This window comes from Paenibacillus sp. Root444D2, from assembly GCF_001426375.1.
GTDB lineage: Bacteria > Bacillota > Bacilli > Paenibacillales > NBRC-103111 > Paenibacillus_E.
Window position 1 is genome coordinate 513,114 of the sequence record NZ_LMEO01000050.1, and the last position, 115,343, is coordinate 628,456.

General features: G+C 43.0%; 120 protein-coding genes and 1 pseudogene (2 of these 121 cut by a window edge). 35 read left to right on the forward strand and 86 right to left on the reverse strand.

Annotated elements, in window-relative coordinates:
- Together ASD40_RS29660 and ASD40_RS29665 are read right to left on the reverse strand one after the other, a co-directional pair.
- On the reverse strand, positions 1-197 hold the start of the coding sequence (locus tag ASD40_RS29660) for an OmpL47-type beta-barrel domain-containing protein (protein WP_057306729.1). It extends 3,931 nt beyond the left edge of the window; the window shows 197 of its 4,128 coding nt (coding positions 1-197); its start codon is at positions 195-197; the stop codon falls past the left edge of the window.
- A 153-nt stretch (positions 198-350) separates the two neighbouring features.
- Positions 351-1,256 (reverse strand): LysR family transcriptional regulator, encoded by a 906-nt coding sequence (locus ASD40_RS29665; RefSeq protein ID WP_057306730.1) that lies wholly within the window; start codon positions 1,254-1,256, stop codon positions 351-353.
- Positions 1,257-1,386: 130 nt separating this feature from the next.
- On the opposite strand from ASD40_RS29665, the gene ASD40_RS29670 reads away from it, so the two are divergent.
- A complete protein-coding gene (locus ASD40_RS29670) occupies positions 1,387-2,127 on the forward strand; it encodes an SDR family NAD(P)-dependent oxidoreductase (RefSeq protein ID WP_057306731.1) in 741 nt (246 codons plus the stop codon).
- 29 nt (positions 2,128-2,156) lie between these two features.
- Here the strand turns inward: ASD40_RS29670 and ASD40_RS29675 are convergent, their stop codons facing one another.
- The 3 genes from ASD40_RS29675 to ASD40_RS29685 form a co-directional block, all read right to left on the reverse strand.
- Positions 2,157-2,609 carry a cupin domain-containing protein gene (locus tag ASD40_RS29675; protein WP_057307085.1) on the reverse strand — a complete coding sequence of 151 codons (453 nt, stop codon included), beginning with the start codon at positions 2,607-2,609 and terminating at the stop codon, positions 2,157-2,159.
- A gap of 110 nt (positions 2,610-2,719) precedes the next feature.
- Positions 2,720-4,171, reverse strand: coding sequence for an MDR family MFS transporter (locus ASD40_RS29680; protein ID WP_063870864.1), 1,452 nt, complete (start codon positions 4,169-4,171; stop codon positions 2,720-2,722).
- A 51-nt stretch (positions 4,172-4,222) separates the two neighbouring features.
- Positions 4,223-4,678 (reverse strand): CBS domain-containing protein, encoded by a 456-nt coding sequence (locus ASD40_RS29685; protein WP_057307087.1) that lies wholly within the window; start codon positions 4,676-4,678, stop codon positions 4,223-4,225.
- Between the two features lie 196 nt (positions 4,679-4,874).
- Here ASD40_RS29685 and ASD40_RS29690 point away from each other — a divergent pair, with 196 nt between their 5' ends.
- The 3 genes from ASD40_RS29690 to ASD40_RS29700 all read left to right on the forward strand — a co-directional run bounded on the left by ASD40_RS29690 (position 4,875) and on the right by ASD40_RS29700 (position 5,989).
- Entirely contained in the window at positions 4,875-5,297 is a 423-nt protein-coding gene (locus ASD40_RS29690; RefSeq protein WP_057306732.1) for a MarR family winged helix-turn-helix transcriptional regulator, read from the forward strand.
- Positions 5,298-5,488: 191 nt separating this feature from the next.
- Entirely contained in the window at positions 5,489-5,689 is a 201-nt protein-coding gene (locus tag ASD40_RS29695; protein ID WP_028553508.1) for a cold-shock protein, read from the forward strand.
- A gap of 69 nt (positions 5,690-5,758) precedes the next feature.
- A complete protein-coding gene (locus tag ASD40_RS29700; RefSeq protein WP_057306733.1) occupies positions 5,759-5,989 on the forward strand; it encodes a cold-shock protein in 231 nt (76 codons plus the stop codon).
- 149 nt (positions 5,990-6,138) lie between these two features.
- Here the strand turns inward: ASD40_RS29700 and ASD40_RS29705 are convergent, their stop codons facing one another.
- The 9 genes from ASD40_RS29705 to ASD40_RS29745 all read right to left on the reverse strand — a co-directional run bounded on the left by ASD40_RS29705 (position 6,139) and on the right by ASD40_RS29745 (position 19,116).
- The gene (locus ASD40_RS29705; RefSeq protein WP_057306734.1) at positions 6,139-6,849 is read right to left on the reverse strand and encodes a YebC/PmpR family DNA-binding transcriptional regulator; all 711 of its coding nucleotides are present in this window, start codon (positions 6,847-6,849) and stop codon (positions 6,139-6,141) included.
- A gap of 478 nt (positions 6,850-7,327) precedes the next feature.
- A complete protein-coding gene (locus ASD40_RS29710) occupies positions 7,328-8,200 on the reverse strand; it encodes an NAD-dependent epimerase/dehydratase family protein (protein ID WP_057306735.1) in 873 nt (290 codons plus the stop codon).
- 627 nt (positions 8,201-8,827) lie between these two features.
- Positions 8,828-9,700 (reverse strand): sugar phosphate isomerase/epimerase family protein, encoded by an 873-nt coding sequence (locus ASD40_RS29715; protein WP_057306736.1) that lies wholly within the window; start codon positions 9,698-9,700, stop codon positions 8,828-8,830.
- Between the two features lie 44 nt (positions 9,701-9,744).
- The gene (locus ASD40_RS29720; RefSeq protein ID WP_235549434.1) at positions 9,745-10,980 is read right to left on the reverse strand and encodes an alpha-L-fucosidase; all 1,236 of its coding nucleotides are present in this window, start codon (positions 10,978-10,980) and stop codon (positions 9,745-9,747) included.
- A gap of 120 nt (positions 10,981-11,100) precedes the next feature.
- Positions 11,101-12,795 carry an ABC transporter substrate-binding protein gene (locus tag ASD40_RS29725; protein WP_057306737.1) on the reverse strand — a complete coding sequence of 565 codons (1,695 nt, stop codon included), beginning with the start codon at positions 12,793-12,795 and terminating at the stop codon, positions 11,101-11,103.
- A 120-nt stretch (positions 12,796-12,915) separates the two neighbouring features.
- Positions 12,916-13,815 (reverse strand): carbohydrate ABC transporter permease, encoded by a 900-nt coding sequence (locus ASD40_RS29730; protein WP_057306738.1) that lies wholly within the window; start codon positions 13,813-13,815, stop codon positions 12,916-12,918.
- 71 nt (positions 13,816-13,886) lie between these two features.
- Positions 13,887-14,771: an ABC transporter permease gene (locus ASD40_RS29735; protein WP_235549457.1), complete on the reverse strand. Its 885-nt coding sequence runs from the start codon at positions 14,769-14,771 to the stop codon at positions 13,887-13,889.
- A gap of 323 nt (positions 14,772-15,094) precedes the next feature.
- Positions 15,095-17,341, reverse strand: a complete 2,247-nt coding sequence (locus ASD40_RS29740) for a helix-turn-helix domain-containing protein (RefSeq protein ID WP_057306740.1) — start codon at positions 17,339-17,341, stop codon at positions 15,095-15,097.
- A 401-nt stretch (positions 17,342-17,742) separates the two neighbouring features.
- Complete coding sequence (locus ASD40_RS29745) at positions 17,743-19,116, reverse strand: MFS transporter (protein WP_057306741.1); 1,374 nt, start codon at positions 19,114-19,116, stop codon at positions 17,743-17,745.
- A 364-nt stretch (positions 19,117-19,480) separates the two neighbouring features.
- On the opposite strand from ASD40_RS29745, the gene ASD40_RS29750 reads away from it, so the two are divergent.
- Positions 19,481-20,062, forward strand: a complete 582-nt coding sequence (locus tag ASD40_RS29750) for a TetR/AcrR family transcriptional regulator (protein WP_057306742.1) — start codon at positions 19,481-19,483, stop codon at positions 20,060-20,062.
- 201 nt (positions 20,063-20,263) lie between these two features.
- Here the strand turns inward: ASD40_RS29750 and ASD40_RS29755 are convergent, their stop codons facing one another.
- The 4 genes from ASD40_RS29755 to ASD40_RS29770 all read right to left on the reverse strand — a co-directional run bounded on the left by ASD40_RS29755 (position 20,264) and on the right by ASD40_RS29770 (position 24,617).
- Entirely contained in the window at positions 20,264-21,484 is a 1,221-nt protein-coding gene (locus ASD40_RS29755) for a metallophosphoesterase (protein WP_057306743.1), read from the reverse strand.
- A 304-nt stretch (positions 21,485-21,788) separates the two neighbouring features.
- Positions 21,789-23,069 (reverse strand): L-cysteine desulfidase family protein, encoded by a 1,281-nt coding sequence (locus ASD40_RS29760; RefSeq protein WP_057306744.1) that lies wholly within the window; start codon positions 23,067-23,069, stop codon positions 21,789-21,791.
- Between the two features lie 158 nt (positions 23,070-23,227).
- Entirely contained in the window at positions 23,228-23,671 is a 444-nt protein-coding gene (locus ASD40_RS29765; RefSeq protein ID WP_057306745.1) for a carboxymuconolactone decarboxylase family protein, read from the reverse strand.
- Positions 23,672-23,708: 37 nt separating this feature from the next.
- Positions 23,709-24,617: an RNA polymerase sigma-70 factor gene (locus tag ASD40_RS29770; protein ID WP_057306746.1), complete on the reverse strand. Its 909-nt coding sequence runs from the start codon at positions 24,615-24,617 to the stop codon at positions 23,709-23,711.
- Between the two features lie 370 nt (positions 24,618-24,987).
- Here ASD40_RS29770 and ASD40_RS29775 point away from each other — a divergent pair, with 370 nt between their 5' ends.
- Positions 24,988-25,185, forward strand: a complete 198-nt coding sequence (locus tag ASD40_RS29775) for a PspC domain-containing protein (protein WP_057306747.1) — start codon at positions 24,988-24,990, stop codon at positions 25,183-25,185.
- Between the two features lie 60 nt (positions 25,186-25,245).
- Here ASD40_RS29775 and hutH read toward each other — a convergent pair whose 3' ends face one another.
- The 4 genes from hutH to ASD40_RS29795 form a co-directional block, all read right to left on the reverse strand.
- Positions 25,246-26,787: a histidine ammonia-lyase gene (gene hutH, locus ASD40_RS29780; RefSeq protein ID WP_156390251.1), complete on the reverse strand. Its 1,542-nt coding sequence runs from the start codon at positions 26,785-26,787 to the stop codon at positions 25,246-25,248.
- A gap of 152 nt (positions 26,788-26,939) precedes the next feature.
- Complete coding sequence (gene hutP, locus ASD40_RS29785) at positions 26,940-27,401, reverse strand: hut operon transcriptional regulator HutP (RefSeq protein WP_057306748.1); 462 nt, start codon at positions 27,399-27,401, stop codon at positions 26,940-26,942.
- Between the two features lie 297 nt (positions 27,402-27,698).
- Positions 27,699-29,102, reverse strand: coding sequence for an MFS transporter (locus ASD40_RS29790; RefSeq protein ID WP_057306749.1), 1,404 nt, complete (start codon positions 29,100-29,102; stop codon positions 27,699-27,701).
- Between the two features lie 184 nt (positions 29,103-29,286).
- Positions 29,287-29,868: a TetR/AcrR family transcriptional regulator gene (locus ASD40_RS29795; RefSeq protein ID WP_057306750.1), complete on the reverse strand. Its 582-nt coding sequence runs from the start codon at positions 29,866-29,868 to the stop codon at positions 29,287-29,289.
- A gap of 405 nt (positions 29,869-30,273) precedes the next feature.
- Between ASD40_RS29795 and ASD40_RS29800 the strand changes: the two genes are divergently transcribed.
- Positions 30,274-31,710: a DHA2 family efflux MFS transporter permease subunit gene (locus tag ASD40_RS29800; RefSeq protein ID WP_082562573.1), complete on the forward strand. Its 1,437-nt coding sequence runs from the start codon at positions 30,274-30,276 to the stop codon at positions 31,708-31,710.
- A 285-nt stretch (positions 31,711-31,995) separates the two neighbouring features.
- Here ASD40_RS29800 and ASD40_RS29805 read toward each other — a convergent pair whose 3' ends face one another.
- The 4 genes from ASD40_RS29805 to ASD40_RS29820 all read right to left on the reverse strand — a co-directional run bounded on the left by ASD40_RS29805 (position 31,996) and on the right by ASD40_RS29820 (position 35,302).
- Positions 31,996-33,243: a DUF4153 domain-containing protein gene (locus tag ASD40_RS29805; RefSeq protein ID WP_057306752.1), complete on the reverse strand. Its 1,248-nt coding sequence runs from the start codon at positions 33,241-33,243 to the stop codon at positions 31,996-31,998.
- A 14-nt stretch (positions 33,244-33,257) separates the two neighbouring features.
- Positions 33,258-33,470 carry a helix-turn-helix domain-containing protein gene (locus ASD40_RS29810; RefSeq protein WP_057306753.1) on the reverse strand — a complete coding sequence of 71 codons (213 nt, stop codon included), beginning with the start codon at positions 33,468-33,470 and terminating at the stop codon, positions 33,258-33,260.
- A 10-nt stretch (positions 33,471-33,480) separates the two neighbouring features.
- Positions 33,481-33,963 (reverse strand): DUF2975 domain-containing protein, encoded by a 483-nt coding sequence (locus tag ASD40_RS29815; protein ID WP_057306754.1) that lies wholly within the window; start codon positions 33,961-33,963, stop codon positions 33,481-33,483.
- Positions 33,964-34,096: 133 nt separating this feature from the next.
- A complete protein-coding gene (locus ASD40_RS29820) occupies positions 34,097-35,302 on the reverse strand; it encodes an MFS transporter (protein WP_057306755.1) in 1,206 nt (401 codons plus the stop codon).
- Positions 35,303-35,523: 221 nt separating this feature from the next.
- On the opposite strand from ASD40_RS29820, the gene ASD40_RS29825 reads away from it, so the two are divergent.
- Positions 35,524-36,102: a TetR/AcrR family transcriptional regulator gene (locus tag ASD40_RS29825; RefSeq protein WP_057306756.1), complete on the forward strand. Its 579-nt coding sequence runs from the start codon at positions 35,524-35,526 to the stop codon at positions 36,100-36,102.
- A gap of 144 nt (positions 36,103-36,246) precedes the next feature.
- Here ASD40_RS29825 and ASD40_RS29830 read toward each other — a convergent pair whose 3' ends face one another.
- Entirely contained in the window at positions 36,247-37,653 is a 1,407-nt protein-coding gene (locus ASD40_RS29830; protein ID WP_057306757.1) for an ADP-ribosylglycohydrolase family protein, read from the reverse strand.
- A gap of 83 nt (positions 37,654-37,736) precedes the next feature.
- Positions 37,737-38,591 carry an AraC family transcriptional regulator gene (locus ASD40_RS29835; RefSeq protein WP_057306758.1) on the reverse strand — a complete coding sequence of 285 codons (855 nt, stop codon included), beginning with the start codon at positions 38,589-38,591 and terminating at the stop codon, positions 37,737-37,739.
- 599 nt (positions 38,592-39,190) lie between these two features.
- On the opposite strand from ASD40_RS29835, the gene ASD40_RS29840 reads away from it, so the two are divergent.
- From ASD40_RS29840 to ASD40_RS29855, 4 genes are all read left to right on the forward strand, one after another.
- Complete coding sequence (locus ASD40_RS29840) at positions 39,191-39,559, forward strand: hypothetical protein (RefSeq protein WP_057306759.1); 369 nt, start codon at positions 39,191-39,193, stop codon at positions 39,557-39,559.
- Between the two features lie 490 nt (positions 39,560-40,049).
- On the forward strand, positions 40,050-41,489 hold the full coding sequence (locus ASD40_RS29845) for a DUF7948 domain-containing protein (RefSeq protein ID WP_057306760.1): 1,440 nt from the start codon (positions 40,050-40,052) through the stop codon (positions 41,487-41,489).
- A 216-nt stretch (positions 41,490-41,705) separates the two neighbouring features.
- Positions 41,706-42,107 (forward strand): hypothetical protein, encoded by a 402-nt coding sequence (locus tag ASD40_RS29850; protein WP_057306761.1) that lies wholly within the window; start codon positions 41,706-41,708, stop codon positions 42,105-42,107.
- Positions 42,108-42,144: 37 nt separating this feature from the next.
- Positions 42,145-42,852: a glycosyltransferase gene (locus ASD40_RS29855; RefSeq protein ID WP_235549435.1), complete on the forward strand. Its 708-nt coding sequence runs from the start codon at positions 42,145-42,147 to the stop codon at positions 42,850-42,852.
- 227 nt (positions 42,853-43,079) lie between these two features.
- Here the strand turns inward: ASD40_RS29855 and ASD40_RS29860 are convergent, their stop codons facing one another.
- Positions 43,080-43,283: a hypothetical protein gene (locus tag ASD40_RS29860; RefSeq protein ID WP_057306763.1), complete on the reverse strand. Its 204-nt coding sequence runs from the start codon at positions 43,281-43,283 to the stop codon at positions 43,080-43,082.
- Positions 43,284-43,682: 399 nt separating this feature from the next.
- On the opposite strand from ASD40_RS29860, the gene ASD40_RS29865 reads away from it, so the two are divergent.
- The gene (locus ASD40_RS29865; RefSeq protein ID WP_057306764.1) at positions 43,683-44,039 is read left to right on the forward strand and encodes a group I truncated hemoglobin; all 357 of its coding nucleotides are present in this window, start codon (positions 43,683-43,685) and stop codon (positions 44,037-44,039) included.
- A 432-nt stretch (positions 44,040-44,471) separates the two neighbouring features.
- Positions 44,472-46,022 (forward strand): stage V sporulation protein B, encoded by a 1,551-nt coding sequence (spoVB, locus tag ASD40_RS29870; RefSeq protein ID WP_057306765.1) that lies wholly within the window; start codon positions 44,472-44,474, stop codon positions 46,020-46,022.
- Positions 46,023-46,258: 236 nt separating this feature from the next.
- Here the strand turns inward: spoVB and ASD40_RS29875 are convergent, their stop codons facing one another.
- Positions 46,259-46,600, reverse strand: coding sequence for a winged helix-turn-helix transcriptional regulator (locus tag ASD40_RS29875; protein WP_057306766.1), 342 nt, complete (start codon positions 46,598-46,600; stop codon positions 46,259-46,261).
- A 265-nt stretch (positions 46,601-46,865) separates the two neighbouring features.
- Here ASD40_RS29875 and ASD40_RS29880 point away from each other — a divergent pair, with 265 nt between their 5' ends.
- Both ASD40_RS29880 and ASD40_RS29885 read left to right on the forward strand, forming a co-directional pair.
- On the forward strand, positions 46,866-47,762 hold the full coding sequence (locus ASD40_RS29880) for an alpha/beta fold hydrolase (RefSeq protein WP_057306767.1): 897 nt from the start codon (positions 46,866-46,868) through the stop codon (positions 47,760-47,762).
- Positions 47,763-47,807: 45 nt separating this feature from the next.
- Positions 47,808-48,317: a dihydrofolate reductase family protein gene (locus ASD40_RS29885; protein ID WP_057306768.1), complete on the forward strand. Its 510-nt coding sequence runs from the start codon at positions 47,808-47,810 to the stop codon at positions 48,315-48,317.
- A 200-nt stretch (positions 48,318-48,517) separates the two neighbouring features.
- On the opposite strand, the gene ASD40_RS29890 is transcribed toward ASD40_RS29885, so the two are convergent.
- From ASD40_RS29890 to ASD40_RS29915, 6 genes are all read right to left on the reverse strand, one after another.
- Positions 48,518-49,657 carry a glycerate kinase gene (locus ASD40_RS29890; protein ID WP_057306769.1) on the reverse strand — a complete coding sequence of 380 codons (1,140 nt, stop codon included), beginning with the start codon at positions 49,655-49,657 and terminating at the stop codon, positions 48,518-48,520.
- Positions 49,654-51,618 carry a glycoside hydrolase family 125 protein gene (locus ASD40_RS29895; RefSeq protein WP_057306770.1) on the reverse strand — a complete coding sequence of 655 codons (1,965 nt, stop codon included), beginning with the start codon at positions 51,616-51,618 and terminating at the stop codon, positions 49,654-49,656. The genes ASD40_RS29890 and ASD40_RS29895 overlap by 4 nt, the downstream gene beginning before the upstream one ends.
- 27 nt (positions 51,619-51,645) lie before the next feature.
- Positions 51,646-52,488, reverse strand: a complete 843-nt coding sequence (locus ASD40_RS29900) for a carbohydrate ABC transporter permease (RefSeq protein ID WP_057306771.1) — start codon at positions 52,486-52,488, stop codon at positions 51,646-51,648.
- 11 nt (positions 52,489-52,499) lie between these two features.
- Complete coding sequence (locus ASD40_RS29905; protein WP_082562542.1) at positions 52,500-53,408, reverse strand: carbohydrate ABC transporter permease; 909 nt, start codon at positions 53,406-53,408, stop codon at positions 52,500-52,502.
- 45 nt (positions 53,409-53,453) lie between these two features.
- On the reverse strand, positions 53,454-54,797 hold the full coding sequence (locus ASD40_RS29910; protein WP_057306772.1) for an extracellular solute-binding protein: 1,344 nt from the start codon (positions 54,795-54,797) through the stop codon (positions 53,454-53,456).
- 113 nt (positions 54,798-54,910) lie between these two features.
- Positions 54,911-55,927: a LacI family DNA-binding transcriptional regulator gene (locus tag ASD40_RS29915; RefSeq protein ID WP_057306773.1), complete on the reverse strand. Its 1,017-nt coding sequence runs from the start codon at positions 55,925-55,927 to the stop codon at positions 54,911-54,913.
- Between the two features lie 317 nt (positions 55,928-56,244).
- Here ASD40_RS29915 and ASD40_RS29920 point away from each other — a divergent pair, with 317 nt between their 5' ends.
- Positions 56,245-56,643 carry a MerR family transcriptional regulator gene (locus tag ASD40_RS29920; protein WP_057306774.1) on the forward strand — a complete coding sequence of 133 codons (399 nt, stop codon included), beginning with the start codon at positions 56,245-56,247 and terminating at the stop codon, positions 56,641-56,643.
- A 253-nt stretch (positions 56,644-56,896) separates the two neighbouring features.
- On the opposite strand, the gene ASD40_RS29925 is transcribed toward ASD40_RS29920, so the two are convergent.
- On the reverse strand, positions 56,897-57,688 hold the full coding sequence (locus ASD40_RS29925) for a PaaX family transcriptional regulator C-terminal domain-containing protein (RefSeq protein WP_057306775.1): 792 nt from the start codon (positions 57,686-57,688) through the stop codon (positions 56,897-56,899).
- Positions 57,689-57,815: 127 nt separating this feature from the next.
- Here ASD40_RS29925 and ASD40_RS29930 point away from each other — a divergent pair, with 127 nt between their 5' ends.
- Entirely contained in the window at positions 57,816-58,511 is a 696-nt protein-coding gene (locus ASD40_RS29930) for a metal-dependent hydrolase (protein ID WP_057306776.1), read from the forward strand.
- Between the two features lie 417 nt (positions 58,512-58,928).
- On the opposite strand, the gene ASD40_RS29935 is transcribed toward ASD40_RS29930, so the two are convergent.
- Positions 58,929-60,104, reverse strand: coding sequence for an MFS transporter (locus tag ASD40_RS29935; protein ID WP_057306777.1), 1,176 nt, complete (start codon positions 60,102-60,104; stop codon positions 58,929-58,931).
- 659 nt (positions 60,105-60,763) lie between these two features.
- On the opposite strand from ASD40_RS29935, the gene ASD40_RS29940 reads away from it, so the two are divergent.
- Positions 60,764-61,309 carry a TetR-like C-terminal domain-containing protein gene (locus ASD40_RS29940; RefSeq protein ID WP_057306778.1) on the forward strand — a complete coding sequence of 182 codons (546 nt, stop codon included), beginning with the start codon at positions 60,764-60,766 and terminating at the stop codon, positions 61,307-61,309.
- 48 nt (positions 61,310-61,357) lie between these two features.
- Here ASD40_RS29940 and ASD40_RS39160 read toward each other — a convergent pair whose 3' ends face one another.
- The 3 genes from ASD40_RS39160 to ASD40_RS37580 all read right to left on the reverse strand — a co-directional run bounded on the left by ASD40_RS39160 (position 61,358) and on the right by ASD40_RS37580 (position 62,752).
- The gene (locus ASD40_RS39160) at positions 61,358-61,492 is read right to left on the reverse strand and encodes a hypothetical protein (protein ID WP_268795932.1); all 135 of its coding nucleotides are present in this window, start codon (positions 61,490-61,492) and stop codon (positions 61,358-61,360) included.
- 9 nt (positions 61,493-61,501) lie between these two features.
- A complete protein-coding gene (locus tag ASD40_RS29945; protein WP_057306779.1) occupies positions 61,502-62,500 on the reverse strand; it encodes an oxidoreductase in 999 nt (332 codons plus the stop codon).
- Between the two features lie 105 nt (positions 62,501-62,605).
- The gene (locus ASD40_RS37580) at positions 62,606-62,752 is read right to left on the reverse strand and encodes a MerR family DNA-binding transcriptional regulator (RefSeq protein WP_156390234.1); all 147 of its coding nucleotides are present in this window, start codon (positions 62,750-62,752) and stop codon (positions 62,606-62,608) included.
- A 146-nt stretch (positions 62,753-62,898) separates the two neighbouring features.
- Here ASD40_RS37580 and ASD40_RS38870 point away from each other — a divergent pair, with 146 nt between their 5' ends.
- Together ASD40_RS38870 and ASD40_RS29955 are read left to right on the forward strand one after the other, a co-directional pair.
- Complete coding sequence (locus ASD40_RS38870) at positions 62,899-63,120, forward strand: TetR-like C-terminal domain-containing protein (RefSeq protein WP_268795939.1); 222 nt, start codon at positions 62,899-62,901, stop codon at positions 63,118-63,120.
- Between the two features lie 305 nt (positions 63,121-63,425).
- A complete protein-coding gene (locus ASD40_RS29955) occupies positions 63,426-64,322 on the forward strand; it encodes an alpha/beta fold hydrolase (protein ID WP_057306781.1) in 897 nt (298 codons plus the stop codon).
- Here the strand turns inward: ASD40_RS29955 and ASD40_RS29960 are convergent.
- From ASD40_RS29960 to ASD40_RS38040, 10 genes and pseudogenes are all read right to left on the reverse strand, one after another.
- Complete coding sequence (locus ASD40_RS29960; RefSeq protein WP_057306782.1) at positions 64,272-65,354, reverse strand: GerAB/ArcD/ProY family transporter; 1,083 nt, start codon at positions 65,352-65,354, stop codon at positions 64,272-64,274. The two genes, ASD40_RS29955 and ASD40_RS29960, sit on opposite strands and share 51 nt — an antisense overlap.
- Before the next feature lie 12 nt (positions 65,355-65,366).
- Entirely contained in the window at positions 65,367-66,503 is a 1,137-nt protein-coding gene (locus ASD40_RS29965; protein WP_057306783.1) for a Ger(x)C family spore germination protein, read from the reverse strand.
- Positions 66,504-66,550: 47 nt separating this feature from the next.
- On the reverse strand, positions 66,551-67,960 hold the full coding sequence (locus ASD40_RS29970) for a spore germination protein (protein ID WP_235549437.1): 1,410 nt from the start codon (positions 67,958-67,960) through the stop codon (positions 66,551-66,553).
- A 300-nt stretch (positions 67,961-68,260) separates the two neighbouring features.
- On the reverse strand, positions 68,261-69,919 hold the full coding sequence (locus ASD40_RS29975; RefSeq protein ID WP_057306784.1) for an extracellular solute-binding protein: 1,659 nt from the start codon (positions 69,917-69,919) through the stop codon (positions 68,261-68,263).
- Between the two features lie 124 nt (positions 69,920-70,043).
- Positions 70,044-70,943, reverse strand: a pseudogene (locus tag ASD40_RS29980) (carbohydrate ABC transporter permease).
- 20 nt (positions 70,944-70,963) lie between these two features.
- Positions 70,964-71,818 carry an ABC transporter permease gene (locus tag ASD40_RS29985; protein WP_057307092.1) on the reverse strand — a complete coding sequence of 285 codons (855 nt, stop codon included), beginning with the start codon at positions 71,816-71,818 and terminating at the stop codon, positions 70,964-70,966.
- 355 nt (positions 71,819-72,173) lie between these two features.
- On the reverse strand, positions 72,174-74,297 hold the full coding sequence (locus ASD40_RS29990) for a helix-turn-helix domain-containing protein (RefSeq protein ID WP_057306785.1): 2,124 nt from the start codon (positions 74,295-74,297) through the stop codon (positions 72,174-72,176).
- Between the two features lie 9 nt (positions 74,298-74,306).
- Entirely contained in the window at positions 74,307-74,498 is a 192-nt protein-coding gene (locus ASD40_RS36755) for a hypothetical protein (protein ID WP_057306786.1), read from the reverse strand.
- Between the two features lie 186 nt (positions 74,499-74,684).
- Positions 74,685-75,479, reverse strand: coding sequence for a phytanoyl-CoA dioxygenase family protein (locus tag ASD40_RS30000; RefSeq protein ID WP_057306787.1), 795 nt, complete (start codon positions 75,477-75,479; stop codon positions 74,685-74,687).
- Positions 75,476-75,763 carry a hypothetical protein gene (locus tag ASD40_RS38040; RefSeq protein ID WP_057306788.1) on the reverse strand — a complete coding sequence of 96 codons (288 nt, stop codon included), beginning with the start codon at positions 75,761-75,763 and terminating at the stop codon, positions 75,476-75,478. The genes ASD40_RS30000 and ASD40_RS38040 overlap by 4 nt, the downstream gene beginning before the upstream one ends.
- Before the next feature lie 249 nt (positions 75,764-76,012).
- Here ASD40_RS38040 and ASD40_RS38875 point away from each other — a divergent pair, with 249 nt between their 5' ends.
- The 5 genes from ASD40_RS38875 to ASD40_RS30025 all read left to right on the forward strand — a co-directional run bounded on the left by ASD40_RS38875 (position 76,013) and on the right by ASD40_RS30025 (position 78,121).
- Positions 76,013-76,129: an HTH domain-containing protein gene (locus ASD40_RS38875; RefSeq protein ID WP_235549459.1), complete on the forward strand. Its 117-nt coding sequence runs from the start codon at positions 76,013-76,015 to the stop codon at positions 76,127-76,129.
- Between the two features lie 144 nt (positions 76,130-76,273).
- Positions 76,274-76,486 (forward strand): WYL domain-containing protein, encoded by a 213-nt coding sequence (locus ASD40_RS38880; protein ID WP_057306789.1) that lies wholly within the window; start codon positions 76,274-76,276, stop codon positions 76,484-76,486.
- 83 nt (positions 76,487-76,569) lie between these two features.
- Entirely contained in the window at positions 76,570-76,920 is a 351-nt protein-coding gene (locus ASD40_RS30015) for a hypothetical protein (protein ID WP_057306790.1), read from the forward strand.
- Between the two features lie 35 nt (positions 76,921-76,955).
- A complete protein-coding gene (locus tag ASD40_RS30020) occupies positions 76,956-77,282 on the forward strand; it encodes a DUF1330 domain-containing protein (RefSeq protein WP_057306791.1) in 327 nt (108 codons plus the stop codon).
- A 44-nt stretch (positions 77,283-77,326) separates the two neighbouring features.
- Entirely contained in the window at positions 77,327-78,121 is a 795-nt protein-coding gene (locus tag ASD40_RS30025; RefSeq protein WP_057306792.1) for an SDR family oxidoreductase, read from the forward strand.
- 120 nt (positions 78,122-78,241) lie between these two features.
- Here the strand turns inward: ASD40_RS30025 and ASD40_RS38330 are convergent, their stop codons facing one another.
- The 6 genes from ASD40_RS38330 to ASD40_RS30045 form a co-directional block, all read right to left on the reverse strand.
- Positions 78,242-78,412: a hypothetical protein gene (locus ASD40_RS38330; RefSeq protein WP_164484195.1), complete on the reverse strand. Its 171-nt coding sequence runs from the start codon at positions 78,410-78,412 to the stop codon at positions 78,242-78,244.
- Positions 78,413-78,724: 312 nt separating this feature from the next.
- Positions 78,725-78,982 carry a hypothetical protein gene (locus ASD40_RS30030; protein ID WP_057306793.1) on the reverse strand — a complete coding sequence of 86 codons (258 nt, stop codon included), beginning with the start codon at positions 78,980-78,982 and terminating at the stop codon, positions 78,725-78,727.
- Positions 78,983-79,565: 583 nt separating this feature from the next.
- Positions 79,566-79,661, reverse strand: coding sequence for a hypothetical protein (locus tag ASD40_RS39540; RefSeq protein WP_162251336.1), 96 nt, complete (start codon positions 79,659-79,661; stop codon positions 79,566-79,568).
- Complete coding sequence (locus ASD40_RS37585) at positions 79,649-79,921, reverse strand: hypothetical protein (RefSeq protein ID WP_057306794.1); 273 nt, start codon at positions 79,919-79,921, stop codon at positions 79,649-79,651. Before ASD40_RS37585 ends, ASD40_RS39540 begins: the two co-directional genes overlap by 13 nt.
- 408 nt (positions 79,922-80,329) lie before the next feature.
- Entirely contained in the window at positions 80,330-81,532 is a 1,203-nt protein-coding gene (locus tag ASD40_RS30040; protein WP_057306795.1) for a multidrug effflux MFS transporter, read from the reverse strand.
- A 261-nt stretch (positions 81,533-81,793) separates the two neighbouring features.
- On the reverse strand, positions 81,794-82,783 hold the full coding sequence (locus tag ASD40_RS30045; protein ID WP_082562546.1) for an SDR family NAD(P)-dependent oxidoreductase: 990 nt from the start codon (positions 82,781-82,783) through the stop codon (positions 81,794-81,796).
- Positions 82,784-82,888: 105 nt separating this feature from the next.
- On the opposite strand from ASD40_RS30045, the gene ASD40_RS30050 reads away from it, so the two are divergent.
- The gene (locus ASD40_RS30050) at positions 82,889-83,440 is read left to right on the forward strand and encodes a TetR/AcrR family transcriptional regulator (RefSeq protein ID WP_057306796.1); all 552 of its coding nucleotides are present in this window, start codon (positions 82,889-82,891) and stop codon (positions 83,438-83,440) included.
- A 580-nt stretch (positions 83,441-84,020) separates the two neighbouring features.
- Here ASD40_RS30050 and ASD40_RS30055 read toward each other — a convergent pair.
- The 8 genes from ASD40_RS30055 to ASD40_RS30090 all read right to left on the reverse strand — a co-directional run bounded on the left by ASD40_RS30055 (position 84,021) and on the right by ASD40_RS30090 (position 88,895).
- The gene (locus ASD40_RS30055; RefSeq protein ID WP_057306797.1) at positions 84,021-84,563 is read right to left on the reverse strand and encodes a GNAT family N-acetyltransferase; all 543 of its coding nucleotides are present in this window, start codon (positions 84,561-84,563) and stop codon (positions 84,021-84,023) included.
- A 166-nt stretch (positions 84,564-84,729) separates the two neighbouring features.
- Positions 84,730-85,284 (reverse strand): hypothetical protein, encoded by a 555-nt coding sequence (locus ASD40_RS30060; protein ID WP_057306798.1) that lies wholly within the window; start codon positions 85,282-85,284, stop codon positions 84,730-84,732.
- On the reverse strand, positions 85,268-85,486 hold the full coding sequence (locus tag ASD40_RS30065) for a helix-turn-helix domain-containing protein (protein WP_028776701.1): 219 nt from the start codon (positions 85,484-85,486) through the stop codon (positions 85,268-85,270). The genes ASD40_RS30060 and ASD40_RS30065 overlap by 17 nt, the downstream gene beginning before the upstream one ends.
- Before the next feature lie 10 nt (positions 85,487-85,496).
- The gene (locus tag ASD40_RS30070; protein WP_057306799.1) at positions 85,497-85,979 is read right to left on the reverse strand and encodes a DUF2975 domain-containing protein; all 483 of its coding nucleotides are present in this window, start codon (positions 85,977-85,979) and stop codon (positions 85,497-85,499) included.
- Positions 85,980-86,351: 372 nt separating this feature from the next.
- The gene (locus ASD40_RS30075) at positions 86,352-86,819 is read right to left on the reverse strand and encodes a DUF3995 domain-containing protein (RefSeq protein WP_057306800.1); all 468 of its coding nucleotides are present in this window, start codon (positions 86,817-86,819) and stop codon (positions 86,352-86,354) included.
- Positions 86,809-87,279 (reverse strand): hypothetical protein, encoded by a 471-nt coding sequence (locus tag ASD40_RS30080; RefSeq protein ID WP_057306801.1) that lies wholly within the window; start codon positions 87,277-87,279, stop codon positions 86,809-86,811. The genes ASD40_RS30075 and ASD40_RS30080 overlap by 11 nt, the downstream gene beginning before the upstream one ends.
- A gap of 29 nt (positions 87,280-87,308) precedes the next feature.
- A complete protein-coding gene (locus ASD40_RS30085; protein ID WP_057306802.1) occupies positions 87,309-87,896 on the reverse strand; it encodes a TetR/AcrR family transcriptional regulator in 588 nt (195 codons plus the stop codon).
- 459 nt (positions 87,897-88,355) lie between these two features.
- Positions 88,356-88,895 (reverse strand): DUF6022 family protein, encoded by a 540-nt coding sequence (locus ASD40_RS30090; protein ID WP_057306803.1) that lies wholly within the window; start codon positions 88,893-88,895, stop codon positions 88,356-88,358.
- A 158-nt stretch (positions 88,896-89,053) separates the two neighbouring features.
- Here ASD40_RS30090 and ASD40_RS30095 point away from each other — a divergent pair, with 158 nt between their 5' ends.
- On the forward strand, positions 89,054-89,755 hold the full coding sequence (locus tag ASD40_RS30095) for a MerR family DNA-binding transcriptional regulator (RefSeq protein ID WP_057307094.1): 702 nt from the start codon (positions 89,054-89,056) through the stop codon (positions 89,753-89,755).
- A gap of 285 nt (positions 89,756-90,040) precedes the next feature.
- Here ASD40_RS30095 and ASD40_RS30100 read toward each other — a convergent pair whose 3' ends face one another.
- Positions 90,041-90,505, reverse strand: a complete 465-nt coding sequence (locus tag ASD40_RS30100) for a hypothetical protein (protein WP_057306804.1) — start codon at positions 90,503-90,505, stop codon at positions 90,041-90,043.
- A 477-nt stretch (positions 90,506-90,982) separates the two neighbouring features.
- Between ASD40_RS30100 and ASD40_RS30105 the strand changes: the two genes are divergently transcribed.
- Positions 90,983-91,387 (forward strand): VOC family protein, encoded by a 405-nt coding sequence (locus ASD40_RS30105; protein ID WP_057306805.1) that lies wholly within the window; start codon positions 90,983-90,985, stop codon positions 91,385-91,387.
- Between the two features lie 205 nt (positions 91,388-91,592).
- On the opposite strand, the gene ASD40_RS30110 is transcribed toward ASD40_RS30105, so the two are convergent.
- Together ASD40_RS30110 and ASD40_RS30115 are read right to left on the reverse strand one after the other, a co-directional pair.
- Positions 91,593-91,859 (reverse strand): hypothetical protein, encoded by a 267-nt coding sequence (locus ASD40_RS30110; RefSeq protein ID WP_057306806.1) that lies wholly within the window; start codon positions 91,857-91,859, stop codon positions 91,593-91,595.
- A 161-nt stretch (positions 91,860-92,020) separates the two neighbouring features.
- A complete protein-coding gene (locus tag ASD40_RS30115; protein WP_156390236.1) occupies positions 92,021-92,218 on the reverse strand; it encodes a hypothetical protein in 198 nt (65 codons plus the stop codon).
- A 1,367-nt stretch (positions 92,219-93,585) separates the two neighbouring features.
- Between ASD40_RS30115 and ASD40_RS30125 the strand changes: the two genes are divergently transcribed.
- Entirely contained in the window at positions 93,586-94,650 is a 1,065-nt protein-coding gene (locus ASD40_RS30125) for an LLM class flavin-dependent oxidoreductase (protein WP_057306809.1), read from the forward strand.
- Positions 94,631-94,909 carry a hypothetical protein gene (locus ASD40_RS37590; RefSeq protein WP_156390237.1) on the forward strand — a complete coding sequence of 93 codons (279 nt, stop codon included), beginning with the start codon at positions 94,631-94,633 and terminating at the stop codon, positions 94,907-94,909. The genes ASD40_RS30125 and ASD40_RS37590 overlap by 20 nt, the downstream gene beginning before the upstream one ends.
- A 57-nt stretch (positions 94,910-94,966) precedes the next feature.
- On the opposite strand, the gene ASD40_RS30130 is transcribed toward ASD40_RS37590, so the two are convergent.
- The 4 genes from ASD40_RS30130 to ASD40_RS30145 all read right to left on the reverse strand — a co-directional run bounded on the left by ASD40_RS30130 (position 94,967) and on the right by ASD40_RS30145 (position 97,586).
- Positions 94,967-95,347, reverse strand: coding sequence for an HIT family protein (locus tag ASD40_RS30130; RefSeq protein WP_057306810.1), 381 nt, complete (start codon positions 95,345-95,347; stop codon positions 94,967-94,969).
- A gap of 526 nt (positions 95,348-95,873) precedes the next feature.
- On the reverse strand, positions 95,874-96,257 hold the full coding sequence (locus ASD40_RS30135) for a hypothetical protein (protein ID WP_057306811.1): 384 nt from the start codon (positions 96,255-96,257) through the stop codon (positions 95,874-95,876).
- Positions 96,258-96,411: 154 nt separating this feature from the next.
- On the reverse strand, positions 96,412-96,846 hold the full coding sequence (locus tag ASD40_RS30140; protein ID WP_057306812.1) for a hypothetical protein: 435 nt from the start codon (positions 96,844-96,846) through the stop codon (positions 96,412-96,414).
- 131 nt (positions 96,847-96,977) lie between these two features.
- Positions 96,978-97,586 (reverse strand): YdcF family protein, encoded by a 609-nt coding sequence (locus ASD40_RS30145; protein WP_057306813.1) that lies wholly within the window; start codon positions 97,584-97,586, stop codon positions 96,978-96,980.
- 294 nt (positions 97,587-97,880) lie between these two features.
- On the opposite strand from ASD40_RS30145, the gene ASD40_RS30150 reads away from it, so the two are divergent.
- A complete protein-coding gene (locus ASD40_RS30150) occupies positions 97,881-98,843 on the forward strand; it encodes an L-lactate dehydrogenase (RefSeq protein WP_057306814.1) in 963 nt (320 codons plus the stop codon).
- Between the two features lie 130 nt (positions 98,844-98,973).
- On the opposite strand, the gene ASD40_RS30155 is transcribed toward ASD40_RS30150, so the two are convergent.
- From ASD40_RS30155 to ASD40_RS30190, 8 genes are all read right to left on the reverse strand, one after another.
- Positions 98,974-99,198 carry a hypothetical protein gene (locus ASD40_RS30155; RefSeq protein WP_057306815.1) on the reverse strand — a complete coding sequence of 75 codons (225 nt, stop codon included), beginning with the start codon at positions 99,196-99,198 and terminating at the stop codon, positions 98,974-98,976.
- 98 nt (positions 99,199-99,296) lie between these two features.
- The gene (locus tag ASD40_RS30160; RefSeq protein WP_057306816.1) at positions 99,297-99,707 is read right to left on the reverse strand and encodes a GNAT family N-acetyltransferase; all 411 of its coding nucleotides are present in this window, start codon (positions 99,705-99,707) and stop codon (positions 99,297-99,299) included.
- Between the two features lie 147 nt (positions 99,708-99,854).
- Positions 99,855-100,193 (reverse strand): VOC family protein, encoded by a 339-nt coding sequence (locus tag ASD40_RS30165; protein WP_057306817.1) that lies wholly within the window; start codon positions 100,191-100,193, stop codon positions 99,855-99,857.
- A gap of 276 nt (positions 100,194-100,469) precedes the next feature.
- A complete protein-coding gene (locus tag ASD40_RS30170) occupies positions 100,470-101,657 on the reverse strand; it encodes a cation:proton antiporter (protein WP_057306818.1) in 1,188 nt (395 codons plus the stop codon).
- 252 nt (positions 101,658-101,909) lie between these two features.
- Complete coding sequence (locus tag ASD40_RS30175) at positions 101,910-102,389, reverse strand: hypothetical protein (RefSeq protein ID WP_082562551.1); 480 nt, start codon at positions 102,387-102,389, stop codon at positions 101,910-101,912.
- Between the two features lie 569 nt (positions 102,390-102,958).
- Positions 102,959-104,383 (reverse strand): L-arabinose isomerase, encoded by a 1,425-nt coding sequence (gene araA / locus ASD40_RS30180; RefSeq protein ID WP_235549439.1) that lies wholly within the window; start codon positions 104,381-104,383, stop codon positions 102,959-102,961.
- A 42-nt stretch (positions 104,384-104,425) separates the two neighbouring features.
- A complete protein-coding gene (locus ASD40_RS30185) occupies positions 104,426-105,121 on the reverse strand; it encodes an L-ribulose-5-phosphate 4-epimerase (RefSeq protein ID WP_057306820.1) in 696 nt (231 codons plus the stop codon).
- A 2-nt stretch (positions 105,122-105,123) separates the two neighbouring features.
- Complete coding sequence (locus ASD40_RS30190) at positions 105,124-106,740, reverse strand: xylulokinase (protein WP_057306821.1); 1,617 nt, start codon at positions 106,738-106,740, stop codon at positions 105,124-105,126.
- 368 nt (positions 106,741-107,108) lie between these two features.
- Here ASD40_RS30190 and ASD40_RS30195 point away from each other — a divergent pair, with 368 nt between their 5' ends.
- Positions 107,109-108,200: a GntR family transcriptional regulator gene (locus tag ASD40_RS30195; protein ID WP_057306822.1), complete on the forward strand. Its 1,092-nt coding sequence runs from the start codon at positions 107,109-107,111 to the stop codon at positions 108,198-108,200.
- A 145-nt stretch (positions 108,201-108,345) separates the two neighbouring features.
- On the opposite strand, the gene ASD40_RS30200 is transcribed toward ASD40_RS30195, so the two are convergent.
- A complete protein-coding gene (locus ASD40_RS30200; protein WP_057306823.1) occupies positions 108,346-108,936 on the reverse strand; it encodes a GNAT family N-acetyltransferase in 591 nt (196 codons plus the stop codon).
- A 189-nt stretch (positions 108,937-109,125) separates the two neighbouring features.
- Positions 109,126-109,674 carry a VanZ family protein gene (locus ASD40_RS30205; RefSeq protein ID WP_057307096.1) on the reverse strand — a complete coding sequence of 183 codons (549 nt, stop codon included), beginning with the start codon at positions 109,672-109,674 and terminating at the stop codon, positions 109,126-109,128.
- A gap of 304 nt (positions 109,675-109,978) precedes the next feature.
- Here ASD40_RS30205 and ASD40_RS30210 point away from each other — a divergent pair, with 304 nt between their 5' ends.
- Positions 109,979-110,380: a VOC family protein gene (locus ASD40_RS30210; RefSeq protein WP_057306824.1), complete on the forward strand. Its 402-nt coding sequence runs from the start codon at positions 109,979-109,981 to the stop codon at positions 110,378-110,380.
- Positions 110,381-110,738: 358 nt separating this feature from the next.
- On the opposite strand, the gene ASD40_RS30215 is transcribed toward ASD40_RS30210, so the two are convergent.
- Both ASD40_RS30215 and ASD40_RS37595 read right to left on the reverse strand, forming a co-directional pair.
- Positions 110,739-111,902 (reverse strand): DUF4317 domain-containing protein, encoded by a 1,164-nt coding sequence (locus tag ASD40_RS30215; RefSeq protein WP_057306825.1) that lies wholly within the window; start codon positions 111,900-111,902, stop codon positions 110,739-110,741.
- A gap of 602 nt (positions 111,903-112,504) precedes the next feature.
- The gene (locus ASD40_RS37595; protein ID WP_156390238.1) at positions 112,505-112,720 is read right to left on the reverse strand and encodes a hypothetical protein; all 216 of its coding nucleotides are present in this window, start codon (positions 112,718-112,720) and stop codon (positions 112,505-112,507) included.
- Between the two features lie 112 nt (positions 112,721-112,832).
- Between ASD40_RS37595 and ASD40_RS30220 the strand changes: the two genes are divergently transcribed.
- Positions 112,833-113,321, forward strand: a complete 489-nt coding sequence (locus ASD40_RS30220; protein WP_057306826.1) for a helix-turn-helix domain-containing protein — start codon at positions 112,833-112,835, stop codon at positions 113,319-113,321.
- A gap of 161 nt (positions 113,322-113,482) precedes the next feature.
- On the opposite strand, the gene ASD40_RS30225 is transcribed toward ASD40_RS30220, so the two are convergent.
- A complete protein-coding gene (locus tag ASD40_RS30225; protein ID WP_235549440.1) occupies positions 113,483-114,589 on the reverse strand; it encodes a mandelate racemase/muconate lactonizing enzyme family protein in 1,107 nt (368 codons plus the stop codon).
- A 28-nt stretch (positions 114,590-114,617) separates the two neighbouring features.
- A protein-coding gene (locus ASD40_RS30230) for an SDR family NAD(P)-dependent oxidoreductase (RefSeq protein ID WP_057306827.1) crosses the window boundary here: on the reverse strand, positions 114,618-115,343 show its 3' portion. Its footprint extends 36 nt past the window's final position; 726 of the gene's 762 nt are visible here — the last part of the coding sequence; the start codon falls outside the window, past its right edge — the gene reads right to left on this strand; its stop codon occupies positions 114,618-114,620.

Genomic DNA, 115,343 nt, shown 5'->3' on the forward strand with positions numbered 1-115,343 from the left:
CCGCCTACCTTCTTTCCTCCCGAGCATACGGTGCATTCGGCCGCTGACGCGTTACCGCTCAAAACATTAACCGGTGCTTCCGCTTCGTAGGTTTGGCTTTCCGCATACGCTGTTTGAACGCCAATACCCGCGTTGGAGGAGACCGTCATAAACAAAAGCATGAACAAAGCTACCCATTTCGCAATCCTTTCTCGCATAAAATCTCTCCTTGTCAAATGTAATTACATTCATGTCCATTATAGGAATGAACTCTAAGAGATCTCTACACGATTATTTTCAGAAATATAACGATAATTAACGGTCTTTGTAAATCGCCAACAAAAAAAGACCCACAGCAACGGGCTGAGGGTCTAATTTTTGAGTCCATTGGGGAATTGTTCAAGTAGTTCTTGCCTGAGAAATTGGTAAAGCTTCGAGCTTGCCTGTTTCAACGGAAATTCCGAAGGTTTGGAGAGAATGCCGAAAGTCATGTCTATAAGACTGCCGCTCATAGGCCGTATCGTTGTTCCTGTAGGAACTGGTTTCAAAACAATCTCTGGCACAAGAGCAATACCTAATCCACTTTCTACATAATATTTCAAAGCTGTCATACTGCCAATCTCCATAGTGTCTATTGGATTGTTCCCTGATTCATGCAATACCATTTCAAGTTTTCTGCGGTACGGACAGGTTGCTGATGTGATAAGCAGACGATGTCCCCGAATATCATCCGGCGCTATAACCGCTTTTTGGGCAAGCGGATGGTTCTCCTGCATCAAGACCGCAAACTTTTCCTTAAATAAAGGTTCAAAATAGAGCTCGGAACCCAGGTCCGGTGCCGAACAAAGAGCCAAGTCAATATCCCCATTGAGAAGCCGCTCGCTTAATGTTGGCGTGTTTGCAAATTCCACAGAGATACGGATTTTCGGAAATTGTGATAAAAACCTCTCTAAGATACCAGGTATTCGATAACTGGCAGTTGGCTCCGTCACCCCTAAACGGATATTCCCCCTTTCGCCTAATTGCAAATCCGACAAGTTCGTTTGTAATTGCTCTATATTCTTTACAATTTGCAAACTCTGTTCATAGAACAGTCTCCCGGCTTCTGTTAACTTGATTTTTTTTCCGCGTTCGATAAGCTGAACGCCCAAGTCGGATTCAAGCTTTTGAATTTGCATCGTAACGGTGGATTGAACATAATTCATTTCATCAGCTGCACGAATAAAACTACCGTGCTTTACAATCATTTGAAACGTTTTTAATGTTTTAAGATCCATCGAAGTACCCCTAGCTCCAAGTTCAATTTTTTTGAACATCTCGATCAATTAATTCAATTATACAAATTAAGATTGGCCATATACAATCATTAATATCATAGTAGCAAAAGCAAAAGGAGATAGAATAATTATGGATTTAAAAGACAAAGTGGCTCTTGTAACTGGCGGTGGTACAGGGATCGGAAGGGCTATTAGCCTTGCACTTGCTGAGCGGGGGGCAACTGTCGCGGTGAACTATTCGGCCTCTAAAGCCGATGCGGAAGAAACAGCACAAATCATCCATACAAAAGGTGGCCGCGCCATAGCCATTAGGGCCGATGTTTCTCAAGACAAAGAAGTCAGGAAAATGGTGGATATATTGGTTCAACAATTTGGGACGATTGATTTGCTTGTGAATAATGCCAGCATTACACGGCATATCCCATTTGATGATCTGGAAGCGGCAACAGAAGAAGTATGGGATGAGCTTTATGATGTTAATGTCAAAGGTATGTATTTCTGCGCTAGAGCTGTTGCCCCATTCATGAAAATGAATAAACAAGGAGCGATTGTCAATCTCGGCAGTATAGCGGGACAAACAGGATTAGGCTCCTCTCTTCCATACGCTGTATCTAAAGCGGCAGTTCACGGTCTTACGAAATCGTTAGCACGCGCCTTAGCTCCAAATATTAAAGTCAACTGCGTTGCACCGGGAGCCGTCGCGACAAGATGGTGGACTGGAAGAGAAGAACAAATGAACAGGTTAGCTCCTAATCTTCTGCTGCAGCGCATTTCCACACCTGAAGATATTGCTAAATTTATCTGTGCAGCCTTGGAACAAGAAGCAATGACAGGTCAAATCATTACAGTTGATAGCGGACAAACGTTATAATCAAGATTTTGTATTCCAAGAGCCGTAGCTTATTTCTTGATTAACTTAAAGTCATCATAATGAAACCCCGGCGCTACAACACAGGAGACAAAAACAGGCTCGGTTCCTAGCGGTTTTGCCGTCTGCCAAACGTTGGCCGGAACTAAGGCTTGTGGACACTGTCCATTGATCACATCTGGTCCGAGAATGATCTCTTGTGTTTCCTCAGGCTTGTCTTTTGTACCTCCGAGTGTTAATAACAATGGACTACCTGAATGCCAAAGCCAAAGTTCATCCGATAATACCGTATGCCACTCTGAAAACTCTTCAGGATGAAGCACAAAATAAATGGAAGTAGCCGCGTATCGGGAACCTGTGTACGCTTCATTAAGCACCTCTTTTGGAATTTCGAAGGAAGCTTTCCAAAGCTCCTTGTACCATCCGCCTTCACGATGAGGCTTTAAATCTAGTGCTGCAACTAATGGTGATAAGGATTTTGTAATCATATGGTTCTCTCTCTCTCTTTCTATTTCTTTCTCTATAAAATTCCTATTATATTATACACTTATAACCGGTAGGTATGGCCAGCAAAAATGCAGAGTTCTTTTCAGTTCTATACCTCCTCCATCTTGCTCATAATCACCCCACCTGCAGAGGGACTTTTTTTCCTGAGGAAAAATGTGAGTGGTACCGCCATGACAACAAGTATCGTGCCGATTATAAACAAGTCCTGTATGCTAAGGGAGAGTGCGCGCGAGGCTGCTTGACTATCATTAGCTCCAGATTGTCCCATATAACTAAGGGTTCTGGAAGAAAGAATGGTACTGAAAAGGCTGACAGAAAGCGCAGCGGTTCCTTGACGGATCCAGTTCATGAGTGCCGACGCTTGACCTGACGATTGCGACGGAATGGCGGACATACCGGCATTTGTTACGGGCATATTGCTCATAGCGATTCCAACGTAACGAATGGCAATCCAGGTAACGATGAAGATTGTACTAGAAGTCATGCTTAATCGGGACATAGCCCACGTAGCCACAGCCATCAGTATAACGCCAGACAGGACCAAACGGAATGGCCCCACCTTGTTATACACTTTCCCGACCAGTGAAGAAACAAGCGCCATTGCCAGTGTTCCCGGCAGCATGACAAGACCGGTGTGGAGTGTGGATTCATTTTGAATTTTTTGCAGGTAAATCGGAATAAGAAAAGTTCCTGCATATAGAGAAATTGTAATGGTGCAATTCAAAATTAAACTGTAGGTGAATCGTGGTATTTTGAATAAGCGCAAATGAAGTAGTGGTTCGTTTGACTTAAGCGACCGCATAACAAAGTAAGTAATCATGATAATGCCCACAAGCATAAGCAACATCGTTTTCCATGATGTCCATCCCCAGCTATGACTTTGGCTAAAGGATGTAAGCAGCGAGCTCGTTCCGATGATGACTGTAAGGAATCCGACGAAGTCCAAAGATAAGCCTTTCCCCAGCCGATAGTACGGAATAAAACGCTGAGTGACGATCATGGCTATGATCCCGATCGGAACGTTCATGAGGAATAGGGCTTTCCAGCCATAAGATTCCGTTAACCAGCCCCCGAGCGTTGGGCCGAATGCCGGTGCCAGCATGGCAGAAACGGTCCAAAGGCTGATTGCACTGGCTTGCTTCTCTTTTGGAATTACCTGATAAATAATCGTCATCGTAGTGGGCATAATGATACCGCTAAAGAGCCCCTGAAGAATTCGAAACGCGATAAGCGACTCCATATTCCATGCGAAAATGCAAAGTAAGGAGGTTAGTGTAAATCCGCCTAATGCGTAGACATACAGCCGTTTGTAGCTTAATTTATCCCCGATGAATCCAATGACAGGAGCAATAACACCTGTTGCCAGCATGAATCCAGACATCATCCATTGAACGGTATTCAGCGGAGCATTAAAATCGTCCATGAAAACGGGCAGCGCCACATTAATGGTAGTCGTGCTCAAGGCCGCCATGAAATTCCCAAAAAATACAGCAAAAACAATACGCCAGAATGGTTTCTGTATTGAGTCACTACTCTCCACTTTTTTTCCTCCAACTTGCCGCTGTACGTTCTATCCTTTCCTTTGGCATCCTTATAAAATGGACTGGAAGGAATACCGAATAACATCCCCCCTGCTGATTATTCCGACAAGAACGCCTTGGTTTAGAACCGGCAGTTTTTTAATTCGTTTTTTACCCAATATGGCAGCAATTTGCTCAATATCCTCATCCGAATCTACGGTAAAAACCTTCTTTCGGGCGATTTTCATCACATTCAAAGGAAGCAATCTACGAACTCTTTCGTGGAACTCTTCATTGTCTCCTTTGATGACGGCCGTATAAAAATATGAACCGAAGACATGGTCATCGTGCTTGCCGATAAAACGCATAATATCCCCATCACTAATGTAAGCAACCACTTCATTCCGGTCATTAACGACGGGAAGCCCACTGATTCTGTGCTTAATAAACTTTTCAATCACGTCGCGTACAGAATCGCCTTCCTTTACTTTGTAGACTTGACGAACCATGATTTCATTTGCCTTAATGACGGTTCCCCTCCAGTTTAGAAATTGCCTTCTGTTCAAATAAGTTGTATGATGAAACTATATACTTGCATTATACAACTATGTGATGCGAAGTCAATCCATATTCAGTCCGTATGTTCGAAGATATTCAAAACATACCGGGTATGTTACGATAAAAGTAATGAAGTTGTATAAAGAAATGAAAACGAGGTAACCTATGACGAAACATCCTGCCGAAACCATTGAGCTTGAATTAACCATTCTTATGCGCCGGTTTATGGCCGCAACTACCAATAAAAAAGTTGGAAATCTGGATCGTTCAGCCTATCTTTTACTTCATCAAATCTCTTCACAGGGATCTGCTGGTGTCAAAGCCTTGGCAGAGGAATTTCATCTGGATATCTCGACAATCAGCCGACAATCGGCCGCTTTGGAACAAAAAGGCTATGTATACCGGATTCTAGATCCCCAGGATGGACGTGCCTATTCCCTACAAATCACGGAAAGCGGGGCCAAAGAATTGGCTTCAAACAAACAGGCTCGATTCGAACGAGTAGCGGAGCTATTGCAAGAATGGTCTTTGGAAGATCAGCAAATGTTCGGAGAACTTTTGAGTAAGTTTAATCGCACTTTTATTTAGACCCTTCTCTACTGACCATTTGCATTAATAAATTGCTTTGTAATCTTTTGTGTGATATGATGATCTTATAAAACGTGTTAACATAAATTCACATATTGAAAAGGTGATCATTTGTGTAATGGTACCTTTTTCAATGTGTGATTTTTTTATCTAAAAAAACATGTTAAATAACTATTTGGAGGTAATTGATTATGGAAACAGGAACAGTAAAATGGTTTAACGCAGAGAAAGGCTTTGGCTTTATTGAAGTGGAGGGCGGAAATGACGTATTCGTGCATTTCTCCGCGATTCAAGGTGATGGTTTCAAATCACTTGACGAAGGACAACGTGTTGAATTTAATGTAGCTCAAGGCAACCGCGGACCTCAAGCCGAGAATGTTGTAAAACTGTAATACAAAGATACAGTAAACTGTCCTTAACAAGTGTTAAGGGCAGTTTTTTTTAATCTAAGGAGGATAACTATGTATTTTCGAAGAAAATCGTTAGAGGATCTCCCTCAGGAAAACACTAAAATCTGGGCTTGCAAGGAAGAAGATTGTAAGGGTTGGATTCGGGACAATTTTGCGTTTGAGTACGTTCCCACTTGCCACCTTTGCCTCTCTCCCATGATTAGCAGCGTGAAGATGCTACCTCTGATTGCCAACTCCAACATAGATATGAAGTCCCTTAATAAAGGCAGACTGATCTCGTAGACGGTTCCATATTGAAATATATCTTGTCTTTCATCCAGATTTTTTATTCTAGGTCTCGTTAACTTCGGTAGAATAACAAAAAAGCTGGTTCCTGTTGCGAACAGGAACCAGCTTTTTCCGTTGTATTATGAGATCAACTTACTTGTTGGTTATTCCACGTTGTGATAAACCTGCTGCACATCCTCTAAATCTTCCAAAGCATCAATCAATTTGTCGAATTGGGCTTGTCCTTCTTCTGATAAAGTGATGCTATTTTGCGCTAACATCGTCAGTTCAGCAATGGCAAACTCCGTGATTCCGGCCTTTTTGAATGATTCTTGAACAGCATGGAACTGCTCCGGATCAGCGTAAACCATAACGATGTCATCTTCTTCAGCAATGTCACGAACGTCTACATCCGCTTCAAGCAAAATTTCCATGATGTCATCGATGCTCTTGCCTTCAATACCGATGACAGCAGTGGCATCGAACATGTAAGCGACTGAGCCGTTTACACCCATATTGCCGCCATTTTTACTGAATGCTGCACGTACACTTGAAGCTGTACGGTTCACGTTATTCGTCAATGCGTCCACTATGACCATCGCACCGTTTGGTCCGAAGCCCTCGTAACGAAGCTCCTCATAAATTTCATCCGAGCTGCCTTTTGCTTTATCAATGGCACGATCAATAATTGCTTTCGGCACATTATAAGTTTTTGCCCGTTCGAGCACAACTTTCAGAGCACGATTCGCTTCAGGATCCGGTTCACCCTTCCGTGCTGCTACATAAATTTCAAGGCCGAACTTAGCGTAAATTCGACTTGTATTTGCATCTTTAGAAGCTTTCTTCTCTTTAATGTTATTCCACTTACGGCCCACGATTGATCCCACTTTCTATTTTTATTTCATTAATATAATAACCGATTTTCATTCTAAATGGAAAAAAAGTTGCATCATAATTTCCGTACTAACATTTTTCGTTGCGGTTTTCGCGCCTATTTGTTCGGTGGCGCCTGGATAAGCGCGGTTTCCGCGCTTTCACAGCACGGACGCGCGGGACAGACTGCTGAGATCGATTTTCCGCTTCTCAGGCCCTACCGCCGAGCTTCAGCTTGCCGAACCGTAAGGAAAGGGCTATCCTCGACCGATTCCTTTCGGATTCGGAGGATAGCCCTCGAAGATGGTACCACTATAGACTTGCTTACTGCTGAAAAACAACCGTCGGATTGGAAGAGATAACGTACACGCTTTCCTTGTGTGTCCCGCCGTAGTATCTCGTCGCAATTCTACGCATTGTGTTGCTTAACACCCGCGTTCCGATTTGAAATATTCTTTGTTGAAACTCCATCTGTCTATATCACATTGCCGGGATTTCAGAAGGCACCTTCAAGTGTGTTACATCGATCCCTTTTTCATCGCGCGCTTTTAAGTCTTTTAGAAACTCAAGGAAGCCATAACGAGGTTTCCAACCAATTGCCTTTTCAGCTTCAGAAAGGTCATGTTGTTCCACTTGCTCAGGCAATTCGATCTCGTATTTATTAAGCAAATGAATGGCGCCAGGAACCTGTGTCTCACACCACTCTGGACCATATTTTCTAAAGTCTTGGATTACTTCTATCGGCATGCCGTGATTCGTATGAACAATTGTACGAAAAAGCCCCACTCTCTTCTCCAAAACTGCCTTGACAGAAGCAACTGTAGCTTCAGCAACATCCCTTCTATCCACACCATTACGAAGCAAACGTGCCCCGAACTCTAAATACGGGCGAGGTATGAACTCATGGTAACGAAGCATGGCTATCGATGCACCGGTCATTTCATGATAAGTCTTACATAGATCTTCCCCAATAACTTTGCTAACGCCATAGACTGACCACCAACCATATGCCATTGAAGAAGCATATACAATAGATTGAATCCCCGCTTGCCTGCAGGCTTCCAGAACATGGAATGTTCCATCCACATTTACAGCAAAAATCGTTTCATCGCTTACGGGTGGATTATGCGCGCAATGCCATGCTGCTAGATGAACAACAGCATCCATTCCATTTACCGCTGAACGTACATCACCAGGGGATCTCGTGTCACACCTAACGAATTCAATTTCTCTCAAATCGTCAGCACTTGGAGGCATAACGTCTGCCATCTTAACCGAAAAGCCTGCTTGAATTAATGCCCTGCAAACAGCTTGTCCACCATTGCCGGCAGCACCGGTAACCAGAACTTTCATGATTTCACGCCACCTAACTTCGTATTTAGGTTATCTATTCGTCATCCTTAATGATACACCTGCAATTGGATGAAATATCAGTTCCATCCTTTAGCGATAACCGGTTTCTTTTTATTATTCAAAACCCTACCTAACAAACTCAATTTCTTTTTTCGTTTGAGAGCGAGTTTAACACCTTCAATTAGTAGTATTGATCTCAATTCGTCGCGACGATTGAGCGTGTGTAACCTCTTTATGAACTGCTTGTCCATATTGACCATCCTCTCAAGTGTCAGTAAATGAGTAGCAGGACTTCTTATTCTGTTATATATACATTATAAGCTTGCATTGGATAAAATGTTTGTCACATTATAGATGAGTACTGCGCTTATTTTGTCGACAATATGTCCACGAACCCATTCACATATTTGAAGAGCCACTTCATTTACCCCCGTTTTCGAAATATCGACGGTCGGCATTGGTGGTGTGTATGCTTTGTCAGCATTTTCAAGCAACCACTTTGCAAAGGATTTATGCTCTTTGAATCATATCCTCTGACCAATTCCTCGCACGTAATCGTAATTGCTTCTTCCCCCTAATGAGACAAAAGCAGCCAATCCATATTGGACGGCTGCCTTTGTCTTTCACTTAAATTTCATTCCACAATTTTCTTAAGTTATTCATGCCTATCCGCGAACCGACTTCACAGTCTTCCATCCCTTCGAATTCTACGGTTACATAGCCGTCATAGCCCGTATTTTTGATCAGCTTTATGATTTCTCTGATCTCGATGTCCCCATGGCCGACGATTGCGCCCCTTAAATAATTTCCGTTTGTAGTCCGGAACCAATTGCCTTCTCCCGGGTCTTGATAGTACGGTCTGAAGTAAAAATCTTTAAAATGGATTAAGGAAGCGTAAGGTAGATTTTTGCGCACGCCAACAAGCGGGGCTTCGTCTACGCACATAAAATTGCCTACATCCAATGTTGTTTTAAAATTGGGGCGATTCACTTCGGCTAGCACGCGCTGCACCCGATCGCTCGCCTGCACGGAGAAACCGTGATTTTCAATCGTAGTCGTAATGCCGTAGTTTGCCGCATAGTCGGCAATAATTCGGCTTCCACGAACGATAAGCGGTAAACTGTTTTCAAAGTACTCGATTGTCATTTTCTCCGGAGGCAGTGTAAAGGCCGTAACATCATGGCGCATATGCCTCATGCCCAATCGATGCACAAGATCAACGTGCTGCTTCACACGGTCCATCTCATCTTCGAACTCTTCCTCCGTCTCCTGTACGAAGTTAGCAGGAATCGAATAATTCGATAAATCGATACCGACCGATCTCGCCTTATCTCTGAGCGCATCCGCCAGCTCCAGATTATCCACAAGCGTATAGCCATACGGAACAAGTTCCAGATGCTCGCCGCCGTTGTCTTTCACCCACTGAACAACATCCAGAATTGTCATTTTTTCCGACTTCAACGCCTGCAGCAAACTGTAAGAACTAAGCCCGATTTTCATCTTCATACCTCCAAGTATTCATCGATTAACGTTCAAACTTCGAATCAGCTTACCGAGTAAGCGGCAAATTTGCGTACAATCGGCGTCGCTGCGCACTCGGTAAACCGGACTCTCAATTCACTTGTCTCAACAGCTGTAAATCTATCGATTTTCTTGTGACCGATGGCGCTTCCTTTTACAAGTTCCACCCACTCGCCGTTACGCTGCGCTTCAAGCACATATTCCCGTACCCGTTCGCCGTGTGCGATGTCTTCCATAATAATAACATGATCGACGGATTGCTCACCCTTTAATTGAAGCGTTACTTCCATGCCTCCTCCTGTTGTAACGGCGAGCGGAGCGTCAAACCGGCGACGGATTTCATCGCCTAGTTCGATTACGCGCTGCACGTCCACTTCCGGCAGTAAACCGCGGTCATCAGGGGCAACGTTTAACAACAGTGTCGCGCCATGCCCCACAGAGCGGTAGTAAAGATCCATCAAGTGTTCCAAGCTGTGCAGGCTGACCTCGTCGTCCGGATGCCAAAACCAATGGCGTTTGCGGATTGGTACATCGCACTCCGCAGGCACCCATGATGTAGTGCCTTCCATCCAAGTAAGCATATCGCTTGTGAACATACTCTCTCTTGCGCTCTCCGCTGTATTCCAGCACGGGTATGGGGCAACGCCGTCTTCATTTCCAACCCAGCGAATAGTCGGCTGTCCCATATTGAACACCATCGCATCCGGTTGGTACTGTGTGACAAGTCCGATAATTCTCTGCCAGTCGTACTCCCGGCCCTGAGAGCCTGCCCCATCAAACCATACCTCGACAAGCGGACCGTATTGTGTCAACAGCTCGGTCAATTGTTCCGCATAGAAATCGTCGTATGCCGCTTTGTCCGAATAGCACGGCTCATGACGGTCCCAAGGCGACAAGTACAAACCGAACTGTAAGCCTTCCTCCCGGCAGGCATCCGACACTTCGCGGACAACGTCCCCTTGTCCATCTTTCCATGGGCTCGACTTGACCGAATAATCGGTCGTCTTCGTTGGCCATAAGCAGAACCCGTCATGATGCTTGGCAGTCAAAACAAAATATTTAAACCCGGCCAGCTTTGCTGTCCTCACCCACTGGCGCGCATCCAGCTGCGTTGGATTGAACTTAAGCGGTGAGTCTGTTCCCTCTCCCCATTCCTGATCGCAAAACGTGTTCATGCCAAAATGACAAAACATACCCAGCTCCAAGTCCTGCCAGGCCATCTGCTGCAGGGTCGGTTTCGCTAAAACGTTAATATCCATGAATGAGCCACACTCGCTTCCTTTAATTTGTATGATCATCGCCTTAGTTATAGCAGTCAGAAATCGCATAGTTCCGCCATCAGATCAGATCCGAAGGCGGAACATAAGGAAGCTCTAGTATTACTTTTTGGCAATTGCCTTTTGATAGATTTCGATATACTTGCCTAGCTGCAAGCCGTCAAAACCTTTTACATAGCTATCCCAATCTTTCTCAATGTCCTTGCTGCCCGTAATGAACTGCGCCATGTTGGACTTAATGTAATCGCGGATTGTCGTTTTCAGTTGGGCTGCCACTTCCGCATCTTCCAATGCGATGAACACGCTGGACGGATACATCATCTTCGATTGGAAAGGTTCATATTTCGCCGATTCACGCTTCAATCGAACTTCGTATGCGCCTTCAGCAAACGGATCCTGAAGAGCTGCCCACGAATCGCGGTATTGGAACGTGCGGAGAGACGGACCGATCTGTTCCCAACCATCGTTGTGCGTCGTTTTGGTATCAGTTATCGGAATAATCGCATATTTCGCCGGTTTGCCGTTCATATCCAGCTCGCCGTCCTTCGCTTTGCGCCATCCTTGGCCTTCCGGACCGCGCTCTTCAAGTACGATCGCTTCTTCTGTGTATAAATAGTCGGCCAAACGGATTGCAGCAATTTGCTGTTCTTTCGTCGCTTTATTCGTAATCGCCATCTGCGAACTGCCCACTCCCGCATAATACCCTGCTTGCTGCACACCGTTCGGTCCTTTGAGCGGAGGAACGGTTACATACTCTTTATGGCGCGGGTGCTTTTCGTCCGGCGAATGAGCGTAACTGATCAAAGCTGTAGTAATGCCTCCCATCACATTGGCGTCCTGGCGGTTGCCGAGCTGCTGAATCGCGTCGGAATTTTGTGTAAATGATGCTGGATCGATCAGTCCTTCCTTATATAACTTGTTCAGGTACAACAATCCCTGCTTCCATTCTGCCTTGTTGGCGGACAAATCCACCTTGCCGTCCTTCAACTGGAGGAACGTACCGCTGTCTTTGTCCACCTGGTCGTCGATAATGAACGAGTTCATCAGAAAGGAGGCGATGTTGCCTGCCCACATGTCGTCGGAACCTGTAAGCGGAATTTCATCTTTTTTGCCATTACCGTTCGGATCTTTTTCCTTAAATGCTTTCATCACTTCATAAAACTCATCCGTTGTTGTCGGCATTTTCAGTCCGAGCTTATCCAGCCATGACTGGTTTATCCACAGCTTCTGGGCGTAGTTGCAGTGATAGCACTCGTTAATTTGCGGAAGCGCATAAATGTTGCCATCCGGCGCCGTGATGGAGCTCTTCAGATAAGGCAGATCGGCCATCGCTTTCTTGAAGTTCGGCGCGTATTTATCAATCAAATCGTTCAGCGGAATAAACACGCCCTGCTTGCCGTACTTCATCTGCTCATCTTTGGTCAAGGACCCATGTAAAATCACTTCCGGATAATCACCGCTTGCCAGCATCAGTTGTTTGCGGTCGTTAAGCGCTTTGTCAGGTACGAGGTCCCATTTAATTTGAATGTTCGTCTTGTCCTGAACGTATTTCGTAAATGTATTGGTCTCCATATTCTCGATGCTGGCGAGCTGAGGTGCAAACATTTTAATCGTCATCGGTTTCTTTACAATTGGGTATTGTCCTACAGGTGAGAACACATCGGTCGCGACAGGCGCGCTGGTTGAAGGTGTGTTTGCCGCAGGCGTACCTGATTCTGTGCTGCAAGCGCTCAAAACGAGCGAAAAGCTTAATACTACCCCCATCGTACCCGTGTAAGCTTTATTCCATTTTTTCATATAGACGACTCCTCCCATTTTATCGAACCCTGTCATTTGAATCTAAAGGAAGTAATCTAAGCTGCAAGACTAACGTACCACCACCTTTCAAGTTAATTGAGCTGTTTGGCCGCCATAGTGTTACCCTTTCAATGAACCGATCATGACGCCCTTAACAAAATGCTTCTGCACGAACGGATAGATGATCAGCACGGGGGCACTCGCAACAACGATAAGCGAATACTTGAGCAAGTCCTTCAGCCCCTGCTGAGCCAACATTTGATCCACTTTGGACACCATGGTCGCATCAATTGTGTTCAGAATCAGAATGTTGCGCAGCACGATTTGCAAAGGGAACAAATTCGGCGATTTCAGGAAAATCAAGGCATCGAAATAAGCGTTCCAATGGCCGACTGCATACATCAGCGTTAGCACAGCCAGAATCGGTTTGGAAAGCGGAAGCACGATACTGGTAATGAACCGGATGTCGCTGCAGCCGTCGAGTTCCGCAGCTTCGGCGATCTCATCGGGAATCGTTGTCTGGAAAAAGGTGCGGGCAACAATAACCTGAAACACCGCCATCGCCCCTGGTAAAATCATCGCCCAGCGAGAATCGAGCAAATGCAGGTTTTTCACGACTAGATAGAAAGGGATAAGCCCTCCGTCAAACATCATCGTGATGACCAGGAGTACCATAATAAAATTGCGGCCGTAGAACGTTTTTCTGGCCAGCGGATAAGCAAGCATAACAGTCAATGCAACGTTGACAGCCGTACCGGCGACTGCATAAATCAGCGAATTCATGTAACCGGATACGATTTGCGGATTGCGGAACACCGCTTTATAGCCCTCTAGCGTAAACTCGACTGGAAACAGCCACACCTTACCGGATACGACAGCTTGCGGCGAGCTAAATGATGAGCTGATGATGAATATGAGCGGGAAAAGGACGACGATCAGCACAACAGTTAAAAGCATGTAGATGCCGAGCAGAAACAACCGATCGCCCTGCGATTCCCGAATCGTTGTCGATTTTAGCATAAATGATCCTCCTTACTGTGGACTGACGCTCCTGAATTGTGCGCAACATCGGGTTCTAGCGACTCCGTCCGTTACCACAAGCTCGAATTGGACAGCTTCTTGGCTATGTAGTTGACACCTACGAGAAGAATCAGGTTGACGACTGAGTTAAAGAAGCCGATTGCTGCTGAGAAGCTAAAGCTGGAGCTAAGCAGACCCACCTTGTACACATAGGTCGAAATGACTTCCGACGTGCTGACGTTGAGTGGATTTTGCATCAAATATATTTTTTCGAAGCCAAGCTTCATTATGTTACCTAAATTCAAAATGAGCAGTATGACGGAAACTGGGATCAGACTTGGGATATCGATATTGATGATCTTCTGAGGTCTGGACGCGCCATCCACTTTAGCCGATTCATACAGTTCAGGGTTAACGCCTGACAGAGCCGCTATATAAATGATGGCACCGTAGCCCGTATACTGCCATACATCCGACCAGACATAGATCGATTTGAACAAGCTGGGGATGCCCATGAAATTTGTGTTATCCACGCCGAGCATTTGCAGAAACTTGCTGATGATTCCGACGTTCGGCGACAGTGTTACGATGAGAATGGACACCATGATAACCGTTGAAATAAAGTAAGGCGCGTAAGTGACCATCTGCACGCTCTTTTTGAAAAATCCGTTGCGTATTTCATTCAAAGCCAGCGCCAATAGGATCGGGGCCGGAAAGCCGACAAGCAAGCCGTACATACTGATGCCGAGCGTGTTCTTCATATACATCCAAAAATTCGGTGATTCGAAAAATTGTTCAAAATACTTCAAACCGACCCAGGGGCTTCCCCAAATGCCTTTGATGACGTTGTAGTCTTTGAAAGCAATGACAACACCAGCCATAGGAATGTACTTAAAAATAACCAAATAAAGAAGCGGCAGCAATACAACCAAATATAACTGCCAGTGACGCTTCATTTTTTTCCCAACGATGTTTAAAGATGACTTGCTGCCGGGCACTGCCGTTTTATGCTGATTGCTGTTGTTTGGAGGTATGGACGTCCTTAACTCCTTTTGGATGATTGACATTAGCTCCTTCTCCTTTCGTCTGATCTGATGACGTTTTCATATCTTAATACTAGAGTGCGATAGCAGGATGCTGCAAGAAACAAGAATCGTGTCCCTAACCTTTTTCCCATAGCCTGAAAATACGCGCAGCTCCGGTTAATAGCCGGAGCTGCTGCTTGATAACCATTATTAAACTGATGGGTGAACAAGCTCTGCAAACTCTTTTCTACCGCTTAACCAATTTCACCCAGTTGCCTACGTGCCGCTTCCTCGCGGAATTCGCTAGGGGAGCTGCCAACCACTTTCTTAAACGCGCGGCTGAATGAAATCGCACTCGTATAACCGACCTGTTCGGCTACCTCCTGCATGGAAGCTTGTGATTCCGTAAGGAGACGCTGCGCAACCTGCATGCGAATATCGATCAGGAAGTCGACGAACTTCTGTCCGGTCTCTTCCTTAAACAGCTTACTTACATATTTGGCATTGATGTTGAAGTTTGAACTGAGATAATCGAGCGACATATTCGGATTGGCGTATTGCTCTTCGATGAATTTCCGCATATCGCGAATCGTAGCTGCATGCAGACGCTGCTCCTGCGCTTCCTGCAATACGGTGCCCAGACTATTCAGCATAGCCAAAGTCTCTTCCCGCATTTGTTCGAGAGAATGGCAAAGATCAACAGTTTCGCTTAGTTTCGGCAAACCGTCTCGTGCCCATATGTCTTGAAACTCTTTTGTCATTCCCGCCATTTCCCGGCCCAAATAGTAAATGAAATAATTCATCAGATTCGTAATCTCGTCCTTCGTCAACAGCCCCTGCTTCATTTCGCCAAATAGCTCGTCGAACTTCGTCCTCCAGTCTTCGTCGAGCAGTCTGAACGACTGGACTATGGAGCGAATCGCATTCAGATGCGAGAACACTTCTGCTTGGCCGTGATTTGCGATGTGCTTGCTTGTAATGAGACGGTTTTCCCCTAGCACAATTTTGTGTTTCAGTGCCGTAAGCGCCCCTTTGTATGAATTTGCAACATCGGAAAGTTGTACAACCTGCTCGCCGATACCGATAGTTACCGTAAACTTAAGGTTATCCTGTGTCCACAGACGAACGCTCTCAAAAAGCTCGAGAATCACAGAATGCTCGCTGGCCTCCTCTTCGCCCTCAAGGAAGACCATAACGCTGAGCTGAGACGCGGAAGTCCACTCTGCCCACAGCTCGAGTCCATGCTTTGGAGCAAGCTCCTGAATGACGCTGCGAAGCGCGAATTTAAGCAGATTCTGGTCTATGCGCGAGTATTGGCGGCAAAAGTCGTTGTATTTATCCATTTCGATCACAAGCACCACTTGTCCGTCGGAAGGGCGCGGAAGCTGAAGACTGCTCGTTTCTTCCATCCATTCGTCGATCGTTAAGCCCGTACCGCCTTCAATGAGTTGATGGAACAAGTACCTCGTTCGAAGATGCATGTCCTCTTTGTGCTTTTGCTGATACTGATTAGATTGCTCAATAATATTAACGAGCGCAGACTCGATGAACGAGAACTCATCCCCGCCCTCCTTGGACACACTGCCTGACAGCGGAAGACGGTAACCTCGAATACGCGCAACAATCTGCTCAAGCGGTTTCGAATTGCGTCTGGTCACATAAACTAACCATATGAATCCAAATACAATCATCGCGATCCCGATAATAAACCACACGTTATACAGCGAGGAGACGATATGAAACACCTTACCGTTGACAAGTCCGCTTTGAAAGGACCATCCCGTATAGCTCGATACATAATTAGAGAATATCCTCGCTTGTCCCTTAGAATTCGAATCTTTAAATAAATCTTTGCCTGAAGCATCCTGAACCCCGATAAAGCTTGCTTTCGAATCGTACAGGTCGGCGATATTTTTTTGCAAAGAATCGGTCGCCACGTTGACAACGATCATTCCTTTTTCGCTCGTTATGAACGGCGCCCCCCGAACAAGACTAACAACAGGTTTACTGCCTTTCACCGTAAACTGTTCAAAGTCTCTAACACCCGACCAGTGTTTGGACATCTGCGGAACCATGGCTCGTTTAATGAACGGTTCATCCTTATAATTGCCGAGTTGATCGCTTGTCGCATTGCTGAGAACGAAATTGTCTTCAAAACGCACCAAATAGATCGAATCGATAATTGGATAGGAAGAGATCATTTCCTGCATTTTTTTAACCGCACTTATGTTTATGTAAACGTTGTCTTTTGCATCATTATTAAAGAAATCAATCAATTGCTTATTATTAATCGATTCGGTCATTACCATATTGTCAATCGCTTTCAGGGAGGTGTCAATCAGACGCATCGCCTGCAGTGACAACATTTTGTTGGCGTTCAGCGCCTCCTTCCGGCTTTGCTCGCTGAGCAGCTGAAAAAATACGAAAAACGTAAACGTGACCACGATAAAAAAGATAGGTACATACGAAAGCAGCAGCCGATGAAATAACGTTTTTCCCATGTTCAGCCTCCAATTTAGAATACCTGCTACTGTTTATTTCTTTATTCAGAGGTTATTCCCTTCGAACTTATTAAAACTAAATGAAAAAGTCAGACTTCATAGAATTATACGGCCGTTAGCTAAACAGCAAAAATGACCCACAGCAATGGGCTGAGGGTCTGAGGTTTATATATTTAAACCATTCGTCGTTTAGTCTCTATTTAGAAACATGTTCGGCAAACAAATCCACGTATTGGAACAGAAATCCGTGACCGGAATCCAGATAAATAATCAGTTGTGCATTAGGAATGCATTGGGAAACAATACTGTTTCTGCTGTTGCTCCACTTTGTTTAAATGGATTCATGATCTATCTTCTCCCCGGAGATTAATTTTATCCAAAAGATGATTTTTATTTAAATCTTAGGCCATTTGTGGTTTTCTCAATGTCGATCTGAGATAACCAATTGCGCAACCGATGGATAGGATTACAACTATCGTTAGACCCCAATAGATATTGCTATAAGCACTCGCTTGAGGGATGTTCTTCTGCCAAACAAGGGCACTTGCTGTCATAGCAACACCAAAGGCACCGCTAAAAAATTGGAGAAGTTGAAATAGACCGAGTCCTGATCCAATCTGCGATGGCAGCAGTATTCTAGACATTTCATTAGATACACTGCTATTCAAAATAGTGATACTAACGCTCATTAGCATATAAATCAGCATGATCGAAACAAATGAAGTTCCTTCAAACAAGGCGAACAAAATGACAGAAGCGAGAAGGAACAAAGGTAGAAATCTGATAATCGTGTTGTTTCCGCGCGAATCAATGATACGGCCAACCCGTCGGGATACGAACACGGCTAATATCGAGCCCGGAAAAATGACAAGACCGGCTTGAATTGCACTTAGGCCATACTGTTTAACAAGGATCTGCGGCATTAGGAATAGTGTAGCAAAGCTACAAAGATACGCTGCTATCCCCACAGCTCCTAGAATGAGAAAAGACCGATTCAAGAATAGTGATGGGAGTACGAAAGGCTCTTTAACCGATCGAATGCGGACGATAAATAAGGCAAGAGCGACAAGTCCGAACATCAACATGATCCATGAGTGGTTGGTTAAGAAAAGCAGAAGTCCTGTCGTTCCAACGCCAATAAATAGTGCGCCTAGGGCATCAAAAGACCCTTTACGCGGCTCTTCTTTCGGAATGAGAACTACAAAGAAAGGCACTAACAGTAAAGTAACTGCAGTTACGACGAACAAAATATGCCAACCTAGGTATTGGACAATGGCTCCGCCGACGACTGGACCTAAGCCAAGACCTAGCGATATGGAAGACATAATCAGAGCCATTGCCTTACCCCGCCGCTCAACCGGAACATACCGGGAAATCAAGTTGAGGGATAAGGCAGGGATCGAACCTGCTCCAGATGCTTGCAGAATGCGGACGATTAGCAGCATGATGAAATTGTTACTGAACAATCCAGCGATTGCCGCAAGGCTGAGAAATAATATTCCTATAATAAAGAGCCTTCGGATTGGAATGAAGTCAGCTAATCGGCTATACGTTATGGATGCCATCGCGAAAACAATAGAGTAACCCGTCACAATCCACGAGGTAGATGAAGCAGACAGATGAAAATCTTTTGAAACAGCAGGTAAAGCCAAATTAAACATCATCGTGTTCATGATGACGAGTACGATCGCTATACCGAGTAGAAGGGTAACCACACCTTCTTTCATAACACCCTGATCTTTCACATCGATAGAAGTATTCTTTATCTTAAACATCTTTTGTTTACCCCTTCCCAAAGCTTCCCCAAAATTCTTTAGTTCTAATTTTCCCACTGTGGTGGATTTAAATAATTTTTCTATTCAATTATTCATAAGTACCCTCCATTTGAATTTGATTTCAATTCATAATAATTATTAAAGAACGACCATTCTCAAATAGACAGAGAGATAATCGTTATCGGCTGCGTTATCTAAGCACAACTATACGCCATTTAAGAATGAACAGTCAAATATAATATTTGAATATGAGGATATACCCTTGGTTTTTCGAAGTCGTAATGAATAATATTCAAAGTAAACTGGCTATTCATTTTGACTAACCGTTCTTAAATTACTATACTATCCTTAAGGAGGTTATCCTATGCCCAGACCAAAAGAATTTGATCAAGAACTCGCTTTAGATAAAGCCATGGAGCTATTTTGGCAGCAAGGCTACGAAAGAACTTCTATTCAAGACCTTGTGGAAAAGACGGGTGTTCACCGCGGAAGCCTGTATGATACGTTCGGAGACAAAAATCAATTTTTCTTGACCTGCCTGGATCGGTTCCGTCAAGTTTCCAACCATAGACTTTTTTCTATCTTAGAGGAATCCGGTTCTCCTAAAGAGGTGCTTGCCCATTTCTTTGATAAGGTGATCGACAGTGCCTTGAGGAGCGAAACGCAGCGAAGGGGATGTTTTATTGCAAATACGGCCATGGAGCTTGCAGCAATCGATCCCGGCATCGCCAGTAGGGTTGAAGCTTATAACCTCGATATGGAGTCTCGATTTTACCAATTTCTATTGAAGGCGCAAAAACAGGGTGGTATGAAATTCCACCATACGCTACGCGAGCTTTCACGGTTTTTGGTTAATACGCGCAACGGCCTTTATGTACTAGGCAAAACCGCTTCAGATCGGCAATCTCTGCAGGATGTTGTGAAAGTAGCCTTATCTATTTTGTGAATCGATAAAGCCAAATATAAGTTTCTAATAGTAATAAGAACCTAAGAGCCCCAATAAAAAAATGATAGGAATGATGCCAGGGTATACACGGAAGAGCTGTCCCGAGGGATAGCTCTTTGTTATGGTTGCACTTCGTGTTCAAGCAGACTCTCATACGTACTAGACTCAACGGATGTCTTGTGCGCTAGCCGCATCGCTTGGCTAAGACTTCATAATCTTTTCCTGCTTCTTATTTTCCGGGATCGGAGCAGGCTCTGAACTTTGGTCGTTCGCGGTAAGATCGATGCCGTAGTCCTTGGCGAACACCATAAAGGTATCAACAAGAACGTTCTCGGCGTGTTCGTCGAGCTGGAATACCCGGGCACCACGCAGACGATTCCGATCTGCGCCGGGCAAACCGTAAGCACCGAAGCCAGTGCTTCCGGCATAGCCCAGCAACACGCCGTAGTAGTTGCCGTGATACGTATTGACGTGATCATGGCCGCAAAAGATGCCTTTGACATCGCCTCTGGCCTGAATTGCTGAGAACATGCCACTATTGATCGGACCAGGGCATTCATCTTCATTCCGTTCCCCCACAATCTGGTGCTTGCCGACGGCCCTTGCATGGTCAGCCTCGGACCTTCCGTCCACGCTTGCGTACCACATGAATCGGTGCTCCCAGAGAGGGATATGAATGAACATAAGCGAAGGCACTTTATAACCCTGTTTCTCCTCCAGCTTTTTGGAGGTTTCGTAATACCACGCTACTTGATCGAACCGCAGCCAGTCCCAGACCGGATATCCTTCGAAGTCTTGCCCAGCTATCGTATGAGGCGCATACCTTCCACTATCCAGCAGCCAGAGGTTGAAGGCCGCCTTCGACCCTTTGGAGGACTGGATCAACAGATTGATATTCCCCGTCCCGGTAATCCCTCGTTCTCCGGGCTGGTTCACATTGTGTTTGTACGCCATATAAAATTGCAGCATATCCTCTTCGCCCAGACCAGCGCTCGGAGTCGAGTCTTCGTCGTGATTCCCGAAGGTTACAGCCCATTTGATTCCGCGCTGCTCCATTGGCTGGGCAATGTTGTTCATTGCCTGCTTCATCTCTATCGCCGTATTGCAGCCCGAGCTAATGTTGTCACCGTTAAGGACGACAAAATCCGGCTTTTCAGCGTCAAGCACTTTCTCCATCAGCTCCACAGTCCGCCGATCGATATGCTCGTCGTCCTGCATGTCGTTGAACTGGACAATTTTGAACTTTCCGTCGTTGTTGAATTGCAGCTTCACATTGTCGTTGGTTGCGGCTTGTACCTTTCCTCCGCCAAACAATTTGGCGGGAACACCCGCCGATCCGAGAGTGATCGCCAGCGCACCCGCTCCACCGACTTTAATAAAATCCCTCCTGCTCATGCTCTTACTTGTCTCATCAAGGCTCATCGAACAGATACCTCCTACTATTTATTGAGATAACCACACTTCCAATCTATCTAAAAAATGTGTGATGTGTATTAATTCGATCTAAAGGTTATGTAAATCTATTAATCCATGGCATTTAACTCGACTAATCAAGATGTACATGCCGCAGTTACATAGGTTCCGTAACCTGGACCCAAACCACAAACCAAATAAATTCTTTTGGTTTGTTGAGATTGGTTTTCTTCGCCGATACTCATCATGCCGCTAAACTACAAAAAGGCCACCGATGCACCGGCAGCCTTCCTTCATTTTTACTACAACAGTTCTATATGTCTTTATTCAACATCATTTCGAGAATAAGTTTATCAATCTCAGATGTTGCTTCATTACCTATACGGCAAAAGTTGTCGATCGTTTTCTCTGCTTCATTTTCGATAAATCCATTCGTCGAGGAAATAGTCATCCCTTTTGATGCGAGAAGCGCAGATTGTACCGCTGCACTCGTACAGGTCGCTACTTTCATAGCGCAGCCGCCTTTTGCTCCATCGCACATCATCCCGGATACATTACCGAGCATGTTTTGGATCGCCGCTTTAATCTCCGTTTTCCCTCCACCAAGCAGATAGGTAATGCCGCAGCTTGCACCCGTACCGGATACGGTGACCCCACATAATGCGGATAATCGCCCAAACTTGGACTTGATATGAATGGTGATTAAATGGCTTAGCGCAACGGCACGAATGAGTTTCTCCTCAGAGGCGCCAAGCTTTTCTGCCGCCGCTACAACAGGATTCGTCGCTGCAATGCCTTGGTTTCCGCTTCCCGAATTTGCCATAACCGGCATCGAGGATCCCGCCATGCGAGCATCCGATCCAGCTGCTGAAAGAGCCATAGCATGAGAGATTAAATCGTCGGACAGAATACCTTTTTGCACATTTTCTTTAATCGTTTTACCGACTTCGAGACCGTACGCATGTTCCAAACCATCTAATCCTGCTTTACGGTTTAGCTCAATACTTTGCTTGACCAAACCGAGGTCCGCAAGATCCACCGTGTTCACGAAATCCACAATCGAATCAATCGTTAGCTCGCTTCGATCTTCTTTGGAACTCTTAAAACTCGCGTTGGCACAGCCTCCCATGTCAACGATCTGCCCGTCTACTTCTATCAATGTTATATTCGTATGATTATCCGTAATAACAACCTTCGCGTACCTTTTCTCTGCTTCAATAATAACCTCAATATATAATTTCTTTGGTGTATCGGCGAGATGGACAACAGAAATCCCTCGTTCCACCATATTCTGCGCCACTGAAATATCTTCGGGCTTAATATCGGCAAGCACTTCTAGCTGCTTCTCCGCATTACCGGCAACTGCACCTAACGCAGCGACAAAATCGATCCCTGTCAGGCCAGTACCGGGTATACCAACTGCAAGTGCATTCTTGATTATACCTGCGCTTGCATAAACCGTAATTTTATCAATAGTGCCATCCACATAAGTCCTAGCCTTCGCCGCAGCTAAGGCAATCGCTACCGGCTCTGTGCAGCCAAGAGCAACAACGAGCTCGTTTTGCAGTATGCTAATGAATGTATTCGTCCTCATGATGACCTCCCCTAACACCGAAAGGCACCAAAAGACCTTCGAATGATTCTTAAAATATACTATAGTTGCTTCGCGTAGTTCAACTCGTACATTTTGAGAAAATTTGGCAGATAAAGAAAATCCGCCATTTAGGCGGATTTCATCGGACCATATTCTTTTTACTCGGCAGCAGGGAACATTCCGGTAGAAATGGCAATACGGTTCCAAGCATTAATCGTATTGATCGCCATGATAAGCGTCACATATTCCTTTTCATCAAAATGCTCCCGCACTTTCTCATAAACGGCTTGTGGTACACCATTCTCCGAGATTCGGGTCACGGTTTCTGTCAACTCCAGCAATGCTCTTTCTTTGTCGGAATAAAAGGGAGCTTCGCGCCATGCAGTGAGTAAATTAATCCTTTGCTGTGTTTCACCCATGTTCCGCAGATCCCTTGTATGCATGTCGATGCAATAAGCGCAACCGTTGATTTGTGACGCTCTTATTTTGATAAGCTCATATAACTTTGCATCTAAACCGCTTGTTTTAATAAAACCTTCCAGCTTCAGCATCGTTTGCAATGCTTCTGGATTTACTTTGTTATACGTTAATCTAACTTCCATTTGAATCTCCTCCGTAACGATTAATTTAGGTTTGCCTCTATAAGACAAATAAGTCCTGAAATTTGTGACAATTCAGCACGGAAGAAATATGTTGAAGTTTATCAGGATTCAAAATCTGAAAAACCTGATTGGCTTGCAACCGTTTCTCATCCATATCAAAACAAATAACCATGTCAGCGATTTGATCCTTTACGAGAACAAGTCCAGTTTGACCGTTGATGAGAATAGGCTTCCATTGCCCCTTCAGCGAGCCTTTTGCTGCAATACCTTCGAAGAGGCTCAGAATACGTTGCTTGCCGAATATGGTATTGAGAGCTGTTCGTCTTTTTCCACCGCCATCAGATATCAGCACGGCATCATCGGTTAGCAAGGAGACAAAATCTTTAAAGTTTCCCGTATGTACAGCATGCATAAATTTCTTTACAAGCGGCTCTGAATCCCCGATTCCTCCAACATTCCGCTCCTTTGCTTGGTTGACTTTCACTTTTGCTCGACTATAGATTTTACGGCAATTGATTTCAGTTTTATTTAGCATGTCTGCGACCTCTGCGTACTCATAGCCAAGCACTTCTCTTAGCACGAACACAGCTCTCTCCACAGATGATAATTCTTGCAGCAATACAAGGAAAGCATAAGAAATGGTTTCGTCTTGAACGATTTGTCCCATGGGATCATCGTTGTTTGCCATCATCAGCGGCTCGGGCAGCCAAGAACCAACGTAAATTTCTCTTTGCTTGCGAGCCGATTTCAAGTAATTCAGGCAGCGGTTGGTCATCATTTTGACTAAATAAGATTTCAGGTTGGTGATGTTATCCGAATCTAACGTTTGCAGGGAGGTAAACAGATCCTGCATCATATCTTCCGCGTCTGACACAGAGCCTAGCATCCGGTAAGCCACTGAGAATAGTAAATGCTTATACGTGCGATAAATCGTTTCGAAGTCCATAAACTAAATATCTCCAATCTTGTGTTAAAAAATGTATATCGCAAAAAAGCGTCCGGAAACGTCTCGACTTCCTTAGCATAGCGCGGTCCGTTCGTAAAATCTACCCTTTCGGCGCTGCCGCGTGCGGCAAACTGATTCACGGTAGAGGGGAAACGTTACATGCTTGTCACGTTCGGATGAGACAAGACTTTGTCTCACTCCCTAATCGATAAAGCCTGTACTCCCCTTAAGTAGTGGAGCTTCCCCGACTTTAGTACAGCTACCATAACCGTCGGCGGTCCGTTTTCGTAGAAGCTCAAAGAAGCTACAATAAAGACATAAGAACGAAGCAGACATACAAAATGCCTATATTTGAGAGGAGATTTATATAATGAACAAATTATTCAGATCCACTACAGACAGTAAATTAACCGGCCTTTGCGGAGGTATTGCAGAATGGCTCGGAGTTAATCCAACCATCATTCGCCTAATCGTAGTTTTTTCTGCTCTATGCAGCTTTGGAACCGTCACACTGCTTTACTTCATCGGCTCTATCCTTGTTCCGAAAATGCCTTATAGCCATATATAATACTAGAAAAGCAAAAAATCGAGCCCTATTAACGATAACGGGCTGGATTTTTTGCTTTAATTATTGAATAGTTGTTATCGGTGAAATTTCAACCCCAATATCTGTCCCTTGTAACATGGAAGTTATTTTTTTGATGTCGTAAGACAGCACTCTATCTTTTTCCAAGAACGGTACCTGTTCGCGGCACTTGGCATAAATCCACTTTGTCCCTTTGCCCAGATGCTCGGGATTACGATAATCAATAGCTTGAGAAGCACATAAAAGCTCAATAGCGATAACGGAGTAAGCATTTTCTACAATTTGCTTCGCTTTTCTGGCCCCGATCGTCCCCATACTTACGTGATCCTCTTGATTGCCTGAAGATGGAATGGAATCGACACTAGCTGGATGAGCCAAAGATTTATTTTCGGAAACCACCGAAGCAGCAGCATATTGGGCAATCATAAACCCGGATTGAAGACCTCCATGTTTTGTCAAAAAGGGAGGTAGATCACCATTTAACTGCGGATTGACTAAGCGCTCGATCCTTCTCTCGGAGATGTTGGCCAATTCTGACATACAGATGGATAAAAAGTCCATAGCTAATGCGATCGGTTGCCCATGAAAATTGCCGCCAGAAATTACCCTCTCTTGCTCCTCGAATATGAGTGGATTATCAGTAACTGAATTAATTTCCACCTCAATTTTTTCCAATACATAAGAAATCGCATCACGGCTTGCTCCATGAACCTGCGGTATGCAGCGAAGGGAGTACGCATCCTGCACTCTTAATTCTCCTTGATTTGTCATCAATTGGCTTCCCATTGTCAGTCTTTTCATATTTTCGGCAACCTGCAGTTGGCCTTTATGTGGTCTAATTTCATGCGTTTGCGCATCGAAAGCGTCCCTGATTCCCAATAATGCTTCACAACTCAGAGCTCCCGTCGCATCCGCCCATTTCGCCAAATTCAAAGCGTCATAACAGGCTATTGCCCCGACCGCGGTCATGACCTGGGTTCCATTTATTAACGCAAGTCCTTCTTTAGCTTCTAAAGATATCGGTTGAATGCCCGCCATTTTCATAGCCACTCCGCCATCTAGACGCCGACCTTTGTAAACCGCCTCACCTTCTCCAAATATGACTAAAGCTACATGCGACAATGGAGCCAAATCGCCACTGGCACCGAGCGAACCCTTCTCTGGTACGACCGGAACGACATCCTTATTCAGCATCTCGATCATCGTTTGGACAACCTCAAGCCGGATGCCCGAGTAACCTAACGAAAGCGATTTGATTCGAAGCAGCATAATCGCCCTAACGACTTCTACTGGCAATGCTTGCCCTATTCCGCAAGCATGACTGCGAATGAGATTTTCCTGGAGCTCTTTTGTATCTTCACTTGAAATATAAGTATCACTGAATTTACCAAATCCGGTGGTAAGTCCATAAACCGTTTTTTTCTCTCGAAGAAGCTTTTCCACATAACTTCTGCTGCGATTCATTTTTTCCACACTTGTATGGTTCAAAGCCACCTTAGCCTTGTTTCGAGAGACTTCAATTACATCTTTTAATGTTAGTGTTATTCCGCTACCTACTAGGATTTCTGTCTTCAATGTCTGCATCATGATCTCTCCTCGTATGAAAATATAAAAAAGGAGCCAATACCAAATAAGGTATCGGCTCCTAAATCACTAAAATTACTAATAGCCTGGTTTATTATTAAATTCACTTCCATTGTTTCATGTGCAAAGAATGGTCATTCATCACTAAATAGCTAAATATGATTAAATCCATAGCCAAAGGCTTCATGCTCAAAACCCTTTTTAGGAGCACCAATGGTTCCGTAAATAGATACCGCGATCCATTCACCGCTTTGCTCAGAAGATTCACCTAACTTACCGCGAACAATGGAGAATGTCAGCCCAACGGTCCGTAATATATCACCGAACTGTACCATTCCTCTGCCAACACCTTGAAGAGCTTCAATGATAGCGTGGTATAAAGCGTGCACTTCGTGATAAATATCTTTATTAATAATTAGATTGTTTTTAGCCGTCGTTTCTATGGCTGCGATAACTTTGTTTAAATCCATCGCTCCAACTTTACCTACAACGTATCGATAGCCTTTTTCTTTCAACTCATTTTCAACAGCTTCATTCCATGAATGATCCCTTAAAACGGCTAATAACATAGACAATTTACCGATTGGAAAAGATGTCTTTTCTGGACTCGTCATTGGATCGCCTCCTAAAGATCTTATTTTATACTTTTTGGATCCAAAGCATCGCTTTAATGCAATATTAGATAACGTTTACATTTGATGAATAAGCGTGGATGACAAACCTGATCTTTGATTGTCTGTTGCTTTTATTACAATAAAAAACAAAAAAAGATCGCGTTAAAAGTAAATAGATACTTACGTATCCTTATTACTTTAGCCCGGATCTTCTAAATAACTAATTGCTAAACGACTGAACTGTATAATGAAATATAACATGGGGATAAGTGGATGTCAACAAGAAGAGAATCTATATTAAGCAGCTTTAGAGGCTGGTTCTTTAACTGTACTACGCGCTGGGAGAAACCAGAGAAGCACAACAACAAGAGCCGCTGTAATAAATACAACTGAACCCATTATGGAAACAGAAATAGCATGTGCAAATTGTTGTTTTAATGGTAACTCTGATCGGTTTACGGTCTCAAAGACCGTAATAAGAATAGCTAAACCCATCGAACAACCCGTTTGTTGTGCGACATTGATAAGACCTGACGCGGCACCCGAATCACGTGAATCAACATCAGACAGACCAAAAGATGTTAATGGTTGAAATACCATCCCAGCGCCCATCCCCATGATGATCAACGGAACGAAGATTTGCGGAAAGAATTGTGAATCTACTGAGATTTGGCTCAACCAGCTCGTACCTATAATCGCAATGATCAAACCGGCAATTAGCACTTTTAAATTTCCAAACCGGGTTACCAACCAAGGCATAAGATACATCATCCCGAACTGCACACTCGTAAAAGGCAGAAATGCGAGCCCAGCTTCAAAAGAACTAAAACCAAGAACGTTTTGTAAAAATTGCGGGATAAAGAAAAACAATGAAAAATTACCACACAAAAACAGGAATCTTCCGAGATATGCCCCTGACCGCTGACGGCTCGAAAACAAACGAAGCGGTGTAATGGGTTGTTTCGCACGAGCTTCGATAAACACAAATGCCACTAACAATATAACACCAACAATAAGTGAAATTAATGTCTCTATATTACCCCAGCCATGAGCTGCCGCTTGTACAAAACCAAATACCAGTGCAGTAATTCCGATTACAGATGTCAATGCCCCCTTTATATCAAAGCGCCCCGAGTTTTTCTCCGTCTCCTTTAAATATCGTGGCACCATAATGAGCAGGGCAATTCCAATGGGTACGTTGATAAACATCCCTACGCGCCAAGAAATTAAGTCCGTCAGTACTCCGCCAAGGATGAGTCCAATACTGCCGCCTGCTCCTGATACAGCACTGTATATGGCGATCGCTTTCGTACGTTCTTTGGCTTCTACAAAGGTCACCGACAATAATGCGAGCGTAGATGGTGTTGCTATTGCTGCCGCAAGGCCTTGTAATGCACGAGTAATGATCAGAAATTCCGCTGATTGAGCTAATCCAACCATTATTGAGGCAAGCGTAAATAATGCAATACCAACACTAAACATTCTCCTTCTCCCCAAGATATCCCCCGCCCGGGCACCTAACAATAAGAAACCCCCAAAGGCCAAAATATATGCATTTTGTAACCATGTCAAACTGGTTGTCGATATATGAAGTGTACGACCGATTTCAGGCAGCGCCGTTACCATGATGGATGAATCGAGTACAACCATAAGTTGACATGCAATGATAATAGTTAAAATAATTTGTTTAGACTGGTGCATTCAGTTCGCCTCTCCTTCTCAAATGCTTGATTTGAACTATAGCACACAATATTTCTAAAGTAAACATTTTATATGTATTTTGTCTATTTTGTTTTTATTGTAAAATTTGTAGGAAGGACTTTTAGCATACAAAAAGACCTGCTTGATATTTCTCATCAGCAGGTCTTCACTTTATCCATATAGTTTATTGAGAACGAAGCAAAGTAAATTGTTTGGCAAGATAAAGCGGCGTATACGGCATATCCTTACGAAGCCAAGCTACGATTGTACCGATCAAGGCTGAAGATCCGTACCAAATGGCAATATCCTTTTGAATACCTACTGTAGAAAGGAAGGATTCGTTCCCCATTCTCTCTACTCTTGCGGTTACCAATTCCGTCAGCAGCTTTAACAACCGCTCCGTAAAGATCGGGGTACGTTTCGACGCGAGAATAACTTTATAAAATTTAGCATGTTCGGCAATATGTTCAAGCAAGTTCACAAGTAGCGGCCAATCCTCTTCTTCTGTGGAATTCTGATTCCCAGGCGCACAGTTCAAAATTCCATTAATGTCCCCGATCATATCATCCGCCATCTTCTCCAGCATATCCGGAATGTCCCGATAATGAAGATAAAAGGTAACTCGGTTGATGGTAGCGCGTTCTGCGATGCGATTTACCGAAATTTTCTCGATATCCATTTCCTGAAGCAATTCCACAAAAGCGTCTTTAAGCAATTGACGTGTGCGGAGTATGCGGGGATCGGTGCGGGATGTTCTATTATTCATATATCCCTTTCTTTTCCTTTATTTAGCAAGTTACATCTATTTTATATTATGTAAATTATATTACAAACTGTAAATTTAGTCCACGTTAGACCCATCCTCTTCCATGTCCCTCGGGATTGCTCCAAACGCGAAAAAAAGGGTTGAGCCGGTAAGCTACAATTTCCGGAATTTACGTCGTATTTTTTCAAGATAAACTACAAAAAAGATTTCCATGTATACTAAATTACACTTCGTCAAAGTTTGTCGCTTGTAAACAACATGTTTCTGGATATAATTTAATTTACAGTTTGTTTATTATATAACATATTGTAAATTTATTTGATAGACATGAAAGGATGAACTAAGTTGAGTAAAGGTTTAGAATCAAAAAGCAGTTCGATAAAAAAGGGACCGATCTTGTTCATTATGATTTTGGGTGCCTTTCTTGCGACGCTAAATCAAACGGTCATGAGCGTTGCCGTTCCGGAATTAATGGTTGATTTTAACATTTCGGCTGCAACTGCCCAGTGGCTGACAACAGGCTACATGTTGGTTAACGGTGTTCTGATTCCGATCACAGCGTTTTTAATGCAGCGGTTTACTACACGTGAGCTTTTTCAAACTTCGATGTGGATTTTCCTTGCCGGAACGATCATATCGGCCATCGCAACCGACTTTCCCGTTTTGCTGACTGGGCGTCTGATTCAGGCAGCCGGTGCCGGGATTATTATGCCGCTGCTCATGAATGTTATTTTAACGCTATTCCCTCCCAATAAGAGAGGAGCCGCCATGGGCTTGGTCGGGTTCGCCATTATTTTCGCACCTGCGATCGGACCTACTCTTGCCGGTTATATTCTGGAAAATTATCCTTGGGAGACCATGTTTTACGGCATGATTCCGTTTACTATCATTGTTATCATTTGCGGCTATGTTTATCTAAAAAACGTGTCGGAGCGAGTCTACGCCAAAATTGACCTTACCAGCGTCGCCCTTTCCACCGTCGGATTCGGTGTCCTGCTGTACGGCTTCAGCCGAGCCGGCAGCCAAGGATGGTCAAGTGCGGAGGTGCTTGTATCTATTATTGCGGGAATCCTTGCCCTCGTCTTGTTTACTTGGCGGCAAATCGTTTCTCAAAATCCGCTTCTCGATCTCCGAGCCTTCAAATACAACATGTTCTCCTTAACTACCATCATTAATATCGCAGTTACCATTGTGATGTATGCGGATATGATGCTGCTTCCGCTGTACCTTCAGAATGCCCGTGGCTTTACTGCTCTTGAGTCCGGCTTGCTGATGCTCCCCGGCTCGCTCCTGATGGGCTTCATGATGCCGATCACCGGGAGGCTGTTCGATCGGTTCGGCGCGAAATGGCTTTCCATCGTTGGAATGGCCATTACGATCGCCACTACCATTGGCTTTATTAACTTAACGGACTCAACCAGCTATACCTATTTGGTCCTCATGTCTACGGGGCGCCGCTTCGGCATGGCCATGCTCCTTATGCCTATTACCACAGCAGGTTTAAATCAGTTGCCAGCCAGACTTAATGCGCATGGTACAGCTATTTCCAATACCATCAAGCAAGTGGCCGGAGCCGTAGGTACTTCTTTGCTCGTGACCGTGATGACGAATCGTACCAAAACTCATCTTCAGGAAATAATGGCGACAGGCGGGGCAGATGGGGCAACGCAAAAGCACATGATTATGGAAGCATCCATTCAGGGTATTAATGATGCATATCTCGTTATTGTTGGGATCGGCCTCATCGGATTACTGCTTTCCTTCTTTATCAAACATGTTGCAGAAACCTCAGAGGAAAAGTCCAAAGTAAATGTGATAAAGGCAACTGTCAAAGAAGCCTAAAGAATTTTGAAATTGAAAATTAAGGAGAGAGAAATTGTAAAATCGGAATGGATAGTGCTGTTATCATCAGGTAAGTATTCGCTTCCCTGTGTACTTCGTCCGTAATCAGGTTAGTCTTCAGAAGACAGTAAGAGATCAACAACAAAGGAGCTTGCCGCGGCAAGCTCCTTTATCTGTTTATATAGAGGATTTCGAAAGATACTCACTCTTTATATACCTATAAGACCTTAATCTTCCTTCTTCTCTAACCCAAGCATCTATGGATTTTGGTCTTGTTGGACTATTCTAATAAAAAATTAAAGGAAAAGTAAAGGTAACGAAAGCTGCCCAAAGTCCGTAGACCGGCAAATACTTAGTGACGGCATCTTGGATGTTGGAAGGTCCGGTTTTGTTTTGTAGAAAACGCATATAGGCGATCATAATCCAAATTAGATTGGCCCAGATCAGTATGTTTACTCCTAGAACAGCAAGTCTGTTGGGAGTAATCCCATAAGAAGAAAGCCTGAACACGATGGCTGATAAAGCCACACTGTCAATGATAAGAGCAAGAACAATTAGGCCAAAATTTATAAAATCAGAAATGTTCTTTTTCTCGTCTGTGCCGCTTTCGGTAATGGAGAATATGGTGACAGCCAATACACTAAGGAGTATTCCGTTGAAGGATAGGAGGAAATTGCGGTCCAAGAATGGATTTTTCCCGACCCAAATAACCGTAATAAGATAGACCAACAATGTTGCCATTACAAGAGGACTAAAAATTTTGGCTATATATGGTGCTATATTTTTAGCAAGTTTAAGGTTCCTTGATACCAGGTATGTAGCCACAATAGCGAGAGCAGCAGCACCAAATAAAACGACATTTTTAAAATAGAATTCAGATATATCCATGCCGACAAATCTAAATAACTGCATAGTTAAACCTGTTAGCAGCATTCCGCTAATTGCCATGCTGGCGTAGAGTATGCAAAATTCCCCATTAAATTTAAGATAGGCTAATCTTATCCTGCCTCTGCCATATTCATTTCCTGTAAAGGCAAGCCCTACTAATACCCATAAGAATATGGGTAGGTGTATATAAGCTAGGATAATGCTATCTTTATGCTCTAATGGCAACATATTTAGAAAAAAACCGGAGATTAGAAATGACGATGCTAAGGTGTACAGAACCTTTTTTTTCGGGGTATTATTGGTTATAAAAAAGATAGCGATAAAGGGAAGGATTCCAAAAACAAGGTTAATTGGAGCTATTTCTTGCTGTTCGACAAAATGGAAAAGTATCCTTGTGCTAATCCCGGACAGAATTGCTAAAATCCCCATGGATAAGAAATCTTTCTGAAGCAAGGAAGCTTTTTCTGTATGTACCGTCTCCTTGAAATGCAATCTTTCATACCAAACGGCAAGAATCTTCGAATCTGGGTTCTGTTCCCAGGCGTAGGAGAATGATTTTTTAAAAGCTTCGGGTTCTTTTCTAAACATTTTTTCCAGCTCTCGAGGATTAGCCATATTTTCAATAATTAGATTGTTACTGTCCATGGTCATACCTCCCTCTAATATTCGTCACTTTTGTATTCTAAAATATCGCCAGGCTGACAGTCTAAAGCCTTACAAATCGCCTCTAAAGTGGATAATCGAATCGCTTTTGCCTTACCGTTTTTCAATATAGAAAGGTTAGCCATTGTGATTCCAACCCTCTCCGAAAGTTCTGTTACGCTCATTTTCCTTTTAGCCAACATCACATCAATATTGATTATAATTGCCATGTTATTCACCTCAGACCGTTAAGTCATTTTCTGATTTTATATCTATGGCATTTTTTAAAAGCCTTTGGAGAACAGCAGCAAAAACAGCAATCACCATGGAGGCAAAAATCATAACCAGTCCGATTACTATGATACCTGGGGCATCGTCTTTCTCCGCAATGAGATAAAAGAGCGGCATGCCTACAACATACAAGCTACTGATTGTGATTGCACAGTATTTTATATTCTTTAAAGCTCGTATAGATAATTCCGAGAAAGCTGTGTTCTTGTCAATATAGCTTAAAAGTTTAAAAGCTTGATACAGAGCAAAGTAAAAAGGTATCGCCGTTGCATACAAATCAATTAAAAAGAGATATTTTATATAAGCAATATCTGGATACAATTCTACAGCAAAATTCCCTATCTCAGGCACTAAAAATATGCACAAAGCAAGAACAGGAATTCCAATAAGAATAACAGCTATCTTTAAAAAGAGTGTTGTTCCTCGTTTCATAAAAAGCACCTCACTTATTTAATATTAAGTTGACTTTACCATACGATTTATCGTTTTACAATAAAATATTATTGTTTCAACTAACCTCACGTTTGACGAGGCTGCCCAACATTCCCGGCAGCCTCGTTTCCCGTTATTTGATTTCTTCGGTTTTGTTTTTTTCGGTAAGAAAGTAAAGCAAAGCTAAAAGAGGCAAGACGACTCCAATAATAGAGGCGAAATTCCAGCCCCCGTATGCATAAGACCAACCGCCCAAAGATGAACCAATGGCTCCGCCAACGAAGAAAATAGACATAAAAAGCCCGTTAAGACGGCCTCTTGCTTCTCTTCCCAATGAATAAATGACACGCTGTCCAAGTACAAGATTTCCCGACACGGCCATATCAAGTGTAATCGCGGAAAGAAAGAGCAGTATGAGAGCAAAAGTTGAATGGCTTTGAAATAGATAGATTAGCAAAAAAGACAAGACGGCAATGATCATGGCCAGCCCGGTTAACCATTTGCTCCATCCTTTATCCGCTAATCTCCCGGCAATCGGCGCAGCTACCGCACCACCCACACCTACTAAAGCAAACAATGCAATACCTTGTTGTGACATTCCGAAATCATTCGCTAATCTTAAAGGAACGACCGTCCAAAAAAGGCTAAAAGCTCCAAATAAACAAGCTTGATATAGGGCACGGCGTCGCAATGCAGGCGTTTGTTTTAAAAGGCTGCCTAAAGAGACAATTAGTTTACCGTAGGTTACCGAAGGGGTAGGCCTGCGCTCGGGAAGAATACGCGACAATAGAACCGTCAATAGCGTGACAACAATCGCCGACAAAACAAATACGGCTTGCCATCCCCAGATGCTCGTTAACAAGCTTGCCACCGGCCGTGCAAACATAATCCCGAGCAAGAGGCCGCTCATCACATTTCCGACTACTCGGCCGCGCTGCTCTTCAGACGCTAAATAGGTAGCATAAGGCACCAATATTTGGGCTACCACAGATCCAATTCCAATAAATAGAGACGCTGTCAAGAATAACGGCGCATTGGGGGCGAATGCGGCAGCTAGCAAGGCACCGACTGTAACCATTAGCGATACTACCGTGAGGCGCCGATTTTCAATAATGTCGCTGAGCGGTACGATAAACAGCAGCCCAACAACATAACCGATTTGTGTTAAAGTGACAATAAATCCTGCTGCTGTGGAAGAAATGCCCGTAGAGACACTGATAGGTCCTACAAGGGTTTGAGCATAATAAAGATTGGCAACGATAAGACCGCAAGCGGCTGCCAACAGAAACATCATCCAACCTGAAATCCGGTTGCCTTTCATCACTTGTTCACTTTGCATGATAATCCTCCTCGTAATTGAATTTCTTAGTGTTCTGCAGCACCTATCTTTTAAGCACTGTCAWTATAAAATAGATACTAGACGTATAGTTCAATAATTATAATTAAATAATATACTGAACGTATAGTTTTGTAAATGGATTTTATTTTTATTTAAAAATCAGTATACTAAACGTATAGTTTATATTTTCTAGTTTATTTATGCGAAAGGGGAGGATTCTGGTGCAGGGCAAAAGAGGACGGCCACGTAATGTTGAAACGCAAAACTCTATCCTTACCGCTTCCTATGATTTATTATTGGAAAATGGCTTTGGAGCAGTTACAGTAGAAAAAATTGCTGATCGTGCCAAGGTTAGCAAAGCTACGATTTATAAATGGTGGCCTAACAAGGCTGCTGTGGTGATGGATGGATTTCTATATGCTGCCTCGGCAAGACTGCCCGTGCCTGACACGGGAACAGTACTCGATGATATTCTGATTCATGCCACAAATTTAACCCGGTTTTTGGCAAGTCGGGAGGGTAAAATCATTACGGAGTTATTAGGCGAAGGGCAGTCTGATGCAGGATTGGCGGAGGCATATCGGACGCGATACTTCCAACCTCGCCGGCTTGAGGCAAGGCGTCTTATGGAACAGGGGGTTCAGCGCGGGGAATTGAAGAAAAATCTCGATATCGAATTAAGCACGGATCTCATTTACGGGCCGATTTTCTATCGCTTGCTGGTAACTGGTGAAAAATTGGACGATTCCTACGTGCAACATCTTGTAAATAATGTATTTGAAGGAATCCGCTTAATCTGAAGCCTCTCAGGGGAGCTGCCCAAATGCTTAAGGAGGCTGCCGATCCATTGATTTCGGGAGCCTTTCACTCCCCTTTAAAGTAGTGAATAGCTGGATAAGGTCTGGCAAATAAAAAAGACCAGCCCATTAGGCCAGTCTTAACATTTATGAAAGCTTCTTTCCAGCAGCATATTCGGTAGATATCTTCTTAAACACCTCATAGCTGCGCTTAGCGCAATCCGTAATCGCAATCGGATGAAATTCTGTCACTTCTGCGTATAACGTATCGTGAAGCGGCTCGGCCCAATAGGCCGGAAGCTTATCAGCCCCTAGCTTCGCGCCCATAATCGACCCAACAGTAGCTCCGTTGCAATCGGTATCCCAACCGCCTAGAACCGCTGTCGTAATAGCCATCTCAAAATCGTCCTTAGCAAAGATCAGCGACGCAGCAACTAAGGCTGCATTATTATTGGTATGGACATAATGATAGTGCTTGAACGCTTCCCAGATTCGATCAACTAAATCCAATTGGTCAGCAGCACTGCGCGCAATTTCTACGGCTTGTCGAATATCGTGAGCCAGTCGGCTATCTCTAGGAATTTCACTAAGTCCAATTTCTACAATACGTCCATTATCGGTTTCGTTAAAAGCCGCTGCAATCATGGCTGCCACAAACATTTCTCCATAAATACCGTTCTTCACATGGGAAAAGGAAGCGTCCCGCCAAGCTAATTCAGCTGCCAGTTCTGGATTTCCCGCCGCGCCGTAGGCAAAGCCATCGGCTCTGATTTGAGCTCCAATCCACTCCCGATACGGATTTAACCAGGTTCGCACCCATTCACTCTTCTGTGCCCAGTCCTCCGTTTTTTCACCTTGCATATGGGAGGTTACCTGAGCGAAATTCAAATAAGATTGCGTCTCAGCTGTACACACTTGCTGATAGCTCAGATACTTATGCCACAGCTTGCCAATATCCCAGCTATCAAAATCCAATCCTTTTTCCTCTAAAAGAATTAAGCCTAACACGGTATAACGAATATCATCGTCGGATTCCATAGACTGAATATGTTCTTTCCAGCTTTTCTGACACCAATCATTCACTTTCAAATCGTACTGGGCTGACGCCCGCGAACTCCCTGGGGTATATCCGCGAATGGGCCAAGCATCTGCCCCTTTGAACCAGAGCTCAATATTTTTCCAGCCCGCTCTTCCTCCGCTGCCATCCATAAATTGACGGTTCTCAAGCGGTTTCCCCAAGGCACACCCTATACTCCGGCCGAGCCACGCACCTTGAAATTGATTGAGCCATTCAGTTTCAGATTTATCCGTCGTTAGTTTTCGCGGTCCTTCTGGCCGCATGGCAAGTATACTAGGCAAATCTGAAGGCTCTCGATATGGGAAATCACCACTAATTTCAAGCTCCATCAACTGATGATATACCGCCATCAGCTTCGTTTCATCCTCTCCAGCTGTGGCCCATTTGTCATGAAACCCGCTTACATCGCAGCCTTCTTCTCCCCTTTGTATAATTTCCAAATGTACAATATCCTTTAATCGCTCCCAGCCAGCCATCGTAAAACCACCTTTAATGTAAGATTTTAAGCTGATTATACGGATTTAGCTCTAGCGAATCTTCTCAATTTCCTTCATAATTCTCAAAATAATTGCTTAACGCCAAATTGTTTACGGTATTCTTGAGGCGACATACCAACAACAGAGTTAAAGGCTCGATAGAAGGACGCCAAGCTCTGAAACCCGCTGGAAAAACTAATGTTTGCGATACTATCGAGGTTAGTGACAAGTTGTTTCCTTGCTTCGCTAATGCGCAGCTGTGTAATATAATTCAAAAAGCTGCTGCCTGTATGCTCCTTAAACAGGCGGCTTGTCCGCGCACTGCTCCAGCCTAGATGAGCAGCAACATCTGTAAGCTGAAGAGGCTCAAGAAACCGTTCTTTGACAAATATCATCATTTCTTTGATCTCACGCTGTGACTTGGACATCTTTAGCCATTGCTCGTTGCTAAAAGCAGTCCTGTAATGGCGAAGCAGTGTAACACCCAGCTCCAGCAATTTACAGCGGGAAATCGTAATATAACCCTCAGCTTTCGCGTTCAGCTCCTCATAAATCTGTTGAATTAATGACCCTATTTTTTGGGCAAGCGTTGTCCCAGCTGCTATATGATTCTCAAATCTCTCAGAACGATAAGCAAATGGCAGCAATAATTTTTCATCTTCTTCAAGGAAGAGACTAGGATCAAAATTAACAAAAATATATCGGCTCGGATCATGCTGAGCGGATTGTGCAATATGCAGCTCCGTATTATTGACAATAAATACATCACCTTTGCTAACCTTATACTGCTTATTTTCAAAAACAAATTGCCCTTTGCCTTCCAAGCAATAGCCCATTTCCAAGCTGGAATGAAAATGAAGAGGCTGCAGATACGGTTTGGGACACCAAAGATAAGCATTAATTGGAATTAGATTGTTATATTCTATTTTCTGCTTCATTTAGTTTCAGTCCACCTTCGAAATTATGATAGCTATATTTTACCATTAGCAAAAACTGTTTAGTCTAACTTTACAAGAGCTAAATTTCCCCTCAAACAGCAAAAGCGCCCTGTAGTTCCCTCACCCTCGCTGTAATGACACTTTTTGCTAGAATAGCGGGTTGACGTCCCCTTATCTCCGCGTGAGGCAGCTGGGATAACTCCTCGATCGCTCCACAACAGTATAGGCAAGCTAAATGTGCTTATTGCCGCCAACTTTGCGGTATTTAGCGAGATAAGACCACAGTGCGTGCTTATCTGCTGCATTTCCTAACTTACTAGACTCAAGAACGCACAATAAGCACTCGTACCTTGCTAATGCCTCCATTGCCACAGCCATTTGAACAAATAAGCACGTTCAGCTATCTTATTCTCAGCGAATGCATCGACTACACCCACGAGAGGATCGAATTTCATGGCGAATCCGTAACTCTTGACATATACTAATTTGACCAATAATCATCATGTTAGAAATGAGGGATCACCATAATTAAACTGGACGATACCATTAAGCGAAAAATAAAAGGGAAGAAACGGATTGGCTCTGGTGGAACGCGAATTGTGTACGATTTAGGTAACGGTTATGTTATAAAGATTGCCAAATCGAAAAAAGGGATTAATTGTAACCGTATTGAAGTAAATATTTATTATTCCTTATTGGAACCGATTAAAAAATATGTAGCTAAGATTAAAGAGTACCATAAAGAATATCACTGGATTGCCATGAAAAAATATGATCGTAAATTCCCAGTTTCTTCAAACTATAAACTAAAACTTATGAAATTGGTAAAAACGTTTCGGGCAAATGGAATTATTCCTTCGAAAGGGATACGTCACTATAATAAACCATATGCACCGAACATCCGGTTAAGGCGGGGTGGCCAGATCGTGATCATTGATTATGGAGGGTTTAAATATGCCCGTAAATAAAAAAATATCAGCGGGTCTGGATCAATCTTGTACCATGCATCTGCGAAAATACTGGTAAACGAAATCCCTCGGAAACTCGCAAAGGAAACAAATCTCTCCGATCGGCACTTCTTGAAGCTTCACAATCCGTATGCAGATCTGACAATTATCTCGGAGCTCTTTACATGCTAATCGCAGCACGTAACAGTAACAATCGCTGCTCCCGACGCCTTATAATAACTCGATCATATTAAAATACTAGACGCAGCCTTTTGAAAAACGTCATAGCTGCGCCTAGTTTCTTATTGCCATTTTCAGTTCTCTGCTATGTGAGATTTTCAGGAAGTTATCTATTTCCGTAGATAATGACCTTCGTCACCACTTTTTCTGTCTACATGCCTATTTATTTATATTAAGGATGCATACCCAATCAAGTAATTATAGACATACGTATCTATGTATCAGTGTAAATGAACTCATGGCATGAGTCAGAAAGGGGAAAAAAGATCCCATGCAGCCTGAGGAAGAGACGAAACAGAGAATATTGGAGACTTGTGGGCTTCCTATAGTGTTTGTTCCCAATGGTGCATTGCTGAATGAAGCGGTTCGGTTCTATGCGGAAGATAGAGAATTTTGCTATACCTTTGGTCAGGAACAAGTAGGGATGACCTTCTTTGAGTTGGATCCTAAACTATCGTTTATTCATAAACCTAGTCTGGCTATGCGTTTTTTGAATGCCCGTTCAGACGTGACACCTGAAGGAACATCACCTGAAACAAGACGCGGTAGTGATCCTAATGAACTTTACTCGAATCTCCCCATCTATCGGGAAGTCATCTACCGGCAGATGTGGCCTAGCATTGATGTGGTATTTCAAGGACACGAAGGGAATATGAAATATGATGTGATGCTGCAGCCGGGTGCCCGGATGGAGGATATTCGGTTCATCTTTGAGGGGGCAGACGAGATCCGGATCGATGATGCCGGTAATTTGTTGATCATTACCCCCTTCGGGACGTTCATGGACCTCAAACCGGTGGGTTATCAGAAAAAGGATCACATCCAAAACCCAGTCGGTTACCAGTTTGTAATTAGAGCCGAAGCGGATGGAAGCCAAAGCGTTGGATTTGAGATGACCGAAGGCTATCATACAGGTTATTCCTTGGTGGGTAACGCAGACGCGACTGAAGACATTAATTCCTCCAATTTCCCCACCGAGCCCGGTACCTTTCCTACTACTTTAGGCGGTATTCAAGAAGAATTTATTACAATACGGAGAATTACCTGCCCTGTAATGCAAGGACCAACGGAACTTCTAGGGGAACCCGGACCTCTCAGTTTACCAGAACCTCAAATAACCCAAGGAATGGAAGACAACGCAGGGCCTCCTGAATCGCAAGGATTACAATGTGAGCCTGGACCTTTCGGGTCGCCTGGTTCTCGAGCGCATAAAAAACGAAAGCGAATAAGTAAAACGAATAAAATAACATGCACCCAATCCCTGAGAACGGATATTGTTTCATTAGACAAACATATAAAAAAAATGATTCAAGGAAAAAACATTATCGGTTTAGGTTCAAGACGAGTTGTATATGATCTGGGTAATGGTTACGTTCTAAAGGTAGCCAAGTCCAAATATGGGGTAAAAAGTAACAAGAAAGAAGTAACGATATGCATGACATCTCCAACCGATATAAAAAAACATCTTGGCCACATCCTAAAGCACGATGATAGATACAATTGGATAATAATGAAAAACTATAAAACAAATTTCCGGAGAAATAAGGAAAACATGAAAAAATTCTTGGATATGAAAGGGAAGTTTAGGAAAAATCGAATAATTCCTTATGAGATTTCAGGTCGTGATGGACCCAATTATCAGAACCTGCGTCTAAATTCTGACGGGGAGATCATTGTGATTGACTATGGAAATTTTAAGTATCAATATTAATTGTTGCTTATTTACAAAATATAGCGTTTTGTTCAACTGACAGGAGCGATTGTTGAAATATATACCAGTCAATGTCACCACACCCATCCGCAGTGCTTACAAAATTTTTCCTTCGTCACCACTTTAACGAGGCCTATTTGTGGTAGATTTTGTAACTTATTAGCGCTGTTGAATAGAATAACAAGACACCTTTTGACGGGAGGGGAACATTGTTACATGAAGAAGATTAATAAAATGAAAGTTATCGGGGTAGGTAAGTGGCGAGTAGCATATGATTTGGGTAATCGCCGTGTAATAAAAGTTGCTAAATCAAAAAATGGGAGATCAAGCAACAAGCAAGAAGTAATTGTATATAAATCAGCTCCATCTAGGATCAAAAAACACCTTGGAACAATTACAACTTATGGGTATGGCTATCACATTTTAGTAATGAAAAAGTACAAAAGGATGTTTCCCAGATCCAAGAAATATAAGAGAAAACTAATCGCTTTGAGAAGGAAATTCATGAGGAATGGAATCATTCCTCATGATCTTAATTCTAATAACATACGTTTAAAAAATGATGGACGAATCGTTTTTATTGATTATGGGAATTTTCAAAAACACCGCAAAAAGTGATATGCACACGTATTTTTACATTCTGGGAGGAGATATCGTGAGCCAAAGAAAGCGGGGAATATCGATCATCACGTGTACGAATAGGCCAAGTTTTATTGGTAATGTTTTATCAAATTATAAAAGACAGCGTTACCCGATAAAAGAATTAATTATCGTATTAAATAAAAGCGGTATGAAATTATCCAAGTACCGAAAAAAAACAAAGGACCATAAACATGTTTCCGTTTACAAGAGGCCGGAAAAAGTCTCTTTGGGTGAGTGTCTAAATTACGCAATAAAACGGACGAAGCACCCCTATATTGCAAAATTCGATGATGATGACTACTACTCCAAATATTATTTGACTGAGCAGATAAAGGCGATGCGTCGTACGAAAGCGCACGTTGTGGGAAAAAGAGCTTATCTGGCTTTTATCAAAAGGAAAAATCTGCTCATCCTCCACTCAGCCAAAAAACAGCATAAATACGTAAAATGGGTGACTGGTGGAACCATTTTTTTTAAAAGGCGTGTTTTTAATAAAGTCCGATTTCCAAACGTTTCACTAAACGAAGATGTGATCTTTGCAAAGAGATGCAGGATTAATCATTTTAAAGTGTACTCCTCAAGTCCTTACAATTATGTAATGATCCGCAGAAAAAACAAAAAAGGCCACACATGGAAAGCTAGTGACGACCATCTTCTTTCAAGAAGCAAAATAGTTGCAAAAACCAGGGATTTCCGAAAAAGGGTCACCCGAGCAAAATAAGATATTTCAAATCAATCTAACACATGCACCAAATTCCCCACATTCCATGACGACAATACCCTTTATTTCAGCGCTCCACCCTTTTGAAAAAATGAATAACAAGGAGCAGTTGCTACCGTAGAACTGCTCCTTGTTTTGTTCAACTAACTTAAATAAAATAATTATTTATTAGCTGTTCTGTTGACATCCTCAATGATATTAGTTCGTTAAGGGCTTTCTTTAGCATGTCATTTTTTCCCTTCATGATAGTTTTCCCATAATGGGCCGATGTATTTTTCTAATGTTTTAACAATACCATCTCTTTGGCTTTCTTTGACATTTCCAATGTCATTTGCAATATCATTTCTAACTCGTATGAGCACAAATAAAGGTGGTAAGTCAGTCTCACGGAAAGCCTTAATCATGGATTCTTCTTGTGGTGTAATATCCATAAAGCATTCTCTTCCTTTCCAGTTTGAATGGAAATCCTGTTATCTCCATAACTTCCCCAAATCTTCAGTTGCATCCTCTCCTTCTGCTTGACATAATCTTATTTTAAACCCTGACGTAAGTGTTAGGGTCAAGCGAAAATAAGTGATGATCCAATGTTAAATGTTCCATTTCACGGTGCCAAATCTGATCGGGACCATGGACCATGTTCTTCTCTCTCGTTGGGAATGGGATGAAGTATTCGTTGAAAATAAAGTTCCTGACTCGTCTCAAAGTCAATCGGCGTAATGCCTTCCGCTTTCCACACCGTGCCTCTTTGCGTATGATATGAAACTGGCAATCTGAATGGACATGCTATTTATGGGTATAATTAGATAAAATCAATTTTAGAGGAGATGCATATGAGCACATTATATGAGAAGTTTGGCGGCGAGGAGACAATTGCTAAAGTGGTGGACTACTTCTATGATTTAGTTTTAGCAGATGAGACAGTTAAACACTTTTTTGAACATACAGATATGGAAAAACAACGAAAACATCAAACGAAATTTATAAGCTATGCGTTAGGTGGACCTAACCAGTACTCTGGCGGTGCTATGTCAAAAGTACACGAAGGAATGGATTTGCAACCTCCCCACTTCGATGCTATTGTTAAACATCTTCATACTGCTCTAGTACATTTTGGTGTAAGTGAAGTTGATATTAGTAAGGCATTAGATAAAGTAGAGTCCTTGCGAGGAGATATCCTTTATAAATAAAATGGATGGGAAAGGGTTCGCCGCTGATGAAGAAATAGTGTTGAACGTCGGAAGTATCGGGCAGCCATTTGATGGGTTTACTCTGGCCTCCTATTCAGGCAAAAGTTCAATGCAGTGCCAGCAACGGATTTAAATTCTGAGTTGTAAAAATAGCCCCTGGTGAAGGAAATTAACACCAAGGGCTTATACCGCCGTTCTATCTATAACATAATCCGACCATTCCTTATGAAAGAAAGGATCGGCTGCTGAATCGCGAAACCTAATTTTTGATTCATATGGCTCCCTCCCGACTTAGTTTAATCCAAAAAACTAAAGCCTCCGCGCCGCTATGCGCCATCACATGTCCAAAAATGACATCAACACCGGCTTGTTCGCATGCTTTTCCAATTTTTGAATACATTTAAGTATTCGATAAACAGGAGGACACAAGTCATGTCACAACACGGGCAATCGTTCATGAGAGGTACGCTGGTCTTGTCTGTCGCTGCTTTCATCAACCGTATTCTCGGTTTTATCAGCGGCATGTATATCGCTCGCGTACTGGGCGCAGAGGGAATCGGCATCTTGATGATGGCGCATCCGCTCGTCCCGCTCGTCATTACGATTACGGAGCTTGGATTGCCGGTGGCAATCTCAAAGTTGGTCGCAGAGGCCCACGCTCGCGGCGAACGGATGAAAGTGAGGCGCATCCTGCATGTCTCGCTCGCTGTCACAGGTGTCTTGAGCGTAGCGCTCACGACCATATCGTTACTTGGATCTGAGTGGATCGCATCCATTCTGCTAAGCGACCAACGCGCTTATTACGCGATGCTGGCGATTACACCGATCGCGCCGATCGTCGCTGTCTCCGCCGTATTAAAGGGATACTTCCGCGGCATGCAGCAGATGAAGACCATAGCTGCTTCCGATGTGCTGGAGTATACGGTGCAAATTGCCTGTGTACTTACGCTGGTCCACCTGATGCTGCCTTACGGCGTCGCTTATGCGGCTGCCGGAGCAATGGCTGCCTCAGTTGTCAGCGAAGCTGTCAGCCTCCTATTCCTGGTGGCAAGCTACAAGCTATACGGTGAATCGAAGATACCGGGCGAAACTTGGGCAAGCCACTTGAAACAAGGAAGAAGTACACTCGGCGAGCTGCTGCAGATCGGACTGCCGACGACCGTGCACGGTGTCATTCATTCGTTATACAGCACCTTCCAGCCGCTTCTTATTACAACCAGCCTGGCGCTGGCCGGCATCGGCACGGCGTTAGCCACGAAACAATTCGGCCAGCTGGCCGGCTATGCGTTTCCGTTGCTGTTCATGCCAAGTTTTATCACGCAGTCATTGTCCACCGCTCTCATTCCTGCGATTGGCGAGGCAGCGGCGAACAAGAACAGTCTGCTCATACATGAGCGGATGAATCAGGCTATGATCTTGGGACTCCTGATCGGCGCGCCGGCGACCGTTATCCTGTACGAGTGGGCAACTCCACTAACGGCACTTGTCTATAATGCGCCGGAAGCAGGATTACTTCTGAAAATACTGGCGCCGATGTTTTTCCTGCATTATTTCGACGCTCCGCTTCATGCGATTCTACTCGGGCTCGGCCGTGCGAAAGCTACGCTGTGGAATTACGTAATAGCCACCATATTCAAGGGTATCTCGATCTTCGTGTTCGGCAGCCATTTTGGTATTATTGGCGTTGCGTACGGCATCGGTATCGGCATTGTGATGCAAACACTGCTGAACTTCTATTCCATCTCAAGCTCGATCGGATTTTATTGGAGTATTCGTCCTTATGTCAAGGTTGGGATCTGCATGATGCTGATGGTGATATGCGGACACTGGACCTATAACTATGTTGCCAGCCATGGTATGCCGCAGTTATGGTGCGTAATCACTTCAATCGTCTGTTCCTTGTTTCTCTATTTCGCCGCACTCGTATTGACGGGTACGTTGAATTGGAAAAGTAGTCGTTACAGATTTTCGATTCCATGGTAAGTTTACTTGAAAAGAAAAAAGCAGCCATGATCGGCTGCTTTTTCGCTGTCGGTTTATAGCGTAGAAATACCCAGCGTCCCGGCTTTAGCCATCACGGAGCGTTAATCGGAAATATTGGGGCCGTTATCCACGTCCGGCGATCCATAAATTGGATTCAGCCATGAGCGGAGGCCATCGTGTCAATCCTTAGGTCCGCTCCAACCGTCTGCGCTCCCGTGCTTCTGTCACATTCACATCTATGCCATCTCTTCCGCCCCACGCTCGGCACTTAAGCCATTTTCCTGAACCCATGCCCACATAGCCGCAAAAATAGGCTGCAGATTCCACCCTCGCTCAGTTAGCTCATATTCGACGTGCAGGGGCACACCGGGGTACTGCGTGCGCGTTATAATCCCCTTTTCCTCCAGCACCCGCAGTCGATCCGTTAACGTCTTCGGACTAATCGGGTGTAGCTTTCGCCGCAGATCTCCAAATCGCTTGGTGCCAACAAACAACTCTAGCAGAAGAGGGAGGGTCCACTTACCATCCAAGATTTCCATCAAAGGATCAATGGCTTCGATACAAGAGCGATCCAACATTGACGTTTCCTCCGTAGTTCATTTTTTGAAACTACTGCACTTTATTGTAACTACTTTTCAAATATACCACAGTGTTGTAGTCTTATTGAAGAGCCGAAACACAAAGTTCTACTCCATATCGATATTAATCCCTGAGTAGTGCGCGCAACCGGGGCGCTCAATCGATATTAACAGGACTTTGAATCACATCAATAATCTGAATATTCAGATATATATTTCATGAATTTAAAAGATGCTTGAAACAACTGGCAGATTGGAGGCATAAATGCAAAGACCGTTTGATGTAGATGCATCGGAGTATCCGTTCAAGGACCACTGGATGCCTTATCGCGATGGCATGATTCATTACGTTGACGAGGGGCAGGGGCCTGTCATTCTTCTCCTACACGGAAACCCCACCTGGTCGTATCTTTACCGGAACGTCATCAAAGAATTGAGCGGCGAATGCCGTCTGATTGCATTGGATTACCCGGGACTCGGGATGTCACGAGCTCCTTCCGATTATGGCTATACGCCGAAGGAGCATTCTGAGGCTGTCACCGAATTCATCCGGCGACTGAATCTCAAGGACTTCGTACTAGTAGTCCAAGATTGGGGAGGCCCGATCGGATTCAACTACGCTGTAAGGCACCGTGAGAACTTGCGCGGAATTGTCGTGATGAATACCTGGGCATGGCCGGCCACGCTCCCTGCGATGAAGCTATTCTCGTTCGCCATGGGCGGATGGCCCTTCGGATATTGGCTGCAGACAAGGCGAAATTTCTTCGCCAAGAAGATTGTCCCTCATGGGATCTATCATTCCGAGAAAATCACGGATATCTTGAGAAAGGCCTACACCGATCCATTCCCAACCCCAAAATCCCGGAAACCGACTTGGGTATTCCCAAGGCAGATCCGAAAAGCGCGTCCGTGGCTCGCGGAAATCGAGGCGAAACTGCCGGTTCTATCCAATTTGCCAGCACAGATTCTGTGGGGGATGAAGGATAGCGCGGGCTTTCCACCCGAAGAGATGGCTAAATGGCAAGGTTATTTGAAATTGAACGAAACCGAGTCGTTAGACGATGCCTCCCACTACGTGCAGGAAGATCGGCCGGACCGTGTGGTCGCATCCATCCGCAGAGTCCTTGAACGGACATCGCAGCAATCAAGAAAGTTAGGCTGAAATATAATCATCATTTATTTTCATCGACTATTAGGAGGCTATCCAATGAAAACAATTCTATGGGCAACACTAACAGGCAATGGTAACTACGCGCAATCGAGTCCGAATAATCCCCCAAAAAAGGAAGCACTCGGCGATTTTGCGGCACATGCTCAAGCAGCTGGTAATTTCATTGTCGGTAGGCGTACATTTGAAGGGATGCAGGCGAGCGGTGGCGGGGGTGCTTTTGCCGGCATGGATATCGTCGTCGTATCGGCAAGCGTGAAAGAAATTCCCGGTGTGACGGTTGTCGGCTCGCCCCTCGAAGCCTTGAGCTACCTGCAGGATAAAGGCTATCAAACCGCCCTCATCTCGGGGGGCGCAGACCTTCACAATGCTTTTCTGGGTCAAGGGCTTGTTGACGAGCTCATATTCAATGTCGCGCCGGTACTAGAAGGGAAAGGACTCAATCTATTGATTGACACGGAGAAGTACCAATACAAGGAAATGGAATTGTTGAACTTTAAATCACTCGGCAGCGGCGTCGTTCAATTGCACTATGCGATTGGTCATTAAAAACGGCAGCCAGGTAGATCGCACCAAACGTATGAGTGAGCAATTGAGCAATGATCAAATCTTTACAGTTCAACGAGGCCGTCGATCGCTTCCGTGGCAGCCTCGTTATATATTTAATAAGAACTAACGGTAACTGTAGGTAAGCATTTGAAAGAGGATCATTGTTAAGTCCTTTCGACTTAACAATGATCCTCTTTGGTTTAGCTAGACTTAGCAGCAGCAAACAATCTCACAGCCGCTTCCGCCGTACTTTCCAACATGGCCGCCGCATCGGTGAGAGCTTCAGCCAACGACATCGGCTTATTCAACAAGCTCAGCACCGAACAGACACCATGCGTGTATAAGTTATCAATATCGGTACCCACTGTGCCTGCAATAATTATAGTTGGGACACCATGCTTTTTCGCGATAAGAGCTACACCACTCGGTGTTTTGCCATGTGCGGTTTGGCTATCCACCTTGCCTTCTCCTGTAAGTACAAGGTCAGCACCTTGTATATGTCTTTCCAATTCAGAAATTTCCGCTATAAATGCAGAGCCTGCTTGGATCCGTCCTTGCAGAAGAGCTAGAATCCCTGCTCCGGTCCCTCCGCCCGCTCCTGCTCCAGCTGCGTTGCGCACTTGAACGGGACTTATTCCTTCCAGATGTTCCGCCCAAATGTTCATGAGCACTTCCAATAGCTCAACAGCGACTGCGTTTGCCCCTTTTTGCGGTGCAAAGACGCGTGAGGCGCCTAGTGCTCCCAACAAAGGATTCGTGACATCGCATGCAATCTGAATGTCACAAGCATGAATTCGCGGATCCATGCTTGCCGTGTCGATGGTATGCAAGTCTGCTAAACCTATTGCGCCCCGCTTAATCGACTGGCCATTTACATCGAGCAGTTTGACGCCTAAGGCTTGCAGCATGCCTGCTCCTCCGTCATTCGTCCCGCTCCCGCCTAAACAGAGGACAAATCGACGGTACCCGCGCTGAAGCCCTGCCAACATTAACTGACCGAACCCATAGGTGGATGTAACCAGTGGATTTCGCTCGGATTCTTCAATAACATACAATCCACAAGCAGCCGCCAGTTCAATAACACATGTTTCGCCATCCCCCAGCACGCCATATGTCGCTTCGATGTTTTTGCCAATAGGGTCTTCAACTGTTGTTGTGAATAGCTGACCTCCGGTTGCGTCTACTAAACAGCGAACACTTCCTTCTCCGCCATCTGCCATTGGAATGACCGCAATCTCATGGTGAATCGAAGCCTTCTGTATACCTTTTCGCATCGCTTCACCAGCTTCACTAGCCGTTAGACTTCCTTTGTATGAATCTGGAGCCACAACAATTTTCATCCTACTAACTCCTGTACACTAGACTGTTTATTCAGAAGAAGTGCTTGGGAAATAAACGCACCAGGCCATGAGAACCAATGACGAGAAGCCACTGCACCGCTCTTTTCATAGACCGCTTCAGAAAAAAGCCCATCCCACTGGCACAGTTGTTTTAACTTATTCATAACCAGCGTATATTGATCTTGATCGTTAATTAAGGCGCTATAGATTAACTGCTGAGCGTCTCCTAACGGCCATGGATGTGGGGTATGAATCGACCCTAATCCACCATATACACCTTCATAATAGCCCCCGATGTTTCTTGTCGAGAATGCGAATTCCATGGTGTTAATCCAGCGGGAATCATCTGCAGCACAGAATCCCCAGATAGGCGCCAATACCGTTGGTAGATCATTCGCATCGTGATAAGTTGTATGATTACCCTGAAGGTCCACCAAATAAGCAAACATTCGTTTACCTTCAGACTCAATCGTGAAATGATCGAGGCAATCCGTCTGAACTTGCTGCACCCACTCATGAAGCTTCAAAGTTGTAAATGGAAACTGATTATTCAGAGCGTCCAGTTTTCGTAAGGTTTGCCACATCAGAATTTGACTGGAGAAATGATAAGGATAATCAACCTTATCGTCAGCCGGAGTCTCCCCTGTTTTAAATAGCCAGTACTTCTCATGCCGGCTTTTCATAATTTCTTGTAGCGTGTCTTCAAGGTATGGCAGCAAGCGTACTACGGTCTCTTTGTCTTTCGTCCATTCATAATACTCACAAAGTTCAAGCAGCGGATAACATTGCTGATCTAGTTGATACACATTATCCTTACAATAGCCATTCGTCAGGTAAGCTCTACCCCAGTAGCCCGAAGGCCGCTCCGCAGTCATGAACATCCAAAGTAAATGTCCCTTAATCGTCTCTCTTACCTTACGTTTATCTGCTTGCGTTAATATGCCCTCATGCTCGTCGGCATCGATTAATAGCTTCATCATATAATACGAATCCCGGTTCCATGATAAAGGAAGCAATTGGTGGTCCGTGATGACACACACCTGCTCGTCTTGAACAGGAACCGAACAACAATTTAGAATATAGGCTACATTACGACGAATCACATAATGACTCCATGACGTATCGATAAAATGAAGAGGCTCCTCAACCACAGAAATGCCTTTCAAATGGGAAATCAGATCGTTACCCCATTCAACATCATTTAAAACCTCTCCCTCTGTGTTAATTGTATAGGTGATAAGCAGTTGCTTCACCTCAGAGGGAGCGATCTTCCATTGATATTCCGACAGCTGCTTGATCGGTTCATTGGATGTCCGTTTTTCTGTTCCTAAATCAAAGGGCTGTCCATCTTCAAATACAGTCATTACAACTTGTGCCGGTAAAGAAGGATTACGCAAAGACATACGATTCCCTTGGATTTCCAAATCATTGATTTGCTCAGGCATTTGAATAGGACCGCCTTCGGTCAATTGGCCGTAGCTGCATCGATTTAAATTATAAGTACCCCCAATTTGGAAGGGTAAAGTTTGCTCCATCGTACTGTTGTTTTTGATTTCAATGCTTTGTACGACTGTGGCTCTTCCTGAAGGGTTGAGGGCCTCAAACGTAATTGCCACGTTGAGCTGTTCGAGCTTGTAGGTTATGACCAACTTGCCTTCCGGTGTGTAGCCGCTTTGCCAGTCTTGAATCTTCCTATCATGGGAGAAACCGAACCCCTTTGCTAGATTTTCCTCACCAAGTCCGGCAATTCGTTTGCGATACGCTCTAACATATTCAGAATCGTACCAAAGTCCATTTGAGAACGTCACTAAGGAGGACAACGTCAAATAACCCTTAGTTGGATGATAGGCATTGATGGTATGGATTGAACCGTTTTCTTTGATACTTGCAGTTAGGTTGCCGCACCCGATGTCCATCGGCTTTTTATTTATATTGCTCTTTAATACCGAGTATAGTTCCATATTTATCACTTCTCCGACTTCATCTTTTTAACCTTTAACCGCACCATTCGTTAGAGCCCCTACAATAAAGCGCTGCAGGAGAATAAAAGCAATCATGACAGGTAAAATACCTATCGAGCTTGCTGCCGCCAAATAGTGAGTGGTAATAGCGTCTGAGCTATTTTTTAATGTAACAAGCCCTAGTGACATAGGGAACATGTCCTTATCGTCCAATAAAATAAACGGAATAATAAACTGCGACCAGCTGGCAACGGCAATCAAAATCGTTACGGAAGCTACGCCAGGCATCGCAACCGGCAAAAGCACTTTCCATAAAGTGGACCAACGCGAACAGCCATCCACTATAGCAGCCTCATCCAATTCCAGAGGAAGTGTATCCAAATATCCCTTCAGAAACCATGTACTAAGCGGAATCTCAACTGCCACATAAACTGCGATTAATCCGGCCGAGTGGTTGATGAGTCCAATCTCCGAGAATAATCGATAGAGTGGAATCGCGATAATGACCGGTGATATCATTTGGAATACCAATATCATCAGCATCACAGGACGCTTCATTTTAAACTGGAACCGCGAAAGTGCATACGCAGCAGGAAATGAAAATAACAGTGTTAATCCAATAGTAACCACTACGATCTTCGCTGAATTCCACATGTAGTGAAGAATTCCCATATTTTTAATTACAAATGAATAGTTTTGGAATTGAGGTGTCTTCGAGAACCAAATTGGCGGCGTCAAGAATAATTCAGGGACAGATTTTAATGATAACGAAACGACCCAAAATATAGGAAAAGCAAAAAAGCAAAAAACGATCAAGTAACCCACATAGATTCCCGCATTTTCCAGTCTGTATCTTGCATGTTTACTCATGTTTGCTCCCCCTACTTCCTTTCAATAAACCGAAAATACAAGCCGGTCATCGTCAGATTGATGAGCAGCAAAATAACCGCGGTAGCCGCTCCTTGCCCTAAATCGAAAAGCTGGAAGATTTGAGAGTGTACATTTAAAGCGATGACCTCTGTGCTTTTCCCAGGTCCGCCTGCCGTTAAAGCCGACACCATATCAAAGGTGTTGAAAGTAGCTACAACACTGGTAATCATGTTAATGAACAGGATTGGTGCTAGAATCGGTATAATGATTTTGATTAATGTTTGGAACGAAGTCGTACCATCGATTTTTGCCGCTTCCAGTACATCCCCAGGTACAGTCTGAAAACCAGCATAAATCATAATCATGCAAAAAGCCGTTCCCCGCCAAATGTTCGCTAAAGTAATGGAAGCAAGTGCGATATGAGGGTCGGACAGAAACGAGATCTTAGAAAAGCCCATTAATGTGACTACATAATTTAAAATTCCAGCATCTGATTCGTTATACAGCAGGCTCCAGATAATACCAATAATAACCCCGGGAATTGCCCAAGCCGAAAGTACAGTTGTCCGAACCACAACGGTTCCGATTAGCTTTCGCTTATTTCCCAGATCTACCATAAGTGCGATAATAAAACCGAGCAACATTTGAAAAAATACACTACATGCTACAAAAATTAATGTAATGCTTATCATATGAAGCAGATCAGGATTATTCAGTAATTTCCTATAAGATTGCAAGGTATAGGTATAATTAGGATCCATCAAATTGGCATTTGTAAAACTGGATCTAATGACCTCAATGACCGGGTATACAAAGACAAGGAGTAGGACGATTGCTGTTGGCAGAAGCCAAGGAACCGGGGAATTGCTCCCCAGCGCCTTCGGCCATTGCATTTTAGACAGTGGTTGATGTCGTTTCATATGATTTGAAGATTCGTGAGTACTCTCCATACTTTCTCACAACCCTTACTTTTGAGATAGGACTTTCCATGCATTATTGAGCGCATCTTCAGGCGATAGGCTGCCCGATACCACACTCGACGCGGCAATTTGAAGCTGTTCGGAAATCACAGTATAGTCATCAGAAGCTGGGCGAGCTCTACCCGTTTTCTCCATGATTTCACGAAACGTTTTGGTAAACTCGTTGCCTTTGAATTCAGCATTGTCATATACAGATTTGCGAGGAGGCAAATAACCGCCGATTGTTGTCCAATTGGCCATACCTTTGTCGCCCATATACGTTTGCATAAGGAAATCAAAGGCTGCTTTTTGCTTATCAGGATCTTTAGTGAAAATCCCCCATGCCCAGCCACCTGACATCGCTACGGCATTGTCACCGCTCATCGTTGGAACTGGCGCTACAGCATACTTCGCAAAACGCTCTGCGCCCAGCGTATCCTTCAATTGGTTAACCTGCCAATTGCCCCCGATAAACATAGCTACTTTGTCCGTAGCAATATCCCCGTTTTGATCAGCTTCATTCTTGATATTCGCTGCGCGTTTCGGAGTTACACCCGTATCCGCTGCTTTTTTCAGGAAGTTAAAAACGTTCAACATCTTTTCACGATTGGCACCCTCACCAAAAACAGCCTTACCGTCTTTATTAACCAATTCTCCGCCTTGCGACAAGAACATTGGAAGCACAACGGAAACAGAAGCTGCTTCCGCGCGTCCAGCTGGCATTAATAAGGCATCATAACCAGCTGCTTTCAGCTTGGTACCCACTTGAATCACTTCATCCCAAGTTTTAGGCGGAGTTGGCACGAGATCCTTACGGTAGTATAAAACCCTTGTATCCGTAGTAAACTGAATACCATATATTTTCCCATCTGGACCCTTCATAATACTCTGTGCAAACGGGAAGAAATCATCAATCTTCAAACCTGCTTTTTCAAAGTAGCTGTCCAGCGGCTGTAGGTATTTATAAAATTTGGGCAGCATATAGGCATCGATCATCGCAGCATCTGGAGCACGATCTCCCGAAGCCATAATCATCAGGTTGGAAACTTTTCCGTCATAATCACGAGAATCGATTTCGACATTTGGGTGCGCTTTCTTATAGCTTTCTAATGAAGAGTTAATATACTCCACCCGTTTGGGGTCTGAGGATTTCGCTGAATACGCCGTGTGCGCCATCCACTGGAAAGAAACCTTCTTATCCGTTGGAGCAGCAGTAGCGGCAGTAGCACCTGTTGTTGCTTGCGCTTTATCAGCAGTCTTTGGCGCAGAACTGCTTCCACAGCCGCTAAGAATCGCTGAAAGTCCTACCGTTGTTACCAAGGTTCCCATAACTAATTTGCTTTTTTTCATGAAAATGCCCCCCTATTATATGAATAAATTGTTCCCGCTATGGTTGAAGGAAAGTCGTACGGATCCTCCAACAGTTTATCGAAAACGTTTTCGAAAACTCCGAAAAAAAATTATTACTTTGGTGCAGCACTACTACCGCGAACAATCAACTGCGCAGGAATCCTTACATGTCGGATAGTCCCATCGTTATCTTGGATAATGTCTAATAGGATCTTAGAAGCTGTCTCCCCCATTTGTAGACGTTTCTGATGAATCGTGGTTAAAGGCGGGTTAAAATATTGTGCAGAATCGATATCATCAAAGCCTACAACAGAAACATCCTCAGGAACGCGTTTGCCTAGCTCCTTCAGCGCATCAATTACTCCATAAGCCATTAAATCACTTGAGGCAAATACAGCTGTAAAATCATTTTCTTGAGAAAAAGTTTCTTTCGTCAGCCGAGCAGCTTCCTCCCTCGAATATTTCCCATATTGAATCCAATTATCCTTGATGGATAGTCCGTAATGCTGACAAGCCTTCTTATACCCTTCAATGCGGTCATAGGAACCTTTAGCGATTGTATCTCCCGCTATCTTCAGGATGTTGCGGTGCCCTAACTTTATCAAATGTTCCGTGGCATCCCAAGCTCCCGCTTCGTTATCAGATTCCACAAAATTCACTTTCAAGCTGGCCTGTGGCAAACTATCAATATACACTGTTGGGAATGCCTCATGAAGTTCGTGAATCTTCTCATCTGTCCTTTTATTTCCTGTCAGAATGAGAATGACGCCATCCACTCCTTTTTCATAACACATGACCTTGTAGCTCGACGTATCTCGCTTTTGGTTAGTAAAGATGAGAAGATCATAACCCGCTTCGCCGACAACATTCTTGATGGAACTAAAATAATCAACTAAAAAGGGACTGTCGAATCCGGAATTGGTTTGATCGCCAAAAAATACGCCAATGGTTTTCGTTGATTTGGTGATTAACCCTCTTGCCATGAAATTTGGAACGTAATCCATCTCTTTAGCTATTTCCAAAATTTTCTTTTTCGTTTCTTCTTTTATATCTTCGTAACCGTTTAATGCTTTTGATACCGCTGAAACGGAGACGCCAGCTAGTTTAGCTATTTTTTTTATATTGGTCACTCACTAGCCCCCTTATTTCCTAAAACGTTTTCGATGATCAGTATAGCATGTGATTGAATACGGTTGCAACACTTTTTTCGAAAACGTTTTCGGTAACAATCTACGAATATCTCTTTGTTAGCCGGCTTTTATGCCAACGATCCTGGTTTAATAACGTAATCGACAGAATGCGCCGACGCAGCAGGGATTTCGTGGCATCTAGGTATAATACCTTTTCATTTAGGAATACCAGTTATAATGAAAAAATAACTTAATACGAGCTGATGCCTACAAGACAAGCCTCATTTTAAATATGGTTTAAGAAAGGAGATGTTAGCTTGGGACTTTCTATTAAAGAAGCTTCGGAACGGCTCGGAATTCCTCCACATACGATTAGATACTATGAAAAAGAAGGACTCCTTCCTTTTATTCAAAGAGATGAGCATGGAAACCGCATTTTTGAGAACAAAGATTTAGATTGGATTAATTTAATGACATGTTTCCGTGTGACCGGTATGCCAGTAGCCGTGCTAAAACACATTGTCGATTTAGCTCTTCAAGGCGATTCAACCATTTCGGAAAGAAGAGCGATACTGGAAAAGCATAAGGAGGAACTAAAAAAACAGCAATTGGAGTTGGATCGCGCTTTTGAAGCTGTAAACTATAAATTATCGAAATACGACTCAATTCAAAACGGAAAGTCAGACTCGAGTTCAGAATTCACTATGAACCCTTAATCGGAAGATATCCTGTTAAGGCTAAGAAATAGCCTTTGTCAAAAAAAGAGCGCCTCGGTATGATGGGTTTGTCCACGGGTTCGAAACCCAACACCATCAAGGAGGCGCTCTTATTATGAAGTTTAAAGTACCAAAATTGAATTTGCTTTTAGCAAGTGGAATACCTTTATCCTTTATTCACTTTGAAAGGCTGCCGGCATAAACGGCAGCCTTTGCTCACATAACGGGCAGAATTGTCCAGATACTCATGTAATTACACGAGAAATTGATAATATTCTGAAGAGCTGGGGATGAGGGTGGCAAACGACTGAAACGAACGATACAACTCAGTGATTACACGATGACCCATCCAATCGGATGGAAGCAAAGACACCGGGAGCATGGGATCCCTAAGGCTAATCTCGCTGATAATCTCTCCAACATGCAAATAAAAGACAAACAGCTCTAAGGGATCCATCCTGCCCCTGATTTCTTTATTCAAAGCCGGCACGAATTCGTCTTGATACCATTGCCACTTCTCCTGATGCAAGCGATGGATGTCGGCTAGAGGCCAAATGTCGGCTGCCCGCTCAGGGGTAATATCACGAAACAAAATCGACGCTTCCGAGATAGTGACGTATTCATCCATGGAGGCAGCATGAATCAATGACAAAAGCTGCTTTCTGTAATCCCAAGGAGAGACATATACGCCTTTATATAGTTGACCGAAGCCAAGTTGTAGCAGCTGCAAACGGAATTGATCCCTTCTTTGCCTCTCTGGCTCCGGTACCTCGAAGTGCACAAAATACCATTTGCGGTTCCAGTCCACATCGTATTGCCGCGGTTTCCGGTTCACGAAGGATAAAAACTGCTCCCCTTTGTCCATTATGGAATACAGGGAACGCTCTTCTGCGTGAATATACTTTTCTTTCTTCATTCGTGATAGAACGTTCCTGATTGACTGCTCCTTATAGCCGCGTTTCGTATAAATTTGTACTAATTCTTTAGCATGCATACAACGCTTTTTTGTCAGCAGGAAAAGTATCTGCTTCTCGATTGACAGCATTCGGTTTTTGATCCCCTTCCAGAATACTTGCTATCCTCATATTACAGTAATTTGACAAAAAAAGAAATAAAGAATATACTCACGTTGTCGTCAAGCGAATAATAAATAGTATATGGAGGAAGAAAAAATGAACCTTATTTTTCACGGACACTCTTGCATTCAGATCTCGGATGGAGAGCGCTCGATCATCATCGATCCGTTCCTGAGCGGCAATCCCGTTGCCAAAGCGAAAGCCGAGGACATTCAAGTTCAATACATCTTGCTTACACACGGACACACGGATCACACCGCTGATGCGGAAGCTATCGCCAGAGCTAACGATGCAACTATTATCGCCACCTTTGAGCTCGCTACCTATTACTCTTGGAAGGGCTTGAAGACGATCGGAATGAACATCGGAGGAACTGTGGACTTGGGATTTGCCAAAGCAAAGCTTGTTCACGCATTCCACAGCTCTTCAATTATAGCTGACGATTCCCAAAGCATCGTCTATGCAGGCATGCCGGGCGGATTTGTCATGGATTGGAACGGAGTTACGCTTTATCATGCCGGCGACACCTCCTTGTTCGGAGATATGAAAATGATCGGCGAGCTCCACGATATTGATTACGCGGTACTGCCGATCGGGGATTTTTACACAATGGGACCTAAGGATGCCCTGATTGCAGCAAAGTGGCTGCAAGCAAAGAACGTAATCCCTGTTCATCACAGCACATTCCCAGGCATCGTACAAGATTCTGCAGCCTTCACTGCACAGCTGAAGGAGCATGGAATCGAAGGCTTCGCTCTCCAGCCAGGAGAACAGCTTACACTTGTAAAATAATTTTATAAGTGACGAGACCTTAACACTGCCTTATTTAAGATCAAAGTAGCCATATCCTTATGAATTGGAAATTCAATTTGCTTCCAAAATGAGATACAGCGGCATCCATGGACGAGGAAATAAAGTCCTTGACTGTCGCTATTTTCTCGCCCTCGTCAACGCTGATAACCCAATGTTATATAAATGGTGCTAATGAGTGAAAATTAAAGCAGTATTTTCAGGCAAAACTCACTCAGACTGATTTCTGAGATGTTTCCCAAATGAAATAGAGACGCAGCGGCACACTTAGACGAGAAAATATTGTCTTAATCTGCCGCTATTTCAACTATCGGTGTCTGATGTTTCAAGAACAAAACAAATTGGAAGAGGTCTGAGTAGTTGGTTGTTATTAAAGCATTGACACATCTTCATTAATCTTTAACTAGCAAGTTTTTGCTTTGTAGAACTAAATATATGATTTCTTAATGATATAGATGCCCCACTCAATATTAACGATAAAAATCCCACCAATACTACGTATTGGGTACCTAATTCTGATATAAATAACCCGCCTACAACTGCACCCAATGTTGTTCCTACGTTACAGGAAGAAATAAATAATCCATTGGCAAAATCAGGTGCTTCGGGAGCTGCAGACGCAATTAAATATTGATTAATGTTTGCCATTATCCCTCCGGCCAATATTCCCCAAATTAAAGTTAAAATTTCCATAGATACGGTAAACCGTCCTGTAAAGAATAAAATCATGTAAACAGCACCCAATAACAAAGGAAAAGATACTACAGACTTAATGGCACTATGAGTAAGTAACTTTCCTGCGACAATATTCCCAATAATATTGGCTCCACCGAAGAATAATAACGTTAAACTTATGGTATTCGGAGACATATTCGTTACTGTTTTCAGATATTCAGCAAGATAACTATATACCCCGAATATAGCTGAATTTAATAAAATGACAGTCACGATGGAAAGCCATACAATAGATTTTTTTAACACGGAAAATTGAGTCCCATAAGAAAGTCTTTCTTCAACAGGCATAGATGGTACAAAAATCAATGTAGCAATGAAAACAATAAAATTAACAATAGCAAAGAATGCCATCGCCATTTCATACGAAACGGCACTATCAATAAAACTTGCGATCGGTACGCCGGCTACCATACCAGCAGATACTCCTATAAATACTTTAGAAACAGCTTTTGGAGCTTCTTCTTTACTTACTGAGGAAGCAGCAACTGTAAATGCCAAAGAACAATAAATTGGATGAAAAAAGGCCGGAATTATACGAGCAATTAATAGAATGGTAAAGTTAGATGTAAATATGGATACAATGTTTCCCAAAACGAAAACACCTAATACAAGTAACATGACCTTCTTACGATTTATCCTAGTAAACAATAACGGCAACGTTGGTCCAGACACAGCAATAGTAAGAGCAAAAAGACTTACAAGCAAACCTGCTTTTGATATGCTGACATTAAAGTGATCAGCAATGGAAGGCAATAACCCAATAACGCCCATTTCCGTATTTAAGATACCGAAAACACCGATGGTTAATATCAGTATCAGTAAATTCTTTTGTTTCTCCATAATCCCCCACCTTTATCACCTTTGATTTCTGCAGCTAACAATTATCGCCAAATAATCCCTGATAAAGTTCAAAAGAGAATCTTCTCCGCCCCATCCAAATGGGTAATATATGAAGGGCTTGTAACCCATATTTTCCTTAATGGAAGCCTGTACACCATAGACAACAATAAACACCATTGCCAATAACATGAAGACCAGCATCAATCCTCGAGTTTGAAGCTTTTCATCCTATCTAAAGTGAACCTATAATCATCCCGCAGAGGGTTTCGTCAAGCTTTCCATCTTTATATATCACAAGAGTAGCGACGGTTCCATCAGGGAGCGGTTTGCCGTTTTTTGCCGCCTCAATCGCTTCCTGGCTTGTATATAGCGGCCCTGTGATATTTCCCTATGTCATTTTTGTTGCTTCCACATGCGGAGAATATAGAAGCTGTTACCGCCAAACTGGGAAAGAGCCATAAAAATCTTTTCAACCGTATTCCTCCTTTCATGTTAAAATAAAGACTACGATTGATGTATTCTCGACATCTGTCTATAATCTATATAATTCACATAAAAAACACAAGGCATAAAGCTCGTTAATTTAATCAGTTTTGATGTGTAAACAACAAGTCAACAAAAATTGTCGACTATCTCAAGAAAGGTATGGTGTTAATAAAATGGCAACAGTGGATAGAAGAATATTAAGAACTCAAGAAGCAATAAAAAAAGGATTTCTTGAATTGATGTCAGAAAAAAATTTCCATAGCATTACTATTCAGGATATTTCTGACAGAGCAAATATTAACCGTGCAACTGTTTATCTTCATTACTTAGATAAATTTGATCTTCTGGATAAGATTATAGAAGAACATATCAATAACATGAGTAATTTTTGTGAGTCGGAAACTGAAATGGATTGGATTGAATCCACTGTACATTGCATGGAATATCTTGAAAGTAATTATTTGTTTTTTTCGACGATGTTGGCGAGCGGAGGAGCTCCATATTTTCGCAGTCGGTTTGTTCAACATAATATTGAAGCGTTCAAAAAAGACGTGGATATAACAAAAGGCAAAAATTCGGGTCAAAACGAGGATGTAATTGCTGAATTTGTTGCAAATGCTTACGTAGGTGTAGTGGAATGGTGGATAAAAAATGGCATGCCTTATTCACCTCGTATTCTTGCTGAACAAGTAGGAGAATTGTTAGATAGAATTTTATAACCGATTGGACACTCAATAAGGAGCAGTTCACCTGGCAACGCTCTATAACTATCCTCCCGTTAGCGCAATAACGGCTACCCCGCGGCAGCCGTTTTGGTTTTTATCTCTCACGAGCAAAATACTGGCATGCGGTTGAGAGGATTGATTCAAGATTTTGTGGTGGACGACCAGTCCGTTTCTCAATGTCTCCCTTTAAACCGGAAACTTCACGCCGATTAGATCTTCACTTAACTCCCAGAGTTGCTCAGCAAATTCGGGATTAGTAGCCCAAGGCCTTACGCCTGGTGGTTGCGGACTATCTGCCGGAACTGCCCTAGCAATATCGACATTCTCGCAATAGACACCTCCCATTCCATCCAACTGCTTGTTTACGGCACACCAGACGATCGTAGCTGCCCCTTCTTCTATTGTCTTAAACTCCTCATTATATTCATTAAGAACTCGCTTTCCATTCTCGTCCATTGCTCCCATTGCTCGCATTTCTTCATCGGATAAATTACGTGACAAATCGGTTACGATGGTTCCTGGATGTACCGAAAAAGCCCTGATGCCATAACTTATCCCTTTCTTATCTAACTCGATTGCAAATAGCGCATTAGCCGTTTTGGACTGCCCGTAAGCTTTCCATTTGTCATACTCGCGTATCTCAAAATTGGGGTCATTGAAGTCTATTCCACTGATCCGATGGCCTCTGGAAGAAACAGATACGACTCTTGCACCCTTTGCCTTAGTTAAGGCTGGCCAAAGACGCGCCGTTAAATGGAAATGCCCCAAATGGTTCGTTGCAAATTGGGACTCAAAGCCGCGTTTGTCTCGTGCAAGCGGTGAGGCCATAATACCTGCGCTATTGATAAGAATATGCAAGGGACGATTCGAGTTAAGAAAGCGCTGCGCGAAAGCATCTATGGAAGCAGGATCTAAAAGATCCAATGTTTCCAGTTCAGCCCCCGGAATACGCGAGACGGAAGCTCGCGCCTTTTCCGGTGTGCGTGCAGGTATAATAACCGTTGCACCGGATTCGGCCAGAACACGAGATGTCTCAAGACCGAGGCCCGAATAGCCACCCGTCACAATGGCGACTTTGCCTCTTAAATCCTCCCCGCCTAATGCCTCCTTCGCCGTTGTTCGTGGTCCAAAACCTGAATGAATGGGCGCCTGAATGGTTAATTCATTATTCCTAATCCTTTGCATTTACAATTCCTCCATCAATTTAGTTTTTTATAAGTTTTCCTGTTTTTATATTTTGAAAGTGATTCAGTTTATAATTTAAGATATCTAAAGTAGCATGTATTTCAGTTAATTGAGACTCCACTTGCTTCTTATGCGCATCGAGTATGTTGATACAGATGGGGGAAGCAGTTGGATCTTCTCGTAATATCGGATTGTGTCTTGACTCAATCCCGCTTTTCGAGAAACTTCTGCAATCGTAAATGTGGGTTCCATATCTAGCCTCCTTTCGCTTGATTTCAAGCATATTACTTGGAGTATACTCCATGTCAAGCGCTTGATTTTAAGGACTTGGCCTATCTTATTACGCTTTCAAGTTCTAAGATAAATATGAAATACCAGTTAGAGACTCCGATACGTCCATCGTTGCAGCTAACGTAAAAGAAAAGATAGATAGACAGGAAATTACTCAGGGACTGGATAAGGAATTGATTACACGATTTATGGCTTCAGCTTTCGTCGGTACTGTGGAATGGTGGATTCTAAATAACATGCCACATTCACCTCAGATTATGGCAGAGCAAGTATGGAGATTATTTGAAAAGAATGATATATACAAAGTCGGCTCATCTGCGCCAACGTAACCCTTCTTAAACCTTAGAGTGCACTTTAAGTCAACCCCAATATGTAAAAAAGTCTTGAGCAAACCGTTGATGGTTTATGCAAGACCCTTTTCTTTTTAAGATTGAAATAATGTTTTTAGAGGCAGTTTAACGATGAATTTAGCCTCCTGCAAATTGCATGTTTTTTATTAATGGTACTTTTAACGATAATTGCCTGCAAAACCGTTTCTTCCTTAGCATTTTCAACAAGAAAGCACATGAACAGCATCTTCTACACATACTTTTCATATGAAGGAATATGAGCGGTACGAAAGGAAGTTGACATCATGGTGCAGTATAAAAAAATGAATATCGATGGATTAGAAATATTTTTTCGTGAAGCCGGGTATTCGTACAATCCGACCATTATCCTTCTTCATGGATTTCCAAGTTCCTCCCATATGTTCAGAAACCTCATTCCACAACTGGCAGACAGATTCCATGTCATCGCTCCTGATTACCCTGGATTTGGATATAGCAGCATGCCATCAACGGAAGACTATCCGTACACTTTCGAGAATTTATCCCTTGTGATTGAAAAGCTAATCGCTAAGCTCTACATTTCTCGCTATATATTGTATGTCCATGATTATGGAGGACCTATCGGATTCAGATTGGCTATCCGCAATCCAACGCAGATTCTTGGTTTCGTTATTCAGAATGCAGTAGCTGATGAGAAAGGGCTAGGGAAACCATTCGATCTCTTCAAAGCACTTTGGGCTAACCGAAACCCAGTAACAGAAGCGGCTTTTTCCGAGCTTGTAACATTTGATTTCACAAAAAAACAATATTTAACTGGTGTGTGTCAACCCTACCTGATTAGCCCTGATGGATATATGATGGACCAGTCTTTACTTAACCGACCTGGAAACAACCAAATCCAACTAGAGCTAGGCTATGATTATAGAAAAAATGTAGAAGAGTACCCTGTTTGGCAACAATACTTGAGAACCTATCAACCTCCTACGCTCATAGCTTGGGGAAAAAACGATTTTATTTTTACGTTGGAGGGTGCTCATGCCTTTAGTAAGCAACTCATTCCTATTCAAACTTATTTCTTATGCGGTGGACATTTTGTATTGGAGGAACAAAGCTGGCATGTTTCCGAGCTAATTAAAAGCTTTTTCGGTCGCCTATACATTTATCCGCCTTATTCGTCCAACTACATAGAAAAATATCGGTAATGCAATGATATTTATAGGGAAGACGTATTTGATCCACACTTGAGTGGCATATTCCATCGCATATACGGAATTCGAAGGAATGAACGATAACAAAAGGAGGCTTCCTGCGACAGGTACTATTAGTCTCTTCCATTTCGTTATATGGAATAGTTGTGCTATGCCATAGCTATTCACAAACAAATAAAGGGACATTTTTACGAATACAGCAAAAATCCATACAAATATAATCCATACATCCATGTTTTGAATAAACTCTAGAAATGCTATGAATCGAACCATTGTGAAATAGGGATAATGGAGTTCTCCTCCTAATTGAGTTCCAAATGTTGTTACAATCATAACCGCTGTGATAACTCCTATGAGAGATGGCAAAAGTATGGCTAGCAATATCGGTTTCAGTGCACGGTCTGGCTTCGTTAAGAAAGGGAAGAGCATCATGATTAAAATCGACTCTCCAAGAAACGAGGCATTGGTTATGGAGCCTTTTAGAATATTAATCGCCCCTGAATCAAAATAGACAGGCAAAAGAAGTTTAGGATGCACATTAGACAGATTCAATAAAAGGGTTATGATAATGCCCAATAAAAATAAAGGGCCCACAATTTCACTGAAACGAGCTATCGCTTCAACGCTGCCTTTATAGTTGATATAACTCATAGCCACAACGAAGACCAATGAAATAACCCACCATGGCGTATTGTGAAAGAGCACACTTTGAATGGAATCCGACACATCCCTCAGAATCACAGCAGCTACTGTATACCAACCAATGAAATATAATAGGCAAATGAATCTACCAATCCATTTCCCCAGTAATAGCTGACTAAATTCAACAATAGTCAAATTTGCGTGACGGAAGCTTACCTTTAAAGCTACGAAAGTGCTTGTTAAGCCTATAACAGCAGCCACCAATAAAGAGATCCAGGCATCTTGCCTGACAGTGCGAATGGCCGGTGAAATCGTCAGCCAAATCGTCATACTGATTTCTACCGTTAACAGCAGCCAAAATAATTGCCAGTTAGAAATCTTCATAATGGCTCCTTTCTACAAATCCAGCGACTTCCCTATATTCCCAGTACTTCTTATTTTCAGACGTACATCCACTGTGACGGAGGCAAGAGGAAATTCCTGATCCCAACGATTTTTTATTGATTTCCATACAATCGGATGCTCTTCATGCAATACTTCTCCGAAACCAAATACATCTTGACCATAATTCTCTTGCACTTTTTTTATCATTTTTTCGATGTGTTCTTTTGTTTTTTTATTTATTTCATGCTCAATTCCAGGTAATTGATTTGCTGAAGAGGGGTTGGTTCTTGTCGTATTCTCCAATATTCGTCCATTCCCAGTTAGTTTAACCACAAAATTAAGTTTACCATCGCTAATTTCGGACGTGATATGACTCCTTAAGTTAGATTCGTAGATCGAGTAAATACCGTGTTCCATATCAACCGTAATATATCGATCACGCTGAACTCCCTTTATCCAAAACATATCCATGGAGTCAATTTGCCCAAGAGTACCAACCATTTCTAGATTCTTATTATACATAGCTGCTTTTTGGATTATAAAAGTATTTCTCTCCTTCTTATTCACTTCGATTACCGGCATACTCGGTCTGATTCCGTCTCTAGTTGAGTCTACGATTAGATCACGAAGTACAGTATCACCAACGCGACAGTACTTGTCCTGATCCACAGCAGCTACAGCCGAGAAAGGGTTAAACGGACTACTCACTTCCAGAGCATCCTTGCCCTCTCCACCCTGTACCATGAAAACATCTGTCCGCAAGCGTGTATCAGGATTTCTAACAAATTGGTCAATTGCATTCTTTATTCCAGAACGAGCCATTTTTTCACCAAAAAATATAGTTCTTCGATGTCCGACAAAAATTCTGCGCGGCAATTTTTCTTGAATATTTTGAAGAGTTTCAATCAAACTTTTTCCCGTTGCCGAAACCACAATCGTAGCCTTCTCTTTTTCACTTTTACTTCCCCCAGTGCTTCTAAATTGTGAAGGAATGGCAATTTGAGCACTCACTTTGAATGAACCGTCCTCATTGAGGTCGATGGAACTCCCGACCCAGAACGCATAGTCGTTAATTTCAGTTCGATCCCAACAGCCTGTCAAGAAGATAACAATAAACAATAATGGGCAGCTCAAATTGAAAGTTCTCATAGTACTTCTCCCCATTCTCATTAGGTTTTGATCACATAAATGGGATATTACTTCATGAATCTATGGTGCATACGGATGAGGGTGTCCTTCCACTGCTTTCTGGTAAAAGGAGCGATTGGCTTCAAATAGGGTACGCCAAACGAATTTAACGTTACGAGATGAATAAGAATAAAAACAATACCCATGGCTACACCGTAAATGCCCAGAAGACCGCCTGCAATAAGCATGGGGAATCGAAGAAGTCTGAACGGGAGCGCCAAACTGTATCTCGGGAAGGCAAAGGATGCAATTCCTGTTCCAGCAACAATCATGACAATGGGTGCGGATATGAAGCCGGCTTGAACAGCAGCCTCACCGATGACTAGCGCACCTACGATACTTACAGCTGAGCCAATTGCTTTAGGAAGTCTCAAACCGGCTTCACGCAGTCCTTCGAACATCATTTCCATGAGAAGAGTTTCTACAACCGTCGGGAAGGGTAGTCCTTCTCTGGATGCCGCAATGCTCATCATGAGATTAAGCGGAATCATTTGAGGATGAAACGTAGTAAGCGCTACATAGACGGAAGGCAGAAAAATGGACAGGAAAACCAATAAGATACGTAGGCATCTTACGGCGGACACATAAATAAATCTTTCGTAATGATCCTCAGCGGATTGAAACCCAGACCAGAATGTCATTGGGATGATTAAGGCATTTGGAGATCCGTCTACGATTAGTGCTACTTTCCCTTCCATCAAACTTGCTGCAACAGTATCCGGACGTTCGGTATTTAGAATTTGCGGGAACACAGACATAGGATGATCTTCTATGAATTCTTCCACATATGCAGAATCAAATATCCGATCCGTATGAATGTTATTAATTCGCTTCCTTGCTTCTGCTAAAACTTCAGGGATCACATACCCTTCCATATAAACTAGAACCATTGGTGTTTTAGTGGTAGTACCTATTTCATACGCTTGAAATTTAAGCTGTGTGCTTTTAATTTTTCTTCGGATAAGGCTAGTATTGGTACGTAGAGACTCGGTAAAGCCTTCTCTAGGTCCTCGAATTGAAGCTTCAGTGGTTGGCTCTTCCACAGATCTTTGTTTATAATCACTCAGTTCTGCTAGAAATCCAAAGGATTGGCCTTCTAGAAGAATAACTACTTTTCCCTCGAGAACACCTTCCGTAACCTCAGATAGATCTACTATTTCTTTATACTTAAATGCCAAATCATCCCTATTGGTCGAATTCAAGGATGAAATGGATGGAATCAAGACCTGTTCCAATAATTTGGCATCAATCAAACCATCGGTGTATACAACCAAACAATTTAAAGATGCTGGGCTTTGTAAGGCTCGAATTTGAATATCTGAACAATTGCGAAACTCATATTTGAGCTGATCTTCATTCTCAGAGAGGACCTGGCTTATCGGAAGATTCGTTTGTGGCGAAGTAGTTGAAGTAATCAAGCTGTTCCACTCCTCACTATGATATCTTTATCGTCTCCGCCTTATGGAAATAATATGCATTGGATAACGGTTCTCAGCAGCTGTTGGGTATCTACCTATAGAAAAAAAAGCACAAAATCGACAATCATGTCGTTTGAGCTTTTGGTAAGAATTACAATTTGAAAGCAAGAAAAAGAACTGTCCTTTTTAGATTAAAAATCCTGAGCATGCTTGAAATCCAGCAGGACTTCAAACGACTGACCAAAATAAAAAATATCCTGTGCGACCACTGGGCCGCACGGGATCGCTTTGCTTGCAACGTTATTTCTTGAATGATTTATCGTAGGATTGCTGCATAATTTCCAGATAGCGTTTCAGATTTAATTTATTCAAGCCAGTTACATACGCATCCCAGTCCTTATTTAAATCTTTCGAACCAGTAACGAACTGCAGCGCATTCTGGTCAATGTAATTTTTGATGTTCGTCTTCAGCATTGCTGCTTCATCGGCCGTGGTTGGATCGATCCAGATGGCCCAATGTGGAAACACATCTTTGGGTTGCTTAGAATCATATAGATGGGTTGCTTCCTGTAATCGACGCTCGTAGCCTGTCGTGTCATAAATGTCGGTAGCTGCAATCCACCCGTCTCGGAATGCTTTAGGTTGGAAATATTGCGCCATTGGGCTCCAAGACGAGTTGTGGGGAGTTTCACCTGTTAGAGTAGGAATCGTAGCCAATATGGAAGCGGCTCCCTTCTCAACTGGAACATCAGTATCCTTTGGTTTTCTCCAGTCTTTGCCTTCTTCCCCGAAGTGACCACGGATTTGACCTTCTTGCGTGAATAAATAGTCGACTAATTTAATCGCAGCGATTTGCGCATCTTTGCTCGCTTTATTCGTCAGAACGAAGGTAGCGCCGGGATCACTCGGGTAATTGTAAGTTGCATAAGCTCCGTTTGGTCCAGCCAACGGTGGAACTGCATCATAAGTTTTAGAGTTATCCGATCCACCAGTAACGAAAATATAAGGATGCATGCCAGCGCCAGCGCCCAATATTTGCGCTTCGGCATTATCGCCGATTTTCTTAAAGGCCGCAGCATTTTGCGTAAACGCCCCTTTATCGATGAGACCTTCATCATACATCGACTTAACGAATTGCAGGCCTTGCTTCCATTCTGCTTTATTAGCCGCCATATCCACTTTCCCGTTGTTCAAAAACAGATACGTTTTATCGTCGTTATAGATGAAACCATTCATAAAATACGGAATAATATGAACGCCATAATCCTCGATTGAACCGCTCAACGGCACTTCGTCCGCTTTCCCGTTGCCGTTCGGGTCCTTCGACTTAAATGCTTGCAATACTTGTTTATATTCGTCCAGCGTTTTTGGCATCTGGAGATTTAGCTTTTTCAACCAGCTGGAATTGATCCACATTTTATTCGGATAGGAACAGTGGTAGCATTCGATCAATTGCGTCAATCCATAAATTTTGCCGTCCGGCGCGGTATTCATGGCCTTAAAGTACGGGAATTTGTCCAACGCCGCTTTCACGTTAGGTGCATATTTATTGATCAGGTCGTCAAGCGGTAGAATAACACCCTGCTGCGAGTAGCGTAGAATATCCGTCTGTGAAAATTTATCAACCCACGGTATCAGCATGTAGAGGTCCGGGTAGTCTCCGCTTGCAAGAGATATTTGTCGTTTCTCGGCCGCACCGTCGAAAGGAACCGTCTGCCATTGAAATTTAATATTAAACTTCTCTTCAACTAATTTCGAGAAGCTGTTTGTCGCTAAATCTGTATTCGCGTCTTGTTGTGCGAAAATTTTGATTGCTACCGAACTGTTGCTTCCCACCGCTTTTGGTGAATCCTTGGCGTCCGGAGTATTCTTATCAGAATCAGTTGGGGATGAACAAGCCGCGAGAACTAGACTGATAGCAAGCAACATTATCATTAGGAATGGTACTGTTTTTTTCAAATACGCCCTCTCCCTTTCATTGTCAAGTGGTAACCCCTGCATGTGCCATTTTTTAAATTATAAACTTCTACTTCCTGTTTGATTGCCCTGCATCACCTCCTCTAATTTATTCACAGACTCTCATTTATCCTTTCACAGAGCCAATCAGCATCCCTTTTACGAAATACCGCTGCACGAAAGGATAAATAACCAAAACGGGCAAGCTTGCTACAACAATGAGTGAGTATTTGGTCAAATCAGCAAACTGTTGTCTCCTCAGCTGTTCCGCCGCATCGATGTTGCTCGAAGCCGCCGAATTAAGAATCAAAATGCTGCGAAGGATCAATTGAAGTGGATAAAGGCTTTGTGATTTCAAATAAATTAATGCATCAAAGTAAGCATTCCATTGTCCAATCGCATACATTAAGATCAGCACTGCGATGATAGGCTTGGAAAGCGGGAGCACAACGCTCCACAGAAAGCGTAAATCGGTGCATCCGTCTATTTCGCTCGCTTCCGCCAGCTCTTCGGGAATCGATGACTGAAAGAACGTCCTGGCAATAATGATTTGCCATACCCAGATCGCTTGAGGGATGAGCAGAGCCCACCTTGTATCGAGCAGCCCGAGCTGTTTGACGACCAATTAAGTAGGGATCAAACCGCCGGAAAACAACATGGTAAACGTGATGAAAATCATAAGCGCATTACGGCCGAAAAATGACCTTCGCGATAAAGGATAAGCCAAAACGACCGTTAACGTAACGCTAATTAAGGTGCCCATCAAGGCGTAAAACAGCGAGTTCCCGTAGCCTTTCAGCACTTGCGGATTGCTCAAGACGACCCTGTATCCGTCGAGTGTTATATCCACCGGCCATAACCAGACTCGTCCCGATGAAACCGCGAGCGGACTGCTTAACGACGAGCTAACAATGAATATTAACGGATAAAGAACTACGATAAGCGCGATAACTAGAAATACATACACGCCCGCAAGGAATAACCGATCCCCATTCGATTCACGAATGCTGCGCCCATACCCAAGCATGTCGACGCCTCCTTTCTCTTTTACCAAAGACTCGAACTGGAAATTCTTTTTGCGAGCGAGTTAACCAGCAAAAGCAAAATCAGGTTGACAACGGAATTGAACAAACCAACAGCCGTAGCGAAGCTGAAGTTCGCATTCAACAACCCGATCTTATACACGTAGGTGGCGATAATTTCGGACGTTTCCAGATTAAGCGGATTTTGCAATAAATAAATTTTCTCGAACCCGACGGACATAATGTTGCCTACACTTAAGATCAAAATAATGACAGCCGTTGGCATAATGCCGGGAATATCGATATGGATTATCTTCTGAAATCTGGAAGCCCCGTCGACTTTAGCTGCCTCGTACAGCGATTGATCAACCCCAGCAAGTGCGGCCAAATAGATAACAGCTGAGTATCCCGCACCCTGCCAAACGTCCGACCATACATAGACGCTACGGAACATATTGGGTATACCGAGGAAGTTGATCGTTTCCAGTCCGAAGCTTTGCAAAATAATGTTGATAACCCCCAATCTCGGGGAGAGAAGCAGCATAATCATCGAAACCATGACAACCGTTGAAATGAAGTAAGGTGCATAGGTAACGAGTTGGACCGCCCTTTTGAAAATCCCGTTCCGGATTTCATTCAGTGCCAAAGCTAACAGGATGGGAAGTGGAAACCCGATGACGATCTGATACAGACTGAGGAACAGTGTGTTCTTCATCAGAACCCAAAATTGCGGATTGTTGAAAAACAGATGGAAATGCTTGAACCCGGCCCAAGGGCTCGCCCAAATCCCTTTGACGACGCTGTAATCCTTGAATGCAATAACGGCGTTCAGCATCGGGATGTATTTGAAAATAATAAAATAAAGAACGGCTGGTAGGATGAGTAAATAAAACTGCCAATGCTTCCGGAAGCTCTTATTCGCTTCTGTCCAAATTTTAGACTTCTTCGTAGTACTCGGAGCACGTGCCTCTCTGACCGTTACTGTTTTCAAAACAATCCCTCCTAATTTGGTAGCGCTTTCTATATGTCTACAAGACCACATTTGCCACTACACCGTAAAGGTACACCTCAAAATGAAGGGTACACCTGTCTTTTAGCTGGAAGGTACACTTCCTTCTAACGGGGACATTACTAAATGAAACATCAAACGACGGATTCAATGGAACCCGCCGTTTACGTAATTATCTTCATTCAGCTGTAAATGTTATGAGGGTTCTCTAACAGCATATAAACAATTAATTTACGGTTTTTCGGTAAATGCTAGGCGAGACACCCGATACACGCTTGAACGCTCTCCGAAACGCGTGTGCGCTGTTATAGCCGACATGCTGCGAAATTTCATCAATCGTATGCTCGCTGTTGAAGAGAAGATCAGTCGCATTTTTAATGCGGATCTTCTCTAGGTAGTCCGATAGATTCTCACCAGTTTGCTCCTTAAATAACTGCGAAATGTATTTCTCCGGGAGTTCAACAGCTACCGAAATCCGATAAAGATTTAAATCAGATTCAGGATAATGACTATCCAGGAAGGTCACAATTTTGCTAATTATTTCTCCAGTGCTATCTTCTTTTTTCTTCAACACCCTATTGCAGAACGCCTCAAGTAGCCCCAGAATTTCATTACGGAAGCGGTCCAAGCTTGTTGATAACTGTAATTGCTCCACGCGGGATTTCAACCCTTCCGATACGGCTTGATCCGTAAACGGGCTATGCAGCAGCAACTTAAAGAAAGTCCCTTTTAATTCGCCGAATAATTGCTGAACCATCTCCGCTGATAACTGCCTTTCCGAGAAATTCTGCTCCAGCAGCTGTTCAAAAATCCGATGAACCTCTTGAAGTTCGCCGATTTTAGCGGCATTCATGATCCGTAGCTCCATATCGATTGGATAATAATATGTTGTTGATTCCTTGATCACATCCTGATACCAAATTGTTTTTGCTTCTTCAAACAGAACCGAGTAATCAAGTGCTTGTCTCGCTTCTTCAAATGAACGACTGCTGTCGGAGAGCGCCTGGAAGCTGCTGCCGATCGCAACTGTAATTTGAATCCGATACTCCGCCTTTACATAATCCCGAAGCTGGTCAAACACGGCTGCAAGCTCATTTGCCTCCGCAGAGTGGACCGCTTCGCCGAAAGTGATCAAAATAGCCATTTTATCCAAATCTATATCGGTCACATTCAGTTGAAATACACCCTCAACCTCATGAAGAAACTTTTTCATTAGTAATCTGGCTGCATTCAGCTCGTGAATAATTTCTTTACTGACTAGACCGCTGTAGCCGTTAATTCGGATGATCGCTACATAACCGGCATCTCCTTTCAAATTCATGTTAGGTAGTGAATACAATAATGTCCGCACTTCCTGGAGAGAGTCAAACTCTCCCTTCAGGAGCCGCTTAACAAAAGCATCCTCCAATAAGGGTTGCTGGCGTTTTAGCTCCTCCTCGAGTGACTTTTGACTTGCTAGTAAATTAGAGATGTTTCCTTGCAGAAAATCATATTCATTCTTTCCTTTGTAACCGGCTTGACTGGCTTGGTCCCAAAAGACCGTGACAATCCGGTTTATCGGAGCACTGTTCCTGTAAGCAAATAACAATGCGGCCACAATCCCTAGCAATAATGTAGAAGCGGTTATCGTCCACGTCACCTTTGCGATGAACGCCGACTGCCTCATGACGGTGTTTTTTGGCAAACCAACGACGTATACCCACCCATTATAGGTTGATTTTGAGGAAATGAGCAGCGTTTTGTCTTCAACTAAGGTGTTGGTTGAACCTTTGCCGATAAGATCCGGTATATGTAGTGCTTTTATTTGCGAATCCTCGATGCCGACTCTAGCAATAGTATTACCTTCCTTATCACATATATAGGCCCAGCCCCCATATTGTTCCGGTACACGATGCAGCATTTTGGCAATTTCACTTTCGTCAATCAAGATGACAGCCGTTCCAAGCGAATGCTGAAAGGTATCAAAGGGAATCGACTGCAAATACGTGATCACGTTTGTTTTTTTTCCATTATTGATGAACGGTTGCGACGGCAAGGTCTCTCTGCGATGAATTTTCCCCAGAATTTCCTGTTTCCACTGGCTGCGTTCCATATCCTGATAATGGTACAAATCAAAGTAATCATCAGGACGCACAAAAACACCAGAGGGTGTAAAAATAACTTGATAATTGTTCAAATAAATGTAGAAATCTTCTAGGAAGTTATTGGTCAAGCTATATGCCGAGGTATTGCGCCAAGATTTCCAAAGTGCGTAAACATTGAAATAATCCACATCCACCTGCTCGTTCAGCAAATAATTCAGGTCTTGGTCCAGTGAAAGCTGCCTTGTGATATTTTCAACCTCTTCCATTCTTCTGTCTTAAATGTCCTTGCTCTGGTTCAGCAGCATCGCGCTCGCCTCAAGTGAATTGGTTTTAATAATATCCGAGGAAACAAAATAGGAGATGAACCCTGTAAGCATCGGGATAAGCAAGATGAGCACATAAGAAATAAGGAAGCTTCTGAAAATGGGGGAATGCTTGAATTTCAGATTAAACTTCAGCTTCAACACGGATTATTCACCTCAATTGGCATATATGACCAGAATTTATTTAACGCAAACGCTTTCAATTTTGGCTATTATAAAACGAAAACGAGACATTGTCTGTCGAAATAAGGCATTTTTCCAAAAATGAAGCGGTATCTGTACGGATAATAAAAAAACCCCGGCGTTTGCCGGGGGAATCACTTCCATTTATCATATGGTGATGTTCATTCTGGTTAGTGAATGTTCAAACGAGACATCGATGTGATCATCACCTGTGACGTAACGCCATAGCTTTGCCCGCATGACATGATCGAGCCTTGCCTCATTTCCTTGCCATTGCTCATAGCCTCTATCCAGGATCGCCGTAACCTCCGGATCCCTATAGCCATCGGTGTTAAACAACGCACGCTGCTGCTGCCCGGGACGTAACCGCAGCTTAAACACGAATCGCGTCTTATCCGTAGAATTAGGCTGAGCGCAGTGCCAGATGCCTTGGTGAACGAAAAACATCGTTCCGGCTCTGGACACCATCTTTTTCTGACCTTTAATGTTTTTATATCGGCCGATACTAGACGTATTAACTCTACGCAGATGAGAACCTGGAAGAACAAGCGTTGGTCCCATCTCCTCTGGGGCATCGTGGGCAAAATAGAAGGCTTGAATGTCAAAGCCGTAATCTCTTGTATCAATGATGGAATCCGCATGCCATTCTTGCGCTTTGCTGTGCTGGGGTTTTACTACATGCAAGTAAGAATGATCATAGATCGAATACTCGCCAACTAAACTTTGAATTATTCCTTTGACTTGAGGCAGCGCGAACACCTTCTGGATGTATTGAGACTGGTTCCAATATAAGTGCCCGGGGATGTTTTCCAGCCGCTGCTCTTCATCAACAAGCTCATTCCACTCCTGAGGCACGAGATCCTCCACCAGCAAGTACCCGTCTGTTACGAATTTGGCCATTTGTTTGGCCGATAGTAAGTGCTCTTTTCCTATGAGTTTCATTGGACAGCAACTCTCCTCTCCAAGACGTACTCGTATGGCAGATGCCCAGATTCGTGCTCGTTCCCCCGTAAATAAACAGGCAATGCTGCTAATTGAATGACGAACCATCCGTCTCTCATTGCATGAAGCACGGATGGATAGGGTGGTTCTTGCTGATCCCCGGTATTCATCTGCCTTTGGCTCTCTGGAAGCGAACCATCATACAGCGCCCAAGCAACTGTTGAAGATTCTAAATCAGGCATGGCTAGGTGTAGGATTAGAATTTGTTGTCTTAGCTCCGACATTTTCGATACCCTCCTTTTACAACCTCTACCATCAAAAAAACATACTTTGCTTTCTTATGTAAAGGTACACTTAAACCAGCAGCGTACATTAGGCTAGGACACATCATTCCGATCGTACCTATGGAGATCCTCGAAGCTCGAAACAACGCAAAATCATATAATATGACTTTATAATGTCATGTTATAAGGTGTATGCTACCAAGAGAGGTGAAGCGAATGTCGTTGAGCAGACATTTTGAAATCGTTTATATGTTACTCCATAAGAAAAAAGTGACTGCTGAAGAATTGGCAAAGCATTTTGAGGTTTCCAAACGAACGATATGTGGAAGGTCACTGTTTACATACAGAAAGTCATCGTGTGTTTAAGATTAGCCGAATGAAGGATATTGAAGTTACCGAAACTAGTTATGAGCCAAGAACGGTGGTAACACGTCTGCAGATACAAAGCAAAACAACTTACTTCATACAATCGAAGTGACTCTTCGAATTTCTGCTCAAGGTGCTCACCGAGTGTACGACGAATTTGCTGAGAAAACGATTACTCAGGAGGAAAACAGCTCTTTTACCGTCACGGCACAATTTCCTGTAGGTAATTGGCTGGACAGTTATCTGCTATCCTTTGGCCCCCTCCTTACAGAGGTTAGCCCCGAACAAGTACGTACAAGACTATTGTCTCATCTAGAAACAATGAAAAAAAATTTAAATGATCCTTTTAAAACATGACACGATGTAGTCATATTATGACTGCTATGATGAGTTTGTAGTTATCTCTCACAACATACTCACCATAGGAGGTTGAAGGATCAATGAATCCACATAGAACCATGCCAGCAGCAGTAGAAACTTACTTTACATCAGCGAACAAAACCCAGCTTGAGGCTTTTACTTCCGCTTTTGATAAAGATGCGTTGATCTTGGATAACCATCGCGAAATCAAAGGTATGAATGCCATAAAATCATGGTGTGAAGCAGAAATAATAGGGCCGAATGTCACCTTCGAGATCGTGGATACGGATTACACGAATAATTACATTGTCGTAACTGCAAAAGTAAACGGGGACTTTGACAAATCGAATCTTCCCAACCCACTCCTTCTTAAACATCAATTCCTAGTAAACAACGATAAAATTAAAGAACTCATTATTACACTTCCATAAAGTAATTTAAAAATAAGAAGGATGGAAAAGCGTATATGCCCGCTTATGTTGTTTTTATACGGGAACAGAGTTTTGATCAAAGTGAACTCCTACGCTATTCTCAGTTGGCACCGGCAGGTTTGGCCGGGCATTCCGTCAAACCTCTTGCCATGTATGGCACACACCAGATTCTAGAGGGACCCGAGATTGAAGGGCTGGCCATCTTGGAATTTCCCACTTTTGAGGAAGCACAAGATTGGTACAATAGTCCAGCCTATCAAAAAGCCCTAAAGCATCGACTTCGCGGAGGTCGGTACCGAGGTGTCATTGTCAAAGGTATACAAGGTTCCCAAGACAAGTTAACTCAGAACGGGGATACCTAGAAGTATTTTCAGCAAAAAAGTGAAAATCAGGAGGAAATATTCGCATGAGTTTTCAATTAGAAAGCATTTTAAGTGAATTTAAAGGCAAAAAAGCCTTGGTCACAGGCGGTACTAAAGGAATGGGCGAGGCCATTGCTAAGAGACTTACGGCTGCAGGTGCTACCGTAATAACTACGGCTCGAACTACTCCAGTTCATTTAGAAAATCCAGACCTGTTTATTCCCGCCGATATTAGTTCGCCTGAAGGTGTAGATAAAGTGGTGAACGGTGTTCTTGAGCGCCTAGGCGGTGTAGATATTCTTGTCAACAATGTTGGAGGCTCGTCAGCCCCATCAGGCGGAGCTCTTATTTTGACGGACGAACATTGGCAGCAAACTTTTAACGCCAATCTGTTCGCTTCCGTCCGTTTAGACCGTGGGCTGCTACCGGCTATGGTGGAAAAGGGGTTCGGTGTTATTATTCATATTTCATCCATTCAACGTCGCTTACCTCTGTATGATGCAACGTTGGCTTATGCTGCGGCCAAAGCAGCTTTAACCACTTACAGCAAAGGATTATCCAAGCAGTTTTCGCCTCAAGGCATTCGTATTAATACAGTTGCGCCAGGTTTTATCGAAACGAATGCAGCACAAAGGTTGATTGATCGGATTGCTGAGACGACAGGCGACCAAGAAAGTGCATTAAAGCAACTGATGGACTCGTTGGGAGGAATTCCAATTGGTCGTCCAGGACTACCAGAAGAAGTCGCTGAGCTTGTTGCTTTTCTGGTATCCGACCGAGCCGGTTCCATTACAGGAAGTGAATATACTATTGATGGTGGAACAGTTCCAACCGTTTAAAAGTCAATTTAAATACGTTTCTAAATAATATAGAACTAGTCAAATGATTAAAATCAATAGGCCCGAATTAGCATAAATTAAGCTAATGGGCCTATTTTATAGGTAGAGATTACGATAGTTTTATTGAATTGTCTCGTCCTCTTCATGCTCATCGTATTTGTTAATATGAGCTGTCATGGCCTCTACTGCTTCATTCACATTCGTTGTTGCAGGAACTTCTTTTACCTCATCCTCGGTTTTATCTAGAAAATTTGCTTGATCTACTTTAATTGCATCTAAGCTGTTGCTCATAAAAATCCTCCAATTTTAAGTTTATTCTTCAAATCCAAAACCGACCCCATGACTACCTAAGTTGTACCACTTGCACGTAGAAACTTATTTGAAATCATACTTCAAACGAAGTCCCTAACAATTTCATCTGCAATTTCCACTTTTGTAACTACCTTTGACAATTCCTCATTTTTCAAAATCATTACCTCCTATTGGTTAGCTACCAAGTTGCACAACAGAAGTTATTGTGTCTTTAAAGTTATGAATTATACGGACGTTTTTTAGTTATAAAAATTCCCAATGATACCACTGATTATGTAATGATCCTTCTTTTTACTTATCCTTATCATCATTTTTATTATCTTTTTTGTCCTCTACTTTATTAGCACTTTCATCTTTACCATTTATTTTTTCAACTTCTTTATCGGTCTTTTTGGCTTCTTGTTTATCTTTTTGTTTCTCTGAATCATCAGATGAACTTTTGGAGCTCTCATTTTTCACCTTTGTTTTTGGATTTGCATTACAGCCAGTAAATGATATCGCAAGAGTTAATATACTCAGAATAGCAATAATCCTCTTTAATTTAGGCAATTCTCTTTTCGCTCCTTCAATGGTAATATAATCACACTTCGCCTACTCAACATTCGTTACAGATTTATTATCTCTATTCTTCTGCGTCATTCTTAAGTGTCAATCAGTATCGAGGTTAAATTTCAAGGTGCTTCTCTTACTTAATACATTGTGTTTTACTACAATACTGTTTCAATCCATCCCAATTGCCCCATATGCATCCTCGGCACTTCTTAGGTTGTCTAGGTTTTATTTCAATGCTCATATATACCCCCCTAGTTTGATTCCAGTTACAACAAATGTTAATTTATCCTATCATTTCATAAGTATACAATGATACAAAAAGTGCCCTAGGAACGTTATCTTTTGAGTCCTGCCGACCTTATAAACGAATAAAAAACCGAATTTTGGACTGGGCCATTGAATTGCACTGTAATTCAATTTCCTTCTGAGAAATATCACCTTTTAGAGCGGAATCTCCTCCTGTGAAAAATGGATGCGGTTTACAATAATGTCCCCATTGAAGTAACTTTTTATCATATTCAACCCGCCCTTTAGTTGAATGGTAAAAAAGAAGAGACCCACAGCAACGGGCTGAGGGTCGTCATACGCCATTCGAAATCAAGACAGGGACCTCGACAATTCGTTCATCAGGCAGCTGCCTTATAGCTCCCCGATTGCGGACGTTCAAAATATCCACGCTTTGGGTGTCCCGCGATGCAAACCAAGCGCGATGTCGACGGGGTGCTTCCAACTGTCATGATGGAAAAGGTCGGCCCAATCCCGCTCTCCTTTAGCAACAGCTTGGAGCTCTTCAAGCCTGCGCTTACGTTCCTCTTCTGAGCCGTAATATGGTGGTGTCGTGGTGTAATGAATATCATCCTGCATGGGTAGATATTCAGCATGATGATCCACAGCCCCCGCTACAATGGCTCCGTAAATTTCAAGCCAACGGCGCATGACATGAAGCTCCCTATGTTTGCCTTCACTTTGCGCAGACCAGTCTCCTTCTCGAAGATAAGCTGTAAGTGAATTAAATTATGAAAGATCCGGCCTTAAAAAGAAAAAAACCGCACAGTATCAAGGCTTCGCGGGTTATTGAATGACGTAACTTTTTTGTTTTTTTCTGAAAATCGGCTTATCAACAACTCACATTAATGAATCAGTTCTTCGGACGAAGAAATGCCCAGTTCCCTGCTAAGCACCGAACATAACTGGTATACAGACCAGAATTAATTATAAAACGGAGCCCGCAAAACCTGCCGGACTCCGTTATTGTTGGTTAAGAATTGTTTAGAATTTGTTGTGTGCCGGGGTGAAATTACTGTTTTGTCGCAGAATTTTTTAGAAAAAAATATTTGGTTTTCGTCAAGCCGCCTCTTTCGACCCTTTTTTCACTAAAAGGAAGTAAGACAGCATCGCTGCGGCGCTAGTGGATAAAATAATGACACCCAGCGGAACAGCCGTGTCTTCCCCGGCAATACCGACTAGCGGAGAAACGACCGCACCGAGCAAAAATGGAATGACGCCCATCAGCGCAGCCGCACTGCCCGCCATATGCCCCTGGCTCTCCATTGCAAGTGGGAAAGCTGCCGTGGATGTAATACCGATGGCCGCTACAAAGAAAACGAGCGGAATCACAAGTGCGTACAGGGGCCCGTGGAAAATAGCCACCAGTAAGACGACGATGCTGGCTGCGCCGGCAAGCCATAGACCGAACAGCAAGAAGGTCTGCTCCGACACACGGTGAGCCATCCGACCAACCAACTGCGAGCCGATGATCAAAGTGATGCCATTCGAACCGAACAACATTGCAAATACCGTAGGGGAAACCCCGTAAATATTTTGATAAATAAAAGGTGTTCCGGAAACGTATGCGAAGACCCCCGCGATCATGACCCCCTGCGCGAGCATGTAGCCCGTAAATGAGCGGTCTCGCAAAAGCGATCTATAGTTTCGTAGTTGTTGAACAAAATTGCTGGGACTGCGACGCTCGACAGGCAAGGTCTCTTGAAGTCTCCATTTTGTCATGGCAAGGAGGAATGTCCCCAGTACCGCCAAAGCAATAAAGACGCCGATCCAGCTCGTGAGCGCTAGAACTCCACTTCCCGTTACAGGCGCCACAAGCGGGCCCAAATTTCCGACAAGTAAGAGCAGCGAGAAAAATTTGGTGAGCTCGTGGCCGCTAAACAAGTCGCGTGCGATTGCACGGGAAATGACAATGCCTGCCGAAGCAACAAACCCCTGTACTAGCCGTGAAAGGATCAGCAGCCAGATACTCGGCGAGACCGCACAAGCTATGGATGCCACAACATATATAGCCATGGAAATTAGCAATGGTTTGCGCCTGCCATAGACGTCGCTGAGCGAACCCATGACCAGTTGGCCGATACCTAGTCCGAGTAAACATGCGGTCAGACTGAGCTGGACTAGGGATGCTGTCGTACCGAATTGTTCTACAATCTGAGGAAAGGCCGGTAAATACATATCGATGGTAAAAGGCCCGAGTGTCGAAAATAAACCTAACAGCAGTGCTAGTCTAACGGCATGCTGATTGTTCTTGTTGGTCATCGTATAATGTTCTCCTCTTTCTTCATTCCATATCCGGAACTCTTATCTGTTTTATGTTACACCTTAGCACAACTGTATAGTTATTGACAACAGTTACTTATGACGTGATAAAAGCAAAAAGCAGCCGCTTCAGGAGTTCCCTGTATCAGCTGCTTCTCATTAGTTTGTTAAAAAAGGTTTTATCACTTCCTACTAAATGATAATTCCCCTTTCCTCATCTCTCCTCGTCGTTACTTGGGCCATAGGCCATACTCATGGGAGTCAATCATGACTCCGAGGAATTGTTCCATGAGGAATATGCAGAAGATCTTCACTGATCGTCCACAGCCTTTCGGCCAACGCCGGATCGATGGCCCACGAACGGACGCCTCGTTGGAGTTGGCTGTCTGCCGGTTCAACCTCCGCGATGTCGCCATCTTCGCAATAGACGCCTCCTTTGCCGTTCAGCATTGGACTGACTGCGCACCATACGGATGTGGCGGCACCTTGCTCGGCGGTTTTGAAGCCTCCGGAAGACATATAGGTACCGTCTTCGTTACGTCTTACACCCCAACCAGCTAAATCCTCGTCGCTTAAGTGTCGGGCTAAACCCGACAGGATGGCGCCGGGATGAACTGCAAAAGCGCGCACTCCGTGCTCTCGCCCTCGTTTATCGAGCTCAATGGCAAACAACGAGCAGGCGGTCTTGGACTCGCCATAGGAGACAACCTTGTCGTATGGCCTCTTGATGAAATGCAGATCGTCAAAATCGATCGGTCCTGTCATATGGCCGATCGACGAAAGAGCGACGACCCGAGCGTTCCCCGATCGCTTCAGCGCTTCCCATAAGCCTATCGTCAGTTGAAAATGCCCTAGGTAATTCGTCGCGAAATGGGTATCGAATCCCCGCTCGTCTTTAATCGTCGGAGGGAAGCTAACGCCGGCGTTCAAAATCAAAAGGTCGAGCGCACGATTGGAACTCCGGAAAACGGCGGTGAACTCGTCGATCGAGGAGGGATCCGCAAGATCGAGCCGGATCAACTCGATATTTTTCAGCGGAGCGAGCACTTCTTGCGCTTTATTGACATCACGGGCACCGACAATGACGGTTGCGCCGGCTCCGACAAGCGCACGCGTTGTTTCCAGCCCGATGCCTCCATGTCCACCTGTGACGATTGCCACCTTTCCACTTAGGTCTTGTCCAGACAGTACCTCTTGAGCAGTAGTTTCGGGTCCGAATCCCGACTGTAAAGGATTTTGTTCGGTTATCATATGTTATATGCTCCTTTGAATACGATTTTAGACAAAAAACATAAAGTGTCTATTCGTCTATACTATACAAGTAGACAAAGTTTGTAAAGTGTATAAAATGGAGATATGGACAATAAAAAGAAACTGGATATTGTTGCGACGGCGTTAGAGGTGTTCTTCAAGTACGGTTACAAACGGGTATCAATGAACGAAATTGCGGGGGCCGCAGGCATTTCGCGCGCAGGTCTCTATTTGTACTTTAAGAGTAAGGAGGAAATTTTTAACGCCGCGATTGTTCATCACGGCGACATCCTCATAGAGGAGATTAAGAAAGGGCTGCTGTCCCCTAATACAACGGAAGACAAAATTTTATATGCCCTTGAGGTATGGGCGATCCGTAATTTCGATGCTTCGCTACACTCGCCCGAATATAAAGAAATAACGGACAGCTCATACCAGTTTGCCCGGGAGGCGCTAGACACGAGCTACGAAAAATTGGAAACCTTGCTGGCCGCCTTACTGGAAATATACCCTACAGCCGCAAGCGGTATTCCTTCAGTGAGATTGGCACATCTGGTAACAGGCGCATTACGCGGCTTTAAAGCTGTTGCCAAAAGCTCTGACGAGCTTCGCCATATGATTCAGGACTTGCTCCAAATCATCTCTGCCGGTCAATAGGGATCCGCATTATTAAAACCGCGCAGCTACAGCCGACGGCCTACCTTAATACGTTGGGAAGCTGCATAAGGCAACAGGGCAAGTTTAAAGGGAACTGCCCGTTTTGGGAAAAGTCATCGATGTAAATGTTACTCCAATGGAGCGCGGTGCAGTATGAGGTCAGCCAGTTTTACTGGTTGACCTCTTTTTATTAAGTGTATTTATCGGTAGCCGGAGCAGAACGTTCGTTTTCGTAGGAACGTTATCCCGTCGCTAACGTTCGGCAAACGTTGTTGCATTCTGGAAGCATAACAGGTTGCATTCCCCAATTTGTAAAAACGCAGTTGCATTTGTTTGCATTAATGCAATCACTCTTTGCTTCAAAATAAACATTATCAACGGTATCCTACAAAAGGTATCAATCGAATCGCCTGTAAAAAGTTCTGCGAAGAATATAAAAAATAGCCCTAGCCCGTTAAGGCCCAGAGCTTCAACTCAATTAAGCGTCTAGAAAATCTATGAACTTCACACCCCATGTTCTGTTAAACATAACGTGCGAAGGAGTATTGGCGGGATGGTTTCAGGATACATGGTTCCGTCATTATAGGGAATTCCAATCACTTCTTAACATACCATATACAATGTGATCAATGTAATGGTCATATAACCATTCGGCTTCACGGATTCGACCTTCATTAGTAAACCCTAATTTCTCTGGAATCGCCCTGCTTTTTAGGTTGTTAAGCCCACATCTTATTTCAACTCTGTTTAATCCTAATTCGTTAAAGCTATAATCAACTAATCTTTTGCAAGATTTTGTAATGATACCATTACCCTGAAATTTTTCGCCTAGCCAATAACCAATACTGGTTTTATTATTAGCCCAATCAATTGAGTGATAACCGATACATCCTACGATTTCCCCTTTAAACCAAATGCCTGCATTGAATCCATTGTTAGAAGCATGTTGATTTTGACAGAATTGTATAAAGGATTTCGTATATTCAACACTTAGAGTCCCATCAACCCAGGGCAACCATTTTCTAAGGTAACCTCTAGAATCATCCGTTAATGCAAACAATTTTTCTGAATCGTCTTGTTCGAGTAATTTAAGCATCTTATCATCGTCAATTTCTAAGAGCATTTTATTCCTCTCCCCAATATCCATTTAATGTAATTATATCAAATAATATTGAAGGTTATAAACTTCTTTTTATTTACATTACTGCTCGTTACAACAATGAACATCAAAAAGGAGCTGATCTTGCGGCAGGTCCCACACTATTGTTCTCCCTTAGCGTAATTCGAAATCACCCGATACGAAAGACGATTTCATTCCCAGTCGATGTATCTTTAAATGGAGAATTGAACTCATTAAAGACAAAATCCATGCCTGAAATATCATCAGGTAATGCTGGCGATACGACGTAGTTAAATGATAAATGCCCTGAACTACCTCCACCACTATCCATTCGACAATGGTATGTTTCCCCTAGATATAATTCAAAATGTTTTGTTTTATTCGACTTTAACGACTGGTCACTCACTACAACCCAATCAATATTAAAGGTTATTACACTTGCGTTACTGTACTGCCGCATAGAGGTCACGGTATAGAAAAACTCTTCTTGTTCCTTGAATTTCAGAATGGGGACATTTTTTCTGAATCCAATAGGTTCAACTATCGGCTTATAATGCTCTTCATTTCTCAGAACATGGAAAACTGATTTCAAATAATCCTCGTAGAGGTCAAAGGAAATTGCCCATTTCTCAATATACTCGAATTTCGGATAACCTGGATTATTGCTCGAAATTTCTTTGCGTTGTTTTAACAATTCGCAAATTTGCTTATTGAGTGTCTTCATCGCTTTTGTACTCCAAAATATCACCTGGCTGACAATCCAAAGTCTTACATATCGCTTCTAATGTTGAAAAACGAACCGCTTTTGCTTTCCCATTTTTCAGAATGGAAAGATTCGCCATAGTAATTCCAACCCTCTCCGAAAGTTCTGTTACGCTCATTTTCCTTTTTGCTAACATCACATCAACATTGATGATAATCGCCATGATATTCACCTCAGATCGTTAAATCATTTTCTGATTTTATATGAATAGCTTCTTGTAAAAGTCTTTGGAGAACAGCAGCAAAAACAGCGATCACTATAGAGGCGAAAATAATGACCAATCCGATTGGTATGAAACTTGGAGGGTCAACTCTTTTCCCCATGAAATAGTAGAGCGGCATTCCTAGCAGGTACAAGGTACTGATCGTGATGGCACAATATTTTATATTCTTTAAAGCCTTTACCGATAATTCCGAGAACGCTTGGTTCTTATCAATATAGCTTAAAAGTTTAAAAGCTTGATATAGAGCAAAGTAAAAAGGTATCGCTGCCGCGTACATATCGATTAAAATGAGAGATTTCATATAAGCAATATCTGGATACAATTCTCCAGCAAAATTCCCGATCTTAGGCACCAAAAATATGCACAATGCAAGAACTGGGATTCCTATAAAAATAACAGCTAGCTTTAAAAAGAGTGTCGTAACTTGTTTCATAAAAAGCACCTCGTTTATTAAATTTTACCGAAACGTTAATCATTTTCTGGTTTTAATTCAAGGATGCTTTTTAATGGCTTTTGAAGTGCATCCACAAATAATTACCTTTAAGAAAGTGGTTGAACCTCGTTTAGCATTCATTTAAAACACCTCCACTTATTTATTGACAACATGATTTTAGCATGTAATTTATCGTTTTTCAATAAATTTGTATTGTTTTATATTATATTATTATTAAACATCCTTTTAATTTTGACAAATAAAAAAAAGCATTTCTCATTACAAAGAAATGCTTCTACTTTAAAATGTTAAATTTACAACTGGTTCAACAAAACTCCCATTTGTTATGTTCCAACGAATGAAGACGTAGCGCTATGAGGCCTGTTTCTCGTTCGATAAGCTAAAGACCAACATTGAAGCAATGGAGAGCCCAATACAGATAGGTGTGTATCCGAATAGGTTGAGCCAATAGAAAATTGTTTTAGGATCTGCTCCTATACCAAATACCCAAACAATACCCGCAAGACTCCGTAAGAAAAGCCCTGTAGAAAGCAATAACAATCCAGATTTAAGAAGCCTGTCAGGTATAAGATTGTTAAACTTTCCAAGAAACCGTATTTTCGCCAACACGATAATTGTTGCGGTAAACAAGAGTAAAGCAAGTGGAATGACAACCCTTGGTCCAAAGGATACATCTGCATTAAGGACTGCATGTGAAAGTGTTTTGGCATTAGCAGCAGGCCAAGTACTTCCTGTGGCCCAGTAAAGATGAACCAATCCATCTACCATGAGCACTGTTGCCAGAATGACTCCAGATCGCAACTTCGTTTCAAACCTCATTTTTCAATTCTCCAATAACTGATTTCAATGATTTCCTATACTCACCACGATAAAAAAAACCAAGCGATCCCCCATATACAAAATGGCCTAAGAAATTGATCATGACCCACATAACTCCATAATCTACACCTATGAAAGAAGGTTCAAACAATAAGCCATCTACAATCAGCCAAAGAAAGATTATCCCATAAAGTAAACCCGTCCATATGGATCGTTTTGGAATGAAACGAGCATATATATAGGAGAAGATTACTCCCCCAGCTAAAAACACAACATATCCTGCAATTCGTATAACCAAGGGGGATTGCAACATGAACATTTGTCCGATTCCAACTGCGACATCCAAACTATGGTGTAAAAACAAGTCTGTTAGGCGGTAAAATATCTCCATTAACAAGGTAGCAAGAAAGCCATTTCGTAAAACCTGAATCAATGAAACATTTTTTAAGACCCAAGCCATTAACATTTTCCTTTCTGTATTTAGTTTTGTTAACGTTCAGCCAAAATCCCATAGAAGAAAGTGTCTGACATTTGTTTAGCGAGTGTGTCGATGTCACGCTCATTTGTGAGAATTATACGGTAAGTAAATCGATCCAACATGGCAATAAAACCTTCTGCAGCGACCTCTATAAATAAGGAACTTCGTATAAGGCCTACTTCTTGATAATGTTTGAAAATTGAAGCCATCATTTCAATCATCACAAGTCGGAATTCTTCTCCTTGCTCCGATTGGTAAAATGCGACTTTTGTCAGGTTTGGATCAGATGCGAAAAATTGAAATAGATGGGACAAGCCTACTTGAATTCTTTGCGGTACCTCATCATGAGGCAACTTGGCAATTTCGTAGGTTCTCTCAACAAAAGGAATTAACTGGTTACGGAAGTGGCTAATCAACTCCTGAAATATTGCTTCTTTGTTTTTGAAGTATAAATAAAATGACGGTTGAGTGAGGTTAACGTTTGATACAATTGTACTGATTTTAGCTTCATGGTACCCTCGCTCAGCAAATTCCTTTGCAGCTGATTGTAAAAGTCGTTGTTTGGTGAGTTCACCTTTTGACAATTTATTCGAATTCATTAACAACCTCCTCATAAAACATTTTGTTACTATGTATTAATATTACTATATAATAACATTACTCTCAAGTATCTTTTGTAAATTTCTCCTGCAAATATGAATCAGCTCAAAAGATTCCTCGGTATTTATCCCATCATCATTGCTGCTCAATTAATCCAGATCAATGAACTCATTCTGTACTCTGCCAGTGGAAAAAGCAGCCGATTTTTGATACGGCTGCCTCCATGTCCATATTGAGCTATTGGTCGTACTTATCCATTACTTCAGTGACTTTAAGGATGTCCTCATTGTTTATATGGACCCAAGGGAGATCGAACCACTGACCTCATTGCTACAAGCGATGCGCAATCCCAGCCGAGCTATGCCCCCCACGTTATCAACGTTCTCTTATTTTTCTGGAAGGATTTCCATCGACTACGGATTAGTACATAACGATACCGATACCATCCTTCCAAGATATCATGTTTCTAAACGTAAAATTATTTCATTGACTGCTCTATTCTCCAGCTCGGATTCCTTAATTTCCCTAACTCCTTGCACGATTTTCTCCTTGAGAATCTCAGGTAGCGAATAAACGACCGGTGCCGAAGGAATGTCGAATTTCAGATGGGAGTGAGGAATTTCCGTAAGCAAAGTACCTACCGGATTGCCATGCCTGTCACGGATCACATTCCAAAATATTCTCGATCTGTTATCTTCCGTGCCCCATTTCTCAAGGGAGTTTCTGAAAATCAAGCACTTTGCGATGACGAAATCGTTCTCCTCAAGCTTCTCCATCGCACTATAACCGGCACTTTCCAGTCGTTCGAATATGGCCGGCATCAGACCGTCCAAATAAAGGCCGTAGGCAGCATCTTCTATTTCCGCAAAAGCTGCCGTCAAGTCCTTATGCATCGCCTCGTACAAGGGCTTCCATTCGGACTCAATATAACGGTTGGCCGCCTCCCCCATTTCTTTTATTGTCATGTCTTGGCGGAAATTCGGGAACTGTTTATTCATACACTTTCGCCTCCTTTTCATCATTGCAAATAAATTGTACAACATACAAGCAAATTGAAAGGTTTATCGAATAATAAGAAGGAGAATCTTATAAATTTCCAGAAAACCTTACATGTAACTTTAATTCTGATTTTTTAGGGGGAGATCGCAATTTGAAAATGCGTCCCAAAAAAATGGCAGCAACATTCATGATTAGCCCCAGCACCTTACGTAACTATGAAGCCAATGGCCTCATCCCTCCTGCGGAAAGATCAGCGAACGGCTATCGTTTTTATTCGGACCTGCATGCAGCTTACTTGGCATGTATTCAAACCTTGGCCCCGGCATTCGGGATGGAAGTGACAACTGAGGTGCTTCATTATCTTCAGCTGGACAAGACACATAACGCTTTGTGGGCCATCAGGGAAAAGGAAATCGTTTTATACGACGATAAAAAGAGATTGGAGAGGTTGATCGAGGATATTCGGCTACAAGCGATTGAAAATATATCTCCATATGCCAAAGAGCGCTTTACCATCAATGAAGTATCCGAGTTGACGAAAATAACTAAATCAACGATCCGTTATTGGGAAAAAGCAGGTTATGTAGCAGCGGACCGAGATCCTGAAAACCATTATCGTTGTTACGATGGAGGTCATCTGCAAAAAATGAGATTGATCCAAGTGCTGCAAAACTCCGTTTATTCAGAGGAAACCGTGAAATATAAGCAATCGATTGCCGCCACCGAACATGGGGATCTGCAAAGTATCATGAAGCTGGCCGAGAATATCCGGACTTACCTTGATAAGAGAATCGAGTCTCAAATGTGTGGAATATCAAGGTTATACAAATTAATTCAACTGATAAAATCACCGATCTAACCCAGTCGGAAATCAAACATTAGAAACAGAGGGATTAATATGCACCTCATTTTATGTTTATCCCTCGATAAAGTCGTGCAAATCCTGAAATACAAAACAACCTTAATTTTTCATTGTGCGAGAAATTGTTTCCCTTTAAATAAAAATGTGAATAAAAAGTAATAACTTCTCGTTTATTGCTCTTAACTCCATATTTTGATTTGGCTACTTTTTAAAACGTACTTGTTGCCGAGATCATGTACGATTCTTCGGGCACCCACCCCGAAGAATTTCTTTCCACGTCCATTATGATTTATGTGCATATTTAAATCCTCCATAATCAATGACCACGATCTGTTTGCTTCCTTTCAATCGTAAGTGCTTCAGGCGCAGGTTAGGAGCATACGGATTATAATAACGACCTATCCTCTTTGATGGAATGATTCCTTGATCCAACAATTTTTTAACCAATTGCATAAGTTGCCGTTTATATATCAAAGAATCAGAAGGAAATTTTTGAATGTATTTTTTCATGATTAACCAGCGGTAAACCTTATCGTAATTGATAATCGGTGCAAGATATTTTTTAATTACGTTCGGCGATGACTGGTATAAGGTTACTTCCATTTTGTTGCAACGGATCCCTTTTTGAGACTTAGCTATTTTTATAACATAGCCGTTACCTAAATCGTAAACAACGCGCGTTGCGCCGGATCCAATAAATTTTTTCCTTCTTATCATCCTTTTCATGTAGTCATTCATTTTAATCAAGGTGGCATCCTACTCATTTCATCAATGTGATATCCAACTGTTCTTGCGGATTCTAATGACAATATATTATAAAGGATCAGATTGGTTTTGGACTTAACGGGAAATTGGGTACCTATTACCAGTGTTGGGCTGCGGAAAAATAAAGAATTGATGATACTTCCCCGCACTAACTGTAACGGCAAGTTTTTGGGCCATCCTTTGCGGGATGGCCCTTTCTTTGAGCGCTTTCTTCAACTAAAGTTCAAGGTTGAGATCGGGGAACGCGGCAGCATCCATATCGTGTATTGATGCATTCCGAAATCGAATTCTGAAGGAAGCCAAAAAAATATTAAAACACTACTGACATACTGTTGTCAGTAATGTTTTTTATAATCGGAGTAAGTAATCGTAAAGGAGTGGGAGATAAATGCGAAGTATTTTGGCCCAAAATGATATGATACGGTATTGTATCATTTGTTATAGGAAGGATGGTATCTCGTGAATTTTGCTTCTGTACGCATCATTACCGACGACGTGGATCGTCTCGTCAAGTTCTATGAGAAAGTCATGGGTGTTTCGGCGGAACGCCCCGCGCCCGTCTTTGCCGAACTCGTTGTGCCATCGTGCACCCTGGCGATCGGCCACTCCCAGACGGTGCAACTGTTCGGCGCTGGTTCCGCAGTGGCGGCCGACAATCACACTGTCATCATCGAGTTCCGCGTCCACGATGTCGATGCCGAATACGAGCGCTTGAAGCCGTTTGTTGGCGAGTGGGTAAAGGAACCAACCACGATGCCGTGGGGGAACCGTGCTGTGCTGTTTCGCGATCCCGACGGCAACCTGGTTAACCTCTTCGCGCCGGTGACCGAGGAAGCGATCAAACGGTTCAGCGGTAGGCGTTGACGGACAGTTGAAGTGAGTGAGGCGAATTTCGTAATTAGTAATTTTACTGACCGCTTCATAGGAAGAGACCATAGCAACGAGCTATGGTCTCTTCATTTTATCTAGGTTCTTCATTATTTATTGAGAAATGGATCTATTTCGCGACCCTCGCTGATGCTGGCAGCCTATTTGTAATTATGCTATCTTCTGCGTTAGCGTAATAAAATCATTTCTTTTTCAACTGAACAAATGCTCTAATAGTTAAATAAATTGATAGAACTAAAATTGTCCCACCAAGTATCCAAACGCCTAAAACATCATTACTGGCTTTAGGTAAATACTTATCTGATATAAAAGCGATAATCACAACGAATATTCCTACACTTAAGAGTGTTTTTAAAAATGTTATTATATTAAAAGTTTTATGTTTTATATCAATGCTTCCTATTAAACATGCCACCAAAGTAATAAATATAATGAACGGTATGTCCATACAAAAACTTTCTCCTTATAATTTTCAGTTAAGGGCATTATTACCTGTATCGTAACAAGGTTACGTCTTGTTGCGCTAATCTATCCTGTAGTTTAGCAGAGGAAATGAGTTCGTTAGAAGTAATCTGTTACTTCTGTGGTACATAATTTGAATCATTAATTTCAAAAAAAATCTTTCCAAGCGATTTCGGTAGTTTCACTGCGGTAGGCTTTGTACCATACATTGTCAATTGAATAAGTGCTTCCAGGTCCTGAAAGAATGGAATGCCTAACACCCTTGGCATCAATGAGGGTTATTGATGATCCGCCTGTGAAAGCAGGCACAGGCAGGATTTTTTTGCGAAATTTAATGGATTCCATGGCTCCTTGATACTTGGCTATCAATGACTTATCATCCGTTTCGTAGAACTTTCCATTGACTGAATGACGTGTCTCTAATGAAATAATCGGTTCCTGGATTAACTACGTAAACCCATAGGGTCTGTAAAAGAAACTGAGACACAAGGCAGAAGCAAATAGTAGGAGGACTAGCGATTTGATTAAATGGCGTCCCTTTAATTTGAACTCCATGAAATCACCACGCTTTCATATCAAAACTTCCACTAAAGTTTCTCGTTAGTTGTTTATGGTACAACATTCTAAGTTATGTTGGATCATTTGATCTGTTTTATTTTTACCTACAAGAATCCAGGTAAAGTCTTGATATCTTGACACTAAAACACTTTCTGCGAGTGTAACTCTAATTTTCCAGCCAATCGGTGAGATATATAATATTGCTATTGAAGTAATGAAAATACAGGTTACGCCGAGTATAGTTTTTTTCAAAACCACACCTCTTCCCATTTAGTTACATAAGTAGACGAATTTTAATTCCATTTGTTGCGTTTTTCAATTGAGTTGATCCGTTATTCTGCTCGTTACTTGAAGAACTAAAGAGGAGTTACCTCGATTTGAATAAATGGATAATGTAATCCAAAACTAGTCCTGCAATAAGGAAAGAGCAGAAATGGATTAAATATGCCGAGAAACGAAAGGTAACTAAAATACTGCTAGCCCGAAAAATGCTTTTATCTATCATCCAGTTTCTGTACGGATCAACTCTTATCAACCAAGTGATTGGAGGAAATTGACTAAGAATAATATTTGCTAATCCACTCCCAAAATAGTCAATTAGACATATTATTATGCTCAATGCTGAGAACCAAAAAGTGAATTTTCTTAGAAGAAACATAACGCTTACCCCCTCCAACAAATTCAGATAGCTATAAATATAGGATTCTTCTTGTGAGCCCTTCCCTCCTTATGCCATAAAAGGCCTTATAACGCACTTCCCTTGTATAAAGTAATTTTCAATTTTATTCCATTAATCTGCCCGTTACTTCAATGAAAAAGAGGAACTGCATCACTGACAAGCTCCTCCACTATCGTTTTGCGTTAGTAATGATTTAATATCTGAATACAGATTACCATATCTTTGAATTAACCTATATCACTAATCTACCCGTCGTTACTTGAATGAACAAATAGAGGAGCTGCCGTAAAGCGCAGCAGAGTCGAGATAATCGTGAAATAAAATATTGAATGTAAATTTCACCTGTTAGCTGAGACGATGGCTTGATTTACCAGCAATGCAGCTGCGCAGTGGGCTGTTTTTTATTCACTTACTTTTATTGAGTTACATTAAAATATAAAGTATAATAAGGATATCTAGAAGGGAGAGAATCATTATGTCCGATCTTACGACTTCTTCAATTGAAATAGGACTAAGCACATTCCTCGAGGCTGCTCCGAGAGCCGGCGGCGTCACGCACGCCGAACGACTCCGACAGGCGGTAGAGGAGATTAATCTGGCCGAGCAAGTCGGTCTGGACGTCTATGCGATCGGTGAACATCATCGCGCGGATTACGCGAGCTCGGCGCCAGCCGTTATTCTCGCCGCTGCCGCTTCCACGACCAAACGAATCCGGCTCTCTAGCGCCGTGACCGTGTTGTCTTCGGACGATCCAGTTCGCGTGTACCAAGCTTTCTCTACCTTGGACGGCCTGTCCAATGGACGGGCGGAGATTATGGCGGGCCGCGGCTCCTTTATCGAATCGTTCCCGTTGTTTGGATACGACTTGAATCACTACAACAGTCTATTCGAGGAGAAGCTGGAGCTTCTGCTCGCGATCCGCGAATCGGAGAAAGTAAGCTGGCGAGGCGGCCATCGCCCCGCCATCGACAACCTGGGCATCTATCCGCGATCCGTACAGGAGCCGTTGCCCGTATGGATCGGAACCGGTGGCAATCCGGAGTCCGCGATTCGCGCCGGAATGCTAGGGTTGCCGGTCGTCTTTGCGATCATCGGAGGCATGCCTGAGAGGTTCGCTCCTCTAGTCAACATCTATAAGGAAGCGGCCGCGAAGGCCGGACACGACGTAAGCAAGCTGCAGATCGCGACGCATTCACACGGCTTCATCTCGGATACGACCGAGAAGGCCGCCGATTTGTTCTACCCGTCGACGGCAGCCCAGATGAACACCATCGGGCGCGAGCGCGGCTGGCCGCCATACACCCGTGACTCGTTCGACGCCGCCCGCAGCCTTCGCGGAGCGCTCTACGTCGGCGATCCCGAGTATGTCGCGGAGAAGATCGTGCTGCTGCGCAAGAACCTGGGCCTAACGCGCTTCCTCTTACACGTGGACGTCAGCACGATGCCACACCGCGAATTGCTGCGCACCATCGAACTGCTCGGCACTAAGGTCGCTCCGATCGTCCACAAGGAACTTGCTCGTGGGGCCTCACAAGGATGAGTTTGGCTGTGGATGCCGATTTTTATCGGCATTCACGAAGCGTTCGCAGCGCGTGGGGGCCGGCAATACGGTCCATCACACAGCAATTGGTCCGAACCAAGGTACAAAACCTTGGCTCGGGCACTTTTTTTACCCCAACCGTCACTTTTTCTTAGCCGTGGAGAACTTGATCGGCGTCCCTCTGATTGTATTGCGCAGAACATCCTTGAAGACGAATGCTTCCTTTGCAGACTACAAATGGTCAGGCCCATTACTTTAATAAAAAAAGAGTAGTTGCCGCGAAGCAAGCCCCTCAACTATAGTTCTTCGTTAGAGCTTAATCGACTTTCTGATTACTTTTAAACAAGTACCGAATCCCTTTTCCAGCCATTGGTTCGTCAGCATATCGAGGAATTATATGTAAGTGTGAATGAAAGACATGTTGTCCTCCCACATGACCACAATTCCATCCAACATTGTAGCCATCTGGTTTGTAATTCCGATCCAAATACAGCTTAACTTCTTGCAGTAACTTATATGTTTCATTCCATTCATCTTGAGTTAAGTCAAAAACAGTTTCCCTATGTTCTTTCGGGACAATAATACCAGCCCCTTTAATCTCTTGTTCTTTAAGCAAAGTATAAATGCATCTTTCATTGCTCATTATTACTTCATGGCTGTTATCATCGAAAATATTGCAATATGGACAATTAAGCAAACTCTACACCTCACAGATTAAATACTGATCCTGATTCTTAATTCTGTACATCAATTATATTTACCTTTTTTGCATTAATCTACCAATTAACGTAGTGAAGCTTCCGATTGTGCCGTCAGCTTCCTCATTCAACTATAGTTCCTCGTAAGCGTAACGATCCATCGCCAAAGAAGAACAAATTCGAGTCAGGATTGAACTATCGTGTTCCGTCCCTCGGTTCAATAATGTTCTTCACACCTGGTTGAATTGAGGTACAGAAACACCGATCATTTTCTGCTAATCCTAGATCAGGACTCCGATCAATAGCCCACCTGAGGTTATCGAAAGCCCTTAATAGCAGCAAATGCCTCGTTTCAGAAAGGTCTTTTTCACTTATTCCGTAYCCATCCATAAACGCTCGTCTTTTCCAACTTTATCCACTCCAATTTGTTTTACGTTAACTGCCAAATAGTTCGACAGGCCGCCAAGTTACCGGCATCCCGTAATCATGAAGCATTTGTTCCCGTTAACAAAGGATGTTCCATTTTCAGTTTCGAACAAAATTATCAGAAACTACCGTTTTTCTCCATTCTACTCTTATACTGTACGAACCAGGCTGCAAATTTGAAAATGTCTTTTTATCTGTATATTCTTCTCCAGGATCCAAATCAATGTAGTCTTTTACTGGAACATTACCTTCTTCTACTAATTTGTTGTCTCTATGTAACTTATAGCTTGCTCCTCCAATAACAGTTACCCTTTTTCCACTTTGATTTTTGAATGTATAAGTCACTGTTGTTGCTGAATCTAAATTTTCTACATTGACGGTACCGAGTAAGTCCGAATGTTCTTTTTTACCTTTTAAACACCCAGCAAAAATCATGGACACCATTATTACTAACAGAATAATCAAGTAACTTCTCTTATTCATTCATGTCACCTCTAGTACCTTAACGAACTATTTATTCAATTTGTTGCTCTTACCTGATTTCAATAACCTCTATTACTCTAACGAAACCAGGGAGCAGCTGCCGCGTGGCGAGATGCTCCCTGGTTATTGCGCTATCGTTTCCGTTAGCTCAATCTCATTTACCCTTGACGACATTATTATCAATTAAAAATTCATCAAAAAAGGTCTTTAGTCGATCGTTAATATCATTAGTCATACGAAAATAAACTCCATTGATTTGGATATCTTGATTCGGTCCAAACGACATACCTATTATCTTTTTGTTTTCTTTATCGTACAGTTGAAGACTTCCGCTACCAGTCCATGGATTCGGCTTCGTCTTACGGTATGTGGTTGCTCTCAATGACTGGATAAAATGATTAATTTCTGTTATGTTCTCTGTCTTGTAGAATAAGCCGTTTCCCCCGTGTCGATATTCTATCTTTACGACATCTCCTGGTGGTGCAATCTCATCAATACTAAGCGAAGCAGATTGTAATTGAAACTTAGACAGTACCACCATTCCAATCACAAGAACTAAAATAACACATACTAAAATAGGTTTCCGCATACGAATCCCCCTCTGCTTTTTAGACGATCAAAATGGGGATTGGTTGCATAACCCTGCCCGTTAACGTAATGAAGGTCACCGATCAAACCGGCAGCCTCGCCCTAGGGGTTCATTACAACTATCGTTCCTCGTTAGCTCAACTCAACACCAAAATCCATCAATTGGTTGTTCCTTATATATGTAATTATTTTTTTGCACTCTTCCCTTACTCTTGCTGTTCCTATTTCATTCATAAACCAAGTATCTCTTCTTGTATCTTCGTCATTGACTGGACAAAATGTATAAGAAATTGAATCGGGCAGAAATGTCATCATGGTTAGATGGCAACGCCGCATATGATAAGCAGTTGTAACAATCAAAATTCTTTGAACATTAGCTAATCCCATACTGCTCTCCAATACTTCTGAAGAAAATATAACATTTTCTTTTGTATACTTAGATAATGGTTCGATCAAGATATCCTCTTTAGGAATGCCTTGTTTTATTGCTTCTTCTCTCATCATTTTTGCCTCAACATCATTTTGACCATCCCATTGCATCCCACCTGAAAACAAGATTCTTGGAGCACGTTTTTGTTTGTATAGCTTAATTGCTTCAGGGACTCGATATATTAAAGATTTTTGGCTTCCAAACACAAAAATAACATCGCCTTTAGAACCATCATCCACCAGATTATTAAATAATATCGAGTCAATATGATTTTGAAGAAGGTTCTCAGGATCGAACTGCGAGATCAGCAATTTAATCCCTCCATTACTTTTTCCTTTTATTGTAACACAAACCTAGCACCTGAATCGCATTGCGTTATCCTGCCCCTTCCTTAACGTCACCCAGTCAAAAAGCATGCTAATGATCTTTGACAGGATCTCGGAGGTTTTACAATTTCCTTTCCAACAAATGACTGGATGTCCATGTTAGAAAACGTTGCTTATTAACCGAAAATCGTGGTTTTGCGTCATGTTTAGTCACATGGTACAAGCAAAACAACATATATAATATACCAGGCGTTATTTGTTTGAAGGAGGAAGGTAATTATGGCTTGGAAACCAAGAAAAGTCGCTATTGTCGGGATGGGATTAGTTGGTTCAAACTGTGCTTACGCCATAATCAATCAATCCGTTTGCGAAGAATTAATGCTTATTAATCGCACACCAGAATACGCATTGGCCCAAGCATTAGACCTGTCTCACTGCATGGACTTCACTCACTCGCGCACCCAAGTATTTGCGGGCAATTACGATCAATGTGGGGATGTGGACGTTGTGATTCTGACACCCGGGGCAAGCATGAACAAAGATCAAAATCGTCTTGATCTTATGGAATCTTCCATTCATATCATGAAGGATATCATTCAACCGATCATGCAAAGCGGGTTTAACGGAATCTTCCTTGTCGCCACAAATCCTGTAGACATCATTACATATACTGTATGGAAACTATCCAGTCTTCCACGAAATCGTGTGATCGGAACAGGCACCTCCATCGATTGTTCACGGCTGAAAAAGATCTTATCCGAAATCTTCCCAGTCGAACCGAAGAGCGTACAAGGGTATGTAATGGGCGAACATGGTGAATCCCAGTTCGTGGCTTGGTCACACGTAACTATTGGCGGTAAACCGTTGCATCAGATCATAAGCCAGCATCCGCATCGATTCGGTCTCGTCGATCTTGACCAATTGGAACAACGGACCAAACTGGCTGGATGGGAAATATTCAACCTTAAAGGATCCACTTCTTTTGGTATCGGCAATGCATTGGCTTTCATCACTCGATCTGTATTAAACGACGATCACAAGATTATCGCCGTGTCCGCGATCTTAGATGGAGAATACGGTGAGAGAAACGTATGTGTTGGCGTTCCGGCCATCATATCTCGAGATGGCGTTAAGGAAGTAGTTGAGCTACATCTCGATAATATGGAACAAGAGAAATTTCGTTACTCCTGCGGCGTAATTCGTAAGCACCTTCTTCAAGCGTCTATGATCGGCAGTTTGTGATGCCCACAACAGAACAACAAGGGAATCCAATCCAACCGCAAATCCAAAACTTCGAATCAGGTGTCAACACATACACCGACTGCATACAGTGATTTCTTCTAGAGTTGGATTCCATGCATGTTGTGCATCACTAAACATTTTCCGCCTCCCCTTCGCTTTCATTAAACTCTCGTATCCCGTTAACTCTTTTAACAGAAGGATTGCTTAATAGAGGAATGTAGTCCTCCATTTTCATATTCATTGGGAACCAATGTATGAATTCAGTTAATGCTGGTGCCTGCCCCAAACTACTGATATTTTTCAGGCCTTTCATGCTTTCCAGAAGAATTTTTCTCAACCTAGGTAAGCCGCTCAATACGGGTAGTACCTCTACATTGGTAAGCGATTGAAGGAAAAGGTATTGCAGACCAGTTAGGGTGGAAATGAATTTCTTTCTCGTTTGTAACCCGTGGTTTAAATTAATTTTTTAGTCAGAATGATTTCCATCGGCTCATTTTCGAGTAATAAACATCCAGCATCCCTATATCCTAAATTTCTGTAGAAGTGCTGTGCCTCTTCATTAGCCTGAGTAGACGTCATAACCAATTTAAAGCCATTTTGTTTCATTTCATCTTCCCATAATAGGACAACTTGCTTGCCTACACCCTTGCCTCGATATAGTTCGTCAACCCAAATCATATTCATGAAGGGTGTGTTATCCCAGAAATATCCGTACCTCATCCATCCAATATTACTTTCATCTTGGTTCCGTAGTATGTATATTTCTTTTTTCTTTATTTTTGGCAATATTAAGTTCTCTAAAATATGATGGTCACGTTCTCGTATGTATCCATAGTCTGAATCAGTTGCAACAACTATCTTCATCTTTCCTCCCCTTGATGCCAGAGTAATCAACTAATATCTATCTTTTGTAAACTGCCAGCTAACAGAGTGAAAACTGCCGTACAGCAGCCCTTCTGCCCGTTAGCGTAACAACAAGCTACGCTGACATCCGTAATGGATGCATCTCGATTAACTGAGAACCTCGACAGTAAATCCACCGGGGGCTTTGACATAGAAAGTCCAAGCATGTGACCTTTGTGGTGGCTCCACCTTAAACCCATCATCCTTCAAGCGTTGATTGATCTCGTTAACCCGATCCTCGCTCTCCTGAATGAAGCCGATATGAAAGGTGTTGGGATAGCTGACTTGATCACCTTTCATCAAGGTAAACACTAACCCGCTGTCGTCAAATAGTACAGCGAATGAATTACCACGCGTATTCCGGATTTGTAATTCGAAATATTTCTCCAAGAACTCACTAGCCGCTTTAACGTCGTTGACCGTGAGATTGAGATGATTTAGTTTCATAAACTACACTTCCTCTTCTTAGTGATTTATTCCATAAAGATTATTGTCTTTTACATAGCTAAAAATTTGATTTTAATATCCATATTTTAACACAATGTTATGCTAATCTGTTTAATGAAGAAAGAAGAGCTACATCTCACAGCAAGCTCCTCTACTATCTTATCCGTTAGTAATTAATCTCTTCTGCCCGTTCAATGACGGACTAAGAGATCTTCATCATTTTGCTTAAAAAATAGCTCCTTCGGGAATGAGATAATGTTCTTGTCACCCGACAACTTATGACGGTTCCGTAATACTCATGGAGAAGATCATTGGAGATAACAAAGAAGTAATGATAGCGACCACAATGACAGCATCTTGAATTTCCTTGTTAATGACTCCCAATCTCATGCCGATCGATGCCGCAACAACGATTAGTGTCATACGTGACGAGAGCAAAAATCCGCCTGCCAGAGCTCTCCTCATGCCTAGAATCGGTCCGAGACACATCATCGGGAGAACTTTAACGATATAGGCTGTAGATAGAAGAAGGGGAACCCAACCTAACGCCTCGGGGGATCTCACAAACTCTGATATATTAAAACGGAATCCGACCATGACGAAGAAAATAGGAATAATCAAGCCGTAGCCTATTCCTTCTAACTGCTCCTTAAACGGATGATGATCATGAAGATGAAAACTCGCTAAAAGAAACCCCGCCAAAAAACTACCTAGAATAGCCTCTGACCCTGTCATATCAGTAATGATTCCATATAGGCCGAGAACAGCCAGTAGCCCCTGCAATCGGACCACGGAATTCTTGTGGAATTCCTTATGCCAAAATGAGGTTTTCCTCAGTCTGAATATGGCTTGATAGATAATTACGGATAAAGGCAGAAGCAAACCTACGGAAGCCTGACGCCACGTAAATCCAATATGGTAGGATCCTCCAATGATGGAGAGGATGATCATTGTGATGAGATCGGCGAGAATTGCGGACGTTAGAAGCAGTTGGCCATACTGGCTTTTGATGACTCCCGTTTCCTTGAGGACCGGCATCACAATCCCGAGTGAGGTTGTCAAAAGAATAAGCATAATCATCCAGGACTTTATTGAGGGGTCTATTTGGTGAATTCTTGTACCTAACAGAAAAGCCAACAAAGCGCTCCCCACAAAGACTAACAATCCGATAATAAGAGGGTTTTGCCGGACATTCGCTCCTTTTTGATAACGAAGGAATTTAAAATCTATCTCCATACCTGACAAGAACATTAAATAATAAAGTCCAAACTCACTAAGACCGTCCAGCCATTTCATTTGCTCCTGATGAAACAACCCTCTACCGTAGTAGGAAAGTAGTATCCCTAAAATCAAATAGGCCAAGACCGAAGGAATCCGGATAACTTTCATTCTGCTAAGCAGCATTTGCACAACAAATATACTTAGATACAACCAAAAAAGAGGTATTAAAGCACCATGTCCCAAAATAATCAGTCCCCCATCCCTTATTAGGGTATGCTAGTCCGATTCGTAATTATAACTATCTGTATCCACTTTTGGTCTTATATTGCCTAGGATAATTGGACTCATTGTTCAGACCGTTGGCTTAACGCCCAGATGTACATCTATACAAAAATAATTAATTTGTAAACATGTTAAAAGGAGCTGCCCCGGCAGCTCCTTCATAGTTAGTATATAGTTATTTATTCAACTAACGTTTCCCATTAGCGGATAGAATTATATTACCGTTAAAATTTGATTTTTATGATGGTTGTCGTGATCGTTAAATTCGTGAATGATATAAAGTAAGGAATAGGGTGTGCCAGTGTGCGGGCAAGTTTCTACTCCGTTCACGGTAACATGTTTAGAAACAACGTCTCTATTGGCTAACAGTATTTCAACCAGTTGAAGACGGGTTAGCTTAAATTCATCTAGCAGGCGATCTTTAGAAATTCCCGATCTGGCATATTCATAAGCTAATTTGTTAAATGAATCGAAATCCGGAAATACCATTTCTTCACCATTTTTAATCGTTGGTATAATCGTCGAGATGAGATAAGTATCCCAATTTTTAAGATGCGAAATAATTTCTCCTATTGATGCTTTTCTTTCAGCGATAGGTTGTAACCAAATGCTCCCGTCTACATCATGTAAGGTATCCGTCCACTCTGTAAATTCTTTATACCGAAGAATCGTACTTTCACCCAAGCTAATCATATTGGAATCTCCATTTCATCTTGGAATAATAACCCATTTCTATGATACCGAATATACGTTCGTTTGTGAAGGTGTAATATTTAACTATACTGCCCTATACTTCAGCAAAATAGGGACCGTCAGACTTCCAGGAAGTTCTTATTTAATAATGTATTTATCCGTCCCTGTTTCCTCAATTAATTCACGTATAATCGCAGCTTTTAGGCTTAAATCCTTTTCTTCAATGTTTTCGATGTTTTATGAACCAATAGCAATTTATCCCCTTGGCATATTATAGCTCCAACGCTTTACGGACGGTAATGGGAAACATCCCCATATAATTCAATGTCATACTCGTTATTTGTAATAATAGTCTTATTTAATGATGTGGGTAGGTTAAGGTTATTCTGAAAAACAAAAAAACCGTTTCTTAGTAAATAGAATTACCTATTTACGAAAGAAACGGTTTTTACATTTTTCTCAAGGAAGCGGCGACGTCCCCCTGTCCAGCTTCTCCTTTTCGGGATCCGCCATCAGTTCTGAACTCCTCGATTGTCTCGGGTCCGCCTTCTTTTCGCCTTAGTTATAGACTACTTAATAACGACGTATTCCAAGTTAACCAGCTTGGCGTAGGTCACGATTTGGTCTGTCGTCAGGTTCAAGGAAACGACCGTATGGTGGCCGCCACCATTCTCTATCCAGGCTCTCACACCATCCTGGAAGTTCGGCTTCACGCTCCAGAGTACACGAGCTACAGGAAGCTTCGGTGCCGGAACCGTCGGCTCGAAAGCGGAAACTTCGTTGATCAACAATTTATAATGAGTGCCGAAGTCCGCCATGGATACGACGACGCCTTCTCCAGCTTTACCGTCGAATACCAGACGCGCTGGATCTTCTTTACCGCCGATTCCAAGTGGGGAAACAATGATTTTGGGCTTGTTGCTTGCCAAGGATGGATCTACCTCGAGCATATGCGATTGCAGGATCGCTTCCTGACCAGCTGCCATCTCGTAAGTGTAATCCTCCATAAAGCCTGTATTTTGATTGTGGCTCATCACTTTCAGCAAGCGAGCAAGCGCGGCCGTCTTCCAGTCGCCCTCGCCAGCAAAGCCGTAGCCCTGTGCCATCAGACGTTGAACAGCAAGACCAGGAAGCTGTTTCATTCCATGCAAATCTTCGAAGTTCGTCGTAAAGGCATTATAACCTTTCTCATCCAAGAAACGTTTGATGGCAATTTCATAGCTCGCTTGGATTCTGACACTCGCTTCCCAGGCTTCTTTACTGTTCGTGCCGTAATCGAATTCGTAGAGTTCCGCATACTGGCCCATCAGATCATCAATTTCTTGCTCTGTAACGGCATTCACGTATTGCACGAGGTCGCCGATGCCGAAGTAGTCCACGGTCCATCCGAATTGAATTTGGGCCTCGACCTTGTCCCCTTCCGTTACGCCAACGTTGCGCATGTTGTCGCCGAAACGGGCGACTTTGATGTTGAAGCTTTCGTTATAGGCAACCGCTACGTCCATCCAATCCGCAATCTGCTGCTGCACTTCCGGACGTTCCCAGTAGCCTACGACGATTTTATTTTGTTTCTTCAGACGGGCATTAATGAAGCCGTATTCGCGATCGCCGTGAGCGGCTTGGTTCAGGTTCATGAAGTCCATGTCAATCGTTGCCCAAGGAATGCTTTCATTGAACTGGGTTGCCAAGTGAAGCAGAGGCTTCGTCAGCAGTTTTGTACCGCGAATCCACATTTTTGCAGGCGAGAACGTATGCATCCATGTGATGACACCCGCCACTTCATCGCGATAGTTGACCTCTTTCATGATGCTTGTAATTTTATCCGCGCTTATTGCCAGGTCCTGCAAGACAAGCGGATAAGGGAGCACACCGCTATTATTCAAGGCATCCGTCATCGTCTGCGCGTGAGCTTTCACTTCAGCCAGCGCTTCTTCCCCGTACAGATGTTGCGAACCTACGACGAACCAAAATTGTTTAGCTGCTGTTTTTGACAACTTAATCATCCTCTTTTCTGTATTTAAGAATATGTAAGGCTATTACTTCTGCCCGTAGTAGGCATCTTTACCGTGTTTCCGAAGATAGTGTTTATCTAGAATGCCTTGAGGCAGTTCTTTTGCAAAATGATTCAATTGCCTTGCATACAAATTCATTTTGCAAACTTCCTCCAGCACGACACTGTTCACAACCGCCGACTTCACGTCTTTCCCCCAAGTGAACGGCGCATGTCCTTGGAGCAGGACGGCCGGGATTGCCATAACATCTAGTCCGAGCTTCTCGAACGTCTCGATGATGACGTGACCCGTCTCGGCTTCGTAGCCCCGGTCAACCTCCTCTTGATTCAAGAAGCGCGCGCAAGGGACGGCGCCATAGAAGGTGTCCGCATGCGTCGTTCCCATGACGGGTACATCCAATCCCGCTTGCGCCCAGATGGTTGCCCAGGTCGAGTGAGTATGCACGATGCCGCCGATTTGCGGATAGTGTTTGTACAACACGGCGTGAGTCGCGGTATCGGAGGAAGGTCTCAGCTCTCCCTCGACCACATTACCGTCGAGATCCACGACTACCATGTCGCTCGCTTTCATCTTTTCATAGCTGACTCCGCTCGGTTTGATCACGAACAGACCGCTTTCCCGATCGATGGCGCTCGCATTACCCCAAGTAAATTTTACGAGTCCGTGCTTCGGCAAATCCAGATTCGCTTGATATACCTCTTCTTTCAGTTGTTCTAACAACGTTAATCCCTCCCGTTCTCTAGCAGATGGTCTACTGCGGCCTGTTCGATGGTGAGCCCTGCTTGGTATCGTTTGATGAATGCTTGGAACCCTTTTACATCCGCTCTATCCGGAGCAATCTCCTGTCCTTCGACATCTTTAAAGACCTTCTGCTCGAGGAAGTTATCCAGGCTTTCTTCTTGATCCTTGTTGATCATATATGAAGCCAGAAGCGCCATGCCCCATGCCCCGCCTTCGCCGGCCGTGGACATGACCGAGATTGGTACGTTCAGCGCGCCCGCTAAGATTTTTTGTCCGACGACAGGAGTCTTGAATAGGCCGCCATGAGCCAAAATGCTGTCAATGGCCACTTTTTCATTTTCGGTCAAAATGTCCATTCCGAGCTTCAATGCTCCGAAAGCAGTGAATAAGTGCGTTCGCATGAAATTAGCCAGATTAAAGTTGCTTTCTGGCGAGCGAACGAATAACGGTCGGCCTTTGTCGATTCCCGTAATATTCTCACCCGAGAGATAACCGTAGCTAAGCAAACCCCCGCCATCCGGGTCGGCTTCCAATGCCTTATTCAACAGCACGCTGAACAATTTGCCGGAATCTACGCCGTATCCCATAGCTTCGGAGAATTCACGGAACAATCCCATCCAAGCGTTGAGATCGCTGGAGCAGTTGTTGGCATGCACCATGCCGACCGGACTGCCGTTCGGCGTCGTGACCATATCGATCTCCGGATAAACCTTGGATAATTCTTTCTCCAATACAATCATCGCAAAAACGGAAGTGCCCACAGAAATGTTACCTGTACGCTTCCTGACGCTATTCGTCGCAACCATGCCTGTGCCGGCATCACCTTCCGGAGGACATAACGGAATACCCGGCTGCAGATCCCCAGCCGGGTCCAGAATGCCGGCTCCCGCCCCCGTTAGTTCGCCAACTTTCTCGCCGGAGAGATATACTTTAGGAAGAAGATCCTCAAGCTTCCACGGATAGGCTTTGGCTGCGATAAGTTCATCGAATTGCTTAACCATCGATGGATGGTAATTACGGCTTGCTTCATCAATAGGGAAGATGCCGGAAGCATCTCCGATGCCGATCGCTTTATTCCCGGTCAGCAGCCAGTGAATATAGCCAGCCAGCGTCGTTATGAAATCAATGCGAGGCACATGTTCCTCTTGATTTAATATCGCTTGGAACAAATGAGCGATACTCCAGCGCTCGGGGATATTAAATTGGAACAAGTCCGTTAATTCCCTAGCTGCCGCGCCGGTTGTTGCGTTGCGCCAAGTCCGAAACGGCACCAGCAGCTCACCCGTGCTGTCGAATGCCATATAACCGTGCATCATAGCGGAAAACCCGATCGAGCCCACGGTCCGGAGGGTTACCCCGTAATTCCGTTCCACTTCCTGCTTCATTTCACGATAAGCGGTTTGGAGGCCTTTAATAATATCCTCCTGGTTGTACGTCCAATATCCGTCTTTCAACAAATTTTCCCACTCATAGCTTCCCGATGCGATGGTCTCGAAACGACGATCGATCAACACCGCTTTGATCCGCGTAGATCCGAATTCGATACCTAGCGAAGTTTCACCCTTGGTTATCGCTTCTTTCAAGTCTACATGATTCATAATCACGTATCTCCCCTCTCTATTCGTGGCTTAAACCCAAACGATTGCGAATCGTATAATAGCCTGATTCCGATCGAACCGGTCACTCGATGAGATGAACGGAAGATTCGATCGAAAGAAGGCGCTTTCTCTTACTGACAGTTTCAGTATATTTTCTGTACGTACATTTGTCAATATAGTCTAATAGTTATACTAACATAAGCTGCAATTCCACCCCTGTTCGTCTCACCATAGTATCTTTCTAAGGATAAGTATCGAACTTGTACCATTGAGATCATAAACAAATATGACTTCATTTGCATTCCATGCGATTTATGTTAGAATGTGTACGTACAACTTATTGAACAACGATGAAAGAAGTGGATTTCATGAAGCCAAAGTACCAGATCATCATAGATGAGATTAAAAGTTATATCCTCTCGGGAACTTACAAAGCAGGCGAGAAAATCCCTTCGGAATTCGCTTTGCAGGAGGACTACAACGTTAGCCGGCAGACGGTTAGAAAGGCTATTCTGGAGTTATCGAACGAGGGTTTCCTAAGAAGTGAGAAAGGATCCGGCACGTACGTTAGCACCCAATACCGGTCCAGAACGAGTGGGAAAACCATGAATAAAACGATTGGCGTCATCACGACCTATATCTCGGATTACATCTTTCCCTCCATTATCCGCGGCATTGAAAGCCGATTAAATGAAGATAACTATTCCTTGCTGTTAGCCAGTACAAATAACGATATCTCCCAGGAAAAAAAGGCGTTAGAAATGATGCTGTCCTACGGCGTGGATGGACTGATTATAGAACCTACCAGAAGCAATGTATACAACCCCAATATCGCTTACTACCTGTCTTTTAAGGAGCAGGAGGTTCCGTTCACGATGATCAATGCCTATTATGAAGAGTTGGAGGTTCCTTTCTTCTGTCTGGATGACGTGCAGTCCAGCTATCTAGCAACTCGGGAGCTGATTGCCAAAGGACATACCCAGATCGGCATCATCGCGAAAATGGATGATTTGCAAGGGAAGTATAGAATGAAGGGATTTATCAAGGCTCTTGGGGAAGCCAAATTACGGTTCCAGCAAGAGCATGTACTTTCTTTCGATACGGCGACGAAGTCGGACCTGTCCGCTAACTTGGAAGTGTATCTGAACGACAATCGGGATGACTTGACTGCGCTTGTGTGTTACAACGACGAGGTAGGCTTGGAAGTCGTACATGTCTGCAGAAAACTGGGTATCTCCATTCCAGACGAGCTATCCATCATTGGCCAGGACAATTCATATATCGCCAAAAACGCGAATATCAAACTAACGACGCTGACCCACCCCCAAGAACAAATGGGACGCGACGCAGCGGACTGGGTCATTAAGAATTTACAAGGCAAAAAAGACTTGCCCACCAACACCTACTACCAGCCCGTATTCATTGAGGGCGAAACCGTAAAAGCGATCGAAGTGGAATAGTCATGGACTGTGTTATTACTTATGGTACGGTTCTCCTCGATTGATCTTCAACAAAACTGCCCGTTTAGTTGAGAAGGCTGCCGATCCAATACTGTCGGCAGCCTCCTCCTGTTCAGCCGCTGATTTATTGAAGTATCGTTTTTCGTTAGCTTAATGAACTACACCTTACTGCCCACTCACTTTTACCAAGCTTGTAATAATTATATCTCTCGTTATCTAACTCGATAACTCCTTGAAAAATGAACCCGCATTTTTGTATTACTCTATTTGACGGTATGTTCCGTATAAGAGCAATCGCATTGAGCATCTCAACGTTCGTATTCTCAAATAAATACTTGGTTAACCCTTCTGTAGCTTGCGTGGTATAACCTTTGCCTCTATGATCATTTGAGATTGCAAACATAATTTCTCGGTTTGGACTCGGCAATTCCTCTTTAATTCCTGTACAGCACCAACCGATAAAATCTCCCGATGTTTTCAATATGATTCCCATCCGAAGGCGAAGCTCACCTATGACCCCACCTTCGGATACGGTATTTAGAAACTGTTTGTTTCCAGGTATTTCATAATTCGTTAACCAATCTTTCCGCTGTTCTTTAGATACGTTCCAACCAGGCAAGTATTCATTTATTTCAGGTTGCCATGTTAAAGAATGAAATTGATCCAGATCATCAATTATGTACTCTCTAAGGTAGACATCCTTACAATCAATAGTAAAGATATTTTGTTCGCTCAACGTCTACACCCCATCAACTGGTCTTTGCATCCATGACTACTATAACATGTCGTGTTACTGTCGTAGTTGATAAGTGTTAATTATTAATAAACTATCCTGCCAGTTATTTTACAAGAAAATGAGAACAATCTGCCGGCCACGGCGAACTGTTCCCTGGTTAATTACACTAGCATTCTGCGTCAGCGCAATCTAGAGTCTCAATCTCACCATGAATAATAAATATAATATAACAGGTAATCCTATGGCAGATAGTATTGTGATTACGGTACGTACTTTTTTCACATCTCGTAATATAAACGCTATAAACTTATACCCTAAAATACCAATCAATCCACCCAAACAATTTAAAATTATATCATCAATATCTGATGTTCCAATGCCTAAGAGCCCCTGCGTGATTTCAACAGATAAACTCACAAAGAATATAAACAACAAATTGGTTATTACTCTTTTGTCCTTTTTGAATAATGACAAATAAGTACCAAGAGGAATAAGAATAACTATGTTACCAACCACATTACTAAAAGCGAATTTTTTTATAGTCGCAGAACCGCTAAGTATATATTCCTTTATACTATAAAAAGGAATAAGATTGATTGACCTATTTAAAGTCCTTTGACTATTAAACATCTCCAAAAGTGAAATTCTTGATAAGAACAATAATTTAATTAAAAAAACTATGTAACAAATGAAAACACCATATAAAAAGATTGTTTTAATCCGTTCTCTTTTATTCATAATACCTCCATTTTTCATTTTATCCCTGCTTATTCTCTGACGTTCAGTTTATAATTTAAAGTTCATTGTAGTGAAATGTCAATCCGCTGGATTACAAAACGTACTTCTCTTTGATGCGGAATCCATTCTTGGACAGATACCTTGACGGAGACGATGCTGGAGCAGACAAGTAAATAAGTTTAGAAACCGCAGGATGCATGACAGGAATGTCATACCTTGCGGTTTCTTTTATAAGATTCGCTTCTGCTGGCAGAAGTAGAGTATAGTAGGAGTAGTTGAAAATATATTCCAGGAGGCTACAGCCATGTCACAGGAGATTTGGATTAACCTGCCAGTCAAAGATGTTAAGAGCTCAACTGCCTTTTTCAATGAGATTGGATTCCATGCGGTGAGCGTTGGTAACGAGAGAGCCAAGCTTGCCATAGGCCAAACAACGATTCTGCTGTTCCCGGATGCGGCGTTTGAGAAATTTACAGGTTCAAAAACCGCAGATACTTCCCATAGCGCAGAAGTAATATTTTCCATTGGTGCTGAAAGCAGAGAAGAAGTAGATGCCTTTATTCAAAAAGTAGAGTTTGCCGGAGGAAGCATCTTTGGCAAACCGAGTGAAATTGACGGCTGGATGTATGGCGCAGGATTTGCCGACCTTGACGGTCACCGCTGGAACCTGCTGTACATGGATGAGAGCAAAATGCCGAAACGCTAATATGGAAACGCCGGCCACCTGCTTAAGGTCACCGGCGTTTTTTTTACACCCCGTATAATCTCATATCTGTCATTCAAATCAAAATCGTGCTTAGAAGGAAAAATTCGTGTGTTAAACGAATACAAATCACCTGGGTTAGCCGTTAATTTATTGGTCTTACATAAACTATATTAACACATATTGGAACTAACCTGCCCGTTAGCGGAACAGGCTACCGAGAATAAATCTGCGGTAGCCTGTTTTGGTATTTTATTGAGCAATCGGTTTGTGTTAGTTGAACAAGCTGCCGATATCGACTATCTTTGCTTCTGAGAACGATAAAATCGTATTAATAAATACCCGTGAACGTTTCTCTACTCTACAACGTCTCCGTACTGAGCGTAAATCCTTCGATCACGGCGTCTTCGTCGACCTCGATCAAGATGCATCGTTTTCCTTGATAATTCACCTGCTTCACGTACTTTAAATCTTGCGGACTCACTGAAATCGTGGCGATCTTCGTATCAATCTTAATCGATTTCGAATTGAACTTCGGAATGACGCTGCTTGCTTTGAGTTCATAGTTTTTGTTGTCGACGACCGTTTGAAACGCTCGTTCCACCTTTTCCAACGTCACGTTCTCCACGCCGCTCACTGTTAGCATGCGTTCCACATCTTTATAGTCCAACTTCGGAGGTTCCTCCTCCTCGTTAGTCTCAATGACCCGATGAATTTCCTCGTACACGTGAGCGATCGTTGAAGCGTCGAGCTGATCTCCCGCCACTTCTTTCACGATTTCCTCAAAAATGGCTCTCTCTTCTTGCGCCGTCACGGTCTTCTCGGCATTCAAAACTTGCTCGATGAAATGCAAATTCGGTTCGTTGGCTTTACCCGTGCAATACAGAATGCGATTCATGTCGGAATAGTTGTCCGTCACACTTGGATAGAAAAAACCTTGCTCCGGCGAGTTCAATTTAATGATCGGATCTACGAAGACATTATATTTGAATTCCCGCTCGACGTAATCAAACATGAGAGTTTTCCGCTGTTGCTCAGTGGAATTCACACTGCACAGAATGAACGGATTCGCGAACATCTCGTCCTTTTCGCTCTCCTCAGCCTCTTCATTCCTGATCTTGGTCGGCTTAAAATATTGTCCTTGGACAAAAGTAATGACCGTATCCCGTTCATATTTGGTATCCGCCAACATTTTCTCCACCAACAGGAGCATCAGATCTTGCCATTCTTCCGGATTACCGGTCACTAAACCTTGATGGAGAAGCACCTGTGAAGGCCTCTCCGCTTCATCCTGAAACTTTAACTCGAACATCTTCTGATCCAATTCGCCGGTTAGCAGTTTTTTGAAATTGGCCATATATAGTTCCTGTTTCTCCCTGTCCAATAGGGCGAACGGCTGACGCTCGTAATGATAGATCTCGTTGCTTTCCTTCATGATATACACGTTAAGAATGTTGAAAATTTCAAGCATGTCGTGATCCAACTTAAGCTGCTTGCGAATATGTGCGAGTTCTTTCTTTATCATGGTCCTTCTGACGCTCCTATGAAGTAAAATGGCCTTACTAGTACTAACGATTGAACTAGAAATTTGTATCGGATGATTTGCCTCCCTGAGTGTTCACATCAAAACAAAAGCCCTTTATGAGAAGGGCTTCCACCGTTACTTCCCTTTATTTCCGTTCCAAACTTAGAGTGAATAGCACTCCACATGTCTCGTAATTGGTTTAATAACTACTTTTGAAGACTTGGATAAACTACTTCCTGTATGTTAATGCATTATTATAGATTTCTCAACAATTTTGAGAATCTATCCTCACTAATTCTGAAAATTTTCTCAAAAATTATGACAACACACAATTATTCATTTCTCATAAATTCCGAAAATCCAGTCTCAACAACTCTGGAAACTTTCTCAATGTGATATTCCAGAATTAATTAGAAAACGGAGCCCGCAAATCCGCGATCCTCCGTTTCTTCTGTTTCAGAATTGTTTAGAAATTAAACTAGCCCACGGCGAACATGAGTGTTTGTTGCAGAATTCGTTTGAAAAAATATTTAGAAATAATTCTACGAATGCATAATTATACAAAGCATTATTTGATCCTAATCACCCCTTCAATATTCTTATTAATTGGCTTTAATTACAGTTTTTTCAATCAAATAATTTTCGGCAATCGTAGTAACGCCTTCAACACCTGGCCTTGGCAGTATATCCGCGACAGCTCGCAAATAAGTTGGATACAGATCATCATCGGGTGAACACAAATCCATATCATTTAAGAGCTGCAGCCCCCTTGCATTGTAATGCCCTTGGAAGGAGAGTACCTCTTCACCTACATTCACATATGAAAGATGAGCCTGCCAATGTAACCTCTCAGGTTAAGTTGGCACACCATCTAACATCATGTTTGCCTTATCCTACTTGTCATCGAGTATATTCAATGCAATTAATCTCATGGAAAAGAATGGAACCATTTCATTTGCACTGGAATTCGTTTCTTTCGATAACAAGATCAAATCTTTGGAAACGCTTGAACAAATCAATCTGGAATTCATGAATTTAATGGAAACCATTGTGGCTAAAATTGTACAAAATCGGGATGAGAAATCCGAAATTGTTGTCTCGAATGCGTGTCGATTTATCAATACCCATTACATGGATAGATCATTAACCGCGAATCTCGTTGCTGATCAATTCAAGATCACTCCTGCTTATCTTGGGAAGATGTTTCCGGAACATCTCTCTCGTTCTATCGCTGATTACATTTCGGAGGTCAGACTTGTCAAATCGTCTGAGCTGCTGAAGGGTACGTCCCTGAATATTGATGAAATCCTCGAGAAAATCGGTTGGGAGAACAAGAAGCACTTTTTCACCTTATTTAAAAAGAGGTTCGCAACAACGCCTACTGAGTATCGACTGAAGTCGAAAACAACGGAATATTAACACGAAAAAATACCCGACAGCAATTGTCGGGCATTTTTTATGTTATACAGGACTAATGGTGAGCTGTTCCGGTAGGATTCCCGAATAGAGAAGTACGGTCAGAGAGGATTGCTCTCTGTCCAATAATTAACTTGTATAGTACTCTATTTTAAAGCGTACGGTTATCTAATCCGATATTCCTCGAAATATCTTGGAAGAATAGTTGTCGAAGCACCTGGCATCTGAGGCAATACATAATGCCCATCCTTTACGGTTGCTGGCTCTTCAAAAATATGACGAATCCACGGGATGTATTCAAGCATGATAGCGCCTGGCGTAGATGCAACTAGGTGTAGGTGAATTTGACCCATATCGCCGACATGCGGGCAGATTGGCACATCATAGGAAGCAGCGAGGCCTGCCACTTGCAGCCATTCTGTGATACCACCAACACGCGTTACGTCTACTTGGCAATATTCGATGGCACCTTGGTGAATATAATCTCTGAACGCATATTTGTTATACACGTGCTCCCCAAGAGCAATCGGAACATTTAGCGCATCCGCGAGCTTTTTGTGACCCAAGATGTCATCTGGATTCAGTGGCTCCTCCAGCCAGAACAAATCAAATTCTTCCAGCTTTTTTCCCCAAGTCATAGCCGTATTGATGTTCCATTGCTGATTGACGTCAACCATGAAAATGACATCGTCACCGATCGCTTTTCTTACTGCCTTACAACGATCATAATCCTCACGCGAATCCGGTTTACCAACTTTGATCTTAACACCCGTAAAGCCTGACTCTACAATGTCAGCACAATCTTTAACCAAACGCTCTTTCGACCAGTTCAACCAACCGCCATTTGTATTGTAGGCTTTAATCGGTTGTGATTTAGCTCCCCCAAGGAACTGCCACAGTGGTTTATCCACGGATTTTGCCATAATGTCCCAGATCGCAATATCTACAGCCGCAAGTGCCATATGGGTTACGCCAGATCTGCCAATCCAATGCATTTTGCCAAAACGCATGTCATTCCATAGCTCTCTAACCATAAACGGATCTTTGCCGACCAGCAGTGGTGCATAGTATTTATCGATCGTATCCACGATCATATCATCGCCATGGGCACACGTACCTGTGTATCCATATCCGATAAAGCCTTCATCCGTAAAGATACGAACACCGGCTAAACCCCAGTGTGTTGCGATATTAATCGCATCTGTAATTGGCGGTGTAATCGGCACATGCAGAACAAAACTTTCCACTTTTGTAATTTTAATGTGTTCCATCTCCTTGATTGTATGATATTAATATGTATTAGTAACCAAGTGACGCTCCGCCATCGACGGGAAGAGCAACACCTGTAACGAAACCGGATTGAGCGCTTGCTAGAAACAGCGCAGCTTGAGCAATTTCCTCTGAAGTTGCGGGTCTACCGATTGGATGCATATCATTCAAAATCTGAACCGTGGCAGCCGGATCATCCTGCTCCCCAATCCATTGCTGCAGAAGTGGCGTCGAGACGCCAGCTGGACATATACAATTCACTCTGATGCCATCGGGCGCATAGTCAAGGGCTAATGCCTTGGTCATGGCGACGACTCCTCCTTTGGTTGCGGCATAAACGGGATTCATCTTTTGTCCGACCAGACCGTTCAGCGAGGCCATATTGACAATCGATCCTCTCGTTTTCCTTAAATATGGCAGCGCATGTTTGACCGTAAGGTACACACTCTTCAAATTAATGTTGAAGAGACGATCCCACTCCGCTTCCTCCACATCTTCTAAGAATTTCGGCAAAATGACAGCTGCATTATTGACGAGGATATCCACCTGTCCAAAGCGTTGTACGGTTTCTTGAATAAGCGATTGGACATCCGCATCTTTAGAAACATCGACTTTCACCGTTGCAGCTTGAAGTCCGGAAGAGGTTAATATATCCGCCAATCGCGCTGCTTCCTTCTCATTCCAGTCGGCAATGACGACCGCTGCACCTTGGGAAGCGAACAAGCGGACAATTGCTTCGCCAATACCCGATCCGCC

What these genes read in the sequence shown, in the direction of transcription:
- ASD40_RS30025 (WP_057306792.1), top strand. Translation starts at nt 77,327, where the DNA reads ATGAGTTTTCAATTAGAAAGCATTTTAAGTGAATTTAAAGGCAAAAAA.
- ASD40_RS29670 (WP_057306731.1), top strand. Translation starts at nt 1,387, where the DNA reads ATGGATTTAAAAGACAAAGTGGCTCTTGTAACTGGCGGTGGTACAGGG.
- ASD40_RS29800 (WP_082562573.1), top strand. Translation starts at nt 30,274, where the DNA reads ATGATTTTGGGTGCCTTTCTTGCGACGCTAAATCAAACGGTCATGAGC.
- ASD40_RS29845 (WP_057306760.1), top strand. Translation starts at nt 40,050, where the DNA reads ATGCAGCCTGAGGAAGAGACGAAACAGAGAATATTGGAGACTTGTGGG.
- ASD40_RS30225 (WP_235549440.1), bottom strand. Translation starts at nt 114,589, where the DNA reads ATGGAACACATTAAAATTACAAAAGTGGAAAGTTTTGTTCTGCATGTG.
- ASD40_RS29990 (WP_057306785.1), bottom strand. Translation starts at nt 74,297, where the DNA reads ATGGAAGAGGTTGAAAATATCACAAGGCAGCTTTCACTGGACCAAGAC.
- ASD40_RS30220 (WP_057306826.1), top strand. Translation starts at nt 112,833, where the DNA reads ATGGAAAAGAATGGAACCATTTCATTTGCACTGGAATTCGTTTCTTTC.
- ASD40_RS29960 (WP_057306782.1), bottom strand. Translation starts at nt 65,354, where the DNA reads ATGAAGATTTCTAACTGGCAATTATTTTGGCTGCTGTTAACGGTAGAA.
- ASD40_RS29965 (WP_057306783.1), bottom strand. Translation starts at nt 66,503, where the DNA reads ATGAGAACTTTCAATTTGAGCTGCCCATTATTGTTTATTGTTATCTTC.
- ASD40_RS29925 (WP_057306775.1), bottom strand. Translation starts at nt 57,688, where the DNA reads ATGCTGTCAATCGAGAAGCAGATACTTTTCCTGCTGACAAAAAAGCGT.
- ASD40_RS29720 (WP_235549434.1), bottom strand. Translation starts at nt 10,980, where the DNA reads ATGGATATTAACGTTTTAGCGAAACCGACCCTGCAGCAGATGGCCTGG.
- ASD40_RS30015 (WP_057306790.1), top strand. Translation starts at nt 76,570, where the DNA reads ATGAATCCACATAGAACCATGCCAGCAGCAGTAGAAACTTACTTTACA.
- ASD40_RS29835 (WP_057306758.1), bottom strand. Translation starts at nt 38,591, where the DNA reads ATGAAGCAGAAAATAGAATATAACAATCTAATTCCAATTAATGCTTAT.
- ASD40_RS30190 (WP_057306821.1), bottom strand. Translation starts at nt 106,740, where the DNA reads ATGAATCATGTAGACTTGAAAGAAGCGATAACCAAGGGTGAAACTTCG.
- ASD40_RS30070 (WP_057306799.1), bottom strand. Translation starts at nt 85,979, where the DNA reads ATGAAACAAGTTACGACACTCTTTTTAAAGCTAGCTGTTATTTTTATA.
- ASD40_RS30045 (WP_082562546.1), bottom strand. Translation starts at nt 82,783, where the DNA reads ATGATAACCGAACAAAATCCTTTACAGTCGGGATTCGGACCCGAAACT.
- ASD40_RS29725 (WP_057306737.1), bottom strand. Translation starts at nt 12,795, where the DNA reads ATGAAAAAATGGAATAAAGCTTACACGGGTACGATGGGGGTAGTATTA.
- ASD40_RS37585 (WP_057306794.1), bottom strand. Translation starts at nt 79,921, where the DNA reads ATGCGCCGTTGGCTTGAAATTTACGGAGCCATTGTAGCGGGGGCTGTG.
- ASD40_RS29900 (WP_057306771.1), bottom strand. Translation starts at nt 52,488, where the DNA reads ATGAGTAAACATGCAAGATACAGACTGGAAAATGCGGGAATCTATGTG.
- ASD40_RS29795 (WP_057306750.1), bottom strand. Translation starts at nt 29,868, where the DNA reads ATGAATAATAGAACATCCCGCACCGATCCCCGCATACTCCGCACACGT.
- ASD40_RS30095 (WP_057307094.1), top strand. Translation starts at nt 89,054, where the DNA reads ATGCGTCCCAAAAAAATGGCAGCAACATTCATGATTAGCCCCAGCACC.
- ASD40_RS30085 (WP_057306802.1), bottom strand. Translation starts at nt 87,896, where the DNA reads ATGAATTCGAATAAATTGTCAAAAGGTGAACTCACCAAACAACGACTT.
- ASD40_RS29710 (WP_057306735.1), bottom strand. Translation starts at nt 8,200, where the DNA reads ATGAAAGTTCTGGTTACCGGTGCTGCCGGCAATGGTGGACAAGCTGTT.
- ASD40_RS30205 (WP_057307096.1), bottom strand. Translation starts at nt 109,674, where the DNA reads ATGAATAAAAGAGAACGGATTAAAACAATCTTTTTATATGGTGTTTTC.
- ASD40_RS38875 (WP_235549459.1), top strand. Translation starts at nt 76,013, where the DNA reads ATGTTACTCCATAAGAAAAAAGTGACTGCTGAAGAATTGGCAAAGCAT.
- ASD40_RS37580 (WP_156390234.1), bottom strand. Translation starts at nt 62,752, where the DNA reads ATGGAACCCACATTTACGATTGCAGAAGTTTCTCGAAAAGCGGGATTG.
- ASD40_RS30165 (WP_057306817.1), bottom strand. Translation starts at nt 100,193, where the DNA reads ATGAAACTAAATCATCTCAATCTCACGGTCAACGACGTTAAAGCGGCT.
- spoVB (WP_057306765.1), top strand. Translation starts at nt 44,472, where the DNA reads ATGTCACAACACGGGCAATCGTTCATGAGAGGTACGCTGGTCTTGTCT.
- ASD40_RS30125 (WP_057306809.1), top strand. Translation starts at nt 93,586, where the DNA reads ATGTCCGATCTTACGACTTCTTCAATTGAAATAGGACTAAGCACATTC.
- ASD40_RS29810 (WP_057306753.1), bottom strand. Translation starts at nt 33,470, where the DNA reads ATGGCAATTATAATCAATATTGATGTGATGTTGGCTAAAAGGAAAATG.
- ASD40_RS30080 (WP_057306801.1), bottom strand. Translation starts at nt 87,279, where the DNA reads ATGGCTTGGGTCTTAAAAAATGTTTCATTGATTCAGGTTTTACGAAAT.
- ASD40_RS29805 (WP_057306752.1), bottom strand. Translation starts at nt 33,243, where the DNA reads ATGGACAGTAACAATCTAATTATTGAAAATATGGCTAATCCTCGAGAG.
- ASD40_RS29695 (WP_028553508.1), top strand. Translation starts at nt 5,489, where the DNA reads ATGGAAACAGGAACAGTAAAATGGTTTAACGCAGAGAAAGGCTTTGGC.
- ASD40_RS30020 (WP_057306791.1), top strand. Translation starts at nt 76,956, where the DNA reads ATGCCCGCTTATGTTGTTTTTATACGGGAACAGAGTTTTGATCAAAGT.
- ASD40_RS29930 (WP_057306776.1), top strand. Translation starts at nt 57,816, where the DNA reads ATGAACCTTATTTTTCACGGACACTCTTGCATTCAGATCTCGGATGGA.
- hutP (WP_057306748.1), bottom strand. Translation starts at nt 27,401, where the DNA reads ATGACGAGTCCAGAAAAGACATCTTTTCCAATCGGTAAATTGTCTATG.
- ASD40_RS30050 (WP_057306796.1), top strand. Translation starts at nt 82,889, where the DNA reads ATGGACAATAAAAAGAAACTGGATATTGTTGCGACGGCGTTAGAGGTG.
- ASD40_RS30060 (WP_057306798.1), bottom strand. Translation starts at nt 85,284, where the DNA reads ATGAAGACACTCAATAAGCAAATTTGCGAATTGTTAAAACAACGCAAA.
- ASD40_RS30210 (WP_057306824.1), top strand. Translation starts at nt 109,979, where the DNA reads ATGTCACAGGAGATTTGGATTAACCTGCCAGTCAAAGATGTTAAGAGC.
- ASD40_RS29860 (WP_057306763.1), bottom strand. Translation starts at nt 43,283, where the DNA reads ATGGATATTACACCACAAGAAGAATCCATGATTAAGGCTTTCCGTGAG.
- ASD40_RS29940 (WP_057306778.1), top strand. Translation starts at nt 60,764, where the DNA reads ATGGCAACAGTGGATAGAAGAATATTAAGAACTCAAGAAGCAATAAAA.
- ASD40_RS38040 (WP_057306788.1), bottom strand. Translation starts at nt 75,763, where the DNA reads ATGTCGGAGCTAAGACAACAAATTCTAATCCTACACCTAGCCATGCCT.
- ASD40_RS29775 (WP_057306747.1), top strand. Translation starts at nt 24,988, where the DNA reads ATGAACAAATTATTCAGATCCACTACAGACAGTAAATTAACCGGCCTT.
- ASD40_RS30040 (WP_057306795.1), bottom strand. Translation starts at nt 81,532, where the DNA reads ATGACCAACAAGAACAATCAGCATGCCGTTAGACTAGCACTGCTGTTA.
- ASD40_RS29690 (WP_057306732.1), top strand. Translation starts at nt 4,875, where the DNA reads ATGACGAAACATCCTGCCGAAACCATTGAGCTTGAATTAACCATTCTT.
- ASD40_RS29865 (WP_057306764.1), top strand. Translation starts at nt 43,683, where the DNA reads ATGAGCACATTATATGAGAAGTTTGGCGGCGAGGAGACAATTGCTAAA.
- ASD40_RS30115 (WP_156390236.1), bottom strand. Translation starts at nt 92,218, where the DNA reads ATGGAATCCATTAAATTTCGCAAAAAAATCCTGCCTGTGCCTGCTTTC.
- ASD40_RS29815 (WP_057306754.1), bottom strand. Translation starts at nt 33,963, where the DNA reads ATGAAACGAGGAACAACACTCTTTTTAAAGATAGCTGTTATTCTTATT.
- ASD40_RS30055 (WP_057306797.1), bottom strand. Translation starts at nt 84,563, where the DNA reads ATGCTCTTAGAAATTGACGATGATAAGATGCTTAAATTACTCGAACAA.
- ASD40_RS38330 (WP_164484195.1), bottom strand. Translation starts at nt 78,412, where the DNA reads ATGAGCAACAGCTTAGATGCAATTAAAGTAGATCAAGCAAATTTTCTA.
- hutH (WP_156390251.1), bottom strand. Translation starts at nt 26,787, where the DNA reads ATGCAGACATTGAAGACAGAAATCCTAGTAGGTAGCGGAATAACACTA.
- ASD40_RS30110 (WP_057306806.1), bottom strand. Translation starts at nt 91,859, where the DNA reads ATGGACATACCGTTCATTATATTTATTACTTTGGTGGCATGTTTAATA.
- ASD40_RS30175 (WP_082562551.1), bottom strand. Translation starts at nt 102,389, where the DNA reads ATGATTAGCTTGGGTGAAAGTACGATTCTTCGGTATAAAGAATTTACA.
- ASD40_RS29765 (WP_057306745.1), bottom strand. Translation starts at nt 23,671, where the DNA reads ATGGAAGTTAGATTAACGTATAACAAAGTAAATCCAGAAGCATTGCAA.
- ASD40_RS29890 (WP_057306769.1), bottom strand. Translation starts at nt 49,657, where the DNA reads ATGAAAATTGTTGTGGCTCCAGATTCATACAAAGGAAGTCTAACGGCT.
- ASD40_RS29715 (WP_057306736.1), bottom strand. Translation starts at nt 9,700, where the DNA reads ATGAAAATCGGGCTTAGTTCTTACAGTTTGCTGCAGGCGTTGAAGTCG.
- ASD40_RS29945 (WP_057306779.1), bottom strand. Translation starts at nt 62,500, where the DNA reads ATGCAAAGGATTAGGAATAATGAATTAACCATTCAGGCGCCCATTCAT.
- ASD40_RS29740 (WP_057306740.1), bottom strand. Translation starts at nt 17,341, where the DNA reads ATGGGAAAAACGTTATTTCATCGGCTGCTGCTTTCGTATGTACCTATC.
- ASD40_RS29885 (WP_057306768.1), top strand. Translation starts at nt 47,808, where the DNA reads ATGAAAACAATTCTATGGGCAACACTAACAGGCAATGGTAACTACGCG.
- ASD40_RS29830 (WP_057306757.1), bottom strand. Translation starts at nt 37,653, where the DNA reads ATGGCTGGCTGGGAGCGATTAAAGGATATTGTACATTTGGAAATTATA.
- ASD40_RS29730 (WP_057306738.1), bottom strand. Translation starts at nt 13,815, where the DNA reads ATGCTAAAATCGACAACGATTCGGGAATCGCAGGGCGATCGGTTGTTT.
- ASD40_RS30215 (WP_057306825.1), bottom strand. Translation starts at nt 111,902, where the DNA reads ATGATAAAGAAAGAACTCGCACATATTCGCAAGCAGCTTAAGTTGGAT.
- ASD40_RS29895 (WP_057306770.1), bottom strand. Translation starts at nt 51,618, where the DNA reads ATGGAACTATACTCGGTATTAAAGAGCAATATAAATAAAAAGCCGATG.
- ASD40_RS29700 (WP_057306733.1), top strand. Translation starts at nt 5,759, where the DNA reads ATGTATTTTCGAAGAAAATCGTTAGAGGATCTCCCTCAGGAAAACACT.
- ASD40_RS30135 (WP_057306811.1), bottom strand. Translation starts at nt 96,257, where the DNA reads ATGAATAAGAGAAGTTACTTGATTATTCTGTTAGTAATAATGGTGTCC.
- ASD40_RS30065 (WP_028776701.1), bottom strand. Translation starts at nt 85,486, where the DNA reads ATGGCGATTATCATCAATGTTGATGTGATGTTAGCAAAAAGGAAAATG.
- ASD40_RS30160 (WP_057306816.1), bottom strand. Translation starts at nt 99,707, where the DNA reads ATGAAGATAGTTGTTGCAACTGATTCAGACTATGGATACATACGAGAA.
- ASD40_RS29750 (WP_057306742.1), top strand. Translation starts at nt 19,481, where the DNA reads ATGCCCAGACCAAAAGAATTTGATCAAGAACTCGCTTTAGATAAAGCC.
- ASD40_RS29755 (WP_057306743.1), bottom strand. Translation starts at nt 21,484, where the DNA reads ATGAGCCTTGATGAGACAAGTAAGAGCATGAGCAGGAGGGATTTTATT.
- ASD40_RS29770 (WP_057306746.1), bottom strand. Translation starts at nt 24,617, where the DNA reads ATGGACTTCGAAACGATTTATCGCACGTATAAGCATTTACTATTCTCA.
- ASD40_RS30090 (WP_057306803.1), bottom strand. Translation starts at nt 88,895, where the DNA reads ATGAATAAACAGTTCCCGAATTTCCGCCAAGACATGACAATAAAAGAA.
- ASD40_RS29910 (WP_057306772.1), bottom strand. Translation starts at nt 54,797, where the DNA reads ATGAAAAAAAGCAAATTAGTTATGGGAACCTTGGTAACAACGGTAGGA.
- ASD40_RS29880 (WP_057306767.1), top strand. Translation starts at nt 46,866, where the DNA reads ATGCAAAGACCGTTTGATGTAGATGCATCGGAGTATCCGTTCAAGGAC.
- ASD40_RS30150 (WP_057306814.1), top strand. Translation starts at nt 97,881, where the DNA reads ATGGCTTGGAAACCAAGAAAAGTCGCTATTGTCGGGATGGGATTAGTT.
- ASD40_RS29875 (WP_057306766.1), bottom strand. Translation starts at nt 46,600, where the DNA reads ATGTTGGATCGCTCTTGTATCGAAGCCATTGATCCTTTGATGGAAATC.
- ASD40_RS30000 (WP_057306787.1), bottom strand. Translation starts at nt 75,479, where the DNA reads ATGAAACTCATAGGAAAAGAGCACTTACTATCGGCCAAACAAATGGCC.
- ASD40_RS30075 (WP_057306800.1), bottom strand. Translation starts at nt 86,819, where the DNA reads ATGAGGTTTGAAACGAAGTTGCGATCTGGAGTCATTCTGGCAACAGTG.
- ASD40_RS29665 (WP_057306730.1), bottom strand. Translation starts at nt 1,256, where the DNA reads ATGGATCTTAAAACATTAAAAACGTTTCAAATGATTGTAAAGCACGGT.
- ASD40_RS29935 (WP_057306777.1), bottom strand. Translation starts at nt 60,104, where the DNA reads ATGGAGAAACAAAAGAATTTACTGATACTGATATTAACCATCGGTGTT.
- ASD40_RS29820 (WP_057306755.1), bottom strand. Translation starts at nt 35,302, where the DNA reads ATGCAAAGTGAACAAGTGATGAAAGGCAACCGGATTTCAGGTTGGATG.
- ASD40_RS29850 (WP_057306761.1), top strand. Translation starts at nt 41,706, where the DNA reads ATGAAGAAGATTAATAAAATGAAAGTTATCGGGGTAGGTAAGTGGCGA.
- ASD40_RS29745 (WP_057306741.1), bottom strand. Translation starts at nt 19,116, where the DNA reads ATGTTTAAGATAAAGAATACTTCTATCGATGTGAAAGATCAGGGTGTT.
- ASD40_RS30195 (WP_057306822.1), top strand. Translation starts at nt 107,109, where the DNA reads ATGAAGCCAAAGTACCAGATCATCATAGATGAGATTAAAAGTTATATC.
- ASD40_RS29905 (WP_082562542.1), bottom strand. Translation starts at nt 53,408, where the DNA reads ATGAAACGACATCAACCACTGTCTAAAATGCAATGGCCGAAGGCGCTG.
- ASD40_RS30140 (WP_057306812.1), bottom strand. Translation starts at nt 96,846, where the DNA reads ATGCGGAAACCTATTTTAGTATGTGTTATTTTAGTTCTTGTGATTGGA.
- ASD40_RS29735 (WP_235549457.1), bottom strand. Translation starts at nt 14,771, where the DNA reads ATGAAGCGTCACTGGCAGTTATATTTGGTTGTATTGCTGCCGCTTCTT.
- ASD40_RS29790 (WP_057306749.1), bottom strand. Translation starts at nt 29,102, where the DNA reads ATGCACCAGTCTAAACAAATTATTTTAACTATTATCATTGCATGTCAA.
- ASD40_RS29760 (WP_057306744.1), bottom strand. Translation starts at nt 23,069, where the DNA reads ATGAGGACGAATACATTCATTAGCATACTGCAAAACGAGCTCGTTGTT.
- ASD40_RS29955 (WP_057306781.1), top strand. Translation starts at nt 63,426, where the DNA reads ATGGTGCAGTATAAAAAAATGAATATCGATGGATTAGAAATATTTTTT.